We start from the raw sequence: 115343 nt of genomic DNA on the forward strand, positions 1-115343 counted from the left end.
CATGATTCCACATCCTGTGAAAGTGTTTATGACTAATTTGGTTATGGTATTGCTTGCATTGATCAAACATTACGCCAGAATATTCTACAGGAAACTGCCGCTATTTTTACCAAAACCCTACAAAGCGGTATTGATTTCCACGGCGACAGTCCGTAAAACATGCGCCTTTGAACGACAGCCCCCAGGAGTCACCCCATGGCGGATGCAGCGCCTCTGATTTGTAGGGACATTCATAAAACCTTTAACGACCTCGAAGTTCTCAAGGGCATTTCTCTTGAGACCCGTAAAGGCGATGTCGTGTCTCTGATTGGCAGCTCCGGCTCTGGCAAGAGTACGTTCCTACGCTGCATCAACTTGCTGGAAACACCGACCTCCGGCGACATTATCGTTCACGGCGACCCTGTTCAGTTCAAGCACAACCGGAAGGGCGAGCGAATCCCCGCCAGTAACCGTCAGGTGGAGCTGATTCGTGCCCGTCTGTCGATGGTTTTCCAAGGTTTCAATTTGTGGTCACACATGACGGTGCTGGAAAACATCATCGAAGCGCCCGTCCATGTCCTGAAGGTACCCAGAAAAGAAGCCATCGAACGCGCCGAAGCGTATCTGCACAAAGTCGGCATTTACGAGCGCAAAGATTATTACCCGGCGCAGATGTCCGGCGGCCAACAGCAACGGGCTGCCATCGCCCGGGCGCTGGCGATGGAGCCAGAGGTTATGTTGTTTGACGAGCCGACTTCAGCGCTGGACCCCGAGCTGGTGGGCGAGGTTTTAAAAGTTATGCAGAGCCTGGCCGAGGAAGGCCGCACCATGATCGTGGTGACTCACGAAATGGCGTTTGCAAGGGATGTGTCGAGTCAGGTCCTGTTTTTGCATCAGGGCGTGATTGAGGAGCAAGGTACGCCGGAGAAGGTGTTTGATCATCCGGAATCTGAACGTATGCAGCAATTTCTTGCTCCCAAGTTCTGAGTACCGGTGCTATCTTGAAACCGGAACTAGAATAGAAAACTTCTATAAAAAATAAAGCCTGAAGGGCAAATGATCGGAGAAGTGACACATGAAGAAACTATTAATTGCAGCAAGTTGCGCCATGGCCATGTTCGCAAGCGGCGCACAGGCCCAGGATCTGCGGATTGCATTTGACGTACCTTACGAGCCGTTTGAATACAAAGATGACAACGGCGAACTGACCGGTTTTGAAGTAGAACTCGCCAGTGCCATGTGCGAAGAGCTGGAAGCCAATTGCGAGTTCGTGATCCAGGCATGGGACGGTATGATTCCTGGCCTGATCGCCCGTAAATTCGACCTGATTATGTCGTCTATGTCGATCACCGAAGAGCGGGCCAAACGCGTACTCTTCTCCGACCCGTACTACATCACCCCGGGCGGCTGGTTCGGCCCTGAGTCGTTCAACACCGATGTGACCGATCTGGAAGCCATGAAGGGTAAAACCGTTGGCGTGCAGCGCGGCACCACCATGGATACCTACGTAACCGAGAACATGCACAGCGCCGTATCCATCAAACGTTACACCACCGCTGAAGACATGGTTCTGGACCTTGAAGGTCAGCGTATTGATGTAGCCTTTGTTGATTATCCGGTTGGCGAGCAAACCATTCTGAACCGAGACGGTTACAAAGAAGTCGGCGAGCCAGTGAAACTGGGTGAAGGGGTTGGCGTTGCCATGCGTAAGCGTGACGCCAAACTGGCCAAAGAGATCAATGCCGCTCTGAAGACTCTGAAAGAGAATGGCACCTACGATGACATCATGGCCAAGTACTTCAACTACGACATCAAGATTTAAACCACTCCGGGAGCGGCCAATAGGCTGCTCCCAGCATTCCGGATTTTCTCATGCTTGATCTGAAAGGCTACGGCCCCGCCCTCGCAGAAGGTGCCGTGGTTACCATTGAGCTGGCATTTTTGTCGTTGGCACTGGCGGTTACTCTTGGCCTGCTGGGCGCTTCGGCCAAACTTTCTGGCAACCGCGTACTAACGGGCATCGCCACTGCCTACACCACTCTGATTCGGGGCGTACCCGATTTGGTGATGATGCTGCTGTTCTATTATGGCGGTCAGGTAGCGGTAAATGCCCTTTCCGATTATTTGTGGGAAACCCGGGAAATTGATTTCTTCTTCCAGTTCGACCCGTTTATCTCTGGCGTGGTCACTATCGGCCTGATTTTTGGCGCTTACATGACGGAAACGTTCCGCGGTGCGTTTCTGGCGGTGAATGTGGGCCAGATTGAAGCGGCTAAGGCTTATGGCTTTACCCGCTGGCATACGTTTCGCCGGGTGATGATCCCGCAGATGATGCGCCATGCTCTGCCGGGCATCGGGAACAACTGGCAAGTGCTACTGAAGACCACGGCGCTGGTGTCCATCATCGGTCTTACCGACATGGTGCGTGTCGCCGAGGAAGCCGCCAAGGCGGAGCGGATGCCGTTCCATTTCTTTATTCCTGTTGCGGCTGTGTATCTGGCTCTGACGGCAATCACTGAGCTGTTCATCCGCTGGCTTGATAAACGAGCCAACGTCGGCGTGGTTCAGGGGAATTAAACGATGCCTGATTTTATTGCCGATTGGCTGAGTTCCAACGAAATTTTCACCGCTATGACGCTGATGGAATACTGGGACGGGCTGGTTACTACCGTGCACCTGGTGTTTTTGTCTTTGGTCATTGGGCTGATTGTGGCGGTGCCTTTGGCAATTCTTCGTACGGTGAAGAATCCGTTTGTTTCTGGCCCTATCTGGCTGTACACCTATTTGTTCCGGGGTACGCCGTTGCTGATTCAGCTGTATATTATTTACTACGGTGTGGCGCAGATTCCGGGTATTCAGGAAACGTTTTGGTGGGAAATTTTCAAGGAGCCGCTTTACCCTGCTCTGCTGGCGTTTACGTTGAATACGGCGGCCTATACCACTGAGATTATTCGCGGTGCCATTATGTCTACGCCGAATGGCGAGATTGAGGCGGCGAAGGCATACGGTATGAATTGGTTCCTGCGGATGCGTCGGATTATTCTGCCGAGCGCGGCGCGCCGGGCGGTGCAGGCGTATTCGAATGAGGTTATCTTTATGCTTCATGCGAGTGCGATTGCGAGTATCGTGACGATTGTGGATCTTACCGGGGCGGCGCGGAATATTTACTCGCGGTTTTATGCGCCGTTTGATGCGTTTATTTTTGTGGCGCTGATTTATTTGGTTTTGACGTTCATTCTGGTTTTCGTGTTTCGTAAACTGGAAAATCATTTGTTGCGGCATCAGCGGCCGGCCAATTCCTGATTCTTTGAGTATTGGTGCAAGGCTAGGTGTCGGGGTGGTCTTGCCGAGAACCGCTACGAGCACATCCATGTGCGCTTCTCTCAGGCCATCCTTGGCCTTCGACATTCTCGGCAAGACCACCCCGACACCTAGCCCCGAACCTGTTTCTGGGCCCTAAGTTCGGCCCGCTCCGGTAATCAAAAAAGCTATACGGGAGAGGGATTCATGAACACACTCGCACACCTTTTCGACACTTCTCCCAACTGGCTTTCGCACACCCTTTCTCACACGTCTTCTGTTCTTCCTGAAACCACGACGCAACTTGCCGACGGCACCCACATTGCCCGAATCGCCAACGGCGTGCTTTGGTTAACTCCGCCCGCTGACCGAGAGAACCCGAACCGCGAGGCACTGATCGTTTCGGCGGGGGTTCATGGCAACGAGACGGCACCGATTGAGGTGCTGAACGGACTGGTGTCGGAGTTGTTGGCGGGGGCGTGGCCGCAGGCTTGTCCGCTGCTACTGATACTCGGCAATCCGCCCGCCATGGCCGCCGGAACGCGGTTTTTGAATGTGAACATGAACCGCTTGTTTAACGGGGCCCATGGGAAGACCGAGTATGCGGGTCTGCCGGAAGCTGAACGGGCCCGGTTTATTGAAGAGGTCTGCCGGGAATTTGCGGCGAAGCACTCCGGCTTAGCGTTGAGTCATTACGATTTGCACACGGCGATTCGGCCGTCGGAGCAGGAGCGGTTTGCGCTGTATCCGTTTGTGCCGGGGCGTTTAGTTCCGTCGGCACAGTGTGCGTTTTTGTTGGAGGCGGAGGTGGGAGCGCTGCTGCTGCAGCATAAAGAGTCCACGGTGTTTTCTTCGTTTTCATCCAGTCAACTGAACGCTGAAAGTTTTACCGTTGAACTGGGGAAGGTTCGGCCGTTTGGTCAGAATGATTTGCAGCGTTTTAGCGGTATTGAGCAGGCGTTGCGGCGGCGGTTTTTTGGGGCACCCGCGCCACGGGCTCAGACCCCAGAAGATCTGACGGTGTTTGAGGTGGTGCATGAGGTCCTGAATACCGGGCCGGGGTTTCGGTTTCATGTGCCGGATGATGTGTCGAATTTTACCTTATACCCGCCGGGCACGGTGATTTGGGAAGATGGTGAGAGCTGTTACCGCGTCGGCGCTGAGCCTGAAGCGATTGTATTTCCGAATCGAGAGGTGCCGGTGGGGCAGCGGGTTGGCTTGATGGTTAGAGCGAGAAGTAAGTCTCAGGCAGGGTAGTAAATCACCACCCTGCCTGAGTTCGTTATGCCGGGGCGTTTTCGGGCTCGGCCACCGGTAGTTTGATGAGCTTGGTACACACCGCCGGGATCACCAGCAACGTCAGCACGGTGGAGGCCAGCAAGCCCGAGATAATGGCCCACGCCATAGGTGGCCACAGTGTCGAGCTGGAAAGCGCCAATGGCAACAGCCCCGCTACCGTGGTGGCGGTGGTTAGCAGGATGGGCCGGGTTCGGCGCTCTACTGCGGTTCGTACGGCATCTCGAATCGCCCTGCCCTTTTCCAGTTCACGGTCCATTACGTCCAGCAGTACGATGGCGTTGTTCACCACAATGCCAACCAGCGCGATAACCCCTAACAACGACTGGAAGCCGAAGGGCGAACCAGACAACACCAACCCGGGGAATATGCCCACGGTTGCCAAAGGCACAGTCAGCAATATGATGCCCACACGGCGGAACGAGTTGAACTGCAACAGCAGGAAGAACAGCAACAACAGCATGCCAATGGGTGCCGCCGTCAGTAGCGCGCTGTTGGCATCGTTCGAGCCTTCGGCATCGCCGCCCATTTCCAACCGCGTTCCGGGAGGTAGCGGGTTATCGTCCAGCGCGGCGTTCAGTCCGTCCAGTGCCTGGCTGAAGCTGTAGCCTTTTTCCAGGTTGGCGGTTACCGCGTTCACTCGCACCCCGTTACGCAGGTATCGGGCCGCTGGCTCCCAAGTGGTTTCAACCGTTGCCACGGCCGACAGCGGAATGGCATCGCCGCGGTTGTTGTAGATGTTGACCGACAGCAAACGCGACAACGACAACAAGGTGCCCTCCCGTGAGCGAAGCACGATGGGAATCGGGTCTTCTTCCTGGCGATAGCGTTCCGCCATGGCACCGAAGCTCTGTCCGTAAAGGCTTTGTGCAACGTCTGCACGGGTCAGGCCATAACGGGCCGCGGTGGCATCATCCACATTGATGGCGATGCTGGGCACGCCGATATCGAGGTCGTGGCGAACGTCTACCGTGCCTTCCACATCTCGAAGGATTGAAAAGATCTGCTCGGTTGCCAAAACCCGGGCATCGTCATCCGCATGGTAGACACGGACTTCGACCGGTGCAGTGCGTGGTGGCCCCTGCCCCAGAATGCCGACAGAGATATCCAGTTCCGGCAGGTTTTGGGCAACCTCTTTGCGAATCTTTCGAACCAGATCGGTGGTGTCGGCCAAGGTCGGCGTTCGCACCACCAAACGGGCCCGGTTCGGTGATTGCGGAGCACGCTGCAGGTTGTAGTAGAAGCTTGGGCCGGTAAAGCCGACAAAGCGGTGGACTTCCAGCGCTTCGGGCTGGGTGCGGATGGCCCGCTCCAGGTTCTCGGCAACTTCGGCAGTACGGGCTTGGTCAGTGCCTTCCGGCATGTACATTTCCACAATCACCCGGGGCCGGTCGGCGTTCGGAAAGAACTGCTGCGCCATGAACGGTGTCAAACCCACGCTGATGGTAACGAGCACTGCACCCAAAACGATCAGCTTGCTCGGATGCCGGTAAACCAGCCCCCCAAGCAGGCGCGCGAACCCAACCAGTCGATCTTCGCCCACGTTATTGCGGGCTTTTAGAAAGCGCACCGCCAATAACGGAACCGCCGAGATCGCCAGCAGGTAGCTCACCGACAACGTCAGCATGATCATAACGGGAACGCCGCGGGTAAAATCGGCGGCACCGCCTTTGGCCATGAGCAGCGGAGCGAAGGCCGCCAGCGTCGTTCCGGTGGAGGCGCCAAGCGGCCCCGCCAGTTCACCAACCGCTTTTTTCAGAGCATCCAGCCTGCGCATACCAGCATCCAGATACCCCTGAATGCTTTCCACAATCACGATGGCGTTGTCGATGAGAATACCGAGCGAAATCACCATGCCAATCACGGCAATCTGGTGCAGCACGCCACCGCCGAGGTCGTAAAGCCCCACGCTGATCATCGCCACCATCGGCAGGATTGAGGCCACCAGCAGGCCCATGCGGATACCCATGCCGGTAAACACCACTGCTACGATAATCAGTACCGAGAACACCAGGCTCCACGCCAGATTATCCAACCGGTCAGACACCTTGTCAGGCTGGAAGAACATTTCCCTCAGCTCGTAGGGCTCGAAGTCCGAACGAACCTCATTTAGCCTGTTGCGGATTCGCTCACCAAAGCGAATGGCATCGGTGTTGCCTTCCTCCATGATGAGGGATACCAACACGACAGGCTCGCCATCAAACCAGGTTTCCGGCTGGCGCGGTTCAACTGGCCCGCGCCATACCTCTGCAGCCGCGGCCAAAGGGACCTGTGAGCCATCGGGCAGTTCGATGGGTGTGGCGCGAATGGCTTCAATGTCGCTGAATTCGGAGTTGGGCAAGACAGACAAGCGTTTGCCATCCACCACCACAAAACCACCGGGTGTGGTCTGGTTACGCTGAGACAGAGTTTGCAGCACTCGCTGTGGCGAAATGCCTAGCCGGAACAGTGCTGCGTCGTCTAAGGCCAGCGTGATTTGCTCATCCACATCGCCTTCAAGCTCGATGCGCGAAACTCCCGGAATGTCCGAGAGATTCTGCTTCAGGCGTTCCGCCGCTTTCGACAGTTCCGTAATCGAGGGCGATCCGCCGACCGCCAGCACCACCGCCGGGATATCAATCAGCCGATCGTCCAGGCTCATCTGCCCCACGCCATCGGGGAAATCCTGTTTAGCGCGCTCCATCGCCTGGCGCACCCGGTCCCACGCGGCATCGGTGTCGTAGATCCGATCCAGCAGCTTGATTCTGGCCAAAGCCACACCGGTGCGGGCGGTGCCTTGGCTGAAATCGACTTCTTCAACCTGCCTCAGTTCATCGGTCAGGGGCCGTAACACCAGCCGTTCAACCGCTTCGGCACTGGCACCCGGGTAATTCACCGAAATCATGCCAGCGCGGTATGGAAATGAGGGGTCTTCCTGCCGGGGCATGGTGCTATAAGCCGCAATCCCCAGCAGGCAAAGCATGGTGACCACCATGCCCAGCAATCGTTGATAGTTGAGAAGACTGCGCGTCATTAGCGCACCTCCACGGTGTCGCCGTCCACCAAACGTGTCATACCGGCATAAACCACCTGATCACCGGGCTGAAGTTCGCCGGGATGCACCATGACTCGTTCACCGATCACCCGATCCACTTTCACCGGCACCCGGTGCGCTACATCGTCGCTGACCCGATATACGCTGGTACCGGTGGCATCGCGCACCACCGCCAGCATGGGCACGGTTACCGCCGATTCCCGAACCGGCGTAACGCCTACTTCAACAGGTTCACCGGATGACAATGAATTCGCGGGTAAGCTGACCAGTACAGGATGCAACTCACCCCGAATGGAACTGCCTTGGGCGATTTCAATCACGGTTCCAGTCTCGGGAACCCGGTTGCGGTCCTGAACCTGCCAGACCGGCAATTCCATACCCACACGCACATGGCTCAGCAGATGCGCCGGCACGCGTATTTCCACTTCGCGCCCCAACGGGGATGACAAACGCATTACCGGCTGCCCGGCAGACACAAACTCGTCGCGCTCAACCAGTAACGCTTCCACCTGCCCGGCGAACGGGGCTTTCAACACGCTTTCTTCAAGCAAATGGGTGGCTTCAGACAACGCCGCTTCGGCGGTGGCCATGCTGGCACGCAGCGAATCCCGGCGCGCAGCGATTTGTTCCAGATTCTGCTCGGATACCACTCCGCGTTTATGCAAACGTGCCGAGCGTTCCCACTCGCGCTGAGCCTGATTGAACTGAGTTTTCAGCTCTTGCAGCTTGGCTTTGGCAGAGTCCTGAGCCGGTTGCAGCGCCGGGTTGTACAGCTTGGCCAAGGTATCACCGGGTTTCACCATCTGGCCCAGTTCTACCGGTCTCTCTTTCAGCGTTCCGCTCACCTGAAAGGTCAAGGTCGCACGCTGGGCTGCACGAACAATGCCGGAAAAACGCAGTGGAATTTCCTCCGCCTGACCACCAGTGACTTCAGCAACACGAACCGATACCACTCCTGAGGTTTCTGCCGCTTCGCTGCTCCCGCCACGACACCCCGTTAACGACAGCATCACGAGCACGAAGGTAATAACGGTAAATGGGAGAGATCGTTTTATGGGAGACATGAACAGACAGCCCCTTTCCCTGAATGGTTAGTGGTGGACGTGCCAATCCATGTGTTACAAGCCGCCCTATTATCACGACATAATGTCATTCTTTGACAATTTGTCAATAATAGGTTTTCATCGATACTTAGCCACCGCACAGCCAGCCCCGAGGAAACTGTTAGCCATGAATGAGCCGTTGAAATCACGCCGGGAAAAAGAAAAACAGGCACGATACAACGCCATACTGGATGCGGCTGAAACCGTTTTCTCCGATAAAGGCTACGACCGCACGTCGATGGACGACATTGCCCGCACCGCCAACCTGAGCCGGGCACTGTTGTACGTGTATTTCAAAGATAAAGCGGCTATCCAGATGGGGATCATGCAGCGGGCGGGGCAAAATCTGGTGGAGCGTTTTAAAGCTTCCCATTGCCCCAATGACACCGGGATAGCGCAGATTCGCGCTATGGGTGAGGCTTATTACCAATTCTACCGGGAAGAGCCTGAATACTTCGCCGCGCTCACCAAAGCATCCACCGTGATTGCCGATGTGGACGAAAAACAGGCCTGCGAAATGTTTGGCTCCCGGGACGAGCTGATCGGCTTGATGGTCGCCGCCCTGCAGAAAGGACTCGAAGACGGCACCATGAGCAAAGACCGGATCACTGACCCCACGCAGACTGCACTGTATTTGCGCGGCGCCTTACACGGCGTGATCATGCTCTGTGAAGGCGAAAGCATGCCCTCGGATGCGTTGATCCAACACACCATGGACATGCTCTCCCACTCGATCGAAACTCCGTAAGCGGTTTCTTCTAACGCTGAAAATCGTAAATCGGGCCGAGCTGCAAAATACCGGTAAGCTCATCGAGTGCCTGTCGGACTTCATTCAGCAATTTCGGGTCCGCCAGGTCTTGCTGAACGAGCCGGTCACGATAATGGGTTTCCACCCAGGTGGTCAGCCGCTGGTAGAGCTCATCGGTCAGGATAACCCCCTGATTAACGGCGTGGCGCTCCTCGTCGTTCAGCACCACACGCAAACGAAGGCAAGCAGGCCCGCCGCCGTTGCGCATGGATTGCTTCACATCCATCACTTCAACCGACGTAATCGGACCATCCGAGGCCACCAGCTCATCCAGGTACCGGCTGACCGAAGCAACCTCCCGACATTCGCCCGGCACAACCAGCAGCATGCCGTCTGGTCCGTTCAACAATTGGCTATTGAATAGATAAGAAGACACCGCATCTTCCAGGGGCACCTGCGCTGCCGTCACTTTGATCGCTTCCAGTTCCGCACCGTGTAAGCGTTCACGAATTTCAGCCAGCACCCGTGCTTCGTCCAGAAACGCCAACTCGTGGTAGAGCAGGCAATTGCCATTACCCACCGCAATCACATCGTTATGGAACACGCCGGCATCAATGGCTGCTGGATTTTGCTGGGCGAACACCGTGTTCCTGCCCGACAATCCGTGCAACCGCGCAATAGCCTGAGAGGCTTCCAGAGTTTGGCGTGCCGGGTACTTTCTCGGCGCTGAGGCTTGTTGGTTGAAAGCTTCCTGTCCGTATACGAAAAGTTCAACGCCCGGCTCTCCGTAATGGCTGCAGAGGCGGGTATGATTGGCGGCACCTTCGTCACCAAAGTGGCTGACCGAAGGCAACGCTGGATGATGCACAAAATACTGCTCATCGCAGAAGATGGCTTTCAGGGCTCGCCCGGTAACCACGTGTTCGATGGAGCGGTGGAACTTCGCACTAAGGTTGGCCGGCGTGAAATGAACCCGGTGATCGGCGGCATCAGCACTGGGCGACACCGTCGCCGCGTTCGCGGTCCACATAGTGGAAGCCGACGACACCGCCGCCAGAACCGCCGGCGCGTGTTTTGCGGCGCTCTGCAGGACCTGCTCATCACTGCCATCAAACCCCAGGGCACGCAACGTCGGTAAATGGGGCCGCTCGTGCGGCGGCAGAACACCTTGCGTGTAGCCGCGATCCGCCAGTGCTTTCATTTTCGCCAAGCCCTGCAGGGCCGCCTGCTTTGGGTTGGATTCAGCATTCACATTCGACTTGGATGCGACGTTCCCCCACGACAAGCCAGCGTAGTTATGGGTTGGGCCCACCAGCCCATCAAAATTCGACTCAACTGCGTGTTTTGTCATCGTTTAGCCCTATCGAGTCTTCCAAGTGAATCGGCGAAAGGCCGCCGTCTTTCAGGGGAGCCAGGCGAACGGTGTTACCACTTTTCAGGTGCAAAGCGTCCGCCATCGCCCGGGGTATCGTGACGGTATCCTGCCCGACACAGCTCATCGGCAAAGTCGTGAGCCGGAAGTCATCGAATGAGCGGTTAGACACCATCACCCTGTGTTCGGCCGGAACATCGAGCTCTACAGGTGAGTCACCCACAACCACCTCACGGTTCAACGAGTCCCGAACCGTTCGTATGGTGTGCACAAACGCTTCGACTACCGGGCCACCGTCAAAGATATCCACCAGGCCATTAAAGTTAAAACCTTCGGCTTCCAGCATTTTCAGTGCCGGACGGGTGTTGTCGTGCACCTGACCTATCACCTCCCGGGCCGAATCCGGTAACAGCGACAGATAAATGGGATACTGCGGCATCAACTCGGCAATGAAGGACTTATTCCCCAACCCGGACAAGCGATCGGCTTCGGCGAACTCCATATCGAAGAACTTGCTGCCCAAGGCGTTCCAAAGCGGGCTTTGCCCATCCTGGTCAGACACGCCGCGCATTTCCGCAAACACTTTATCGGAAAAGAATTCGCGAAAATCGTCCAGAAACATAAAACGACTGCGAGACAGCAACAAACCATTGCCGCCCCCTTTGTAGCCATCGGCCAGCAACAGTGAGCAGATTTCCGTGGTGTCGGTCATGTCACTGGAAATGTGAAGGGTAGGCGTACGCACATGCACGCCCAATTCGCGGGACGCGTTAACGGTCAGGCTCAGGCGGTAGTTATAGAACACTTCATCAAGCCCAACCCGAGCCTCGATGCCGCTGATGCCCACCACCCGTTGCGCTTCGGTATCTTCGAGCGCAAACAAATACAGAGCCTCTTCCGGCTGGCATTGCTTGCTGAACGAATTCGCCGCCCAATCGATTTTACGTTGAAGCAATTCCCGATCAGCCGGCAGGGTCGTTAGCCCTTTGCCGGCGGTTTGAGCCATAGCGTACAGATCTTCGAGATCCGCTGGTTGCATCGGGCGAACAATCAGCATACTGCTCCCTCCCTCTGTTACTGCAGAGTCTGGGCGGCCCTGGCGTCAAGCCACCGGTTTTTATTATTGCGCCAGTTTTTTCACTGCGGTTTCGAAACGCTCCAGTGCTTCATCAATGTCAGTTTCGGGAATGATCAGCGACGGAGCCAAGCGCACAACATCTGCGCCGGCCACCAGCACCATCACGCCTTCATCCAGCCCGGCCGCCAAAAAGTCTTTGGCGCGACCTTTCCACTGGTCTGTCAGCACGCAACCCAGAAGCAAGCCCGCGCCACGCACTTCAGAGAAAACGCCATACCGCTCACCGATGGCCATCATGCCCTGGCGCAGCTTTTCAGAACGCTCGTTTACGCCTTTCAGAATCTCTGGCTGACTGACCGTATCGATCACTTTCTGCGCCACCGCACAGGCCAACGCGTTACCGCCATAGGTACTGCCGTGAGTGCCCACAGCCAAGCTCGCGCCCACCTTGGCAGTTGTCAGCATGGCCGCAACCGGAAAGCCGCCACCCAAGCCTTTCGCACTGGTCAGAATGTCTGGCACCACACCGTACATTTCATAGGCGTACAAATGCCCGGTACGGCCCACGCCCGTTTGCACTTCATCAAAGATCAGCAGCGCGTCGTTGTCGTCGCACAGCTGGCGCAGACCTTTCAGAAACTCGGGATCTGCCGGTACGACACCGCTTTCGCCTTGAATCGGCTCGATCACCACCGCACAGGTTTTCTCTTTCGAGATCAGAGCTTTTACCGAATCCAGATCGTTGAAGTCCGCGTGGTGGATGCCACCCGGTGCCGGCTCAAACCCTTCCAGATACTTGTGTTGGCCCCCCACGCTAACGGTAAACAAAGTTCGACCGTGGAAGGCATTTTTGAAGGATATGATTTCGTGCTTTTCCGGGCTGAAGTGGTCCCACGCGTAACGACGGGCCAGTTTGAAGGCGGCTTCATTGGCTTCGGCACCGGAGTTGGCAAAGAATACGCGCTCCGCGAAGGTGTGGTCACACAAGGTCTTCGCCAACCGCAGCGCAGGCTCGTTAGTCATGACGTTAGACAGGTGCCAGATTTTCTCTGACTGCTCCTGCAGCGCCCCCAGCAGCCCCGGGTGCGCATGCCCCAGACTGGTCACCGCAATGCCGCCCTGAAGATCCAGAAACTCTCGGCCTTCCTGATCCCACACGCGGGAGCCCTCACCTCGCACCGGGATGATATTTCCGGGGGCATAGTTGGGCACCATTACTTCATCAAACAATTCGCGGGAAACAGGTTCTTTGTTCATGGGTTTCTCTCAGTGACTCATTACTAAGTGACAGGTTTAATCCACCATAATACGCCTCTGATCGCATAAGAACAGCCCATTGCGAGACAGTACGATCACCATCCCCCCTCTTGCTTAGACGTTCGTCTATCTGATGCAAATATTGTTTGAAATGTGACGCATCCGTTACTAAGTTGAAGTTGGTCCAACAAAAACAAATATGTGGAGACAACAACAATGCAGAACAATAAATTGCGAATGGCGATTCGTGCGACGGCGGCTGTGACAGTGCTGGGATTGGCTTCTCAGGCGCAGGCAATCAGTTTTACGGCGGGCGATTACGATGCAAGCGTCTACGGTTATGCACGTCTAAATGCCAGTTACGATATAGACAACAACCAAGCTTTAAGTACCCGATCAGGCTCCTATTCCGGCCTAGCGTCAGACAGTGGCAGTGATGGTCACTTCGGCGCTGACGCTTTTCAGAGCCGCTTGGGCGTGAAAACAGTTTCGCCGCAGGGTGTCGCGGTCACCGTTGAAGGTGACTTCCGAGGCAGTGGGGGCGGAAGCCTGCGCCTGCGTCACGCATTCGGTGAATACAACGGCGTGCTGATGGGGCAAACCTGGTCGAACTTCAGCAGCTTCGTGGGTAACACCGCCACTCTGGATTTTGACTCGCTACCCGGTTTGGCCGGCTATCAAGCTCGCACGGTACAAGCTCGCTATACTTCCGGTCCGCTATCGATTTCGCTCGAAGATCCACAAAATTCAATCCTCACAGCGACAACTGTCGGCGGCAATGCCACAACGGCTTCTGTTGACACGAAAGATAGTATGCCCGCCTTCACCGCGCGCATTGAAGATTCCAATGATGGCCTGAGCTACTCTGCGGCGATTCTCGCTCATCAGGTAGGCTATGACGAAGGCGACGCCGGTGACGATGACAGTGCATTTGGTTTTGCCACCTTCGTTGCCGCTAAAATGATGCTGACCGACATGATCACGCTGCAGGGCACACTCTCCTACAGCGACGGCGCAAACAGTTTCCTGTATCGCTCTGGTGAAGACTTCGGCGCCGCCAGCGCCTACGTTGACGGTAGCGGCGATGTAGAAACGATTGCAGGCTACGGCGGTTCGATTGGTGCCGGATTCGACCTTGGCGGTGGTCGCAGCATCAACATAGGCTACGGCATGGTTGAAGTCGACTGGGACGACGCTGAGGATGACGCAGCTGCAGCTGGCTTCGCAGGCGCAGTCGACGGCCAAAGCGAAACCAACTCCGCGGTGATGGCCAACTACAAGTGGACTCCGGTCAAAAACGTGATGATGGGCGTTGAATACCAGTTCCTGAAGCGTGAAAACGTGGACGGTTCTGACGGTGACGCAAGTCGCCTACTGTTTGCAGCGCAATATAACTTCTAAAGACTCCTTGTAGACGTTAACTCTCCTTTGACCCCGGCATCCGCCGGGGTTTTTTCGTTCTGGTTTGGTGCAACGCGCCCCAAACTAGCCCAACCTTTAACTATCCAATTCCCGCCCTCCCTTTGCTACGCTATTAAAATCAACAATTTACCACCAACCAAGAAACTGGCACAGCTCATGCAACAACTCATTTGAAGGCAGCCGGCAACGCCACTGCCCTGCTCAATCTGCTGAAACTTCACGAGGTGTCACCATGAAACTAGCCAAAGACCAAAGTCTGCTGTTCGAACTGACCCAGCCTGCAGAAGCCTATGCCATGCAAGATCTGCACAACTACTTCGATTGGATGTTTTTCGCAAACTGATTGCCCAAAAACATAAAAGCCGGGATACCTTTTCAGGCAACCCGGCTTTTAATTCACTCTCAACAACAATCAGAAGAAGGCTTGAATGCCCGTTTGCGCGCGCCCCAATATCAACGCGTGCACGTCGTGAGTGCCTTCGTAAGTGTTCACCACTTCAAGGTTCACCAAATGGCGGGCAATGCCAAACTCGTCACTGATGCCGTTACCACCCAGCATGTCTCGAGCCAGTCGCGCTATTTCAAGCGCCTTACCACAGGAGTTACGCTTCATAATGGAAGTAATCTCGACCGCTGCGGTGCCTTCGTCTTTCATGCGACCCAAGCGCAAGCTTCCCTGCAGCCCCAGCGTAATCTCGGCTTGCATATCCGCCAGCTTTTTCTGAATCAGCTGATTGGCGGCCAGTGGGCGGCCAAACTGCTTGCGGTCCAGCACATACTGTCGCGCCGTGTGCCAGCAATCTTCCGCAGCCCCTAGGGCGCCCCAGGAAATGCCGTAACGGGCCGAATCCAGGCAGGTGAACGGACCTTTCAAACCCCGAACCTCAGGGAAAGCGTTTTCTTCCGGCACAAACACCTCGTCCATGACGATTTCACCGGTAATCGAAGCACGCAGGCCCACCTTGCCGTGAATCTCTGGCGCACTCAGGCCTTCCCAGCCCTTTTCCAGCACGAAACCGCGAATCTTGCCGCCGTCGTCTTTGCCCCAGACTACAAACACATCCGCTATCGGGCTGTTGGTGATCCACATTTTACTGCCGGTCAGCCGATAACCGCCGTCTACCTTACGGGCGCGGGTGGCCATGCTACCGGGGTCCGAGCCATGGTCCGGCTCGGTCAGGCCGAAGCAGCCGATCCATTCGCCGGAGGCCAGTTTGGGGAGGTATTTCTGACGGGTTTCTTCGTTGCCGAATTCGTAAATCGGCACCATCACCAAGGAGGATTGCACGCTCATCATTGAACGGTAGCCGGAATCTACCCGCTCGATCTCCCGGGCCACTAAACCGTAGCTGACATAGTTCAGGCCACTGCCACCATACTGCACGGGTATGGTGGCACCTAACAGGCCACTGGTGCCCATTTCCCGAAAAATCTCGGGATCGGTGTGCTCGTTACGGAATGCGTCTACTACGCGGGGCCGAAGATGTTTCTCGGCGAATTGGCGGGCGCTGTCGCGCACCATGCGCTCTTCATCGGTCAGTTGTTGATCTAAAAGGAGAGGGTCTTCCCAATTGAAACTTGCTTTGTTGGCCATGATTTTATTGTCCACCAAAAACGGATTGTCTTGCCAAACTTTACCGCCTCAATCCATCCGAGTGAGGCGGCAAAAGGCTAAGACTACAGCAACAAGGTGCGGATATCCCCAAGCAGCTGCGTGAGCAGGCTGGTGAATCGCGCCGCATCTGCGCCGTTTACTGCGCGGTGGTCGTAAGACAACGACAAAGGCAGCATCAGGCGCGGCTGGAATTCGTTGCCGTCCCACACTGGCTTCATGGCTGCCTTGGACACACCCAGAATCGCCACTTCCGGCGTATTCACGATCGGTGTGAAAGCAGTGCCCCCGATACCACCCAAACTGGTGATGGTGAAGCAAGCGCCCTGCATTTCCGCCGGTTTCAGCTGCTTGTCCCTGGCTTTCTGTGCCAGTTCTGCGCTTTCGGCCGCCAGCTCCCACAGGCCTTTCTGATCGACGTCCCGGATCACCGGCACCATCAATCCGTGTGGGGTATCTACCGCAATGCCGATGTGAATGTACTTCTTACGCACCACTTCCTTGCGCTCCATATCCAACGACACGTTGAACTGGGGCAATTCGGCCAGCGCTGCAGCACATGCTTTCAGCAGGAACGGCAGTGGGGTCATCTTCACGCCCCGTTTTTCACCAGCCGCTTTTTGCGCTTTACGGAAGGCTTCCATTTCGGTGATGTCGGCATCATCAAACTGGGTCACGTGCGGCACGTTCAGCCAGCTGCGCTGCATGTTGTTCGCGGTAGTGAACATCATGCGGGACATGCCTTCGCGCTCAACTTCACCGAACTTGCTGAAGTCCGGCAGCTTGACCGCGGGGATGCCGCTGCCGCCACCCACCGAGGAGCCCTGCTGCACCTGCTGTAGCTGGCCCTTCACGTAATCCTGGACATCGTCTTTCAGGATACGGCTCTTCGGGCCAGAACCCTTGATGCGAGTAAGGTCTGCACCCAATTCCCGGGCCAGTTTCCGAACCGCGGGGCCGGCATGCACCTTGGCCCCCGGTGAAGGTGGTGCGTAGGTGGCACTTTGCGCCGAGCTGTCTTCTGCTTTTTCAGGCTTGGCATCGGATTTAGCCTCTGCCTCGCCTGCGCTTTCTTTGGCTGGCGCTTTCTCTTCTTCGGCTTCAGTTTCGTCCGATTCCCCACCTTCGTCTTCGACCGCCAGATCCAGCAGGTCAGCGCCTTCAGACAACTTGTCGCCTTCTTTAACCAGCAATTTACTCACTTTGCCGGCGAAGGGAGACGGGATCTCCATAGTGGCTTTGTCTGACTCCACCGTTACCAGCGGGTCGTCTACTGCAACCGTGTCGCCCTCGGAGACGTTAATCTCGATGACCGGAATGTCTTCCATACCGTCCAATGACGGCACTTTCACTCGTTCCGTTCGAGAACCACCCGATTGTTTCTTCGGAGCCGGCTTGCTGTCTTCGGACTTGGCTTCAGACTTCTCTTCCGAGTCGGAATTGCCTTCAGCCTCCGCACTCCCGGAATCCTCTTCCTCGTCGTCTGAATCGCCGGAGTCATCGCTGGCAACGAGCATACCAACCACGTCGCCTTCTTTGATTTTGTCGCCGACCTTGGCGGTGATCTTGCTGATTTTACCGGCTGCCGGGGACGGCAATTCTACCGTCGCCTTGTCGGTTTCAACCGTCAGAATCGGATCTTCTTCCTGTACTGTATCCCCTTCACTGGCGATGATTTCGATCACTTCGACTTCATCTGCACCGCCGAGATCGGGAACTTTAATTTCCTGTTCACTCATAGCGGTCTCCTTAGCTGTGCGCCGGGTTCGGTTTGTTGCGATCGATACCGTACTTGCGCATGGCTTCGAGTACCTGCTTCTTGTCGATCTCACCGTCTTTAGCCAACGCTGCCAACGCGTCAACCGTGACGTAGTAACGGTCTACCTCGAAGAAGTTACGAAGCTTTTCACGGGTATCACTGCGGCCGAAACCATCGGTGCCCAGCGTCATGTAGGTGGCTGGGATGTATGCCCGCAGCTGTTCGGAATGCAGTTTGATGTAGTCGGTCGATGAAATAACCGGCCCTTTCTGCTTTTCCAGACACTGGGTCACGTAGGCCTTGCGGGGTTTGTCATCCGGGTGCAGGGCATTCCAGCGCTCAACGTGCTGACCATCGCGGGCCAGTTCGTTGTAGCTGGTTACGCTCCAGATATCCGATGCGACTCCCCAATCATCCTTCAGCAGCTGAGCTGCCTCGCGTACTTCATTGAAGATGGCACCAGAGCCCATAAGCTGAACCCGAGGCGTTTTTTTCTTGCCCTTGGTTTCAACGGATTCGAACAGGTACATGCCTTTGATGATGCCTTCTTCACATCCCTTGGGCATTGCTGGCTGTGCGTAGTTTTCGTTTTCCACGGTCAGGTAGTAGAAGACGTTTTTGTCTTCTTCAAACATTTCCTTCATGCCGTGGTGGATCACCACCGCCATCTCGTAACCGTAGGCCGGGTCGTAGGCTTTACAGTTCGGAATGGTGTTGGCCAGTACATGGCTGTGACCATCCTGATGCTGCAAACCTTCACCGTTCAGCGTGGTTCGCCCTGCGGTACCACCAATCAGGAAGCCCCGCGCCTGCATATCCCCGGAAGCCCAAGCCAGGTCGCCCACACGCTGGAAACCGAACATGGAATAGAACACGTAGAACGGAATCAGCGGGAAGCTATTGTTGCTGTATGACGTAGCGGCAGCCATCCAGGCGGCCATCGCGCCCGCTTCGTTGATGCCTTCCTGCAGGATCTGGCCCTGCTTGGCTTCGCGGTAGTACATGATCTGGTCACGGTCCTGAGGCACATACTTCTGCCCCTCAGACGTGTAGATACCCAACTGGCGGAACATGCCTTCCATACCAAAGGTACGGGCTTCATCAGGCACAATCGGCACCACACGTTTGCCTACACGCTTGTCTTTGACCAGAGCGCCCAGCAGACGCACGAACGCCATGGTGGTGGAAATTTCACGATCACCCGAGCCTTCCAGCACTGCTTTGAAAATATCCAGATCGGGAATCTGCAGCGGCTGGCATTCTTTGTTACGTTTCGGGTAGAAGCCACCCAGCTCCTGGCGCCTCTTCTTCATGTAGACCAGTTCGGGGCTATCCGGTGCCGGACGGTAATAGGGTACGTCTTCCAGCTCCTCGTCTTTCAGCGGCACGCCGAAACGGTCCCGGAACGCCTTGAGCGTGTCCAGATCCAATTTCTTCAATGAATGCGCGGTGTTCTGGGCTTCACCCGCAGCGCCAAATCCGTAGCCTTTGATGGTGTGGGCCAGAATAACCGTGGGCTTGCCGTTGTTCTGGTGCACGGCGCGATGATAAGCCGCGTAGACTTTGTAAGGGTCGTGACCACCACGGTTCAGCTTGGCGATGTCGTCATCCGACAGGCTTTCAACCAGCTTGCTCAGTTCCGGGTATTTTCCGAAGAACTCTTTGCGAGTAGCAGCCGGGCCTTTGAACGCGTAGTTCTGCAGATCGCCATCGCACACTTCATCCATGGCGCGCTGCATGATGCCGTCTTCATCCTGCTCAAACAGCGGGTCCCACATGCGCCCCCATACGACCTTAATAACGTTCCAGCCAGCGCCGCGGAAAACGCCTTCCAGCTCCTGCATGATCTTGCCGTTACCCCGAACCGGGCCATCCAGACGCTGCAGGTTGCAGTTCACCACGAAAATCAGGTTGTCCAGCTTTTCGCGGCCAGCTTTAGAGATACAGCCCAGGGTTTCAGGCTCGTCACACTCACCGTCCCCCAGGAAGCTCCACACCTTACGATCGCCCATGTCGACCAACTCGCGGCTGTGCAAATACTTCATCACATGCGCTTGGTAGATGGACTGGATTGGCCCAAGCCCCATAGAAACCGTCGGGAACTGCCAGTAGTCGGGCATCAACCATGGGTGCGGGTAGGACGACAAGCCTTCTCCGCCGGTTTCTTCACGGTATTTGTCCAGCTGCTCTTCACTGAAACGACCTTCCAGGAACGAGCGCGCGTAAATGCCCGGTGATGCATGCCCCTGGAAATACACCAGGTCTGAATCCCGCTTTTCATCGCCACCGTGGAAGAAGTAGTTAAAGCCCACGTCATACAATGTGGCAGCAGAAGAGAAGGTAGAAATGTGGCCACCCAAGTCACCCGGGCGTTTATTCGCCCGTACAACCATGGCCATGGCGTTCCAGCGAATCAGCGAGCGAATCCGGCGCTCCATGAACAGGTCGCCCGGCATGCGCGCTTCCTGAGTCACCGGAATGGTATTTCGGAATGGCGTTGTAATGGAGTACGGCAACTCAGTGCCATCTCGACTGGCACGCTCAGAAAGGCGCTCCAGTATATATTTAACTCGATCTATACCTTCATTCTCGATCAGAGATTCCAGTGCATCTAACCATTCTCTGGTCTCAATGGGATCATCATCCTGGTACATCTAACCCTCCCCTGAACCTAACGAGTGCAAAGTGGGCCACGATCAGCAGCCAAACACGATGCGGAATTGGAAACTGCGATAACAGGCAGCTTTATTGTTTGGAGTAACAGCTTGCGAGAAATGCCGAGTGGCCTGCATGACTTCCCTCAAGCATAGAACAGCTTTCATTTTTTTCCTGCGACAGGCCTATGCGCCCCCGTTCAACGAGGCGGCGCAAGCACCCTGACCCGATAATAAATCAGGAATGCGACCAAAAAATTACGTACTTTTAGCAAAATAAACACAAATTTTGCTCATAACCCTGAAATTAACGCCGCAAGCTACGTCTAATTTCTGTTTATTTACGTAATAATGACCAACTCACCTCACTAAAACAACACACCCCCGACCAAGGTCTGATACCTGCCCCCTCCCCAAAACCTTCGCGTAACTAAAGATTTTTTCTAACTCTGGCGCTTGCGCGATCCCCTACAACCACAGGCCTTCAGCATAAAATCGATCCCACGGCGACAACCCGGCCCGACGGGAAGATTAATTAGAACTGAAAACAAATTCATAATTCTGTATAATTTTCGGCCCGTTTTTTAGGCAACTGTGAAGGTGTTTCGGCCTTCTTTTCTTTTAATACCCAACAGAGGGCGATCTATGAACTCCATCGTCACTTTTCCTAACCGTATTCCGGTGCAGGAATTCGAAGAACGCCGGTTTAAGGTGTTTACTGACCGCCAGCTCGACAAGATTGAAGCCATTCAGGATCTACCAGAAGAAACCCTGTTTGAAATGAAGGTTGTGGCCAGCGTGCTGCCCTTCCGCGTCAACGAATACGTCATCAATGAGCTGATCAACTGGGACAAAGTACCGAACGATCCGATCTACCAGTTGGTGTTTCCGCAAAAGGGTATGCTAAAGGACGAGCATTACGAGCAGATGGCGCAGCTGCACAGGGACGGCGCGGACAAAAAAGACATTCAGGCTCTTGCCAAGCAGATCCGCGACGACCTGAACCCGCACCCGGCCGGCCAAATGGAAATGAACATGCCAGAGCTGGACGGCGAGGTACTGGACGGTGTCCAGCATAAATACCGCGAAACCGTGCTGTTCTTCCCGGCCCAAGGCCAGACCTGCCACTCTTACTGCACCTTCTGCTTCCGCTGGGCGCAGTTTGTCGGCGACAAAGACCTGAAGATGTCCAGCACCGAAGCCGAGAAGCTACACGGCTACTTGCAGGAACACACCGAAGTGACCGATCTGCTGGTAACCGGCGGCGACCCCATGGTCATGAAAACCAAGAGTCTGGTTCAGTATTTGGAGCCGCTTCTGCAGCCGGAATTCGACCACGTTCAGACCATCCGCATCGGCACCAAGGCCCTGACGTTCTGGCCCTACCGCTTTGTGACCGACAAAGATGCAGATGAGCTGATAGAGCTGTTCGCCAAGCTGGTTGATGCCGGCAAGCACGTGGCCATCATGGCGCACTATAACCACTGGCAGGAAATCACCACCGATATCGCGGAAGAAGCCATTCGCCGTATCCGCGCCACCGGTGCTGAAATCCGCGCGCAGGGCCCGCTGATCAAGCACGTCAACGACGATGCGGACGCTTGGGCCAAGCTGTGGAAGAAGGAAGTGAAACTGGGCATCATCCCCTACTACATGTTTGTAGAGCGGGACACAGGTGCCAAGAACTACTTTGAAGTGCCGTTAGCGGAAGCGTACAACATCTACCGCGAAGCCATGAAGAAAGTTTCAGGCCTGGCCCGCACTGCCCGCGGCCCCAGCATGAGCGCCGGCCCCGGCAAGGTAGAAATCCAGGGCATCGCCGAAATCAAAGGCGAAAAAGTGTTCGTGCTGCGCTTCCTGCAGGGCCGCAACCCGGATTGGGTACAGCGCCCGTTCTTCGCCAAGTACAGCGAAACAGCCACTTGGTTGCACGAGCTGGAACCGGCCTTCGGAGAGGAGAAGTTCTTCTTTGAGGACGAGTTTGAGCAGATGAAGAAAGGGAATGGCTGAGGGCGTTGCCCTAAGTAGATGAAAAAGGCCAGATGAAGGAATTCATCTGGCCTTTTTGTTACCGCATTAATGCATCAACGTATACAACTTCCTCCGATACGTCCGCACATCCGCATTGTTATTACCCAGCTTTTCAAACAACTCCACCAAGGTTGTCTTGGCCACGCCATCTTTATAAGTGCTGTCCGCCTGCATTAACCGGATCAGCAAATCCATCGCCTCGGCATTCTGCTCTTGCAGCACTTTGTGCAGCGCTAACTGATGCAAAGCCTCAGGGTCTTTCGGGTTGGCTTCCAGCGTTTGCTCCAAGCCTTCGATAGCCGGCAATTCACCGGACTGCTTCAAAAACTTAACGCGGGCCGCCAGCTGCTTGGCCTTGGTCTGCAGTTTTTCTTCCGGCGGCAGGCTTTCCAGCACTTGCTCGGCGGTTTCCAGATCACCTTGCTCCGCTTTCAGCTGGGCCAGATCGATCAATACGTCGAGGTTTTCCGGGTCCTTCTGGTTCATTTCCGTCAGGATCGCCAGAGCGCCGTCCAGATCACCCGCTTCCCAGAGCGCATGAGCTTTTTCGTAAGGATCTTCCGCCGGCGCTTCCACATGCTTTTCCAGCACTTTGCGGATTTCACTTTCCGGCTGGGCACCGTTGAAGCCGTCTACGGCTTGGCCGTCCTTTACCAGAATAACCGTCGGCAGGCTGCGCACGCCCAAGGACGAGGTCAGCTCTTGCTGCTCATCGGCATTCACTTTGGCCAACAAAAAGTTGCCTTGGTATTCGTCCGCCAGCTTTTCCAGTATCGGCATCAGCTGCTTGCACGGCGCACACCAGTCTGCCCAAACATCCACCAAAATGGGTGTTTTAGCAGAGGCTTCCATTACCTCCTGCGGAAAGTTGTCCATGGTGGCATCAAAGATATAGGGTGAAGCAGTCATAAGGTTACCCGGTCAAGAGGATGTTTAATGACATTGGTAATGGGGGCCAGGCAATTAAAAATCAAGCCAGCTTGAAAATCCCACTATAGCCGTTACATAGAATAGTAAACACTCACGCCTTTAGAGCGAAACGGTATGAATGACGACAACCGCAAAGACTCCTTAGACGAATTTGAAGACGACGTGACCGAATACATCGGCAAAGAAGACAACAACAAAGCGCTCGCGCTGCCCCAGCAAGCGCGGCCGCAACGGATGTACGTTTTGCCAGTAACCAACAGGCCTTTCTTTCCGGCACAGGTGCAGCCGGTTATGGTCAACGAAGATCCGTGGCACGAAACCCTGAAGCGGGTGGCGGAAACCGACCACAAGATGCTGGGCATTTGTTTTGTTCAAGACACGGAAAGCGAATCCGGCGTGCCGTCCAGCGGTGAACTGGAAACCATGGGCTGCGCCGTGCGGGTTCATCAGGCCCAGCGCGAAAACGGTAAAGTGCAATTCATCGCCCAAGGGCTGCATCGATTCAAGATCGTGCAATGGCTGCGCCGGCGCCCACCCTATCTGGTGGAAGTAGAGTACCCCGACGAGCCGGAAGAGCCAGCCGACGAGCTTAAGGCCTACACGCTGGCCATCATCGGTGCCATCAAAGAGCTGCTGCGCACCAATCCGCTTTACGGCGAAGACGTAAAGCAGTACTTGTCTCGCTTCGGCCCGGACGACAGTTCGCCATTGGCAGACTTCGGCGCATCCATGACCAGCGCTCCCGGTCAGGAGCTGCAAGACGTTCTGGATACCGTACCACTGCTTCGCCGCATGGAACGAGTACTCCTGCTAATGCGCAAAGAGCTCGAAGTCGCGCGCCTGCAATCCGAGATCAACGAGGAAGTGAACGAGAAGGTGCAAAAGCACCAGCGTGAATTCTTCCTGCGCGAGCAACTGAAAGTTATTCAGCGGGAACTCGGCATCGCCAAAGACGACAAAACCGCCGATGCCGAACGCTTCGAAGCGCGGATGGCCAAACTGAATCCGCCGGAAGCGGTGCAGGACCGTTTCAAGGAAGAAATCCAGAAACTGCAGATTCTCGAGCAAGGCTCACCAGAATACGGTGTAACACGCAATTACCTCGATTGGATCACGCAGGTACCTTGGGGCAAATACTCCGAAGATCACTTCAACCTCGCTGCTGCGCGCAAGATATTGGACCGGGACCACGACGGCCTCAACGATGTCAAAGACCGCATCGTCGAGTTCCTCGCCGAAGGCTCGTTCAAGGGTGAAATGAGTGGCTCCATTCTGTTGTTGGTAGGCCCACCCGGTGTGGGCAAAACCTCTATCGGTCACTCGGTGGCAGATGCGTTGGGCCGCGAGTTCTACCGCTTCAGTGTTGGCGGCATGCGCGACGAAGCCGAAATCAAAGGCCACCGCCGCACCTACATCGGCGCAATGCCCGGCAAGTTCGTGCAGGCACTGAAAGACACCAAAGTGGCCAACCCGGTAATCATGCTGGATGAAATCGACAAAATCGGCTCATCCTTCCAAGGCGACCCTGCGTCCGCGCTGCTGGAGACTCTGGACCCGGAGCAGAATAAAGAGTTTCTGGACCACTACCTCGATGTGCGCATGGACCTGTCTAAAGTGCTGTTCATTTGCACCGCCAACCAGTTAGACACCATTCCCCGGCCATTGCTGGACCGGATGGATGTGATTCGGTTGTCTGGCTACATCGGTGAAGAGAAGCTCGCCATCGCCAAGCATTACCTGATTCCTCGCTTACTCAAGCGCGCAGGCTTGCTTAAAAAACAGCTCAACATTTCGGATGCCGCCGTTCGGCAAGTGATTGAAGGCTATGCCCGAGAAGCCGGGGTGCGCAGCCTGGAGAAGCTGCTGCACAAAATCATCCGCAAAGGCATTGTGAAACTGCTGGAAAACCCGGACGAACCGGTCAGAGTGGGTGTGGGCGACTTAACCACCTACCTTGGCCAACCGGCGTTCCGCAAAGAAAAATCACTGAAAGGCACCGGCGTGGTGACCGGCTTGGCGTGGACCGCCATGGGCGGGGCGACTTTGAGCATCGAAGCCTCCCGCGTGCATACCAACCACCGGGGCTTCAAGCTAACCGGCCAACTGGGCGATGTCATGCGCGAGTCCGCAGAAATCGCCTACAGCTACGTGGCATCCAACCTGAAACGTTTCAAAGGCGACCCGACCTTCTTCGAGAAGTCTTTCGTGCACCTGCACGTGCCGGAAGGCGCGACGCCAAAAGACGGGCCGAGTGCAGGCGTAACCATGGCGACCGCGCTGCTCTCCATCGCCCGTAGGGAGGCCCCTCAACAGAACCTGGCCATGACCGGCGAGCTAACGCTCACAGGGCAGGTACTACCGGTCGGTGGAATTCGTGAAAAGGTGATTGCCGCCAGAAGGCAGAAAATCAGCAACCTGATTCTGCCCGAGGCAAACCGGGGGGATTACGATGAGTTGCCGGATTATCTCAAAGAAGGGCTAACCGTGAACTTTGCCAAGAACTACAGCGACGTGTTTCAAGTGTGTTTTGGCAATAAGCCGAAGAGTGGGTCGAGTGTGCATTAACCCATACCGATAGCCCGATCGGTACTGGGTGGGGCGTGTGTTTTCTGCCGAAAAAAGATGTCCGAGCGAAGCGAGTTATTTTTCCAAAGAAAACACACGCCCCACCCAGTGCCAGCCCCCATATTTAGGTTTTCTCCTTCCAGCCGTCATCCTTCAATACAGAACCCACGGTCAGAACCGGCGAAGCATCAATATCATCAGCGTCCATCATATGGGCCACACGCTGCAACGACGACAAAATCATCGTCTGCTCCCACTCTGCCAGATTCTGAAACTTCTCAATGAAATCTTCCTGCAAAGGATTCGGCGCACGCGCCAACAGATCCGCACCGTCTTCGGTCAAATGCGCATGCACCTTGCGCTTATCCTTGGTGCTACGCACCCGATAAACCAGCTTACGATGCTCAAGGCGGTCGAGAATGGTTGTTACCGTGGCCTGACTCAGGCTGACATTCTCGGCAATCGTACCGATCGTCACCTCCCCCAAGTCACGAATGGTGCGCATAATCAGCAACTGCGGCCCGGTTAGCCCGGCATGCTTACTCAACCGTTTCGAATGCAAATCCGTTGCCCGGATAACCCGCCGAAGCGCTACCAACACCTGCTCGTAACTATCCAAAACCCGACTCCCAAGCCATTTGTTTATACCTCTAACTATTAGAGGTCTTCACCCGCTTTGATGCAAGTGTGAAAATTACCTAGCTCACAGAAATACCTCACGCATATGAGGCTGACGGCCCGCTCCCACCCTGCGACATTATTTCTGTCACCCGCTGTGCTAAGGTCCGTCACTGACGCTGCGCTACTCACAGAAAAACGGACACCTTTAATGATCAAGCACTACCTCGTTGTTATCCTCGCCCTTGTTTTTTCCGGACACCTCCAGGCACAAGGGCAAACGCTTGGCCCAGACCAAGAACTGACCGACGAGGATCTGGAAGAAAGCATCAAAACGCTGGAAAAACCGATGTATACGCCCTTCGTCGAGCTCTACCTGCTCGACGAAACAAAAGCCCTGCGCCAAGACATACAAAACACCCGCGCTGAACTGATCGAGAAAGTCGTCGAGAAAGAGCTGTCGGTGGCCGACAAGTCTATGTCTTATGCCGCCGATACGGTCACCTACTTCTTCTACCTGATTGCCGGCGCCACCTCCATTCTGGTCGTTATCGGCTGGAATTCGATTCGAGACATGCGCCACCAGCTCACCGGACTGGCCGAAGAACGGGTTAACGAATTGGTGGTGGAATACGAAAAGCGCCTGAAAGCGATCGAAGAACAATTGCAGCAGAAGTCTGAAATCATTCATCAGAACCAGGCAGAAATCGAGCTGACCAACGAGGTGCATGCGCTCTGGCTCAAAGCCAGCCAGGAAACCTCGCAGCAGAACAAGATCAACACCTACGACCAGATTCTGGAACTCCGGCCAGACGATGTTGAAGCCTTGAGTTACAAAGCCGACGCAGTACTCGAGATACAAGAACCGCTTTGGGCCATAAGCCTGTGCAACCGTGCACTCAAGCTCGCTCCAGACAATGGTCATGCGCTCTACCAATTGGCCTGCGCCTTTGCTGAGATCGGCCGCTGGGAAGATGCCGTTGCCAATCTTGCAAAAGCCATCGAGATCTCCGAGGCCTATCGCGACGATGCCTCGGTTGACCCAAGTTTCAGACAATTACACGATCACGAAAACTTCAAAAATCTGGTTTATATCGACCGCGATGACCCGGATGACGCCTAAACGGGTATATGTATCGCGGCCATACACGCATTTGCTTGACAAGGCCTGAGCTGTGGTGTTTCTTAACTCATTGTGAACATAAGAATAACCCTGACACACAGGAACAAAACACGATGAACATTTCCGCTAAGAAACTCGCTACCGCTGTAAGCGCGTCCGTAGCCCTGATGGCCGCTGGCCATGCTACTGCCGATATCAAAATAGGCATTGCAGGCCCGATGACCGGCCCGGTCGCTCAGTACGGTGACATGCAGTTCTCAGGTGCCCGCATGGCGATCGAACGCATCAACGCCGCCGGCGGTGTGATGGGTGAGAAACTGGTTGCCGTTGAAGTTGATGACGTTTGCGACCCCAAGCAAGCTGTTACCGTTGCCAACCGTCTGGTGAACGAAGGCGTTCAGTACGTTATCGGGCATCTGTGTTCCAGCTCGACCCAGCCAGCCTCCGACATCTATGAAGACGAAGGCATTCTGATGATCACCCCGGCCTCCACCAGCCCGGAAATTACCGAGCGCGGCTATGAACTGGTGTTCCGGACCATCGGTCTGGACAGCATGCAGGGCCCGGTTGCCGGCAACTACATCGCCAGCCAGAAGCCGGAGCGGGTTGCCGTTGTTCACGATAAACAACAGTACGGTGAAGGCATTGCCACGGCAGTTCGTGACACGTTGAAAGATGCCGGTATCGAAGTTGCGATGTTCGAAGGCATCACCGCCGGCGACAAAGACTTCTCCTCGCTGGTCACTAAAATCAAACAAGCCGACGTGGACTTCGTTTACTACGGCGGTTACCACCCAGAGCTAGGGCTGATTCTGCGTCAGGCTCGCCAAACCGATGTCACCGCGAAATTCATGGGGCCTGAAGGGGTTGGTAACAAAGACATCAATACCATCGCCGGCGAAGCCGCGGAAGGCTTGCTGGTAACCCTACCGCCAAGCTTTGATGAGAAAGCCGAGAACCAGGAGCTGGTTAAAGCCTTTAAGGACAAGGGCGAAGACCCATCGGGCCCATTCGTTCTGCCTTCATACACCGCTGTTCAGCTGGTCGCTGAAGGTATCAAACAAGCCGATTCCACAGATCCGTTTGACGTTGCCGCCGCCCTGCGCGCCAACAGCTTCGAAACACCGATCGGAACCGTTCAATACGACAAAGCCGGGGACCTGAAGTCCTTCGAGTTTGTGGTTTACGAATGGCACTCTGACGGTAGCAAAACTCCGGCACAGTAAGGCACACCCTCTTTCCGAGGTATGAACAAGAGCACCTTTCAACCGCGATCCGGGGGAAGGTGCTTTTCTGGCCGTATGCATTCGGAGCTCCCCCAGCATGCAAGACCTCCTGTATTTTTCCCAACAGCTCGTTAACGGGCTCACGATCGGGAGCGCTTACGCCCTGATCGCCATCGGCTATACGATGGTTTACGGCATTATCGGCATGATCAACTTCGCCCACGGCGAAATCTATATGATCGGCGCTTACACCGCGCTTATTGCCATTACCGGCTTAGCCACCCTCGGCGTCGCCTGGTTACCTGTGATTTTACTGGTTGCGCTGATTTGCGCGGTGATTGTTTCCAGTTCCATGGGCTGGGCCGTTGAACGCGTCGCTTACCGTCCGGTGCGCGGCCGGCACCGGTTGATCCCGCTGATATCCGCCATCGGTATGTCGATCTTCCTACAGAACTATGTCCACTTGGCTCAGGGTTCGCGAAACATTGGGTTTCCGGCACTGATCGATGGCAGTTTCCGGTTTGGAGCGCCTGAAAGCTTCCAGCTGTCGCTCTCTTACATGCAAATCACCATTTTTATCACCACGCTGATCTGCATGACGTTGCTCTCCCTGTTCATCTCACGTTCACGCATCGGGCGGGCATGCCGGGCGGTTTCCCAGGATTTGGGCATGGCCAACCTGCTGGGCATCGACACCAACCGGATCATCTCCGCAACCTTTGTCATCGGCGCGTCGCTGGCAGCAGTTGCCGGTTTATTGCTGGGCATGTACTACGGTTCGGTTGACCCATTGTTCGGTTTTATCGCCGGTCTCAAAGCCTTCACCGCAGCGGTCTTAGGCGGCATTGGCAGTATTCCCGGCGCCATGCTGGGCGGCCTGATTCTCGGCGTTTCTGAAAGCATGACCTCCGGCTATTTGAGCGGCGAATACAAAGACGTTGTGTCGTTCAGCTTGCTGATACTGATCCTGCTGTTCAAACCCACCGGCCTGCTTGGCAAACCGGAGGTTGAGAAGATCTGATGGCAACACACAACTTAAAGCACGCGCTGTTCTGCGCGATCGTTACCGTCGTTATCGCCTACCCTATCCTCGGCCTCGATCTGGTGGCTCAAGGCACGCAAATCGGACTGGAAGGTGCCACCCCAACCACGATCATTTCGATATTTCTGGCGGCCGGCATTGTATTTTTGTTCCAGCTGTTCCGTGACAACATCATGGGCAATTTGGGCAAACTACCGAAGCTGAACCCGCTCAGCGGCCGCGAACCCATGCCTGCCGAAAAGCGGGCGAAAGTGGAAGCTTGGGTACTTACAGCCATTATCGTGCTGGCTTTATTCTGGCCTTTTGTGGTGTCGCGGGGTTCCGTCGATTTGGCCACACTGGTGCTTATCTACATCATGTTGGCTTTGGGGCTGAACGTGGTGGTTGGCCTCGCCGGCCTTCTCGACCTTGGCTACGTTGCCTTCTATGCGGTGGGTGCCTACACCTTTGCGCTGCTTTACCAATACTTCGGGTTTACCTTCTGGATGGCCTTGCCGGTTGGCGCGTTGCTGGCCGCAACCTTTGGCATGGTGCTCGGGTTCCCGGTGTTACGGCTGCGAGGCGACTATCTGGCCATCGTGACGCTCGGATTCGGTGAAATTATTCGTATTCTATTGAATAACTGGACGGCGGTTACCGGCGGCCCTAACGGTATCGGCGGCATTCCAGACCCGACCTTGTTCGGCATGGAGTTCGGGCGCAGGGTTAAAGGCGAAGGTAATACCTCCTTCCACGAAACCTTCGGCATTGCCTACAGCGGTGAGCACAAGGTTATATTCCTGTACCTGATCGCTCTCGTACTGGCTGTCATTACCGCGCTGGTCATCCGCCGCTTAATGCGTATGCCGGTTGGCCGGGCCTGGGAAGCGCTTCGGGAAGACGAAATCGCAGCTCGCTCTCTCGGTTTGAGCCGCACCGCCGTGAAACTGTCCGCCTTCACCATTGGCGCGTTCTTCGCCGGCTTTGCCGGCACCGTCTTCGCATCCAAGCAGGGCTTCATCAGCCCAGAATCCTTTGTCTTCTTGGAATCCGCCATCATTCTAGCCATCGTGGTGTTGGGCGGCATGGGCTCTCAGATTGGCGTTATTCTCGCAGCTATCGCCGTCACCATCCTGCCGGAGCTCGCACGTGAGTTCTCAGACTTCCGAATGCTCGTCTTCGGAGCCGCCATGGTTCTAATGATGGTATGGCGCCCTCAAGGTCTGATGCCTATGCGTCGAATTCCCATTTCACTGAAACGGCAGGAGTGACAGACATGCTAGAAGTACAAGATCTGTCCATGCGTTTCGGCGGCCTGCTGGCCGTGGACGGCGTACATCTGGACGTTCAGAACCATGAAATCGTCTCGGTGATTGGCCCTAACGGTGCCGGCAAAACCACCGTGTTCAACTGCGTTAGCGGGTTCTACAAACCGACTGGCGGCAAGATTCTGTTTGAAGGCAAAGAAGTTCAAGGCAAGCCAGACTATAAGATCTCTCGGCTTGGCATGGTGCGCACCTTCCAGCATGTTCGACTGTTTGGCCAAATGTCCGTGGTTGAAAACCTGTTGGTTGCACAGCACCGCCACCTCAACACCAACCTGCTCTCCGGATTGCTGAAAACCCCCGACTATCGTTCTCGGGAAAAGCGGTCTTTAGACAAAGCCGCCTATTGGCTGGAACGGGTTGGCCTGCTGGAACTCGCCAACAGGGAAGCCGGCAATCTTGCTTACGGCCAGCAGCGGCGCCTAGAGATCGCGCGCTGCATGGTTACAGAGCCCAAGCTATTGATGCTTGATGAGCCCGCTGCCGGCCTCAACCCGGCTGAAACGAACGACCTCAACCAGCTGATCATGAGCCTGAAAGAGGATTACAACGTTTCAGTACTGCTGATCGAGCACGACATGAGCCTCGTTATGGACATCTCCGACCGGATTACCGTCATTAACCAGGGGCGCCCCCTGGCCAGCGGAACCCCGGACGACGTTCGCCAGAACGACGACGTGATCAAAGCTTATCTGGGCGAGGCCTGAGGAAGACGCATGCTAGTACTGGAAAATGTTCATACACATTACGGAAAAATCGAGGCCCTACACGGTGTCTCCGTTGAAGTGAACAAAGGCGAAATCGTTTCGCTGATTGGCGCAAACGGTGCCGGCAAAACCACCCTGCTGATGACGGTCTGCGGTAACCCGCAGGCCAGTTCCGGGCGCGTTATTCTGGAAGGCAAGGACATCACTCACGATGCCACCTCCAACATCATGCGCTCAGGCATCGCCATTGTGCCGGAGGGCCGCCGGGTGTTTTCTGGCCTGACGGTTGAAGAAAACCTGCACATGGGCGGGTTCTTCAACACCAAAGCGGAGATTCGTAAAAGTCAGGATCACGTTTACGACTTATTCCCTCGGCTCAAAGAGCGTGAAAACCAACGCGCCGGCACCATGTCAGGCGGAGAGCAGCAAATGCTGGCCATCGGCCGGGCACTGATGAGTAAGCCCAATATGATTATCCTGGACGAGCCGTCTCTGGGTTTGGCCCCGATCATCATTCAGCAGATTTTCGAGATCATCGGTCACCTGCGAGACGAGGGGATTACGGTCTTTCTGGTTGAGCAGAACGCGCACCAAGCGCTGAACTTGGCGGACAGGGGGTATGTGCTCGAAACCGGGAAAATACGGCTGCACGATACAGGCAAGAACTTGCTGAACAATCCCGAAGTCCGGGAAGCCTATCTGGGGGGCTGACGTCCGCCCATCAAAAAAGCCGGAGAGGGTTTCATCCCTGCTCCGGCTTTTTTTTGCCAATCACAAAGCTTATTTAATGCTTCGGATTGTACCTTTGTAACCTTCAACTTTTACGTCGATGGTGCCAAAGAAGCCGTAGCCTTCCTGCTTGATGGTGTAGCGAGGAGCTACAATCACATCAGCGCCGGACTCGGTAATAGCGTTGTAAGCTGCTGCAGACTTCACTTTTTCAGTCAAAGAAGCACCGCCCAGTGAAAGCAGAGAACCACCACCGTTAGCACCGTAAGCAACGCCGTCAGCGTACTCGTTTTCAGCACCCAGAGTCAGCAGACCAAACAGCTGAGTAACAGAAGACTGGCCAGTGATTTTTTCGCCAACTTCGATGTCAGCTTTCACGTCGGTAGCAACAGCACCGGTCAGTGGCAGAGAAGGGGCGCTGGTGTTCAGGGAGCTACAACCAGTCAACGCGCCGGCCATTACCAGGCTTGAAGCAATAAGCAATTTTTTCACAATCATGTCTCCGTGTGTTTTTTGAAGGTCGCCATCTTGGCGGGCGAAACTATACGCAACTCATCCATTTATGACAACAAATTCTAACTCCAGCTTTTACAATCGAATTAGCAATAAAAACCTACTCGTTAAATGAGGCTAAGTACCTCGTATAGTTTGCGTTTTTTCAAATTTGTCTATACTTACGTGAGCGGTTTGCGAGCAGGGCATTCCCCTCGGGCCGTTCTCATCTAATGAATAATCAGCCTAAGGTTTAGGCAGTTTGTGACGAGAGAAAAACCACACAAGGAGTGGATAATGAAAAAACTGATCGCAGGTGCAATTCTTCTAGGTGCTTCTTCTATGGCATTCGCGCAGCCAGGCTGTGGTGTTGGCGCCATGATCTGGAAGGGACAGTCCGGCATTGCTCCACACGTGCTCGCGGCTACCACCAACGGAACCTTCGGTAACCAGACGTTTGGTATGACTACCGGTACTCTGGGTTGCTCCACTAACCAATCGGTTCAATCCATGGCTATGTACATGGACAGCAACATCGACAAGGTTGCCCGTGACATGTCCCGCGGCTCCGGTGAAAACCTGGACACTCTCGCGGTACTTCTTGGCGTAGAAGAAGCGGATCGCGCTGATTTCCGTCAGGTACTGCAGGACAACTTCGCAGCTATCTTCCCGAACTCCGAAACCACTTCTGGCGAAGCGGTAGACGCAATCGTAGCCCTGCTTGAGCAGAACAAATCTCTGAGCAAGTACGTGGCGGCCTAATCGCCTAGCCCCAAAGGATTGAACCTGCGCTATGGATGGCGCACTATCCTTTTCTCCACTCAAACCGGATGTACCAAACACCCATGGGCTACCTCTTGCGCACTGGGCAGGCTGCTTTATGGCTTGCTGGCACCCTGGCAACCCACACTGCCTTCGCGATTAATACCGAGAACCTTCACGAACACCCCGTTTGGCTCACGCTCGGCCATTATCACGAAAACCATTTCGGTAGTGGTTACACCAGCCAGGCCGATGATTCGGCATTTTTCCTGAGCGAGGAAGGCAAAACCAACCCAGAAGCCGAGCTCGCAGCCACTCTTACCGCCATTCAACAGCCCGGTGAAGGCGATGATCACGCCCGCTGTCGTTTCCCTGCGCGGGATGCATGGCTACGTGAACAGCTCGACTTGCCCGACGAACCGGTCAGCTGCCCAGCCTACGAAGACTGGGCTGGCACGTTAAACACCGAGAAGGTCACACTGGTGTTCGCCGCCTCTTATCTAAACAGCCCGTCGTCCATGTTTGGCCACACGTTTTTAAGGCTCGATCCCCCTCAAGACGACAACGAAACCGACCTGCTGCTGGCAAACACCATTTCCTACGCCGCCGATGCCGCTGAGCACGACAGCGAACTGCTGTTTGCCTATCGCGGCATCTTTGGTGGCTACCCGGGCATTACAGCGATCAAGCCTTATTATGAAATGATCCGCCTATACAACGACATCGAACACCGGGACTTATGGGAGTACACCCTGAACCTTAGCCAGCAAGAAGTCGACACCATGCTGGCTCACACCTGGGAGATTCAGGACAAAAATTTCGATTATTACTTCTTTGACGAAAACTGCGCCTACCGCCTACTCGCGCTTATTGACGTGGCCCGCCCGGGAACCGACCTGTTAGAGGAAGTAAGTACTCACGCAATCCCTTCCGACACCGTACGCTGGGTGCGCGATAAAGACCTGGTTGAAAGCATTCATTATCGGCCGTCCGCCGCGACAGCCGTAAGCCACAACCTCGACGCCCTACCCGATGAGCACCAAACCATAGCCGCTGCAATTGCCAACGGCTACGTCAGCGTAGACGACCCAGAAGTTGAAAACCTGCCCTCTGGCGAAAAGGCACGCTTGCTCGACGCCACCTACGACTACGTGCGCTACCAAAGCGAAGCCGACAACTGGCCCCGAGAGATTGCAGCGCCCTTATCGCACCAATTGCTGGTCACCCGCAGTCGAATCGAAAACGCCGAACCGATACCACCGGTGGCAGAACCCTCCGTGCGAGACGACCAGGGCCACGACACCTTCAGGCTCAGCCTGAGCTCCGGCCAATTAGCCCACAGCGAATTCACCGAGTTGACCATTCGTCCGGCCTACCACGACATCGTCGATCCACCCGAGGGCTACCGAACTGGCGCTCAGCTGCAGTTCTTGCGACTGGATGCTCGGCTCTATCACGACAATGATGAACTGCAGGTCGAACAAATCACCGGCGTTGAAATACGCTCGCTAAGCCCCCGCAACCAGTTCTTCTCCCCCACCTCCTGGCAGGTCGGCTTCGGCGGCCGCCGCACCGACACAGGAACCCAGCGGGTGCTCGCGCCTTATCTGGAAGGTGGAGCCGGGGGTAGCTGGAGTCTTGGCGACAACAGCCAATTCTTCGCCATGGCCACGGCCGACCTTGAAATCGACGACGACATCCGCCGCGGCTACGACTTCGCCCCGGGCGCAGACCTTGGCGTACTGCACCAAAGCCCAGGCTTCAGCTTACTCGGCGGCGTCAAAACCAAAGCCTGGATCGTCAGCAGCCAACACCGCCAAGACCAGCTTTACTTAAAAGCCAACTACCACATCGGCCGCGAATTCAGCCTATTCACCGAATTCACTCGAGAAGACCACTTCGACAGGTACCAAAGCACATGGCAGGCAGGCATCCACGCGTACTTCTAAACTCGAAAGCGCTCACCACCCTACTTTTCGCATTCCTGACACTGCTGCAAACCGGCTGCAGCAGTGTCTTCTTCTATCCAAACAACACCACTTACATCACCCCAGACCGACTCGAACTGGATTACGAAGATGTGTTCCTGAACACCGCCGACGGCCAAACTTTACACGGCTGGTGGCTACCCGCTAAAACCAACGAGCCCGCAAAAGGCACCATCTACTACCTCCACGGCAATGCCCAAAACGTAAGCGCTCACATACTCAACATCGCCTGGCTGCCAGAAGAAGGCTACAACGTCTTCACCATAGACTACCGAGGCTACGGCCAATCCACCGGCGCTCCCGACATCGAAGGCGCCCTACACGACGTAGAAACCGGCCTACGCTGGTTAGCCGAACACCATTCAGAGCAACCCCTATTCCTCCTCGGCCAAAGCCTCGGCGGAGCACTCGGCATTGCCCTTGCCAGCGAATGGGTACAACGCAACGAACAACCCGAACTCAACGGCGTGATCCTGGACGGCACCTTCTCCGGCTTCCGCTACATCGCCCGCGAAAAACTCAACAACTTCTGGCTAACCTGGCCCGTCCAATACCCCCTGAGCTGGACCATCCCCGACAACTACGAAGGTACCGACCGAATTGCAGGCATAGCGCCCGTGCCGGTGGTGATCATCCACAGCATCCGGGACGGCATCATCCCGTTCCACCACGGCACAAGACTCTACGACGCTGCTGAACAACCCAAAGAGTTCCTCCAGACGGATACCCCACACGCAGCCACATTCGTGATCCCTGCGTATCGTGAAGCGGTTCTGGAGTTTTTGGAAGATAACTTCTAACCGAGAAGCAATAGCTCGTTTCGAATCCACTGACCAAGATCGGTGCGTGGTTTGGGAAAGGCGCTTTCAAAAGTCTTGAGGGCCAAGGACGGCCCGAAAGAAGCGCACATGGATGTGCTCGTAGCGTCTTTTGAAAGCGCCTTTCCCAAACCACGCTTCCCCACTGCCAGAAACGAAAAAACCCGCCAAAAGGCGGGTTTTCTCAAGACAAACCAGAAATCTTAGTCAGCGAATTCAGTTGCCTGCTCGCCTTCCTTAACTTCTTTCATGGACAGCTTAACGCGACCACGGTTGTCCACATCCAGAACCTTAACCAGAACTTCCTGACCTTCGCTCAGCTCATCAGTCACGTTCTCGATACGGCGCTCAGAGATCTGGGAAATGTGCACCAGACCATCCTTGCCAGGCAGAATGTTCACGAACGCACCGAAGTCCACAATCCGCTCAACACGGCCCTTGTAGATAGCGCCCACTTCGATCTCGGCAGTAATTTCCTTCACACGATTCATCGCCGCCTGAGCCGCTTCACCGTTTTCTGCGTAGATCTTCACGTTACCGTCGTCATCCAGATCGATAGACGCACCGGTCTCATCACAGATAGAACGAATAGTCGCGCCACCTTTACCGATCACGTCACGAATCTTGTCCGGATGGATCTTGATCGTGGTGATGCTCGGAGCGCGATCAGACAGCTCGGTACGCGGCTCAGAGATAACCTTGTTCATCTCGTCCAGGATGTGCAAACGTGCAGCCTGTGCCTGCTCAAGAGCAAGTTCCATGATCTCGTCAGTGATACCGTTGATCTTGATATCCATCTGCAGCGCAGTGATACCTTCTTTGGTACCCGCAACCTTGAAGTCCATATCGCCCAAGTGATCTTCGTCACCCAGAATGTCGGTCAGAACAGCGAACTTCTCGCCTTCCTTAACCAGACCCATCGCGATACCGGCAACTGGCGCCTTGATCGGAACACCAGCGTCCATCAGCGCGAGGCTTGAACCACACACAGAAGCCATAGAGCTGGAACCGTTAGATTCCGTGATTTCGGAAACCGAACGAATAGCGTACGGGAACTCTTCGATAGTCGGCATAACCGCCAACACACCACGCTTGGCCAAACGACCGTGACCCACTTCACGACGACCCGGAGTACCTACACGGCCGGCTTCACCGACAGAGTACGGAGGGAAGTTGTAGTGGAACATGAACGGATCTTTACGCTCACCTTCCAGTGCGTCGATGGTCTGAACGTCACGGGTGGTACCCAGAGTGGTGGTTACGATGGCCTGAGTTTCACCACGGGTGAACAAGGCAGAACCGTGAACAGAAGGCAGAATGCCCACTTCCACTTCGATTGGACGTACGGTCTTGTTGTCACGGCCATCGATACGCGGCTTGCCATCGATAACTTGCTGACGAACAACGGTCTTCTCGACTTTGCCGAAGTACTTCTTCACCAGATCGGCAGAAGGCTGACCTTCTTCTTCACCGGCCAGCTTCTCAACGGCAGCGGCTTTGATTTCGCCCAGACGCTCGTAACGAGCCATCTTGTCGCGAATGGCGTAGGCTTCTTCGATCTGACCAACGAAATCGGCTTTGATCGCGTCCAGCAGTCCGGTGTCTTCCGGCTCTGGCTGCCAATCCCAACGCGGCTTGCCGTTCTCGGCCGCAAATTCTTTGATCGCGGTGATCGCGGTCTGCATTTCCTGATGAGCGTACAGAACGCCACCCAGCATCTGGTCTTCAGACAGGCCTTTGGCTTCAGATTCAACCATCAGGACCGCTTCGTCAGTACCGGCAACAACCATGTCCAGAAGAGACGTTTCCAGCTCTTCGAAAGACGGGTTCAGGAAGTAACCTTTGTCGTTGGTGAAACCAACGCGCGCAGCACCAATCGGGCCGTCAAAAGGAATACCAGAAATTGCCAGAGCAGCAGACGCGGCCAGCATAGCGGCGATATCCGGATCCTGCTTCTTGTCGGTCGACATAACCGTCAGAATCAACTGAACTTCGTTCATGAAGCCAGTCGGGAACAGAGGACGGATAGGACGGTCGATCAGACGCGAGGTCAGAGTTTCTTTCTCGGAAGGACGACCTTCACGCTTGAAGAAACCGCCAGGAATTTTACCCGCAGCGTAGGTCTTCTCGGAGTAGTTAACGGTCAGCGGGAAAAAAGGCTGGCCCGGCTTCGCTTCACGGACACCAACAACGGTACCCAGAACGGAGGTATCACCACAGGTAACCACAACAGAACCCGTTGCCTGACGAGCTACGCGACCGGTTTCCAATGTGAAGGTGTGTCCACCCATTTCAAATGTTTTCGTACGTGGTTGCAGATCCACAATTTACTCCTGCTTTTCAACTGTTTAATACGTGGCTGATAACTGAACGATTCAGCATAGCCCGTGTTTTCCATTTATGCCGCAGCAGTCTGAACTGTGAACCAAAAGGCAACCCGTCTGAAAGCTAACAGGCTGTCGCAAAAACCCGGCAACGCCCCGGCTTTTCGACAACCTGCTTTCAATATCGGCTTTCCATTACGACTGGGAAAATCCTTTGGTGTCACGGACAAATCAACTGCAGCAAACGGCTATCTGGTTGCCTTACATGCAAGCGCAGACAGCGGGAGAGAAAACTCGGCTGACCACGGGAAATCCCGGGCCAGCCTTCAGGTCACTAAATCCGATTAGCGACGCAGACCCAAACGCTTGATCAACTCAAGGTAGCGGTCAGCATTTTTACGCTTCAGGTAGTCCAGCAGCTTACGACGCTGGTTTACCATACGGATAAGACCACGGCGGGAATGGTGATCCTGCTTGTTGGCCTTGAAGTGATCCTGCAGCTTGTTGATGTTAGCGGTCAGCAGAGCCACCTGAACTTCAGGGGAACCGGTATCGCCTTCACCTTGCTGAAAATCGGTAACGATTTGAGCTTTCTCACTGGCAGAAAGTGCCATATTACACCTCATTGTTTGCGATGCTGAAAAATCCGGCCGAACCGCGCATCTCTACAGCCCGGCTACACAGCGGCAGCTTATCTGCCGTTGTTCTTGACCAGCCGACGAGGCACCAGCACGGTGTCTTCGCCTTCCGGTTGAGCTTCCGCCAACCCAACAAAAGAATGATTGCCGTAAACACGCACAAATCCTTCAAAGGGCTGACCGGGTATTCTAACTGGTTGCCCGTTCAATATCGACACCAGCGCCGGGCCTGAAAGCCGGTGTTCCGGAAACATGGTCAGTGCGCTTTCTGGTGGCAGCAACAGCCCGTCCAGACTTTCATCGCGCTCCCGCATGGCTTCCAAAGTTTCGATATTCTGAACGTTATCAAGGGTATAACCCGCAGCCAAAGTACGACGCAAAGCCACCACATGAGCACCACAACCCAACTCTTGGCCGATGTCCTCGACTAATGAGCGGATGTACGTACCCTTGGTGCAGGTTACCGCCAGATCGAGTTCGTTGTCACGAACCGCAAGCAGCTTCAATTCGTAGATGGTAACGGGGCGCGCAGGGCGTTCGATTTCGATGCCTTCCCGGGCGTACTCATACAGGGGCTTGCCCTGATGCTTAAGCGCGGAATACATCGACGGAACCTGCTGAATGTCGCCCCGGAAGTTTTCCAGAACGGCTTCGACATCGGCTTCCGTTAACGAGGGAACCGGCTTTTCTTCAACCACAGCGCCTTCGGAATCCCCAGTCTCTGTACGAACACCTAAACGAGCCGTGGTGATATAGGCCTTGTCGCTGTCCAACATCGTCTGGGAAAACTTGGTGGCCTCACCGAAGCACAAAGGCAACACGCCGGTGGCCAACGGATCAAGCGCACCGGTATGGCCCGCTTTTGCAGCTCCATACAGGCGCTTTACCTGCTGAAGAATACCGTTAGAGGTGACACCCTGGGGTTTATCGATCACCAGGATGCCATTTACATCGCGGCCTTTACGTCTTCGACTCAAGCGTCACGCTCCGAACTGTCCGTGTCAGTATCGTTGCTGTCGTCTTGCCCAACGGCCGGCTGATCACCCACAGCTTCCCGAATCAAGCGATCCAGTTTGCGGCTGTGGCCAAGCAGGCTGTCGAAGTGAAACCGCAGCATGGGCACAACGCGCAATTTCATCGCACGTGCCACTTGGCCACGCAAAAATCCGGAGGCCTTATTCAGCACTTTCAGGGATTCCTGAACTTCCGGAGATTGCTCGGTTAGCTCTTCGGTCGACAACAGCGAAACGTAGATATCGGCATAACCCAAATCACGGCTGACTTTGACATCGTTCACCGTGATCATACCAACGCGAGGGTCTTTCACCTCACGCTGGATGATCTGGGCCAGCTCACGTTGCATCTGATCGCCAATGCGATCGATGCGGCTGTAATCCCGTGCCATTAGGCCCCCGTAGACTCGAGCTGACGTTCAACGCGAACGCGATCGAAGACTTCGATCTGGTCGCCCACTTTCACATCGTAACCCTTAACACCGATACCACATTCCATACCGTTACGTACTTCTTGTACGTCGTCTTTGAAGCGGCGCAGAGATTCCAGCTCGCCTTCAAAGATCACCACGTTGTCACGCAGTACACGGATCGGTTTGTTGCGGTAGACATTACCCTCGGTAACCATACAGCCGGCAACCTGACCGAACTTCGGTGAACGGAATACGTCACGCACATCGGCGATGCCCACGATATCTTCGCGGAATTCCGGCTTCAGCATGCCGGTCAGGGCCGCTTTAACGTCGTCCAGCATGTTATAAATGATGCTGTAGTAACGCAGGTCCAGACCTTCTTTCTCGACCAGACGCTTCGCCGCCGTATCGGCACGAACGTTAAAGCCAAAGATAACCGCGTTGGTCGCCATGGCCAGGCTCACGTCGGTTTCGGCGATACCGCCAACACCAGACGACACAACCTTGACCTGTACTTCGTCGTTACCCATATCACGCAAGGCCTTGGTGATGGCCTCAAGGGTACCGCGCACGTCGGTCTTCAGAACAACGTTGAGGGTCTTAACCTCATCCTTGCCCATGTTTTCGAACATGTTCTCAAGCTTGGCTGCTTGCTGACGCTGCAGACGGCTTTCACGCTCACGGGTCTGACGCAGTTCGGCCAGTTCTTTTGCCTTTTTCTCGTCAGACACGGCGTAGAACTCGTCACCGGCATCCGGCGTGCCGTTCAAGCCCAGGATTTCCACCGGGATTGAAGGACCCGCAGACTTAACCTGCTTGCCTGCTTCGTTGGTCATGGCACGAACCTTCCCGAAGAAGGAACCGGCAACAACCATCTCACCTTGGCGCAGGGTGCCGTTCTGAACCAGAACGGTCGCAACCGAACCGCGGCCACGCTCAAGGCTGGATTCAACCACAACACCTTTCGCCGACGCGTCTGGAGAGGCTTCAAGCTCAAGAACCTCTGCCTGCAGCAGAACCGCTTCTAGCAAGCTATCGATACCGGAACCGGTATGCGCCGATACAGGTACAAACTGAACGTCACCGCCCCAGTCTTCCGGAATAACGTCCAGAGCTGAGAGTTCGGTTTTGATGCGATCCGGATCCGCTTCTTCTTTGTCCATCTTGTTGATGGCAACAACCAAAGGAACACCGGCCGACTTGGCGTGTTCTACCGCCTCTTTCGTCTGCGGCATCACGCCGTCATCCGCGGCTACAACCAGAATGACGATATCGGTGCACTGGGCACCACGAGCTCGCATTGCGGTAAAGGCCGCGTGGCCCGGTGTATCCAGGAAGGACACCATGCCGTGATCGGTTTCAACGTGGTAGGCACCAATGTGCTGGGTAATACCACCGGATTCACCAGCCGCTACCTTCGTGCGACGGATGTAATCAAGCAGCGAAGTTTTACCGTGGTCTACGTGACCCATCACGCTCACAACCGGAGCACGCTTGATCTTTTCTTTGCCTTCGTCCTGATCAGTGATGTTGCTCAACACTTCTTCTTCAAGTGCGTCATCACTGATGCTAACCGGCTTGTGACCCAACTCTTCAGTCACCAGGATCGCAGTTTCCTGATCCAGAGGCTGGTTGATGGTGGCCATCACGCCCATACCCATCAGAGTCTTGATGACATCAGCGGCTTTAACAGCCATACGCTGGGCGAGATCACCAACAGTGATCGTTTCTGGAATCTGTACTTCTCTTACCATGGGCTTGGTTGGCCTCTCGAAAGCATGACGCTTTTCTTTCGTTTTCTTTTTGGCCCGTAGCTGTTTGCGAGGAACGGTTTCATCATCCTCGGAAATCACCAGAGGCTCCTCTGGTCGGCTACGTGGACCGCGATGGCCAGCCTGTTTCTTCTTAGGCTTGCCGTCATCATCATCGCCGCGCTCACGCCCTTTCTCTTTCTTTTTCTTCGGCTTGCGATCCCGTCCGTCTTCTTCTGGCGGAGGCATCGGAATGTCCTCTGGCGCGGTTTCAACGACCGGCTCCGGCTCTTTCACTTCAGTTGCCTCAGGCGCTTCTGCAGCTTCTGGCTGCTCTTTCGGAGCCTCAGCTTCTGGCTGGACTGGCGCTTGCTCGGCAGCCACTGCCGGCGCTTCTTGCGGCGCTGGCTCTTGCGCAACCGGCTGCTCTACCGGCGCTTCCGGTTTTGGCGCTTCGGCTTCCGGCTCAGGCTGCAGTTCTGCACGCTTGATGTACGTGCGACGCTTACGCACTTCAACGTTAACTGTTTTGGCTTTACCCGCTTTCAACGTGGTCGTTGTCTTACGCTTGAGCGTGATTTTCCGCGGCTCGGCTTCGCCATCGCCGTGGCTCTTTCTCAGATAATCCAGCAACTGCTGTTTCTCATCGCTAGACACAGCATCGTTCTCGCTACGGGCTTTTAACCCGGCTTCAACGATCTGCTTCAGCAAACGATCCACGGGAGCGCCTACATCTGCGGCCAGTTGTTTTACCGTTACATCAGTCATACTGGTCCTCCTCTCCCGAATCAGGCCTGGTCTTCAAACCAGGGTGCACGTGCCGTCATAATCAGTTGACCTGCACGCTCTTCATCAACACCTTCGATCTCAAGCAGATCGTCAACCGACTGCTCTGCGAGATCTTCCATCGTGCGAACGCCCATACCGGCAAGCTTAAACGCCAGTGCTCGCTCCATGCCGTCCATTTCCAGGAGGTCTTCAGCAGGCTCTGATCCTTCAAGGGCTTCTTCACCGGCCAAGGCCTGATTTAACAAGGCATCTTTGGCACGCTTACGAAGTTCCGTCACGGTGTCTTCGTCCAGACCGTCGATGGCGAGCATTTCTTCCATCGGTACGTAAGCCACTTCTTCAATAGAAGAGAAGCCTTCTTCGATCAGGACACTTGCAAACTCTTCATCAACATCAAGATGCTTGGTGAAGTGCTCAAGCAAACGGCCAAGCTCTTGCTCTTGACGCTCGCCCGCTTCTTCTTCGGTCATCACGTTCAATGTCCAGCCTGTCAGCTCTGTGGCCAATCGAACGTTCTGCCCGTTTCGACCAATGGCCTGGGCCAGATTGTCTTCAGCAACGGCCACATCCATGGTGTGACGGTCTTCGTCCATCACAATGGAGGCCACTTCTGCCGGAGCCATGGCATTGATAACCAGCTGTGCTGGGTTGTCGTCCCAAAGAACGATATCCACACGCTCACCGCCCAGCTCGTTAGAAACGGCCTGAACACGGGAACCCCGCATACCCACACACGCGCCGACAGGGTCGATGCGACGGTCGTTGGTTTTCACGGCAATCTTGGCACGTGAACCGGGATCACGGGCTGCGCCACGAATTTCGATCAGTTCTTCGGCAATCTCCGGCACTTCGATGCGGAACAATTCGATCAGCATCTGTGCATCGGTACGGCTCAGAATCAATTGCGGACCACGATGATCAACGCGAATTTCCAGCAGCAGGGCGCGAACACGATCACCCATCCGGAACGTCTCGCGAGCAATCAGATGTTCGCGCGGCAGCAAAGCTTCGGCGTTGCTACCCAGATCCACGATAACGTTGTCCCGGGTTACTTTTTTGACCGTACCGGAAACCAGCTCACCAACCCGATCGCGGTAACTATCTACGATCTTGGAACGCTCGGCTTCACGAACTTTCTGGAAAATAATCTGTTTGGCTGCTTGCGCGCCGATACGACCGAAAGCAACAGACTCCGTTTGCTCTTCATACATGTCGCCCGGCTGCAGAGACGAGTCAATTTCTTCCGCTTCCTGCATAGTCAACTCGGTACCCAACGCAGGCACCGCGTCGTTGTCTACCACCAACCAACGGCGGAAGGTTTCGTACTCACCGGTACGACGATCGATGGACACACGGATATCCGCTTCTTCATCTTCGTAACGCTTTTTGGCAGCAGTGGCGAGCGCAAGCTCGATGGCCTCAAAAATCACGTCCTTGTCGACGCCCTTCTCGTTCGAGACGGTTTCCACTACCAGCAAGATCTCTTTACTCATGCGATTGCCCTGCCTTCAAAATAATCAATACACCTAAGAATTCTTGAATACGTTTATTCAAAAACCGGAACGATATTGGCTTTATCAATACTGTCGAACGGCAACACGTATTCGTGATCGTCTACCACGATGACCACTTCGTCGCCTTCCACACCCTTGATCAGGCCCTGAAACTTTCGGCGACCCTCGAAAGCCATTCGGAGTTTGAGTTGAACTTTGTGCCCAACAAACGCCTGATAATGTTCAAGACGAAACAGCGGGCGATCCATCCCCGGGGATGAAACCTCCAACGTATACTCACTCTGGATGGGGTCCTCTACATCCATTACGCCACTGACTTGCCGACTGACTTTTTCGCAGTCTTCAATGCCAATACCGTTTTCGGCGTCATCGATAAAAACCCGAAGCATCGACTGATAGCCACGAGAACGAAATTCGATACCCCAAAACTCATATCCGAGCCCTTCGACTACCGGGCGCAGTATCTCTTCGAGTTGATTAAGCTTGGCTGACAAGTGTCGCCGCCTCCGTCTTGAGAATTTTCAATGTACAAAAACAAAAAAAGGGCTGTTAAGCAGCCCTTTTATGCACTAGGGCCTTTGCGCCAGGCCCCTTAATCAAAAAGCCCCTGAAATCGGGGCTTTTTGTTGCAAGTATTCGCAGATAGCCAAACCCAAAACGGCTATCTGCCGACAGACACCTGGCCTGTCTGGGAGCCAGAACAGATCACTGACTCCAATATCCGCGGAAGTATAGAGATACGAAGCGGATCGGTCAAGGACTGACCAAACAAAGACGGCCTGGATTAACCAAGCCGTCTTTGTTGAAAATTGGTGCCCAGGGCCGGACTCGAACCGGCACAGCTCTCGCTACCACCCCCTCAAGATGGCGTGTCTACCAATTTCACCACCTGGGCAAAAACTTTATCACTCGAGCTCCGGAAGCTCGTCTTCTTTCGTCTCGCTGCTTGCGCCTTCGTCCAGAGCCGGAACTTGCTCCGCAGAGGATTCCTGAACCATCGGAATACCGGCTTCGCCAGCCACTTCCGCGCGCTGCTTGGCGAAAATCGCCAACGAAAAACTGGTCACAAAAAACACAACCGCCATCAAGGTGGTTACACGGGTCAGAAAGCTGCCACTACCCTGACTACCAAAAACGGTCTGGGAAGCGCCGCCACCGAACGCCGCGCCGGCATCCGCACCCTTGCCTTGCTGGATCAAGACGACACCAACCAGCGCCACGGCGATAACGACGTGAACAACAACTACCAGTGTTTCGATCCAATCCATACAGACTCTCGTATTCGTTTCGACTTAGTTACCCGCCGGGAAGGACCGGCAAATACTAATAAACTCGTCAGCCTTAAGGGAAGCTCCACCTATAAGACCACCATCGATATCGGGCTCTAAAAACAGAGCGGCAGCATTATCCGCTTTTACACTGCCGCCGTAAAGTACCGATATCTCTTCTGCGGGTGCGCCCATTGTTTTCAGGACGCATCGAATCTCCGCATGCATTGCCTGAGCATCTTCAGCCGTAGCTGTTTTGCCCGTACCTATGGCCCAAACCGGCTCATAAGCCACTACAATTCCTTGCCACTGATCGCCCGCAACACCGGCCAGACCGTTTCTGACCTGCTCGGCAACCACACGCTCGGCTTCACCGGCTTCGCGCTGTTCTAGCGTTTCACCCACACAAAGCACTGCCGTCAAACCACTTTCGAGAACGCGCTCGACCTTGCGGGCCGCCACGGCATCGCTTTCACCAAACAGCTGACGACGCTCGGAATGCCCCACCAAAACGAAGCTGCAGCCCAGATCCTTGGCCATATCGGCGGATACTTCACCGGTATAGGCTCCAGACTGCCATTCACTAACATTCTGCACACCCAAGGCAAGCTTGCCATCGGACTGTTGCTGAACCAGAGGCACATAGAGCGCCGGGGGAATAACAACCACTTCAGCGGCGTCATCCAGCCCGACCGCACGATCACAAATCACGCCGACCAGTTGCTGCACAAGGTCTTTCGACCCGTTCATCTTCCAGTTTCCGGCTACAATTTTACGGCGCATATGAACTCTCAAACGTCCCGAGCGTAAGCGAGGGCGAACTATACAGCAGAGATTTCATCTGCACAACCGCCCCGTTTTGAATCAGGGGGTTGACTGCTCCACCACCTCTGCAAGGCTCTCAGCGACGCGAGCAATTTCGGCAGCATTTTTGCCTTCTGCCATCACCCGGATCAACGGTTCGGTACCCGATGCGCGCAGAAGAATCCGCCCGGAGCCACCAAGTGACTCTTCAGCCTCACGCATGGCCCTGACGATATCGTCCCGGCTCAGCGGGTCAAAGCGCTTAGCAACTTTCACATTGATCATAGTTTGCGGCAACTTGTTCATACCACTGCGCAGCTCAGACAATGTTTTTCCGGAGTTACCAATAGCCAAAAGCACCTGCAATGCCGATATCACGCCATCACCCGTGCCAATGCAGTCGCGAATGACCATATGCCCGGAGCCTTCGCCGCCAACCAACCAGTCGTTAGCCAGCAAACGCTCCATCACGTACCGGTCGCCGACCTTTGCCCGTTCGAACGGAATATCAAGTTCGTTCAGAGCCAGCTCGACACCCAGGTTGGTCATCAACGTACCAACAACACCGCCCTCGAGACGCCCCTCTGCACGGCGTTGGGAAGCGAGAATATACAGCAACTCGTCACCATCGACTTCTGAGCCGTCCCGATCGACCATCAACACCCGGTCGCCATCGCCGTCAAAGGCGATACCCAAATCGGCACCCGTCTCGGTAACGGTCTGCTTCAGGCTCTCTAAGTGCGTAGATCCGACGTTCAGGTTGATGTTCAAACCATCCGGCTCAGCGCCAATAACGGTCAGCTTGGCACCCAGTTCCCGGAACACTTTTGGCGCAACGTGATAAGTCGCCCCGTGGGCGCAATCCAACACGACATGCATACCGTCCAAGGTAAACTCGTTCGGAACCGTACTCTTGCAGAATTCAACATAGCGGCCTGGCGCATCATCGATCCGACTGACCTTACCCAGCTCTTTGGGCTCACACACTTCAATCGGCTTATCCAACCAGCGCTCGATCTCAGACTCGAGGGCGTCATCCAATTTGGTGCCCGCAGCAGAGAAGAACTTGATACCGTTGTCGTGGTGTGGGTTGTGGGATGCACTAATGACAATACCCGCAGAAGCCCGAAAAGTACGGGTGAGATAAGCGATGGCGGGTGTGGGCATGGGCCCCAGCAACCTCACATCTACCCCGGCGGCCGAAAGCCCGGCTTCCAGCGCGGACTCAAACATATAGCCTGACAGGCGAGTATCTTTACCAATCAACACGCTGTTGCGCTGACCCGCCTTTTTGAATGCCTGACCGGCGGCCCAACCAAGATGCAACATAAACTCGGGGGTAATTGGCTGCTCCCCGACGCGACCGCGAATGCCGTCGGTACCAAAATATTTACGCTGGGACATTACTTTGCCTCCTTAACTGCCGTTACGACTTTGACGGCGTCCACAGTTTCCCTGACGTCATGCACTCGCAGAATGCTCGCGCCTTTCATGGCCGATATTGTCGCGGCTGCGAGGCTGGCAGACAACCTTTCATTCACATCGCGACCTGTGATGGCTCCGAGCATCGACTTTCGGGAGATACCAATCAGTAGCGGATGCCCAAGCATATGCATTTGTTCCATGCCGGCTAGCAGCTGAACATTGTGCTCAACCGTCTTACCAAAACCGAACCCGGGATCAAGAATGATATTTTCCGGTAACACGCCAGCCGCTTCGGCTACTCGCACCCGCTCCGTCAAAAACGAGCTGACTTCCCGACGCACGTTCCGGTAGAACGGCGAATCCTGCATGGTGTCCGGCTCACCCTGAATGTGCATCAGGCACACGGGCACGCCCGCCTCAGCAACCACTTCTGGCGCACCGTCTCGTTGAAGCGCCCGGACATCATTAATCAAGCCAGCTCCAACCTTTACGGTTTCCGCCATGACCACCGGATTGCTGGTATCGACAGACACCACCACATCCAGCTCTCGCGCAATCGCCTCAACAACCGGGCACACCCGGTCCAACTCTTGCTGCGTAGAAACCGGAGCGGCTCCCGGGCGGGTTGATTCACCCCCAACGTCCACAAAAGTGGCGCCATCAGCCACCATTTGCTTTGCTCGAAGCACTGCAGCGTCCACATTATTGAATTGACCACCATCCGAAAACGAGTCGGGGGTGACGTTCAAAATACCCATAACATGGCATTCCGACAGATTCAGCTGGCGGCCGGCAAAATTAACGTTCATAGCACAGAGTCCGGTTAGATCTTTAGTGAATACAAAAACAAACGCCGCCCAATCAATGGGCGGCGTCGGATAACACTCAGAGCTTTAGCGAGATTCAGTGCTCGCCAGCCGGGCGCCCTACTCCGGGCTGACCGCTGTCGCCCGACTCTTTGGGCTCAGCTGCCGGCTCGGCACTTTCAGGCGTTCCACCCGCAGAAGGGCCGCTATCACCCCAGTTTTTCGGGGGACGAGGCTCACGACCTTCCATGATGTCATCAATCTGGAAACGATCGATGGTCTCATACTTCATCAATGCATGAGCCATCATATCGAGCTTGTCGCGGTTTTCGACCAGAATCTGCTTGGCCGTCTCGTAGCAGGTATCCACGATGTTGCGCACTTCCTCGTCGATACGCTGCGCCGTCTCGGGCGAATACACTGTGTGCGACTGTCCAGCGGAACGACCCAGGAAAGGCTCTTCACTGTCTGTGTCGTATTGCAACGGCCCCAACTTATCGGACAACCCCCAGCGGGTAACCATGTTGCGCGCCAGACTGGTCGCACGCTCGATGTCGTTCGATGCACCGGTGGTGACACCATCAACACCCAATGTGAGCTCTTCGGCGATGCGACCACCAAACAAGCTGCAGATCGAGCTGATCAGATAGCGTTTGGAATGGCTGTACTTGTCCTCTTCGGGCAGGAACATCGTCACACCCAAGGCGCGGCCACGAGGAATGATACTCACCTTGTAGACCGGATCGTGCTCCGGCACCAAACGCCCCACAATCGCATGCCCTGCTTCGTGGTAAGCCGTATTCAGCTTCTCTTTCTCGTTCATCACCATGGACTTGCGCTCGGCGCCCATCATGATTTTGTCTTTCGCCAGCTCCAACTCTTCCATGGACACCAGACGCAGGTTACGGCGAGCCGCAAACAAGGCAGCTTCGTTTACCAGGTTGGCCAAATCGGCACCAGAGAATCCGGGTGTTCCGCGCGCGATCACAGCCGGGTCGATGCCGTCCGCCAGTGGCACTTTTTTCATGTGCACTTTCAGAATCTGCTCGCGCCCTTTGATGTCGGGCAAGCTAACAACCACCTGCCGGTCGAATCGACCCGGGCGCAGCAGCGCCGGATCCAGCACGTCCGGACGGTTGGTCGCGGCAATCACGATAACGCCTTCGTTACCTTCAAAGCCGTCCATCTCAACCAGCAACTGGTTCAGAGTCTGCTCACGCTCATCGTGACCCCCACCCATGCCAGCGCCACGATGGCGACCAACGGCATCAATCTCATCGATGAAAATAATGCAGGGGCTCTGCTTCTTGGCCTGCTCGAACATGTCACGAACACGCGAAGCACCCACACCTACAAACATCTCAACGAAGTCCGAACCGGAAATCGAGAAGAAAGGAACCTTCGCCTCACCCGCAATGGCTTTAGCCAGCAGCGTTTTACCTGTACCCGGAGGGCCAACCATCAGAACGCCCTTGGGAATACGGCCACCCAAACGCTGGAATTTGCTCGGATCACGCAGGAAGTCGACCAGCTCTTTCACGTCTTCTTTGGCCTCTTCAACACCGGCCACATCACCAAAAGTCGTTTTGATCTGATCTTCACTGAGCAGTCGCGCCTTACTCTTACCAAAAGACATGGGCCCTTTGCCGCCGCCACCGCCTTGCATCTGGCGCATGAAGAACATAAACAACGCAATGATGATCAGAATCGGGAAAGCGGCAACCAACAATTGAGTCCACAGACTCTGCCGTTCAGGTTCTTTACCGATCACCTCAACTTGATTGGCAAGCAGATCGTCCATCAGCTTGTTGTCTGGCACTTGAGGGCGAACAGTCTGAAACTGAGAGCCATCTCCTCGTATGCCTTGAATTTCCAGCCCGTCGACCGTCACCTGACGAACCTGCCCTTGCTGGACCATTTCGACAAACTGGGAATAATTAACTTGTTGCCCGCTGGTGGTGGGCGTGAAATTCTGGAACACCATCAGCAGCACAGCGGCTATTACTAGCCAGAGAACTAAATTTTTTGCCATATCGTTCAAGGATCATCACCTGTGAATTGCAGAGCCGCGGCCTTGCCGCTCACCCTTTTCGAACACCTTACACCAAATGTACGCTCGTAAACCAGAAGTGGCCTATCCGTAAAAGACACAGATTCCGGGAAAACGTTCCCCGCCACCAAATCTACAAACCACACCTGTAAGTGATTACAGCCATTTGTAGCGGGCCTCTATCTGTTACAATCGCTCCATTATACTTCGTTGTCAGCATTTAAGCCGCTGACCTTTTGTTAATAGCATTGATAAAGAGATTACATCATGAGCTTGTCATCGGAACAGCGCCGGGAATACCGGGCCATTGCCCACAACCTGAAGCCCATCATCATCGTCGGCGACAAAGGCCTGTCCGAAGGACTTCAAGACGAACTGGACCGCGCCCTGAATGATCACGAACTGATCAAAATCAAAGTGGCCAGCCAGGATCGCGAAGCCCGTCAGGAAGCCATCGAAGCACTGTGCAAGAGCGCGAAGGCCGAACTGGTACAAACCATCGGCAAGATTGCCGTGATTCTGCGCCGGTCAAAGAAACCCAACCCGAAGCTTTCGAACCTGCTCAGAAACAAATAAGTTTTGAGCAATAAAAAAGCCGGCCCGAGGTTACCTCCGGCCGGCTTTTCTTTGCCTGCAGTAGCTTAGATGTACTGCACCTCGGCAATTTCGTACTCAACGGTACCGGACGGAATGCGGATAGCCACCACATCACCCTCACTTTTACCGATCAACGCCCGCGCAATTGGCGAAGATACCGAAAGCTTGCCCGCCTTGATGTCAGCTTCGTCTTCGCCAACAATCTGGTAGGTCACTTCTTCATCGGTATCCATGTTCACCAACTCGACGGTGGTGCCGAAAATGACCTTGCCGGTATTTTCCATTGCCGTCACGTCGATGACCTGAGCTACCGAAAGCTTGCCTTCAATTTCCTGAATGCGCCCTTCGATGAAGCTTTGCTGCTCACGCGCAGCGTGGTATTCAGCGTTTTCTTTCAAATCGCCGTGTTCACGAGCATCAGAAATAGCCTGAATAACCCGCGGACGATCTTCGGATTTCAATTTTTTCAGCTCCTCACGCAAGCGGGCCTCGCCCAGCTTGGTCATAGGAACTCTATCAGTAGACATATCGTTACTTCCCTGCGTGCAGGTCCTGGAGGCGACGAACTGCGCGCTCCGGACCAAACTTAATGGCTCGGCAGTAGGCTTCGCCACCTGCCAGAGTCGTTGTATAGGTTACCTTACTCTGCAACGCCGACTGACGGATCTGCGACGAGTCAGAGATGGCTTTACGACCTTCAGTGGTGTTGATAATCAGCTGCACTTCGCCGTTCTTGATTGCGTCCACAATGTGCGGACGACCTTCACGGACCTTGTTGACGTGCTCAACGGCAATACCTGCCTCTTCAAGCGCTTTTGCGGTGCCTGTTGTGGCAATGATGTTGAAGCCAGCTTCAATCAGCTCACGAGCCACTTCGACGGCACCCGGCTTGTCGACATTTCTCACCGACATGAACGCCGTACCTTCGGTTGGCAACTTATCGCCAACGGCCAGTGATGCCTTGGCAAAGGCTTCGTCAAAGCTGTCACCCAGCCCCATCACCTCACCGGTAGACTTCATTTCCGGCCCCAGAATCGGGTCAACCGACGGGAACTTGTTGAACGGGAACACAGACTCTTTCACCGCGTAGTAAGTCGGTACGATTTCCTGCGTGAAATCCAGTTCTTTCAGAGTCTTGCCGGACATCACTCGAGCCGCAACCGCCGCCAGAGACAAACCAATCGCCTTGGATACGAACGGCACGGTACGGGAGGCACGAGGGTTCACCTCGATCACGTAGATTTCGCCATCCTGCCAAGCCAGCTGTACGTTCATCAGACCGATCACTTCCAGCTCGATGGCCATCTTCTTGACGGCTTCGCGCATGGCGTCCTGAACGTCAGCCGGCAAGCTGTAAGGCGGCAGTGAACACGCGGAGTCACCGGAGTGAATACCCGCCTGCTCGATGTGCTGCATGATGCCGCCGATCACGACGTCGGTGCCGTCGGAGATGGCGTCGATATCCACCTCGATGGCGGCGTTCAGGAAGTGGTCCAGTAGTACCGGGCTGTCGTTAGACACCAATACGGCACTTTGCATGTAGCGAACCAGTTCGGTTTCGTCGTAGACGATTTCCATGGCGCGACCGCCCAGTACGTAGGACGGGCGAACCACCAGCGGGTAGCCAATCTCGCGTGCGGCGACAATGCCTTCTTCGTGGCTGCGCACGGTGGCGTTTTCTGGCTGTTTCAGACCCAGGCGCTGGATCATCTGCTGGAAACGCTCACGGTCTTCGGCACGGTCGATGGCGTCCGGGCTGGTACCGATAATCGGAACACCGGCCGCTTCCAGGCCGCGCGCCAGTTTCAACGGCGTTTGGCCGCCGTACTGAACAATGACACCCTTCGGCTTTTCAACAGCGATAATTTCCAGAACATCTTCCAGAGTGATCGGCTCGAAGTACAAGCGATCGGAGGTGTCGTAGTCGGTGGACACGGTTTCCGGGTTGCAGTTGATCATGATGGTTTCGTAGCCGTCTTCGCGCATCGCGAACGCGGCGTGAACACAGCAATAATCAAACTCGATACCCTGACCAATGCGGTTGGGACCACCACCGATGACCACGATCTTTTCACGATCGGACGGATCCGCCTCGCACTCTTCTTCATAGGTGGAGTACATGTAAGCGGTGTCTGATGCGAATTCGGCGGCGCAGGTGTCCACACGCTTGTAGACCGGGCGCACGCCCAGGTCGTGACGCAGTTTACGCATGCTGGCTTCGGAAATGCCGAGCAGCTTGGCCAAACGCGCGTCAGAGAAGCCTTTACGCTTCAGACGGAACAAGGTGGCGTAATCGATATCCGCCTTGCCTGCGGTCTTCAGGGCAGTCTCTTCTTTGATCAGGTCTTCAATCTGCACCAGATACCAAGGATCTACCTTGGTGTGCCTGAAGACTTCTTCGACCGTCATTCCGGCGCGGAAGGCATCACCGATGTACCAGATACGGTCTGCGCCCGGTACGTTCAGCTCGGTGGTCAGAGTTTCGCGGGAGTTTTCTGAATCCAGATCTTCCAGCTTCTCGTCGAAACCTTCGGAGCCCACTTCCAGACCACGCAACGCTTTTTGAACCGATTCCTGGAAGGTCCGGCCAATGGCCATGACTTCGCCCACCGACTTCATCTGAGTGGTCAGTCGAGCGTCTGCCTGCGGGAACTTCTCGAAGGTAAAGCGAGGAATCTTGGTAACCACGTAATCGATGCTAGGCTCGAAAGAAGCCGGCGTTACGCCACCGGTAATTTCGTTCTGCAGCTCATCGAGGGTGTAACCAATCGCCAGCTTGGCCGCGACCTTGGCAATCGGGAAACCGGTTGCTTTGGAGGCCAACGCCGAAGAACGGGATACCCGCGGGTTCATTTCGATGACGACCATGCGGCCGGTGTCGGGGTTGATACCGAACTGGACGTTAGAACCACCGGTCTCAACGCCGATTTCACGTAGTACCGCCAAGGAGGCGTTACGCATGATTTGGTATTCTTTGTCGGTCAGGGTCTGAGCCGGGGCAACCGTGATGGAGTCACCGGTGTGCACACCCATGGCGTCAAAGTTTTCGATGGCGCAGACGATGATGCAGTTGTCGTTTTTGTCACGAACCACTTCCATCTCGTACTCTTTCCAGCCGATCAGGGATTCGTCGATCAGCAGTTCGTTGGTCGGAGAAAGATCCAGACCACGAGTACAGATTTCTTCAAATTCGTCTTTGTTGTACGCGATACCACCACCGGAACCACCCATGGTGAACGACGGACGAATGATGCACGGGAAGCCGATTTCTTTGGAGATTTCCCAAGCTTCGTCCATGGAGTGGGCAATGGAGGCCCTCGGGCACTCAAGGCCAATTTTCTTCATGGCCTGGTCGAAGCGGTTACGGTCTTCGGCTTTGTCGATGGTGTCGGCGTTCGCACCGATCATTTCGACACCGTGCTTCTCGAGTACGCCGTATTTTTCCAGATCCAGCGCACAGTTCAGCGCGGTCTGGCCGCCCATAGTCGGCAGCAGGGCGTCCGGCTTTTCTTTCTCAATGATTTTTTCGACGGTTTTCCAGTTGATGGGCTCGATGTAGGTGGCATCGGCCATGACCGGGTCCGTCATGATGGTAGCCGGGTTGGAGTTCACCAGAATTACCCGGTAACCCTCTTCACGCAGGGCTTTACAAGCCTGGGCTCCGGAGTAATCGAACTCGCACGCCTGCCCGATCACGATGGGGCCAGCGCCCAGGATCAGGATGCTTTTGATGTCGGTACGTTTTGGCATGTCTTGGTAAACCTGTCAGCAACTTTTGAATTCTTGCAGCGCAGAACGCAGCGCCTGTCGTTATCCGTGGTGATCCGGCGTTAGGCGGATCGTGCTTCCATCAACTGGATAAACTCGTCAAACAGGGGCGCTACATCACCGGGACCGGGGCTGGCTTCAGGGTGACCCTGGAAGCTGTAGGCCGCTTTATCGGTCAAACGGAGTCCCTGCAACGTGCCGTCAAACAATGACTTATGGGTTGCCTGGATGTTGTCAGGCAAGGTGGATGCATCTACCGCAAAGCCGTGGTTCTGACTGGTGATCATGACGACACCGCTTTGCATGTCTTGCACCGGATGGTTCGCACCGTGGTGGCCATGGTTCATTTTCATGGATTTGGCTCCACTGGCCAGTGCCAGCAGCTGGTGCCCGAGACAGATTCCGAAAACCGGAATGTCGGTTTCCAACACTTCTTTGATTGCGTTGATGGCGTAATCACACGGCTCCGGGTCGCCAGGGCCGTTAGACAGGAAGATGCCGTCGGGGTTCATGGCCAGTACTTCGGAGGCCGGGGTTTGGGCCGGTACAACGGTAATATCGCAGCCGCGGGAAGCGAGCATGCGCAGGATGTTGTACTTTACGCCGTAGTCCCAAGCGACCACTTTGAATTTGGCATCAGTCTGCTCACCGTAACCCGTTGCCAGATCCCATTCGGATTGTTTCCACTGGTAGGGCTTTTCGCAGGTAACTTCTTTAGCCAGATCCATGCCTTTGAGGCCGGGGAAGGCTTTTGCGAGCTCGAGTGCGCGTTCGGCCGTGGCATTCTCACCGGCAAGGATAGCGCCGTTCTGGGAACCTTTGTCCCGGAGGATGCGGGTCAGGCGGCGAGTATCGATGTCAGCGATGCCTACGATGTTGTTGCTTCGCAGGTAGTCTTCGAGGCTACCCTGACTGCGCCAGCTGCTGGCGATCAGCGGTAGATCACGAATGATCAGGCCTGCGGCGTGTACGCGGTCGGATTCCACGTCTTCTTCGTTAACGCCGGTGTTGCCGATGTGGGGATACGTCAAGGTGACGATTTGGCGCGAGTATGACGGGTCGGTCAGGATTTCCTGGTAGCCGGTCATCGCGGTATTGAATACCACTTCGCCGCTGGTTTCTCCGTCTGCGCCAATGGCGGTGCCGTAAAACAGGCTTCCGTCTGCGAGTGCAAGGATTGCTGGTGTACTCAAGGCTTGTATCCTCATCGAGTGGCGTAAGTTCGTCACGAACAGGAACGCAAGCGCAAAGTCAGGTTGCAAAAAAGCGAGACTGAGTGGTGGCCCGGTCCCGCTTTTCTAGAAACTTTTCAAAGGTACGCTTGGTGCAAAAAAATCGACTTATTCTACGAATTTTGTCGCTTTTTGTCCATCGCGAATTATGGCTTGGCTTGATATAGGCAAACTTCAACTCCAACAAACTCAAACTCCGGCAGCGGCTTGCACGCTTGCCTTCCGGAAACCGCTACAAGCACATCCCTGTGCGCTTCTCTTCGGCCATCCATGGCCTACGACATTTCCGGAAGGCAAGCGTGCAATCCACCGCCTCCGAGTTAGCCTGCCAAATCTACCGAAGAATCAACCCTTCAGATTCAGCACATCCTGCATGTCGTACAAGCCTGCCGGCTTATCTTTCAACCACAGGGCAGCGCGCATCGCACCTTTAGCGAACGTCATGCGACTGCTGGCTTTGTGAGTCACTTCAATGCGCTCGCCTTCGGTGGCGAACAGCACGGTGTGATCACCCACAACATCACCGGCGCGGATGGTTTCGAAGCCGATTTCTTTGCGGGTGCGTTCACCGGTGAAGCCTTCACGACCGTAAACGGCACACTCTTTCAGGTCACGCCCCAGTGCGTCGGCAACGACTTCGCCCATGCGCAGTGCGGTTCCGGAGGGTGCGTCTTTTTTGTGGCGGTGATGCGCTTCAATGATTTCTACGTCGTAGTCGTCACCCAGTGTTGCCGCTGCGGTTTTGAGCAGGTTCAGCACCACATTTACGCCCACGCTCATGTTGGGCGCGAACACTACGGGAACCGACTCCGCCGCTTGGGCAAGCTGCTCTTTTTCGGCGTCGGTCATGCCGGTGGTGCCGATCACGAGCATTTTGCCGTTGACTTTGCAGAACTCGGCGTTTTCCAGCGTCAGGTCCGGAAAGGTGAAGTCGACCAGTACGTCGAAGTCGTCTTTAACATCGGCCAGACTGGCTGCCAACTTAACACCGGTTTTACCAACCCCTGTCATGTCACCGGCATCTGCACCGATTAGACTGCTATCCGGCTCGACAATTGCCGCACCCAGCTCAAGCCCTTCGGTGCCGTCTACCGCTTCAATCAATACCTTACCCATGCGCCCGGCGGCGCCAATGATTGCTACCCGCATCAGCTCTGTCCTCAGAATTTCATTTCATCAAAGAAACTTTTCACACCCTCAAACCAGGAGGTTTTCTTCGGAGCATGCTCGGAACCATTGGAATCGTCCAGCGTCTTCTGGAACTCGCCCAACAATTCTTTCTGACGCTTGGTCAGGTTCACCGGGGTCTCTACCATCACTCGGCACAGCAAATCGCCAGCCGGGCCACCGCGTACCGGGCTAACACCCTTGTTACGCAAGCGGAACAGTTTGCCGGTCTGGGTTTCGGCCGGGATTTTCAGTTTCACGCGGCCATCCAGTGTCGGCACTTCCAGCTCGCCACCCAAGGCGGCATCGACGATGCTGATGGGCACTTCGCAGTAGAGGTTGCGGCCATCGCGGGTAAAGATTGCGTGTTCGCGCACTGCCACCTGCACGTACAGATCGCCTGGAGGCCCACCATCGACACCCATTTCGCCTTCGCCGGACAAGCGAATGCGATCGCCGGTATCCACTCCCGGTGGCACTTTTACCGACAGGGTTTTCTCTTGTCTTACGCGGCCTTGCCCATGGCAAGATTTACACGGATTCTTGATGATCTGACCCGAACCACGGCATGTGGGGCATGCCTGCTGTACGGTGAAGAACCCTTGCTGCATGCGCACCTGCCCCATACCCTGACAGGTTCCACAGGTTTCCGGGCGGGAGCCTTTTTCAGCACCGCTACCGTCACAGGTCTCGCATTCCTTATGGCCGGGAATGGTGATTTTGACGTCTTTACCTTTGACCGCTTCTTCAAGGTCCAATTCCAGCGTGTAGCGCAGGTCGGAACCCCGGGTGTTGCGGGCGCGACCACCGCCGCCACCGAAGATGTCACCAAATACATCCCCGAAGATGTCTGAGAAGTTTCCACCGCCGCCGAAGCCGCCGCCACCGCCGGCCTGACCGTCTACGCCAGCGTGTCCGAACTGGTCATAGGCTGCACGCTTGTTGGCATCCATCAGCACTTCGTAGGCTTCGCTGGCCTCTTTAAACTTGTCGTCGGCGTCTGCATCATCCGGGTTGCGGTCGGGATGGTATTTCATCGCGAGCTTTCGGTACGCCCGCTTGATTTCTTTATCTTCCGCGCCCCGGGAGACCCCAAGTACTTCGTAATAATCGCGTTTGGCCATGCTTAAAATCCTGTTGCTATAACGCGGAAAACGCGGACATCAGCCCGCGCTTTCCAACTACCTGATGTACTTAGGATTTACTTCTTGTCGTCTTTGACTTCTTCGAACTCGGCATCGACGGCATCGTCGGCTGCCTGAGCTTCTTCGCCTTCCTGGCCTGCGGCTTGCTCAGCCTGATCCGCGTACATCTTCTGCGCCAGCTCGGAGGATACTTCGGTCAGCTTCTGAGTCTTGGCTTCGATATCATCTTTATCGCTGCCAGTCAGAGCTTCCTCGAGATCCTTGATCGCAGCTTCGATAGACTCTTTCTCGCTATCGCTCACTTTGTCGCCCGCTTCGCTCAGGGTCTTGCGCACAGCGTGAACCATGCCGTCACCCTGGTTGCGAGCCTGAATCAGCTCTTCGAACTTGCGATCTTCCTCGGCATTGGCCTCGGCATCGCGAACCATCTTCTCGATTTCGTCATCGTTCAGGCCAGAAGAAGCCTTGATGACGATGGACTGCTCTTTACCAGTCGCCTTGTCTTTCGCAGACACGTTCAGAATACCGTTCGCGTCGATATCGAACGTCACTTCGATCTGCGGAACACCGCGCTGCGCCGGCGGAATGTCAGCCAGGTCAAAGCGACCCAGCGACTTGTTCTGCGCCGCTTGCTTACGCTCACCCTGAACAACGTGAATGGTTACCGCTGTCTGGTTGTCTTCCGCCGTGGAGAAAGTCTGGGACTTCTTGGTCGGAATCGTGGTGTTCTTGTCGATCAGCGGAGTCGCTACGCCACCCATGGTTTCGATACCCAGGGTCAGCGGAGTAACGTCCAGCAGCAATACGTCTTTTACATCGCCAGACAGTACCGCACCCTGAATCGCAGCACCCATGGCTACGGCTTCGTCCGGGTTCACGTCTTTACGCGGCTCTTTGCCGAAGAATTCTTTAACTTTTTCCTGAACCAGTGGCATACGAGTCTGACCACCAACCAGAATCACTTCGTCAATTTCAGAAGCGCTCAGGCCAGAGTCTTTCAGGGCCACTTTACATGGCTCAAGGCTGCGCTGAACCAGATCTTCAACCAGAGATTCCAGCTTGGCACGGGTCAGCTTGACGTTCATGTGCTTAGGACCAGACGCGTCTGCGGTTACGTACGGCAGGTTAACGTCGGTCTGCTGGCTGCTGGACAGTTCGATCTTGGCTTTTTCAGCCGCTTCTTTCAGACGCTGCATCGCCAGCGAGTCGCCACGCAGATCGATGCCGCTGTCTTTCTTGAACTGGTCTGCCAGGTATTCGATAACCTTCAAGTCGAAGTCTTCACCACCCAGGAAGGTGTCACCGTTGGTAGCCAGAACTTCAAACTGGTGCTCGCCGTCTACGTCGGCAATTTCGATGATGGACAAGTCGAAGGTACCACCACCCAAGTCGTATACAGCAACCGTGCGGTCACCGCTTTGCTTATCCATACCGTAAGCAAGCGCAGCTGCAGTCGGCTCGTTGATGATCCGCTTAACTTCCAGTCCGGCGATCTTACCGGCGTCTTTCGTGGCCTGACGCTGGCTGTCGTTAAAGTAAGCCGGTACGGTAATAACCGCAGCACTTACCGTTTCGCCCAGGTAGTCTTCCGCAGTTTTCTTCATCTTTTTCAGAGTTTCTGCAGAAATCTGCGGCGGAGCCATTTTCTGGCCTTTAACATCTACCCACGCATCACCGTTGTCTGCTTTGGTGATTTTGTATGGCACCATCTTGATGTCTTTCTGCACGACATCGTCTTCAAAACGACGACCGATCAGACGCTTGATGGCATACAAAGTGTTGTCGGGGTTAGTCACCGCCTGACGCTTAGCGGACTGACCAACCAGCGTTTCGCCATCATCGGTGTACGCAATGATGGAAGGCGTGGTGCGATCGCCCTCGGCGTTTTCAATTACCTTTACCTTGTCGCCGTCCATTACGGCCACACAGGAGTTGGTGGTTCCGAGGTCAATACCGATAATCTTGCTCATAAATTCACTCCAAATCTTGCTGAAATCTGCCGGTAGTGCGGACACCCCGGTTGCTTCTGTTTAATGGCTATATTGGCGCTTTATTCGGCTTTTCAAGCCTGCTCGTCGATTTTTGGTGCACTTTCTGCCTTCGCCACCACAACCATGGCCGGACGAACCACGCGCCCGTTCAGTAGGTAGCCTTTCTGCACAACCGCCACGACACTGTTGGGTTCGGCATCAGGCGCAGGCACCATTGACATTGCTTCATGCTGCTGCGGATCAAACGGTTCGCCAACGGGGTTCAACTGCTCAACATTGAATTTTTTGAGGCTGCCCAAGAACAGGCTCAGGGTCATTTCCACTCCCTGACGCATGGAAGCGACCAGCTCGCCCGACTCTTCATTCCCTTCGGTGCTCTCAACCGCCTTTTCCAGACTGTCGGCAACCGGCAAGAGCTCTTTTACGAACTTTTCCAAAGCAAACTTATGCGCCTTTTCAACATCCAGTTCTGCTCGACGACGCACGTTTTGCATCTCAGCCTGTGCGCGCAAAGCCTGATCCTGGTACTCCTGCAATTGAGCTTTCAGGGCATCCAACTCAGACCCTTCGCCGGCGTCAACCTGCGCTTCGGAACCCTCTTGCTCGGCAGCCTGCTGCTCGGCGTTCGCTGCCGCCTCTTCTACTTGCTCGTTGCGCTTATCGTCAGCACTCATGATCACTCCTAATACGTTTTCCAGCGCCCGAAGGCACGCGGCGAATAGAGCCCACCGATCAAAACGGCAGGAAAATATGCTTTGCGAACCGATATGGGGTTCCGGGGTTCAGATTCAACCTTTCCCGAAACGGATTCTTTCGTTTTTTTTGCAAACCAACATTTGCAAACCCCAAAATCACTGTATATATTCACAGCAACTGTATAGGCGAACAGTATTATTTTTCAGTAGCCCCATCAGGCCCAAGCAGAGGTATCGGCATGCTTACACAACTTACCGTTTCCAACTACGCCATCGCCGAACGCGTTGAGCTGCAATTCAATAAAGGCATGACAGCACTGACCGGCGAAACCGGTGCTGGTAAATCCATTGTTCTGGATGCCTTGGGCCTGGCCATGGGCGGTCGCGCCGACGCTGGTGCTGTGCGCCACGGCGCCAAGCGTGCCGATATCACCGCCAGCTTCGACATTTCCAATATCCCCGAGGCGGGTAAATGGCTCGAAAGCCACGATCTGGATGAGAAGAGCGAATGCATCCTGCGCCGTACCATTAGTAAAGACGGCCGCTCCAAAGCTTTTATCAACGGTCAGCCGTCGCCGTTGTCGCAACTGAAAGAGCTGGGCGGGTTGCTGATGGATATCCACAGCCAGCACCAGCATCAGTCTCTACTTCGCAAAGAAACTCACCGCAAACTGCTGGATGAGTTTGCCGGTGCCGAACAGCTGGCAGAACAAACGAAAGCTGCCTGGAAAAACTGGCACCAAACCCAGCAAAAACTTCGACAGCGGCAGCAGAATGCCGATGAAACCGAAGCCAAACTTCAGCTTTTGCGATATCAGGTAGAAGAACTCGACCGCCTGGCACTGGAAGACGGCGAACAAGAAGAGTTGGAGCAGGAGCAAACAAAGCTCAGCCAAGCTGATGCCATTCTGCACAGCAGCCATCAGGCGGCGCTGCTGTGCACTGAGGAAGAATCCAGTGCTGCAAACAGCCTCCGACAGGCGTTGCAGTTACTGGAACAAATGCCTGTAGAGGTGCCGGAACTCGCCGACACTCTGCAAATGCTCAACGAAGCCCAGATTCAGATTTCCGAAGCGGGCGATAATCTGCGGCGCTTTGTGGATGATTATGAAGCTGACCCGGCTCGGCTCGCCGAGGTTGAAGAGCGCTTGAGCGCGGTTTACCAGATGGCGCGCAAACACCGCATCGGGCCGGAAGAACTTCCTGAATTGCACCAACGGCTTCGTGACGAACTGGAAGAACTGGACGGCGGCGCCGGCAGCCTGGAGCAGCTCGAAGCGGAACTGGAGCAATACAAAACCGAGTTTGATGCCGTAGCAGCACAACTGTCAGCCAAGCGAGAGCAGGCAGCTGCAGAGCTGGACCAGCGAATCGCCCACGAACTGGCACAACTGAGCATGCCCTCCGTCCAGTTTGTCTCCCACTTGAACCGTGATAAAGAAGCCGAGCCAGCACCGAACGGCCTTGAGGACATTGAATTTCTGGTCAGCGCCAACCCCGGCCAACCGGCCCGACCACTGGCGAAAGTTGCGTCTGGCGGTGAATTGTCGCGGATCAGCCTCGCCATTCAGGTTGTGGTCGCGCAAACCTCAACCACACCAACATTGGTATTCGACGAAGTAGACGTTGGCATCGGCGGCGGCACCGCCGAGGTTGTCGGGCGCCTACTGAGATCCTTGGGCAGCAACGGGCAGGTGCTCTGCGTAACTCACCTGCCCCAAGTGGCAGCGCAAAGCCATCAGCATTTGTTCGTGAGCAAATTCACCGAAAAAGAAGCCACCTTCTCGCGCATAGAGGCGCTGAATGACCAAGGCCGAGTGGATGAGGTTGCCCGTATGCTGGGCGGCGTAGACATGACAGAACAGACGATCGCACACGCAAAAGAGATGGTCGTGAAAGGTCAGGCGACCCATCACTGAGCAGAGAATCCCCTCTCGATTTCGAGAGTTTTTGGGGCCCGCCTATGCCGGCCCCTTTTTTTATTGCTTTTACTTACTTGTCGTCAGATTTTATTGGCTTAACGTACAAAATCAGGCTGTGCTCAACGATTTCGTAGCCGTGCTCTGCAGCAATTTTCTTCTGACGCTCTTCAATCACTTCATCGACAAATTCGACAACTTCGCCGGTCTGAGTACACACCATGTGGTCATGGTGATCTTCACCCGCCATTTCGAACACGGCGTGGCCGCCTTCAAAATTGTGCCGGAGAATCAGCCCCGCAGTTTCGAATTGGGTCAGCACCCGGTACACGGTTGCCAATCCCACGTCGTCGCCTTGGTCTAACAGTTTTTTATAGACGTCCTCGGCACTCAAATGATGCTCTTTAGCATTCTCAAGGATATTGAAGATCTTAACTCTCGGAAGAGTTACCTTAAGACCGACTTTTCGTAATTCGGTGTTTTCAGATGACATGCTAGTATTCACTCTTTGGTGTGCCTTACGGCTTCCGGTATGATGAAGCCGCCGTTCAACGGTTAGCCCGTTTCACACCTGCTCCAGGCAGGCGAACTCAAGATAGAGGATTTCCCAAAGCGATGCAAAAGCTCACCGCTATCGTTCTTATTAGCATTATATCTCTGGCGGGATGTGTTTTCCCGGGCGTTTACAAAATCAACGTCCAACAGGGCAACATTGTCACTGACGAGGAGCTGGCAAGCTTGTCGGAAGGCATGCAACGGAGCCAAGTCCACGCGCTGCTGGGAACTCCTTTGATGCTGAACCCTGTTGATCCCTCACAGGAATACTACATCTATACGTTCCAGCGCCGAGGCGGTGACATCGAGGAGCAACGTATCGTTGTGCACTACGATGAAAACACCTACCTCCATCACGAAGCCAAGTTGCTGGAAGAAACCCCAGCGTATTAATAACTCAGGCTTTTTTCTTGGCTCGGTTTAGCCGGGCCTGCTTGGGGTCTATGATTAATGGCCGGTAAAGTTCCACCCGATCACCTTCATGCAGGGTGTGGCTAGCCGGTTTTTTTACGACCTTACCGAAAACACCCATATCGATTTCGTCAGGATTGATTTCGGGGAACACGTCGACAATGCCTGATGCCTTGACGGCTTCCAGTGCCGTTGTCCCTTCAGGCACAGCGACTTCCAGAATCTGCTGCTTATCCGGCCGCGCATAGGCCACCTCAACGCGCATCAGCAAAGCTCTCCTGTTTTATAGACCTCATCGGCACGGCGACAGAAGGCATCCACCATGGTGTTCGCCGCCTGATTAAATACCGGCCCGAAGGTCATCCGGGCCAACGACCCCGAAAACTCAAACTCTAAAGTCAAAATCACCTTACAGGCATTGGAATCCAGCGACTTAAAGTGCCAGCGGCCGGTCAGGTTCTTGAGCGGACCTTCCACTAACTTCATTTCAATGGATTCCGGCATTAATAGCTGGTTACAGGTGGTGAGCGTGTGTCGTACACCACCCTTGGCAATTTCCAGTGATGCCATAATCTCTTGGTCAGTTTGCTTATGAACCTCGGCCCCGGCGCACCAAGGTAAAAACTCAGGGTAACGCGCAATGTCATTAACCAAATGAAACATACGCTCCGATGAGTGCATGACCAGCGCTGTTTTGTCTATCTGATGAGCCATAAAACCGGAATTCCTACCTTTCAATGTTATCGCGCCAAGCTGAACGAGGCCGATCCGCTAAACACTATGATAAAGGATATCGTCTTCGCTGGGAGCCGCGGGCTCTCGATTTACCTCTTCACTCACGCTCGCTTTCGTCGAGGCTTTAACGTTCGAGCCCTCCCCCGCTTCACCCCGAGATTCCGAGTCCAAATCAGATTCGGGCTCGGCTGATTCTTCAGCAACCGAGCTTTGACCTGTAGAGCACCAAACCGCTGCACTGCCATTTTCGCACAAGTTCGCCAACGACACGGCCGTGTATTGAATACCAATCCAGGTCACGACTAACGGCAAAACGAGGCGCATCGCCCAGAGCCACGCCTTGCGGAACAGCGCAGGCGCATGGCCCAGCATGCCCGCGGAATATCGCCTGGTCAGCCCCCATCCGGCGAAGGTTGCCACCAACACAGCAACCAGGGGAATCACCACACCGCCGGCAAGCAACTCTATCCAGCGGTAGGTTGTAGCTCCCGCCAGCCGGTATTCAGACCATACGTTGAATGAAAACAAAGAGGCCAATCCGGCAAGCCAAACCGCGGCCCCGACAATAATGACCGACCAGGTTCGGGGCGCCCCGGTCCATTCCCTGAACCAGGCGACGACCGACTCCAACAACGCTATCGAGGTAGCCCACACCACCAGCATCACAGCCAAAAACACTGCAGCAATAACAACCTGACTGAACGGAACCGGGGCAAGCGTAACCGGCAAAGAAACAAACAACAGCCCAAACCCGTGTTGCCCGTCGAGACTGCCGCTGCCCGACGCCACCGAGAACATCATCACGCCAACAACAATGGCGATTAACGTGTCCATCAGGACAACCGCTAGCAACGAACGCTTTAATCGAGTATGAGCGGTACTATAGGCTCCGAAAACAGCCCAAACGCCCACGCCCAAGCCCAACGTGAAGAAAGCGTGAAAGAAGGCAGCTTGAACGCTTTCGAGCCCAAACTCTTCAGGGCGCATAACCAGAATGCTTTCAACGCCCGATGCCAACTGGCCATGTGTTGCCGCCACACCGAAGAGCCCCAGCATTAACACCAAACCGCCGGGCACGATCATCCGCAGGGAGCGCTCTACCCCACTCACCACTCCCCGAGCAGATACCCATACCACCAATAACAAGAAGAAGGCATGCCAGCCCATGAACTCCCGGTAGCGCCCCGAACTCGACACCAGTTCCGCGAGGATCCCTGTGGCCTCTGCCGCATTGGCGCCCCCAAAACTGTCGGTTGCGCCAAAGAAAATATAAGCAACCACAATCCCGCCAAACACCGCCGTAAACGAAAGCACCAGAAAGGACGCAAGAATGCTGAGCGGCCCAGCCAAACGCCACACCGGCGAGCCGCCTGCCGTTTTAACCAACCCATCCATCGCCAGCACCATACCGTGGCGAGAGTGCCGGCCAATCGCAGCCTCGGTCACCATTAGCGGGAGCGTGACCACAAGCAAACAGACCAGATACGCCAGCACAAACAGCCCTCCGCCATGAACGCTGGCGAGATACGGGAACTGCCACAGATTGGCGAGCCCCACGGTTGCGCCCACCGAGGCCCAGAAGAAGGTTGATTTTCGGGTAAATGACCCGATAGATGTCTGATACTTACTCGACATTGTGATCCCTAATGTCAAAAGGCCCGTTATTGTAGCCGACACTGTGGCCCGGGTACGAATGCCAACAGGCCATGTAAGGCCAAATCGTGACCCGTCTGGCCCTACTGGGCTACAATACCGGTTTTGCCGGCGACCCAGACACTTGGCCAGCAAATTCATTTTTCAGATTCCGAGAAGGTTTCATGAGCAAGAAAAAGCCTGGTATGCCCAGCAGCACCATCGCCCTCAACAAAAAGGCGAAACATGAATACCATATAGAGGAACGCTTCGAAGCGGGCATCGCCCTGCTCGGCTGGGAAGTCAAATCGTTACGGGCTGGCAAAGGCCAGATAACCGACGCCTATGTGTTGTTGAAAGACGGCGAAGCTTTTCTGCTCGGCGCCCACTTTCAACCGTTGACGGCCGCATCCACTCACGTGATTGCCGACCCAACCCGCACACGCAAACTGCTTCTGCACGCAAAGGAGCTGGCCAAGCTGATCGGGGAAACCAGTCAGGCAGGCCAAACATGCGTACCTCTCGCTCTGTACTGGAAAGGCAACAAGGTAAAATGTGAAATCGCTCTGGTGAAAGGCAAGAAGCTGTTCGACAAGCGCGCCACCGAGAAAGAGCGCGACTGGAACCGTCAGAAGCAACGGATCATGCGGGAAAACGCCGGCTGATCGTACAAACCGCAACAAACAAGCCTTGAAGTTATGCAAGGCGCCCACATATACTGTGGATAAGGGGACGACATGGCTTCGACGCTGGTGGCGAACCCTTGGGTGCATGTCGAGATGGCAGCGAATCTCGTTAATCCAAAGCTGCAATGCAATAGTCGCAAACGACGAAAACTACGCACTAGCAGCGTAAGCTGCTAGTCGTCCTGACCGGGTCGCCCGTAGCCCGGAAGCAACATCTCAGGACGTCATCGCTTACGGGACGCTCCGTTATCCAGAGTTCACTGGCTAACGGCTAAGATTTAAAGAACTCGCCTCCTGCACCCTGGCCTTCGGGTCGCTTGAGGTTAAATCAATAGAAGGACATAAACATGTAGATCTCAAGGCATAGTGCTGGCGGACGCGGGTTCAATTCCCGCCGTCTCCACCAAACAACCAAAAAAAGCTCCTGATTTCAGGGGCTTTTTTCGTTTTTGACTCTATAAATCCCAAGCACATCAAGAGCTCCGAAACGGAGTTCTCTTTCGTTTTAGGATCCATTTATGTCCAGCAAAACGAATCAGTCCCAGAAACTTCTGCTGTTCCGCCTGTTCGGCTCACGGTTGTTTGGCATCGGTACGCTGAAAATCCGCGAAATACTGCCCTTCCGTCGCGTGACCAAGCTGCCGCACAGCCATCATGCGGTGATTGGCACCGCGACTTTTCGAGGTTCTGCGGTGCCGGTGATTGACATGTCAGCGGCCGTTGGCTATCCGGCTCTCACCAAAGAAGAGCGGGAGAACGCATCCATCATAGTGACTGACGTCCAGCGACGGGAAATCGGCTTTTTGGTTCGCGGCGTTCAGCAAATTATCGAGACTGACTGGAAAAGCGTGATGCCGCCTCCCAAGGCGCTTGGCGCTAACGTCTTTATTACAGGACTGCTCGATACTGGTAGCAATATCATTCAGCTGCTGGACGTGGAACTTTTGTTGGCCAAGGTGTACCCAGAGTCTCTCGACACTCAAGAAGTGATGCTTTCAGAGGTGCAGAGCGAAACACTCGGTTCCCTGAATATTCTGCTGGTCGACGACTCCCAGGTCGCCCGTAAGCAACTATCCGATGTCCTCGATAGCAAAGGCATTCACTATCACGTCACCACTAACGGTAGCGACGCACTCGACATATTGCTCAAAGAGCACGGCTCGGGTCATCCCATCGAGATATTAGTCAGCGACATCGAAATGCCGGGGCTGGATGGCTATGAACTGGCGTTCAATGTACGAGATAACTCGTCCCTCAAACAGCCTTATATCATTTTGCACACCTCACTAAACAGCGAGATGAGTCTTAGCTATGCCAATCAAGTTGGAGCCAACGAAGCCCTAACCAAGTTTGATGCCGAAGAATTACTGCAAGCCATGCTGCGGGGAGCTAGCTCCTAGACCTTCCGCGCCGATACGCAATCGGCGTCATCCCGGTCCATCGGATAAAACTACGCGTGAACGCACTGTGCTCCGAATAACCCAGTACCAGTGCAATATCGACCAGCCCCAAGTTGGTTTCCCGCAAGTAGCGCTCAGCAACTTCGCGCCGTACTGCAGCAACTTCTTTCAGAAAACTGGTGCCTTCCGATGCTAATTGTCGTTGCAACGTGCGCGTAGACACCCCCATATTGGCGGCAACGGTGCCAATATCCGGCTGTTGGTCCGACAACAACCGCCCTATCCGCCGGCGCACGTCATCGACCAACGGCGATTTCAATGGCAAGCGGGCCAAGAGCGCATCGGCCTGAGCTTCCAGCATCGTCAGCATCGCGGGGTCCGAGGTTCGTAGCGGATGGCCCAAGCTGTCGGCCGCTATACGGAGTACGGTTTCTGGCTGTTCGAACCTGACCGGACAACCGAAGTACTCGGTGTAGGCGTCAATATTCGCGGGCGTGGCATTTATAAAATCCACCCTCTTCGGCACAAGGCCCGAAAACGTCAGGCGTCGGATGAAATTAACCAGCGCCGTAACGGCCGTTTCGTCCACCAACGGCCCCGGACGGCCATGGTCCGCATCCCAAACCAGCTCCATCGCCTGCTCATCCTGACGGACGATCAGCGGAGTCACGTCGTAGATCAGTCGCTGGTAGCGATGAAAGTGGGCAATGGCTTCCCCGAGGTTTTCAGAAGCCATAATCACATAGCCGAGCACCCCCGCATGGCGCGGTATGATGGTTTGCCCGAGGTGCAGCCCCAGCTGTGGATCATCCAAATGCTGCGCGGCGCACTCAAGCAACTGCCGCCAGAGCTCTATCGGTATATCTGCATTTAATAGGGAGTCCTGCGGCGGCCTCGGCACCGGCAAAAGCGCGTTGGCATCGATACCACGCTGGTCAAGATACTCATAAAGCGCAAGGGCAAAGCTGGCCGGAATGGATCGGCGGTGAACGGTCATATCATTCTCGACATCGCGGGGCTGGCGTAAAGTGTTAAAAACATGGCAGCCTGTGTCAAGCAGGCGACGGGGGAGCTTGTCATCGTTGTCATTAAAAATCCGTCGAACAATGATGACCGGTCCGGTCACGGGGAACATCGATGCTAATAATGGTAACGGGTGCCGCATGCGGCATAGGCGCATGCATCATTGAACAAGCGATTCAGAGCGGCCACAGCGTCATCGCCGCCGACATGAACGCCGAGGGGCTCGCCAAGCGCTGGGCAAACCAGAGCGCGGTGCGCTGCGAAACCCTCGACGTTAGGGACAACGATCAATGGCAGGCATTATTCCAGCGCCTTGCTTCTGATCAGGTGAAAGTAGACGTGCTGATCAATGGAGCCGGGGTGCTTCGCAGCGGCCGTACCGGCGACCTGGACAGCAAAGACATCAATCTGACGCTGGACGTGAACGTGAAAGGCGTGATTTTTGGCACCAACGCAGCTGCCGCGCACATGCTATCCAGCGGCCATCGCGGCCATATTATTAACATCGGCTCACTGGCTTCCTTGTGCGCGGTTCCGGGTAATGCGGTTTACGCCACCAGTAAATTTGCCGTGCGCGGTTTTAGCATTGCCGCGGCTGGTGACCTTCGTCGTCACGGTATTGCGGTGTCACTGGTCGGCCCAGGCCCGGTCAAAACTGCCATGCTGGAACAGCAGCGCGGCGACGATAACTCCGCACTAACCTTTGCCAGCAGCCGAGCGTTAACGCCTGAAGACGTCGCCCAAGCCGTACTCGGGCCGGTTCTGAAAAAACAACCTTTGGAATACTTCCTGCCGTGGCAAGACAAGCTGCTGGGCCGGCTTTCCAATGCGGTGCCAACCTTTTTCTTGCGCATGACGCGCCGTGCGGTGGAACGTGGCCGCAAAAACTTTGAATCCGACAACTTCCGCTGAGAACAACAAGAGATAACCGATGACACTTTTCAAACAGATCACCGACTTTGACAATTCACGCAGTGCGTACGGCCAGCAAGCCCGCGTTGAAGACACCCGCGCCGCCGCAGAGGGTTTCCGGAAGACCATGCTGGCAGGGCCGAAAGCGCGATATTTCCGATCGTTCGATCTCGTGAAAGTGCCCTACCCCGCACGGTACGGATTGCGCAACGCCTTCTCTCGGGAACGACTGGTGGAGTACGTGCATATACAGAACCGCGTTTTTGTGGTGCAGTTTGATACTGAGGAAGGCGTAAAGACCATGCTGGTGTCGCCATCCGACTACGAGCGCAACGGCGAAACGCCATTTTTCCGGCGCCTGCAGGACAACACGCCAAGTCTTTTCACCAACATGATTGTGGACCGGCAAACCACCGCGCCGGCGGTTGTTGCCAGCCTAGGCCTGAAGCCGGAAGACATCGACTACATCACCTACGACCACCTGCATACTCAGGATGTGCGCCGCTGGCTGGGCACCGATCAGGAGCAGGCGGTATTCCCGAATGCCAAGTTGCTGGTGCACTGGCGTGAGTGGGAATCTGCCCAGGATTTAAATCCGTACCAAGCAGACTGGTATTGCCCGTCAGGCATTGCCGGAGTGCCCGAAGACAAGGTCATCAAATTTGACGGCTCGATCATGCTGGGCGATGGCGTCGCGCTGGTGCACACGCCGGGGCACACCGAGGGCAATCACTCCATTGTTGTTCACACCGATGAAGGCCTGTGGGTCACCAGCGAGAACGGTGTCAGCGTGGACTCTTACGCTCCGCACCTTTCGGCCGCCAGCGGCGTAGCGAAATACGCCAAAACAATCGGAACCGAGGTCATCATCAATGGCAACACGCTCGAGAACTCCATCGACCAGTACATCTCGATGGTGCAGGAAAAGACCATCGCCGGGCCTTCTCAGCGCGACCCACGTTTCCCTAACGTATTCCCTTCTTCCGAAATGACGCCGTTTTGGGCATTTCCAGGCGCCAAGCCTGCGTTTTACGTTGGTGAAGCCCGTCACGGAAGGCTGCACAAGCCGACTTAATACGTGGGCATGTATAAAGCCATGCCCCCTGCCCGATCTGCCGTAATTACCAAGCCGGGCAAGCAAATATCCCACTAATAACTACACTTGTATGAGTTAATCGGTACCCTAATGCCGATTAACCTTCATTTTGTGCGTTTGCAGAAAGTCCTGCCATGCATTGGAATTGCTGGTTCATTTGTGGCACTGTCGCGCGCCAAGATTAAAAGATGCATTAAAAAAGGTTTATGTTATGGCTCAGGGTAACCAAAAATCAGGTGGAGACTATTCGATAGCTCAACTTGGTGACCCGGTAGTACTTACGCTCAGTGTTGGCTTTATTGCGCTGTTTGTAGGCTTTTCTTTGTTTGACCTCAAAGGCGTTGCCGACGCGATTGGTAGCGGCTTCACCTGGACCGCCAAATTCTTTGGCACCTACTTCCAGATGTTGCTATTGGCAACCTTCTTTATTGCTATTGGCTTGGCTTGCACTCCCGCCGCAAAAGCAAAAATCGGCAATCTGGACCGCCCGGAAATGAGCACCTTCCGCTGGTTGTCTATCATCATGTGCACACTGCTGGCCGGCGGCGGCGTGTTCTTCGCGGCTGGCGAGCCTGTGTACCACTTCGTCGTGACACCACCAGCATTTACAACCGAACCCGGAACCGCCGAAGCGGTGGCCGGTGCAATGGCGCAATCGTTTATGCACTGGGGCTTTTTAGCTTGGGCAGTACTCGGCACTCTAGCCGCCATTATTCTTGCCCATGCTCATTACGTGCAAGACAAACCCCTGCAGCCTCGCACTCTGCTCTATCCTGTGTTCGGTGAGCGCATCATGAGTGGCTGGGTAGGCAGTGTCATCGATGCTTGCTGCGTTATCGCCATCGTGGCCGGTACCGTTGGCCCGATCGGTTTTCTTGCCACTCAAATGAGCTTTGGCCTGAGTGAACTGTTCGGCCTGGCCGACGGGCTCGGAACAAAAATGGTGATCCTGGCTATTCTCGCCCTGATCTACGTGACCTCGGCAGTGACCGGTGTGCATCGTGGCATCCAGTTCCTGAGCCGGATGAACGTCTTTCTGGCTTTGGCCATCGCGGCCATTATTTTTGTATTCGGCCCCACTCTTTATTTGACCAATACTTACTTCCAAAGCATGGGTGAATACGTTTCCTCCTTCATGGAAATGGCGACAATGACGGCCGACACCGCCCCGGGCTGGTGGATGAAGTGGTGGACGGTGTTCTTCTTTGCCTGGTTTATCGGCTATGCACCGCTGATGGCGATCTTCGTTGCCCGCATTTCGCGCGGCCGCAGCATTCGTGAAATGATCCTTGCGGTAGCGGTTATGGCGCCGATTGCGACCACCTTGTGGTTCACACTGCTAGGCGGCTCAGGCATCTACTACCAGCTGACCGGTGTCATTGACCTCGCCGAAGCGCTCAATAACTTCCGGTTTGACGTAGCCACTCTGACCGTTGCTCAAGCGCTACCGGGCGGTGGCTTCATGGCGCTTGCCATTTTGATCCTGACGACCGTTTTCGTGGCAACCACAGGTGACTCTATGAGCTACTCCATCGCGGTTGTAAGCTCTGGCCACGATCAGCCGAAAACGTTTGTTCGTGCATTTTGGGGTGTCGCAATGGCCGCCATGGCTGGCATTTTGCTGTACATGGGTTCGGGTCAAATCGGCGTGCTGCAACAGTTTATCGTCATCACAGCAATTCCAGTGTCGTTCATTCTGCTGCCGTCACTGTGGCTTGGGCCTAAAGCCGCTTACGCCATGGCTCGTGAGCAGAAGATCATTGATTGATTACTGTGTTGCAGCCTAGCTAAGCACAGGTCCTAAGCGCCCTTGGCCAACTCTCATTGAGATTGGCCAAGGGCGCTTTTTTTATATTGCTTTACCCTGCAAGCTCTCCAGCAAAAACGTTTCCATAATTTGCGCCGCCGGGGCCAAGGTACAGTTCCTGGCTTTTACCAACCCGATCCTACGCACCACATCCGGTTCCTGTAACGGTATAAAACGCAGATTCGCGTTGTGTTCCGGAAAATCAACGAACTGCAGGGACTGTCCCGAAAAGCCTTCATCGCCATTGGTTTTGACGAAGGCGACGCCAACGATGCCGCGGATATGGTGGCCTGGATGGAAGCTCATGGGCTAGATGGAGTCACCGCGCTACCGCGCTACGTAAGGGTCTGGATTTTCTGCTCAACGAAGACAAATCCCACCCGCCCAAGCTGATCTATCAGGATGCGGATTTATGTGTGGTGGATGCCGAGAACAAAACCGTGCTCGGCCACGCCAGCCTGGCCATTGAGCTGGGGTACGCCAAGTGTCGCGCCCGAGGGCTTTCGGTCACCAAAATACGCCATTGCCACAACCGCATGCTGATTGTGGGCTATCTGTCTCGCATCGCGAGGCGAGGCATGAGCGTGACGGCGTTCTGGCGTAATTCTCACGAACCGCTGACCGAAATCATCGTGAGCTTTAAATCCGGTGAGGCCGAACCCGAGATTTGCATGTACGGGCTGCCGTCCATCCCCGACGACACCGAACCCAACAACGGCATCACGCTGGTGATGGTGAACCACGTGGACCTGCTACCCAACCTGAAACCCGATGCACCGGCCAATGATCTGATTCTGCAAAATCGCGCCGTCATGCTGGACTGGCATGAACGCTCGTTAGTTGACGGCATCGAGGTGGACTCGGAACTTTGGGATCGCCTGAAGCTACTGGCAACAAAAATGCTGGTGGAATCCTCTGAAGACTCACGCCAAGGCGCTGGCGCCGGCACCAACGACAACGACTAAGGAGCCCCTATGAACCCGTATCCGGTAAACACCAACCTGCCTGCCTCGAAATCCCCTCTCGCCTGGGCCACGGTCGGAAACGGCGTGCTGTTTACGGCGCAAATTCCCATTGATGCCAAAGGCAAAGTGGTAGACGGCGGCATTGAAGCCCAAATCACCCAGACTCTGGCCAATTTGAAACACACATTGGAAAGCGCAGGCAGCCAAGTTTCCGACCTCACACAGGTGGTGATCTACGTGACTGACCGGGAAGACCTCGCCACGGTTAACCGCGTGTACGCCGATTTCGTGTCTGAGCCCTACCCGAACCGGGCCGCGATCATTGTCTCCGGCTTCGCCCGAGAGGAAATGCTGGTCGAAATTCTTGCCTATGCGGTCGTTCCGTAGCAACCCGCCTGGTCATTATTTGCGCAACCTAAAAGCTTGTGCTTGTATAAAGACATCAGGCTTGCCGTAGGACGCTCGCGTTCGTTTGCCTGCCCGCAACGGAGCCAAAGGGCTTCGGGCATCACATTACCAATGTTCAACGGGGTTGGCTCAGCTATGGCTTACGAAACGATTGATGGTCAAAAATACGAAAAAGAACTGCTGGAACTCGCGCGCAAGCACACAACGGGAAAGGGGGAAGGCAAACTATCAAAAGACGAAGTGGCGGATCTGTTCAAGTCGGCCCAGGATGGGCAGGGCGTGACCGACACAGAAAAAGCGACGCTGGGGTATATTCGGAACAATTTCGAGTTTACCGATGCAGCCGCCAAAGATTTCGACGCGGCTTTCGGCCAGCTCTGATCTAGCAACACGGTTTGCAATCACTCAAGCCCGATGCCTCCCGGCACCGGGCTTAATAAAACGCTTCAGCCCAGCTGAAGCGTCTTCAGAGTCCGCTCACGAACGGAGTTCAGCAGCTCTTCGTTTTCCACCAATGACTGACCGTATGACGGCACCAGCGTTCTCATGCGCTCCTGCCACTCTTGGGTCTGCATTTTTTCGGGGAAACAGCGCTCCAGCACGTTCAACATCGCGTTAGCCGCCGTGGACGCGCCCGGAGATGCACCCAGCAAGGCTGCCAGAGAACCGTCTTTCGCGGCCACAATCTCCGTACCGAACTCGAGCTTGCCGCCGCCTTCTTTGGTTTGCTTGATGATCTGTACGCGCTGTCCAGCCATCTGCAAGTTCCAATCCCCTTCTTTAGCGTTCGGGAAGAAGTTGCGCAACGCCTCCACCCGGTCAGCATGCGACTGGAACACTTCGCCAATCAAATAACGGGTCAGGTCCATGTTGCTCTTGCCGACTGACAGCATCGGGCGCAAGTTTGTGGCCCGGACAGATCCGAACAAATCAAACATAGAGCCCTGCTTGAGGAAGCGCGTGGTGAAGCCCGCAAACGGCCCAAACAGCAACGCGGGCTCACCGTTGATGATACGGGTGTCTAAATGCGGCACCGACATAGGGGGCGCACCAATCGGAGCTTTGCCATACACCTTGGAATGGTGCTGGTTAACAATTTCAGGTTTCTGACATACCAGCCACTGGCCACTTACCGGGAAGCCGCCGTAACCGCGTGCTTCATCAATGCCGGACTTCTGCAACAGCGGCAAAGCACCACCACCGGCACCCAGGAAGACAAATCCGGCTTCCAATTTGGTGGTTTCGCCGGTTTTCTGGTTTTTGACACGCAGTTTCCAACGGCCGTTGTCGCGCTGATCGATGTAGTAAACCGGTGAGTTGACCATCAACTCAAAGTTAGGCTGGGCTTCCAGCCACTTGACCATGCTCCGGGTCAGAGAGCCAAAATCCACATCCGAGCCATGCTTGATGCGGGTGGCCGCCACCCTCTCCATCGGATTGCGGTTGCCCACCACCAATGGCATCCACTCTTCCAGTTCCTTCGGACTCTCGGTGTACTCCATTTCCCGGAACAGGTGATGGTCTTTCAGGCGCTCATAGCGGCGTTTCAGAAAAGCCACGTTGTCTTCGCCCCAGACAAAGCTCTGGTGCGGCGTGCGATTAATGAAGGAGGTTGGTTCAGGCAGAATGCCTTGTTCAACAAGGTAAGACCAAAGCTGCAGCGACACTTCGAACTGCGCGTTAATTTGCAACGCTCGCGCTATTTCTACGTCGCCATCGGCCGTTTCAGGAGTGTAGTTCAGTTCACAGTAACCCGCGTGGCCAGTACCCGCGTTGTTCCACCCATCGGTACTCTCGTGAGCAACGTGGTCCAGACGCTCCAGCATGACAATATCCAGAGACGGATCAAGCTGCTTGAGCATCACGCCGAGGGTTGCGCTCATGACGCCTCCACCGACCAGCACTACATCTGCCTGTCTAACGGCCATTGATTCCCACCTTAGCTAGTGTTGAGCTTGGTACCGCTCCACGATCAGCAAAGCGGCCTGTCGAAAGCTGGCACTGCGCGAGGTAAAGGGCGCAGCCTTGTGCTTCCTGTCGAAATTGCGCGCATTATCCCGTTTTTTGCCGGAATAATAAATTGCGATTGCCAACTGCATGCAAATTGGTTTGGAACATGCCAGCTGGGCTGAAGATTGCCACGAGGCGCGATTCTCTCGCCTTTTGTTAACAATATCAGCGCAACTTTAGTCTGATACAGCGTTCCTGTTAATGCGGGTCATTGCTTATATCGAAAATATCCGGCACTTCCGGGGCTGACCTGAAATACAGACTTGCTGTATCTTGTGCGCCATCCATACTTTGCCCACTGTGCGCAAAGTGTTCTGACGTTTGAATCGAGGTTTATCTATGTTGATGGCTATCGCCGCCATTATTCTGGGGCTGGTTCTGCTGGTTTGGAGTGCCGACAAATTTGTTGAAGGCGCAGCCGCCACGGCCAAACATCTAGGCATGCCGACCTTACTGATTGGCATGGTGATCATCGGCTTTGGCACCTCGGCACCTGAGCTTGCCGTTTCGGCCATGGCCGCGTCTGACGGCAATCCGGGGCTGGCGCTCGGTAACGGTTACGGCTCTAACATCACCAACATTGCCCTGATTGTGGGCCTCACCGCCCTGATTGCCCCCATAGCGGTGCACTCTCAGGTCATCCGCAAAGAGCTTCCTTTGCTGGTGGTGCTGACACTGATCGCGGGCGTTCAGTTATTGGATGGCGAGCTGTCGCGGCTGGATGGCTGGGTCTTACTGGCGGTGTTCGCAGCAGTCATGGGCTGGTCAATTTATCAGGGTTACCAAGGCAAAGAGGACCCGATTGCAGAAGGCGTTGACTCAGAGCTGGTCACCCACCCGATGCCGCTGAAAAACGCCATTATCTGGCTGGTGGTCGGGTTGATTCTACTGGTAGTGAGTTCCCGCATGCTGGTGTGGGGTGCGGTCAGTATCGCTCAGGCTTTGGGCATCAGCGATCTGGTGATCGGGCTGACCATTGTCGCCATTGGCACATCGCTGCCCGAGTTGGCTTCTGCCATAGCCGCCGTGAAAAAGAACGAACATGATCTGATCCTAGGCAACATACTGGGCTCAGGTATTTTCAACACACTGGCCGTGGTCGGGCTGGCCGCCGCTATTCAGCCGTTGTCGGTTGATCCCGAGGTACTTTATCGGGACTGGACTCTCATGCTCGGTTTAACCGTCGCCTTGCTGGTGATGGGCTTCGGCTTTACGGGGTGGCGCAAGCTGATTTCTCGGGTCGATGGTGCGCTGCTGTTAACCGCTTATGTCGCGTATACCGGTTACCTGCTTTCCACTGTGGTTGCCGCCGCCTGATCAGTATCTATGGTGAGCCTGAGAATTACTCCGGCTCACCATCGCCCAGCAATTCCAGCATGCGCGCTCGCACTTCTTCCATCACCTCTGGCAGCTCGTCTTTGCTCTTGCCCGCCGTATCGAGTGTGGCGCCTACACGGACATCCACCGGCTGCCCCAGATTGATCTGAACGCTGCGAGCCGGCAGCACCTTATGCACCCCGCGAATGGCAACTGGCACAATGACCGCCTCGGTGTCGAACGCCAAATGGAAACACCCTTTCTTGAACGGCAAAAGCTGGCCATCCGGGGAACGGGTACCTTCGGGCGCGGCCCAGAGCACTATACCGCTTTCCATCATGGCTTTGGCTTTTTGCAAATCCCTGACTGCCTCGGCGCGGTTAGAGCGATTGATCCACGGAAACTCTGCCGCCGCCATGGCCTGCCCGAGCAACGGAATGCGAGACAGTTCCTGTTTGGACAGCATTCGAATGGAACCAGGCAAAGAGACAAAACTGATGGGGATGTCGTAGTGGCTGGCATGAGTGCACATGATGATATAACGCCGGCCATCGTTAAAATCCGGCACCTCGCCCCGAACGGTGAGGCTGGCCCTGACCAGTTTAAGCAACGTGGCCGACCATTCCCGGCAATACTTATCCACAATCGGCCGGTTCAGTTTGCCGAACAAAGCCCGCAGCAAGATCAACAGCGAGTAGATGGCGGTCAAACCCACTGATCCCAATACCACAGCAATTCGGCGGAGCAAGGTCGCCGATTCAGTGAGCGGGCTTAAATTGAGTCGATTCATGACAAACACCTTTCCGACAAACTAAAAACGGATCATTTAACCGAATTATACCGGCTCGGGTGTTTGTGAGATAACGCACAAAGGTCTTAGCTGAGCGGGAAAATGCGAGTGCCAGGGAGTGTCGGCAGCGCCGAAGCACTGCCGAAGAGGCCATTAAGCGGTTTCTTGAAACACCATGGAAATGGAGTTCAGACAATAGCGCTGCCCGGTCGGTGGCGGGCCGTCCGGAAACACGTGGCCTTGATGGCTGTCGCAGCGGGCACAACGAATTTCCGTGCGGGTCATGCCCAAACTGGTGTCTTCGATATAACGAAGGTGCTCGGGATCAAACGGTTGAAAGAAGCTGGGCCAACCGGTTCCGGAATCAAATTTGGCATCAGAGCCGAATAACGGCAGGTCACACAGACGGCAGTGATACACGCCAGCTTTTTTGTTATCCAACAAAGTGCCGCAAAACGGATGTTCCGTGCCGTGATCCAGCAGTACTCGTTTTTCTTCGGCAGTTAGCCCGGCGGCCTTTTCTTCAACCTCGGCTTTGCTCAGGGGCGTTACGTCATAGCCTGCGGCGGACTTACTCATAGGGTTCTCCTCACGCGAGATCAGGGTCATCCTGACTGAATTCCGGTTTAAGTCGGTCTGGCCAAGCGGTGGCCAGTTTTTCCATTTTCGGCGCAGCAACGGCCATAATGTAGGGCTGCCATGGGTTGCGGGCGGCAAAGTTCTGGTGGTGAGCCTCTGCCGGATAGAACGCTTCCAGAGGCTCAACCGTTGTCACAACCGGCGCGGAATAGACACCCGACTCATTCAATTGTTGGATGTACGCTTCTGTTAGTGCTTTTTGCTCTTCGGTTTCATAAAACACGGCTGACCGATACTGGGTACCTACGTCGTTACCCTGTCGGTTCAGCTGCGTCGGATCATGAGCTACCGAGAAAAACACCCTCAGCAATTCGCCAAAACCGACTTTCGCCGGGTCGTAGTGCACATCAATCACTTCTGCATGACCGGTTGACCCTGTGCAGACAGCTTCGTAATTGGCCGTCTCGGCCGAACCACCTGCGTAACCGGATTCCACCCGGGTCACGCCGTCGATGGCAAGGAACACCGCCTCGACACACCAGAAGCAGCCCCCGGCCAGAACAACATGAGCGCTGCCTTCGCTTTCCTGTAATTCACGTTCCGGCGTTGGAAACCGGCTACGGGGCACATTAAGCCCCGGGATATTGCACGCTTCGCTCATAATCTTATCCACCCTTCAAAACAACATGATGCCCAGTATGGCACTTACCGGGGCGAGCCCCCAAACGGGCCAGCGCAGAACCGCTAGTGCCAACCACAGCAGCAAAGCGATGGCGAAATCCATCGAACCTCGCACCGCGGAGGTCCACACCGGGTCGTAAAGCGCAGCCAGAAGCAAACCAACCACGCCGGCATTGACGCCTGCCAGAGCAGCACGTGCCTTGGGATGTTTTCGGACCCAGCGCCATAATGGCAGACCGGCAAACACCAAAAGGGTTCCGGGCAGAAAGACGGCCAATAGGGCAATCACCGCGCCGGGAACACCTTCCTCAATGCCACCCAGAAACGCCGAGAAGGTGAACAGAGGCCCCGGTACCGCCTGGGCCGCTCCGTAACCCGCCAAGAAGGTATCGGCGGGCATTTGCCCGGTCTCGACAAAGCCTTCCTGCAACCAAGGCAACACCACATGGCCACCACCAAACACCAGCGCTCCGGCCTTGTAGAGTTCTGCCCCGACCCAAGCCAGAGAACCCGGCGCCAACGGTATTAACGAAAGTACCAACAGGCAGACAAATGCCACCGCAAACATCCAGGGTTTGCGAACCTGCCACCCTATTGTCATCGGCTCAATCGGGCTGCCCGCAGACAAGCTCAAACCGATCCCGGCCATCGCCGCCAGCGCCAACAACAATAGTTGCATCCAGGCCGCGCCGGCTATCAGCAACGCACTCGCCACCAACAGCGCGAGCACGCGCCGGGACATATCCGGGCATAACGCCCGCCCCATTTGCCAGACAGCCTGTACCACCACAGCAACCACAAATAGTTTCAACCCGTGCACCCACCCGCCAGAGCCGGCTTCCGGCCAGAACGCAAGCCCGAACGCAAACAAGGTCATCAACACCGCTGACGGCAGAGTAAATCCCAGCCAAGCCGCAAACGCGCCCTGGTAGCGTCCGCGCAGCAAACCAATGGTCAGTCCTACCTGGCTGGAAGCGGGCCCCGGCAACAACTGGCACAGCGCCACGACTTCAGCAAAGGCTTCTGAGGACAGCCACTTTCGCCGAGTCACAAACTCGTCGTGAAAGAAGCCCAGATGCGCAGCCGGGCCGCCGAACGAGGTCAGCCCCAAGCGCAAAAATATCTTGAAAATGTGCCAGCCAGACACCGAATCGGACGGGTCAGTTTCTGTCATCATCCATCTCCCGATAGCTCCCTAACATTCCCACAGTAAACATGAACATTGTATCGCTACGGTTGCAGATGCCCAGTGACCAACCATAATGACAACAGGGATCAGCATAAGGTCCCGCTCGGCATCAGGGAATCAGCATGACAGCGAAGGTTCGCGAACCCAAAAATCAGGAAGAGCTCTTACTCTACCGACTGAGCCTGCGATTAGGGCCGGTGCACGCCCGCCAGCGCCTGGGCATTGAGCAGGAGTCGGAAGCTTTGCTGCTGGGCCGGGACAAACGCTCCTTTCACCTCGAAAATCTCACGAACGCACCGCGATTAATCCGTTTTTGCCTTAAAGCCCTTGGCTTGTTTGGTCGGGCCCAAGCCAACAGCCGAAAACTCAGAACCGCTACCAATACATTCACGGTGCATAACTTGCCCCCGGCGTTCGAAGGCTATCGCATACTGCACCTGACCGATCTACATGTGGACATGGACGAGCAAAACCTGCAAGCGGTTATCCGGCAGATCCAACCTCTGGATTACGATGTGTGCGTGCTGACGGGTGATTATCGCCAGCTCACCTGGGGGCCGATGGAGGCCTCTCTGGAGGGCATGGCCAGGCTGCGGGAAGCCATCCGGGGCGAGGCCTACGCGGTGCTTGGCAACCACGACAGCATACGCATGGTGCCCGCTCTGGAGGATATGGGCTACCGGCTGTTATTGAACGAGATGACGCCGCTGGAACGCTCCGGCGAAAAAATCTATCTGGCGGGCATCGACGACGCCCACTACTACAAAGCCCACAACTTGCACAAAGCCGGTGATGACATTCCTGTCGGCGGTGTGAGCCTGTTGCTCAGCCACACCCCCGAGGTCTGGCGCGAGGCCGCCCATGCCGGTTACGACCTGTTCCTGTGCGGGCACACCCACGGCGGCCAGCTCTGTTTACCCGGCGGTATCCCTGTGACACTGGATTCCGATTGCCCCCGCCATCTCGGGCGGGGATTCTGGCGCGTGAACGGCATGCAGGGGTATACCTCGCCGGGTGCGGGCACATCGGTGCTGAACGTGCGCCTGAATTGCCCACCCGAAGTGACTCTGCATACGCTGACACGCGGCCCCTCGTGATGATTAGTGAGGCTGTTTGCGAATACCCAAACGGTATAACAAAGGGGAGAACAGCATATTCGACAAAGCAAAAAGCATGGCAATCGCCGCGATTTCCCAAAACGGCAAAGGAAACCAGAACCAGGCCATTAGCATCGGCAACGCGGCTTCAGGCAGTTGATCAAGCCAGACGGCCCGAGCACTGGAATCCAAGCCAATTCGGCGTTTAATGAAGCTGCTGAGCAGATCGCCCAGCAAAGATAATGCACCGAAACCTGCTCCAAACAACCAACCCAGATCCAGCCAAAGCGCAAACAATGAGCACGCCAAGGTACCCGAGAGCAGGCCGCGCCAGGTTTTGCTCGGCCCGAAAATTGGCCGGCCATCCGACCACGTCAGGCCGGCATCCACCGGCCAGTCGCTATATTTCGGCAGCAGCCGAGCCACAACCACCGGAACACCGTTGGCCAACACCAACAACACAAAGAGTTCCAGCGATAACAACAAGAACTCACCTCCGGCCATGTCTGCTTAGGCGAGACCTCCACGGGTCAATTTCAGTGGGTCCATGAGTTCTTCTAACCGCGCACGGCTCAACCCACTCCGCTCTTCTGCCACGTCGATCACCGGGCGCCCGGTGCTGTAGGCCTCTTTGGCAATCTCGGATGCCAACGCATAACCAATTTCCGGATTCAGCGCGGTCACCAGCACCGGGTTGCGGCTGACGCCATCACTTAAATGACCGGCATTGACGGTAAAGCCCTGAATCGATTTATCCGCCAGAATCCCAGCGGCGCCCGACATCAGTTTAATCATGTCCAACAAGTTACCGGCAACCAGTGGCAACATCACATTAAGCTGAAAGTTACCCGATTGGCCAGCAATCGCGACGGCCGCGTCTAGCCCCATGACCTGAGCCGAGGCCATAGCGACCGATTCAGGAATCACCGGGTTCACCTTACCCGGCATGATACTGCTACCCGGTTGTAGAGCCGGTAGGCTAATTTCAGCCAGGCCATGGATGGGGCCACTGTTCATCCAGCGCAAATCGTTGGCGATTTTTGTGAGTACCACCGCCACACCCCGCAGCTGGGCCGACAACGACAAGGGTGCATCCACTGCGCTTATGCCAACAAACTTATGCTCGAGGGACTTAAACGAAAATCCGGTGTTCATTTTCAGGAATTTGACGAATTGCTTGGCAAACTCGGAAGCCGCATTTACCCCGGTGCCCACAGCCGTTCCGCCTTGGGGCAAATACGCCAATTCATCAAGCACCGTTTCCAATCGCTTTTCGACCGCTGCCAGCTGTTCACGCCAGGTTCTCAGCTCCTGCCCCAACGTCACCGGCATGGCATCCATCAGGTGCGTTCTGCCGGTTTTTACTTGTTTGCTGAATTCCGCTTCGCGCTCGTAAATCACACCCTGCAGGTGCGACAGCGCTGGCATTAACTGCCCTTTGACCGCCAGCAGTGAACTCACATGAATGGCCGTTGGAATCACATCGTTAGAGCTTTGGCTCATGTTAACGTGATCGTTCGGATGAACGTCATGGCCCTGTTTGGCGGCAATCGAGGCGATGACTTCGTTCAGATTCATGTTGGTACTCGTGCCAGAACCTGTTTGATAGCGGTCGATCGGGAACTGGTCGGCGTACTCGCCCAAAATCAGTTTCTCGCAGGCATCGGCAATCGCGTCCCGACGCTGGCCGTCTAACAAACCCAATGACGCATTCGCCTGCGCCGCCGCACGCTTCACCTGTGCCATCGCCTTGATGAAATTTTCAGGCATGGGCTGGCCGCTCACAGGAAAGTTATCAATGGCCCGCTGGGTCTGTGCCCCCCATAGCGCATTGGCGGGAACCATCACCTCGCCCAGACTGTCCTTTTCCACTCGGTAATCGCTCATCACACCCTCCCTATTCTTACTTTGCCCTGCTTAACCGCACACGAGCTTACACCTAGCCTGCGCGCGCCGGTGACTTTAATCGGACATGGTCGCAAATACCGGTGACTTGCTCAAAGTTGAGGATCAAGGTGTGCACGGTCAAGGTGTAAGTATCGTGCAGATGGAATTTGAAGCGCTGCTGTTTCTCCCCTTGCAGAAACGCATCGTACTCACGCACCAGCTCCCGCACGTCACCACCTTCATTCTGGCTCCAGGTGGCGTTGTACGGGCCCAGCACGGCACCGCCTGCCAGGCAGACGGTGACTTCGTGGTTGGTGAGACTGCCGTTCTCCGTTGTCATAAGTCGCTCCTACAAAAGATGCCTTCTATCAGTGTAGTCGCTATACCGCCCCGAAAAGGTGGTGTCGCTCCGTCAGAAAGAAGAACAGCGCCTTCAAATGGGCGACGATGCGACGAAACTGGTTAACAACGCCCTCAACCGATTCGGTTTAACAGGTTTATTCAGCACAGGCAGATACTGTGCTCGTAATAAGGTGCGAACCTCATCGCTACGATCTGCCGTAATAATAGCGCCCGGCACATCTTCTCCCAGATACTTACGCACTCTGTGAATCGCGTCGAATCCGGTCTGATCGTCATCCAGATGGTAGTCTGCAAGTATGACCGTCGGTCGTTTGCCGGTCTGAGCAAGCTCCGCCAGCGCTTCTTCGCGGCCGAGAACAGGCATAACCTCACAGCCCCAACGTTCGAGCAGCATCTGCATACTTTCGAGCACAGCGGGTTCGTTATCGATCACCAGTACCAAAGCGCCATCAAAGCCCGCTTTCAACACCGGTGGAACAACCGGCGGATGACGTTTTTCGTAGCGAGGCGCCAAGGCTCTCGACAACGTCAGTGTAAACCGGGAGCCCCGGCCCAAGTTGGAGGCCACATCGATTCGGCATCCCAAAACACCCACCATTCGCTCTACAATCGCCAAGCCCAACCCCGCTCCTTGCCGGCCTCCTGCACCATGCGGCAGCACCTGATGGAACTCGGCAAAGATATCCAGGAGTTTTTCGGGCGCGATTCCGACACCGGTGTCCCACACTTGCAGTTGCACCTCTTCATCTCGCACACGCACCGCCAGCAGAACACCCCCTTGCCGGGTATAACGAAAGGCGTTACTCAAGAGATTCCGGACAATCCGGGCAAGCATGCGCGGGTCGGTATGGACAAACGCAGAGGTACTGCGGATCCGAAAATCAAGCTCCTCATTGGCGGCAACGGCACTGAACTCTTCCCCCAGATCCCGCACCAACTCATTGATATCAAGATGGATAAAATCAGGCTTCATGGCCTGCTGATCCAGTTTGGAGATATCCAGCAAATCGGCCAAGAGTTCTTCCGCGCCTTCCAGAGCGCGATGAGCCTGTAGAACCATCTTGCTTTCGCGCTCTGGCAAGGCCCCTTCCTGAAGCGCCGACACCATCAAGCGCGCCGCATTCAGGGGTTGCAACAAATCATGGCTGGCAGCGGCCAAATATTTGTCTTTGCTACGATTCGCTTCTTCCGCCGCGTCCTTGGCAACGACCAGTTCTCGCTCGACCTTTTCGCGTTCTTCAATCTGATAGCGCAAATCAACATTGGCGTTCTGCAGAGCCTCAGTGCGCTCCAAAACCCGATGCTCCAGCTCCGCGTTCAGTTGCTCCAGCCGTTGACGTGCATGCACGCGCTCCGAAATGTCCGCTACAAAGGTTTCGACAACCTCGGGCCCGAGATCAGGCCGCCTGAGCATGGTAATGGCCACATCCACCGCGGTTTGGTCGGCGCGCCGAAACCGAGTTTCCCGTGCATTCAAGCTTCCACGATCCAGCAACTCCTGGCGAAGCGCGTCGAACTCCGCTGCGCTAAAAAAAAGCTGCTCTCGCAACCGCACAATGCTGCTCTGTAATTGCTCCGCACTGTCATAACCGCAAATGCGTGCCATCGCCGGGTTACAGGCCACAAACCCGCCTCGGAGGTTGGCTTGGAATATGCCGTGCAGCGCATTCTCGAACAGCCATTTATACCGATTGCGCTCCTGCTCGAGTTCGTCAATTCGCTGCTGAAGGGCGGGATAGTAATTTTTCCGAACCGATTGGCGACCCAAACCCAACAGGTCGCCTATGCCGTATTCGCCTGGATCCGTTTCAGAGGGCTTCTTCATAAACCACCTGAACGTCCCTCAAAGACGACTTTCGAGGGTTCGTCAGTATGCAGGGGTCTTTCAGGGCATAGCCGGAGAGGTAAGGAATATCCGACACGCTCACGCCCAATTCATTCAAACGCGCTTCCAACCCGAGTGTTTTCTTGAGTGAGATGATTCTCGACATCAAGCGCTTTTTGACCAGCGCATTGGCCATACCGCGGGTATCAATATCCATAGCCTCGGCCACTCGCCGAAAGCGATCCTCTGCCGAGGCAAAGTTATACCCAACAACGTGTTCCAGCAGAAGCGCGTTGCACAATCCGTGGGGCAGATCGAGAAACCCACCCAGGCTATGGGACATGGCGTGTACGGCACCAAGAATAGCATTCGAGAACGCAAGGCCCGCCTGCATGGACGCGAGCATGATTTGCTCCCTGAGCACCGGATCCGACGGGTTTGCCACCAAAGGTTCCAGGTTGCGGTTAATCAAGCGGATGGCTTCCAGCGCATGCGTATCGGTGAGCGGCCCGCTGCCCGTAGAAACGAAGGCTTCGATCGCGTGCACCAAAGCATCTACGCCCGTGCAAGCGGTCAGGTAAGAGCCCATGGTTTCGGTCACCTCGGGATCGATCAGGGACACATCCGGAACCACCGCTTTGCTAATGATGGAGAACTTGAAGCGACGATCTGGATCCGAAATGATCGCAAACTGGGAAACATCGGCCGAGGTCCCGGCCGTGGTAGGTATCAAGATCAGAGGCGGCGGCGGATTGGTAATGGTATCCACGCCTTCAAACTCGAGAATACTGCGCCCGTGCGTTGCAACAATGCCAATGCCCTTGGCGCAATCCATGGGGCTACCACCGCCAATGGCAACAATCACGTCGCACTGGTTGGCCAGGTACTGTTCAGCCCCGGCCATCACTTCATCGACCTTCGGGTTGGGAGAAATGGCAGTGAACGTCGTACATTCGAGCCCCGCCTCGGTTAACAACTGCTCTGTCTCGTGCACCCAACCCGCGGCTTTTACACCCGGATCAGATACCAAAAAGACATGCCGCGCGCCCAGGTTGGCGGCGAAGTTCGCAACTGATCTTCTGGAGCCGGCCCCAAATACGATTTCTGGCGAAACAAACTTACGCAGGGATGAAATATCATGACTCATGGCAGCCTTATCAACTCGGTTGTTGTTATAGATATTGCTGACATACTACCCCATGTTTCAGGGAGCGACACCGGGCTTTTGGCTAACGCTTCCGTCTCGCCAGGCCTGAATAGAACTGCCAAAGCGTATCAAGTACTTTGGCTTGGCTCTCCAAAGTCCGGAATCCGTGTTCTTCTTCATCAAACCAGACAAGCTCTGCGTACTGACCCGTTTCTTTAAGAGCCTTGACCATGGAGAGCGTCTGCTCTGGAACAACAACACGGTCGCGCCCGCCTTGAAAGAACAGCGCCGGGCAAACAATCTGCCTGGCGAGTCGCGCCGGTGTGCGCGCTTGCCATCGGTGGCCCTTTGGCCCCGGCTCACCCAAAAGCCAATCCAGATAGCCGGACTCAAAGCGATGAGTGGCCGCTTTCAACGTTAGCGGGTCGGTAACACCGTATAAACTTGCCAGCCCGCTCAGGCGCTGTTCGGGCTGGATAGCCGACATAAGCGCGGTATAGCCCCCCGAGCTTCTGCCCTGAACAAACACCCTGTTGGGATCAACCAAGCCAGCGTCACTGAGCGCATCTTTCATCCTAAACATATCGGCGACATCGGCTTCGCCCCACTGGCCCGCCAGCGCCTGCCGGAACTCGCGACCAAACCCGGTGCTGCCGGTGTAATTTACTTCCGCAACCGCGAATCCCCGCTGACACCAGAACTGCGCTTGGGGATTGAATGTTGCGTAAGCCGCCGACGTTGGCCCGCCGTGGGCGATCAGAATAAGCGGCGGTTTTTCCACAGGTTGCTCCGGCAGGTACAAAAACCCTTGCAACGCACGGGGATGCTCGCCGCCAGATGGGAGCACAATACTCTCTGGCCATACACAGCTGTTGCCGCCTAGAGCAACAGGCGCACTGAACAGTGGCTGAGCTTGCTGCCCGGCGAAAAGATTCAATCGCAAAATCGTGTCGCTCAGATCCGGCCTGCGCGCGACACAGTAAAGGTCGTCGCCGCTGACAACGAGATCACGGAAATCGGTGTAAGCGCTCGCAACTTGCCTGATCTCACCCTTCTGTTCCAGCCATAGCTCACCAATGCCTTGGCGATAGCGGACCCGAGCCCAACCACCTCCCGGTAGAGGGCAAGCGTGTTTTTCTCCTAGCTGCCATGGCGCATTCGCATGGTCCGTGTTGGACGAAAGTGCTGGTAACCAATGCAGCTCTCCTTCTTGCCGGACCACCCGATAAGGTTGCCACCAATCACCGTGGTCTGAGACAACCCACAAACTTTGTGCCACGAACTGCGGTTGCTGGACGCTGCCGCCTCCGGGCGGTTCGGCTTTGGCGACCTTTACCGGCTTACCGGAGCTCTCCAACTCAGCGAGACAGACCCACGATTGATCCCATGGCATATGGGGAGAAAACCACCCAGTCCATGCTATCTGCTGCCCATCCGGACAGATGGCTGGAGCCCCGTAGAAGTCGAATTGATCATCCAGGACCGTCAGACGGCCCAAAAAATCAACGGCGACCAGATCTTGCTCTCCCCGTTTCTCTCGAACAGCTATCCAACGCGGCCGGAGCGGATCGGGCGTCAGCCCGCCCCATGTAGAATCTGGGTCCCTGACCAAAAGCTGCCGTTGGCGGCTCTCCAGATTCATGCTCCAGAGGCATTGATCCTCCGACACCCAGCACACAGATTCCGGGGTGACTGCATAAGCGCCGCCACCGTAGCCGTTCAGCCGGCTGCGGATACTGTTCCCCGTATTCAGGCGTTCTGATCGTCGGCCGTCATACCGCCAAAGACTGACAAAGCCGTCCTCGGGTTCTGTCGCCAACCAGAAAAGCATTCCTCCACTGACCCGCAACTCGGCATACTGTCGCGCCCCAGCACAGGCTTCCCGAGCTGAAATCAGGTTACTTTCGGAAAAAGACACGGGAGTTCTTGGTATTGCGATAAACGAGGTCGTCCAGCCCCGCCGTGGCATGCTCGGCCGCCGTCCGGGCAGCCAGAATTCGATCATGATGAGGTGACTTTCCACACACCGGGTCCGCATTATCGGCATCCCCGGTCAGCAAGTAGGCCTGACAGCGGCAGCCGCCAAAATCTTTGTCTTTTTCATCACAAGAGCGGCATGGCTCTGGCATCCAGCTGTCACCCCGATAATGGTTAAAACCGGGGCTTTGGTACCAGATTTCTTCGAGCGACATCGACTTTACGTTCGGAAATTCGATGGGAAGTAACCGAGCACTGTGGCACGGTAAGGCCGTCCCGTCAGGCGCTACGGTCAGGAACAGACTGCCCCAACCGTTCATGCAGGCCTTGGGGCGCTCCTCGTAATAATCCGGAGTCACAAAGATCACTTTCATGGGATGGTCTCGCTCCCGGAGATCATCCCGGAAGTGATTCACCGTTGCCTCGGCGGTCTCTAACTGACCTCGAGAGGGCATCAAGCCTTCACGATTGGCGAACGCCCAGCCATAGTATTGGCAGGTCGCCAACTCGACATAATCCGCCCCGAGACTTTCACAGAGCGTGAGAATATCCGACATCTGATGGATGTTATGGCGATGGATGACGAAATTGAGCACCATCGGATAGCCCGCTTCTTTCACCGCCCGGGCCATAGCCAACTTTTGTTCAAATGCCTTTTTGGAGCCCGCCACTGCATTGTTCAATTCCGGGTCTGAGGCCTGAAAACTTACCTGAATATGATCAAGCCCGGCCTCAGCAAAGGCCTGAACCTTGGCTTCTGTGAGCCCTAAACCTGAGGTGATCAAGTTGGTGTAATAACCCAATTCACGGGCACCCGCGATCAGCTCAGGCAAGTCTTGGCGCACCAACGGCTCACCGCCGGAAAAGCCCAGCTGGGCTGCGCCCATGGCGCGCCCCTGTCGAAGCACATCCAGCCACTGTTCGGTCGAGAGTTCTTGCTCACGATCGGCGTAATCCAGCGGGTTCGAGCAATACGGACACTGGAGTGGGCAGCGATAAGTAAGTTCCGCCAGCAACCATAATGGCGGCCCGGCACTCGCATCAGAACACCTCATAACCATTCAATCCAATGTTGGTTCGCAGCATCGGCCAGAAACTGCTCGACATCACCCGACAGAGAACCGGCCTCTGGAAACTTGCTTTCAAGCGAAGCGATAATTTCCTGTATAGACTGCACGCCATCCACCTCCGCCAGAATGGCGCCGGCACTGGCATTCAATTTAACCATGCCTTCGGGATACAACAGCACGTGACTTTGCTGAGCTGGCTCCCACTGAAAGCGAAAGCCTCTTCTCAAGTTCGGGATATCGGCCACAAAAACCTCCTTACACGCCACGATGCCAGACCTGTTTATCCGTCACGGTGTGATAGGGCGGCGTCTTATGGACATAGGCCATAGACATGGCATCCAGCATGGCCCAGAGAATATCGAGCTTGAACTGCAATATCTCGAACGCCCGCTGCTGCTGAGCCTCCGTCACGAAGTGATCCAGGGTAATACTCAAGCCATGTTCCACATCTCGCCGCGCCTCGGATAAACGCTTACGGAAATAGCGATAGCCGCCCTCTTCAATCCACGGATAGTGGGCTGGCCAACTGTCTAACCGGGACTGGTGAATCTCCGGCGCAAACAATTCGGTTAATGATGAGCAGGCAGCTTCCTGCCAGGTCGCGCGGCGAGCAAAGTTAAGGTACGCATCCACGGCAAACCGCACCCCCGGCAACACGTGTCGCTGGTCAATCACCTCTTCCCGCGTCAGTCCTGTGGCTTCAGCCAGCTGTAACCAAGCCTCAATACCACCGGCCGAATCCTCGTCACCGTCATGGTCCAGAATCCTTTGCAACCACAACCGTCGTACCGCTGCATCCGGGCAGTTGGCCATGATGGCTGCATCTTTTTGGGGAATGTTGATCTGATAGTAATAACGGTTAGCCACCCAGCCTCGAATTTGCTCCGGTGTGCAGGCACCGCTGTACATGGCTCGATGGAAAGGGTGATGAATATGGTAAAAAGCGCCTTTCGCCCGCAACGCTTTTTCAAAACTTTCTCGATTCAGGACGGTGCTGACTTTCGCGTTCATAGCAGGCCTCACAACTCAATCTGCATACCGTCCCACGACACTTCGATTCCGTGCGCCGCCAATTCGGCACGCTCTGGTGAATCTTCGTTCAGGATCGGATTGGTATTGTTGATGTGGATAAGAATCTTGCGGCTGGCGGGCAGGCTGTCGAGCAATTCGATCATGCCGCCTTCACCCGCCTGGGCCAGATGCCCCATTTGCTGACCGGTTCGGGTACCCACTTCCTGACGAATCATTTCATCGTCGTGCCAGACTGTACCGTCTACCAATAAAACATCGGCTTGCTGCATCCATGCCCGGATGCGTTCGTCCGGCTGACCAAGGCCCGGTGCGTAGAGCAGAGATTTATTCGCAACACGATCCCGAATGAAAAGGCCAATGTTGTCGCCCGGGTGCGGGTTATCACGGCGAGGCGAGTATGGCGGCGCATTACTGAGCAACGGAATTGCCGTCAGCTCCAGTGAGGGTGCGCAAGGAATAGTGAAAGGATCTTGTTCCGAAGCATGGACTTCACACCAGTTGAGCCCGCCGTTCCAATGCTTAAGCATCTCGAACAACGGAAAACCGCTGCTCAGATCATCACGAACCTGCGGCGTGCACCATACATCGAGGGGCAGTCCCTCACGCAGAGATAACAAGCCGGTGGTGTGGTCGACCTGGCTGTCCATCAACACGATGGCAGAAATACCGGTATCGCGTAGAGCTCGGGCCGGCTGCATGGCTGGAAAATCGGCTAACTGGGCTCGAATATCAGGTGAGGCGTTAAACAGAATCCAGTGTTCACCATCGTCACTGATGGCTATGGATGATTGGGTGCGGGCACTGGCATTGAGGCTGCCGTCACGGAACCCGGAACAGTTAGAACAATTACAGTTCCACTGAGGAAACCCGCCGCCCGCTCCAGAACCCAGAATACGAATGTGCATACAAAACCTCCTGAGCCGGGATCAAACAGCCAGCCAAAGGCTGGCCATCTGTTACTCAGCGGTTAGCAAAGTACATGGTGACTTCGAAACCGATGCGCAGGTCTTCATAAGCTGGTTTGGTCCACATGATGATCACCTCTTGTCATGATTATTAGTGCGTTGCATGTATGTATCCACACCCTTGGAAAGCCGAAGGGTACGATTTCATGCTAATGACAGAGGACCACTACCCATATGGTACTTTGGAACTGTTTTAGACCGCCTTAAAGTAGCAGCGCTTTGGCCCGCTGGTTCAATTGAGACTCCCCCTCAGGCACCTAACATGAGACAGATACAATAATAATGTCAGGAGAAGTCTTATGGCCGGGCGCTTGCTGCTCATCATCTTGATGGCATTCCCTTTATCAGGGCATACCGCGGAGATACCTCGGGAAACCAAAGAGGTTATACAGGCGCTGTTTCCTTCAGCAACCGTCATCGAAGACAAGCTGCCTGACTTTCCCGTTTACCCGGTGTACCAATTACAGGAGCTGTTGGGCTACGCCTACGTCTCCACAGACTTCACCAAACTTCAGGGCTTTGCCGGAAAGCCGATCACCATGATGATCGGACTGGACACCAAAGGCCGCTTCACCGGGGTGAAAGTTCTGCACCATCACGAGCCGGTCTTCCTACACGGCCTGGGCGAAGCGCCACTGACCGAGTTTGTGAACCAATACGAAGGCAGCGCTCTGACCGAACAGATCATCGTGCAGGCTTCCAGTCGCTCGGCGCGCAGCAACACCGGCGATCAGGTGTACTTCGACGGGGTCAGCAAAGCGACTGTTTCCGTGCTGATTATCAACGACACCATTCTTTCCTCGGCGCTTCAGGTCGCTCGAAACAAGCTCGAAGGCTTTACCCAAGCAGCCCCCACACAAGCCCGGCAAGATTTCTATGAGCCACTGAATTGGCAGCAGATGCTGGAACGGGGTTACATCAACAAAGTCGCCATTTCTTCGGACGAGGTCGAAGCAACTCTCGGGCGCCCACTGTCGGACTACCCCATGGATCTCGAACCGGAGCCCGGCGAACCTTTTACCGAACTCTATTATGCCTACATGAACTCACCAATGGTGGGTCGCAACCTGCTGGGCGATCAGGCCTACGCGTCATTCCTTGAGCGCCTGAATGACCAAGGCAAGGTAATGTTGCTTATGTCTCGAGGGGTTTTCCAGCATGTGAGCCCGGACTTTGTCCCCGGCAGCACTCCCAGCCGGACGGGGTTGAATCAGGGCCAGCTGGCCATCGAGCTACGGGATCTGAACTGGCTGGAAACCGGGCAAACTCTTGCCGCACCCGGAGCCCCCGTCATGGACGCGATGAATCTGTTTCGAGTGGGCGGAAACGCCGGTTTCAACCCCGGCGCCGAGGCCAGCTTTCACCTGGACGTATCTCTGCCACGCAATCACCTGATCACTGATAACGCCCGTTTCACCATGCCCGTTGCGTTTGCCGATGAGCTATTTGAAACGGTGGAGGTGCAAGCGGATCCGCGCCAAAATCGCGAGCCGGTTTGGGTGGGTCTTTGGAAAGAACGCGGGTGGCAAATCGCTTTGTTGGTGGCCGCTTTGTCGATACTCACGGTATTTTTTGCCCGCCAGAAAACCCTGACCCGCCACCCGAAACTGGTGCACCGGTTCCGCTGGGGATTCCTGTTCTTCACGGTGTTCTTTATTGGCTTTTACGCCCAAGGCCAGCTGTCTGTGGTGAACATTTACACTCTGTTCCTGGCGCTGTGGGACGGTTTTTCCCTGAACGTGTTCCTGCTGGACCCGGTCATTTTCATTCTCTGGATTTACACCTTCGCCACTCTGTTTATCTGGGGACGCGGTTTATTTTGCGGTTGGCTATGCCCCTTCGGGGCCCTGCAAGAAATGGCCTCCTGGCTCGGACAAAAACTCGGTTTGCGTCAGGTTAAAATTCCGGAACACTGGCATCGCCGACTTATCCTGCTGAAATACCCAATTCTGCTGACGCTGGTCGGTACCGCGTTCTATTCATTAACACTTGCAGAACAGTTGGCCGAGGTCGAGCCGTTCAAAACCAGCATTACCCTGCACTTTGTACGGTATTGGCCCTTCGTAGCGTACGCCGCCATTCTGCTGGTCATCGGCATGTTTGTGCACAAATTCTACTGCCGATACCTGTGCCCGCTAGGCGCCGGGCTTGCTGTACTGGGGCGCTTCCGTCTGTTCAGCTGGCTGGATCGGGTCAAACGATGCGGGCAACCCTGCCAGCACTGCAAGAACGAGTGTGGCATCAATGCCATCCGAAAAGATGGTCGTGTGGATTACGACGAGTGTATTCAGTGCTTGGAATGCGTGGTGATATTACGTGACCAGAACCAGTGCGTGGATGCCATTGTTCGCAACAAACAACAGCAAAAACAGGCAAGGATCCTGGCCACGGATGCTACACCACGCCAGACCTCAGCAGCGCATTGAAACGCGCTGCCGGGGGCTATTCGGCTACGGGGATCACGATGCGCCCACGAATGGTTCCGTCCATAAACTGGCTCGCGGCCTGGATGGCCTCATCAAATGGCACTTCGGTGATCATGCTGTCCAGCAGTTCCGGGGAAAGGTCTTGCGCCAGCCGTTCCCAAGCCTCTAGGCGGTCCTTTTTGGGTGCCATGACACTGTCGACACCGCACAAGGTAACGCTCCGGAGAATAAAAGGCGCGACCGTCGCAGGGAAGTCCATGCCCGCAGCCAGCCCACAAGCCGCGACAACGCCTCGATACTTCATACCAGCGCACACGTTGGCCAGAACATGACCCCCAGCAACATCAATTGCACCCGCCCAGGTTTCCCGGGCCAAAGGCTTACCCGGCTCGCTCAATTCCGCTCGATCCAGAATCTGTTTGGCGCCAAGAGATCTGAGATAACTTTCCTCTTCTGGCTTACCTGTTACCGCCGTCACCGAATAGCCTAACTTGGCCAGAATCGCGACGGCAACACTGCCGACGCCGCCGGTTGCGCCAGTGACTAAGATGTCGCCGGAATCCGGTGTGACGCCGTGCTTTTCCAACGCCAACACGCACAACATCGCGGTATACCCTGCGGTGCCGATGGCCATGGCCTGGCGCGCTGTAAACGAGGCTGGTAGCGGAATCAGCCAATCACCTGACAAGCGCGCTTTCTGAGCAAGGCCACCCCAATGTTTTTCACCGACACCCCAGCCGTTGAGCACGACTTCATCACCGGCTTTAAACTCCGGGTTGGATGATTCAGTGACCACACCGGCCAAATCAATGCCCGGAACCATCGGGTAGGATTTCGCAATCGGAGCAGTGCCAGTAATCGCCAATGCATCCTTGTAGTTCAGCGTGCTGTAGGCGACATCGACGGAGACATCACCTTCCGGCAACCAAGCCTCGTCAATGGATTTTAGGGACACTTGCTGGTCGCCCCGGCTGCCTTCCATCAAAATACCTTTGAACATATTGCCTCCAACGATTCTGTTTTGTGATTTGAATCAGGCTGCTTGATCAGCAACCACGCACCAACGCCATAAAGCCGCTGGCAAATTGCTCCAGAGGTTGCGAGGACTGCTCGAGCTTGGCGCGCAATACCGCACCCTCCCAACCAATCCAGAAAAACTGTGCCATCTGCTCCGGCACCAAGTGCTGGGGAGCCTCCCCCGCCTGTCGGGCTTCTTCAAGTACCCGGGCTATCCGGGCTTCCCAATCTCGGAATACATCACTTAGCAGGCCGCGAAAACTCTCCGGCAGCGCAGCCATTTCCTGCCCCATATTTCCGATCAGGCAACCGCGCCTGTAATCGAACATTTCCATGCCAAGCTTGGCGTCTTCCACAAAACCCTGAATTCTGGCAAGCGGTGTCAGGGAACTGTCCGCTAACGAACGTTCCAGCTTGTTGGCGAAAAACAGGCCGTAGGCCTCAATCAGCGCTTTACCGAAAGCTTCTTTGTTGTCGAAGTAATGGTAAAAAGAGCCTTTAGGCACCTTGGCCTGGCGCAAAATTTCATCAAGCCCTGTGTAGGAATAACCCTTCTCTGTTAACGCTGCCAGCCCAACCCCAATCAAAGCCTGCCGGGTGTCCTGATAACCGGCGCTCTGACTTTTAGGGGGCCGCCCTCTTTTGCGCTTGACTGGAAACGTATCCACATCCACTCCCATATTTTAGACCGACCGTCTAATTAATTAACAAAAGAATACGACCGATCGTCTATTAAATCAAATAAAAAAGGCCCTGGGATCGGGCCAAAAAGAGAGGCAAATCTATTCCCGCGCTCGGAAGAGCGCCCCGGCAGGTGCCGGGTTTAACAAAAGCACAATCCCTGTGCGGTCACACAAAAACGGGACCGGTACGAACCGACCCCTTACTGCCGTTTACAGATCAGAAAAATCCAAGAGGATTAGCGTCGTAGCTGGTCAACATGCACTTGGTCTGCTGATAGTGCTCCAGCGCCATCTTATGGGTTTCACGGCCGATACCGGATTTCTTGTAACCACCGAAGGCTGCATGAGCCGGATACGCGTGGTAACAGTTCATCCATACCCGACCGGCCTGAATATTACGCCCCATCCGATAAGCCAGGTTGGTATCGCGAGTCCAGACGCCGGCACCCAGGCCGAACTCGGTATCGTTGGCGATTGCCAGCGCTTCTTCCTCGGTTTTGAAGGTGGTGACACCCACCACCGGCCCGAAGATTTCCTCTTGGAAAACGCGCATCTTGTTATCGCCCTTGAACAGCGTCGGCTGAATGTAGAAGCCGTTATTGAACTCGCCTTCAAGATGCTCCCGGTCACCACCGGTAAGTACCACTGCACCTTCCTGACGACCAATTTCCATGTACGACATGATTTTGTCGAACTGTTCTTTGGAAGCCTGAGCGCCCACTTGGACCTCGGTATCCAATGGGTTTCCGCGTTTGATGGACTTGGTGCGCTCAACCACTTTTTGCATAAACTCTTCGAACATGTCTTCCTGAACCAGGGCACGGGACGGACAGGTGCAAATTTCACCCTGGTTGAAGAATGCCAACACCAGACCTTCGACACATTTGTCGACAAATTCCGGCTCCGCTTTCATTACGTCGGAGAAGTAAATGTTCGGGGACTTGCCGCCCAATTCAACGGTCGAAGGAATGATGTTTTCCGCCGCGCACTTAAGAATATGGGAGCCCACTGGGGTCGACCCGGTAAAGGCGATCTTGGCAATACGCTTACTGGTGGCCAGCGCCTGGCCGGCTTCGATGCCGTAGCCATTTACAATGTTGATCACGCCTGGTGGCAACAAATCACCAATAATTTCCATCAGTACCAGAATGCTGGCTGGCGTTTGCTCAGCTGGCTTCAGCACCGTGCAGTTACCTGCAGCCAGGCACGGACCCAGTTTCCAGGCGGCCATCAGCAGCGGGAAGTTCCAGGGAATGATCTGTCCAACCACACCCAACGGCTCGTGGAAATGATAAGCCACGGTGTTGTGGTCGATCTCCCCCATGTGGCCTTCCTGAGCCCGCAGACAGCCGGCGAAGTAACGGAAGTGGTCCGCGGCCAGAGGAATATCGGCATTCAGAGTTTCACGAATCGCTTTACCGTTATCCCAGGTTTCTGCAACCGCGAGGGCTTCAAGGTTGGCCTCAATACGGTCAGCGATTTTCAGCAGAATATTGGAACGTTCAGTGGGTGAGGTCCTGCCCCAAGCTGGCGCCGCCTTGTGCGCAGCATCCAAAGCCAGCTCAATATCTTCGGCGCCAGAACGAGCCACTTCGCAGAAAACTTCGCCGGTGACAGGGGTGATGTTCTCAAAGTACTGACCTTTCACCGGAGCTACAAATTCACCGCCGATGTAATTTCCATAGCGGGATTTAAATGAAACAACGGAGCCTTCTTTACCGGGTTGTGCGTAGATCATGACGTTGACCTCTTTTGTTGTGTTTGTCGCTTAGTAACAAAGCCGTTCACGCTTACCTGTTCAATGTAGTCGTGACACTCTGATCCGTGAATGATTCGTTAGAGGGGGACGGCTGGTACCTTGGTAGTAGATGCTCTGAAGCAGATGGTTTCGGCGGCTAAAAAAAGGGCCGCACGAAGGCGGCCCAAAGAGACACAAAACTCAGATCAATTGGCCGCCACTCGATCTTTAGGCAGCTTGAAAGTCCAGACCAGACCACCTTGATTGAAGTTTTTGACCACCTTGGCCACTTCCCCGCCCCAAAGGGGTACAGCACCACCCCAGCCAGAGAGGACAGACACGTACTGTTCGCCATCCATGGTCCAGGTGACCGGTGTACCAACCACGCCTGAACCGGTATTAAACTTGTAGAGTTCTTCGCCGGTCTTCGCATCAAAGGCTTTCAGGTAACCTTCAGGGGTTCCTGTGAACACCAGGTCTCCCGCAGTGGTCATTACGCCACCCCAAAGAGGGGCCGGGTTCTCGTAACGCCAGACTTCCTCACCGGTTTTCGGGTCCATCGCCCGGAGCACGCCAATATACTCGTCGTTAGTAGGCTTGATGGTAAAACCAGCCCCCAAGAAGGCCGCGCCTTTTTTATAGGAAACCGGCTCGTTCCAGATGTCCATCGACCACTCGTTCGACGGCACGTAGAAGAGCTCGGTTTGCGGGTTGTAGGCCATCGGCATCCAGTTCTTGCCGCCCAGGAAGGCCGGTTGGGCCACTACCGTTTCACCCTTGCCAGCTTCAGAGTTCAAGGGATCGCCAGGGCGACCGTTCTCGTCAAAGATCGGCCGGCCGGTTTCCGGATCCAGGCCTTCAGCCCAGGTGATCTTGTCGACAAACGGGAAGCCGCGAATGAAATCACCGTTCTCGCGGTTAAGCACGTAGAAGAAGCCGTTACGGTCAGCAGTAGCCGCCGCTTTGATGGTCTTGCCGTTTTCCTTAAGATCAAACGAGATCAACTCGTTTACGCCATCGTAATCCCAGCCGTCATGGGGCGTGGTCTGGAAGTGCCACTTGATGCTGCCATCATCAGGATCAATGGCCAGGCGTGAAGACGAGAACAGATTGTCGCCCGGGCGCAGATGAGAGTTCCAGGGAGCCGGGTTGCCTGTGCCAAAGAACAGAGAGTCGGTCTCTTCATCGTAGGTGCCGCCCAGCCAGGGTGCAGCACCACCATTTTTCCACATATCGCCCGGCCAGGTCTGTCCGGCTTTACCACCAGAAATACCGCTCTCGATTTTCTTGCCGTCTTTGTAGACGTACCCCATGTGGCCTTCAACGGTCGGACGGGTCCACATCAGGTCACCAGTGTTAGCGTCGTAGGCCTCTACCTTACCCACAATACCGAATTCACCGCCGGATACGCCGGTGATCACTTTGCCCTTAACAATCAGTGGTGCAGCTGTGATGGCATAACCTGCCTGGTAATCAGCTACTTTCTTGATCCACATGGGCTTGCCGGTGTCTTTATTCAGCGCCACCAGCTTTGCGTCCAGGGTGCCGAAGATCACCTTGTCGTTATACAGCGCCACACCCCGGTTAACCACGTCGCAGCAAGGCATGATGCCATCCGGCAGCCGGGCATCGTACTGCCAGATTTCCTCACCGGTCTTCACATCAATGGCATAGACACGGGAATAGGAAGCCGTTACATACATCACGCCGTCCTTGATCATGGGCTGGGATTCCTGCCCCCTCATTTTCTCACCACCAAAGGCAAAGCCCCACACCGGCTGCAGGTGTTTTACATTGTCGGTATTCAGGTCCGTCAGCGGGCTGAAGCGCTGGCCCTGGAGTCCCATGCCATAGCTAACGATGTCGTCGGTGGTTTCGGCGTCTTTCAGAATATCTTCATCGGTTACCGCATGGGCCCCGCAGGATACGGCCAGTGCCAGTGCACTGGCGGCAATGCGAATCCCGAATTTGTTCGATCTCATGGTTGCGCTCTCCAAGTCTCTTGTTGTCAGTTTCGAGCCGAACCGGGAAGTTTTCCCGACCCTGCGTTGATTTTTCGCAAACCTCGCAAACTCAACAATTGCCCCCACGGACAAGTTTTCTCATCACTTGGTAGTAAGACCCGCCCTATTTCTGGCCTTCTGCCTGCGCAATGGCTTCCTCACTCAGGAAATCCCGGTAATAGCCCGGCACGCTGTAAGCAAGCTCCATTCCGGTGAAAGCCTCACTAAGGGTTCCCTCGGTAACCAGTCGATTAACAATTCCCTCAATGGCATAACCCAGCTGACGGTGGGTATGCTTGACCGCCATTCCCACATCCCAGACCTGCTTCATCAACCCCGGGAAACCATTCTGGGCCTGCATAAAGGCCTCATTCTCAGGCTTTGCCAGCTCATGGTGGATTTCTGCTCGCATCCCCATAACGGCACTGACCTCGCCATTGCGCATGGCTTCAAACGCTGCCCTGACGTTGGGGTAGTGGCGCACCTGGTTGCGCATTCGCCCCTGCAACGCGGAACTCAGATAGAAATCCGGCAAGGTATCAATCTCAACACCGATGGGGTGGTACTGGAACACCGCCACGGTATCGACGGTATCGAGCTTTTCCGGGTTATAGGCAATTTGCCAGGTTTCCTGCTGGTAGGGGCCGAACAGCACCACCTGCTCATTGATGTATTCACCGGTGGAATCCTGCATGTAGGCGTACTGCTTGTCGTAAGGCACCCGCATCATCACGTCCGCCAGCCGCTGCTTGTCCAGGTAGTGGCCTTTCCACACGTTGTTGCGCAGGTCATCTCCCAGCTCTTCGTCCGGGATGATCCAGTGCACTCGGAACTCCACACCCATTTCCTGTGCAATCAGCTTCCCTAGTTCCACATCAATACCCCGGGGCTGCCCATCCACCTCATAGGAGTAGGGAGGAAAGTCCCGATATACCCCCACTTTCAGGTAACCGGAATCCAGAACGATGTCGTAAGTGCGATCCGCCGGCCGGTTCAGCAGCTCGTCACCATCGTTAACCTCCTGGGCCACCACGGGCAGCGACAAGAGCACAGAGATCAGAAAGGATAGAATTGTTTTCATTATTGGTTCCCCCAACGACAGCGAGCCGGCACAGGGCCGGCTATGTTCAGAGCATCTGGACAATCATGGCGTTATTCAGGCTTGGGTAGAGACTCAACATAGGTCCGGATGGCCCACATTGCGTTCTGATCCAGGCTTTTCTTCCAGGACGGCATACCCCGGTCGGTACCGTTACGCACCCGGGTAATAAAGTACTCGTCATCCCACTCCGTCAGCTCCCGCAGGTCCGGCGTCAGCCCGCCCGACATGGCACGAATACCATGGCAACTGGCACAGTTGCCGGCATAGGCGCTTTCGCCCACTTTCACGGCTTCACTGTAGTACTCACTCAACTCATTTCCTTCACGGAATGGATTCTCCATACGCACTTCGTCGCCAAGAGAAGGCAGGTTACCGGTGTTTACCGGCTGTGGTGTCACGTTGCCATGAGCCATGGCCAAACCGGCAGCACCTGCCAGCACGATGGCAATAAGCGGTCTGATTGAAATAGGCATTGTCATTGTTGCTACCTCTATTTGGTTGCCCCTACGTTGGCTATTGGATTTTTCGTTTACCAACACGCTGCCAGACAGTCTAAGAACCTGTACCGCTGTTCCGAATGCCACTTTGGGGTTTCCGGCTTAGTTCCTTGGTAGTACACGATCCGGGCGAAGGCGAAAGCACAAGGCAGCATCCTGAAAACGAAAATCCAGCCATTTTTCAGCAAGAAACCGATCATCCGGGAAATTTTCCCGATAATTTCTGACATTTTCCCGAACATCACCTGTCATTTTCCGTCGCCGGACTACCGGGCATTTGCCAATACTCGGAACGTCAGCGTTCTTAACGCGCTGTTCACAACAACAATCAAGGGGAAGGAATATGAATCGTCGACAACATCCACTGATCAGGGGCATCAGCCTGGCCCTGGCGATGGGGACTGCGGGCGCCTTGAGCATGACCACTCAGGCAAAAGAAGTGAGCTGGGAAGACATCGTAAACGACGCCGAAACCACCCAGGATGTTCTGGGCTATGGTATCGGCCCCAAGGCCCAGCGCTACAGCCCGATGACAACCATCAATAAGGACAATATCGAGAGGCTGGTTCCCGCCTGGTCATTCTCGTTCGGGGATGAAAAACAACGGGGCCAGGAGTCTCAGGCGCTGGTACACGACGGCGTAATCTACGTTACCGGCTCCTACTCCCGGCTGTATGCACTCGATGCAAAAACCGGGGAACGGCTATGGGAATACAACCATCGTCTGCCGGAAGGCATTCGGCCCTGCTGTGATGTGGTGAACCGCGGCGCTGCCATTTTTGGCGACAAGGTTTTCTTCGGCACTCTGGATGCGGGCATTGTGGCCCTGAATAAAGACACCGGGAAAATCGCCTGGCGCAAGAAGTTCGCTGACCACGAAGAAGGCTACACCATGACCGGCGCCCCGACGCTGGTGAAAGACCAGAAAACCGGAAAGGTTCTGCTGATCCACGGCTCTTCCGGAGACGAGTTCGGTGTGGTGGGCAAACTCTTCGCCCGGGATCCGGACACCGGTGAGGAAGTCTGGATGCGTCCCTTCGTTGAAGGCCATTACGGGCGCCTCAACGGCGAGAAAAGCACCCCCACCGGCGACCCCAGGGCTCCCAGCTGGCCGGATGACCCCAACAGCCCGACCGGCAAGGTAGAAGCCTGGAGCCACGGCGGCGGAGCGCCCTGGCAAAGCGCCAGTTTTGACCCGGAAACCAATACCATCATCATCGGTGCCGGCAACCCGGCCCCCTGGAATACCTGGGCCAGAACAGCGCCCGGTGGAGATCCGGCCGATTACGACAACCTATACACATCAGGACAGGTTGGCGTAGACCCAACCACCGGCGAGGTGAAATGGTTCTACCAGCATACCCCCAACGATGCCTGGGACTTCTCCGGCAACAACGAGCTGGTACTGTTTGAGTACACCGAAGGCGGAGAACAGGTAAAAGCCACTGCCCACGCCGACCGCAACGGCTTTTTCTATGTGGTGGACCGCACCAACGGCGAATTCAAGAAAGGCTTCCCGTTTGTGGACAACATCACCTGGGCAAAGGGTATCGACAAGAACGGTCGCCCTATTGCAGTCAAAGGCCAGCGGCCACCCCCTGTTCCGGAAGGTGAAACCCGGGGCGAAGCCATTGAAGTATCACCGCCCTTCCTGGGCGGCAAGAACTGGAACCCGATGGCTTACAGCCAGGACACTGGCCTGTTCTACATTCCCGCCAACCACTGGAAAGAAGACTACTGGACTGAAGAAGTCACCTACAAGAAAGGGGCTGCTTATCTGGGCCAGGGTTTCCGCATCAAGCGCATGTACGATGACCACGTAGGCGTGTTGAGAGCGATGAACCCCCTCACTGGTGAGATCGAGTGGGAGCATAAAGAGAAGATGCCGTTATGGGCCGGTGTGCTCACGACCAAGGGTGGGCTTGTATTCACCGGGACTGGCGACGGTTTTCTCAAAGCCTTTGACGCCGAAACCGGGGAGGAGCTCTGGAAGTTCCAGACCGGCTCCGGAATCATTTCCCCACCCATCACCTGGGAAATGGATGGCGAGCAGTACATCGGTGTCACCTCCGGCTATGGCGGCGCTGTACCCCTTTGGGGCGGCGACATGGCTGAGCTGACCAAACCGATTTCCCAGGGCGGATCATTCTGGGTGTTCAAGCTGCCGTCATGGGCACAGGCTTCACGCTGAGTGCCGACCTACCAGGCCCGGCAATGCCGGGCCTTTTCATGCCAAAGAATGTCCATAAAAAAGAGAGCCAGACATGAAATCATGGATCACAGCAACCCTCCTGACCTCGGCTGTTTTTCCTGCCATGGCCAACGATGACATGGCCGACCTGGACACTGTTCAGGTGATCAACGGTTGCAAACTGGAGGCAGAAACCGCTTGCCCCGGCGCTGACTTGCGAGCCGCAGACCTGTCAAACCTGAACCTTCGCGGCGCAGATTTGCGGGGATCAAACCTGACTGGCGCCACCCTAAACCACACAAACCTTCGGGGTGCCAACCTCAATGGTGCAAAACTGGACAATGCCACAGGCTACCGGCTACAGCTCTACCGGGCATCCCTGCGCGGCGCCAAGGTTCGTAATGCCACCCTGCCAGGCCTTCAAGGCGAATACCTGTTTGCCCAGGGAGCGGACTTCACCGGAACGGATATTTCCGGCGCCAACTTCGCCTTTTCCCGCTTTTCAGGAGCAACACTGGCCGATACCCGGGCACCGTTCAGCAGCTTTGAAATTGCCTGGCTGCCTAAAGCCAACCTGGAGGGCGCTGACCTGACCGGGGCAGACCTGCAGGAAGCCAAGTTCGGGCACGCCAACCTTGCCAAAGCCCGTTTATCCGGAGCAAGGATTCACTTTGCCACCTTTGAAGGCACGTTTATGGAAGGCTGCACAGACTGCCCCTTTGACTGGTAAGCGCACCCGGAGAGGGCGGGGTCCGGCTCAGGCATTGCCAGCATCAAGCCCCTGCCCGAAACGCACCAGCCCGGCATCAACGGCCAGGTGCACCAGTTCGATGGACGATTCCACCTGCAACTTGCTTTTCAGTAACGCCAGATGGTTGGAAACGGTTTTGCTGCTAACGCACAGGCGTTCCGCGATTCTGGCCACGGCATCACCACGGGCAAACATCAGCAACACTTCCATTTCGCGCTGGGTCATATCCCGCAGACGACGGTCCACAGGGCGTTCCCGGTTCAAGGCAAGCCGGGTCGCAATCGGATGTTCAATGTAGGGCTGGCCGGCGCCTACCCTTCGAACGGCATCAGCCAGTTCTTCCGGAGCACAGTTCTTCGACACAAACCCCATCGCGCCCACATCAAGCGCCTGCCGGACCATGGGTAGTTCATCGTGCATGGTAAAAAACAGAATGGCCGCAGTCCGCCAGCGCTGGCGGATACGGCGAGCTACTTCAAGACCGGAAATATCCGGCAGGCCCATGTCGAGCATCAGCACATCGGGTTGAATACTGCCATATCGGGCAACGGCATCCTGCCCGTTGTCCAGCTCGGTAATCGCGACTGCCGGCAACAGATTGCGCAGCAGGTTGGCGATACCCTGCCGGACAACCAGGTGATCATCCACAATCATCAGTTTCATTCGTTAACCTCCTGAACCGGCCGAAGGCGAACCCGCTCCCGCCGCCGGCATCGCCAGCAATACCCGGGTGCCCTCTCCCAGATGGCTGAGCAGTTCCATCCGGCCACCCAGACAACGGGCCCGTTCGCGCATCGAACGCAACCCCAAACCGCGACAGCCCGACAGATCCCCGGTACCACGACCGTTATCGCAAACCACCACCTCCAGCGCACCGCTTGACTGGGCAACTGTCAGTGATGCCCGTGTAGCCTGGGCATGTCGGGAAATGTTGTTTAATGCTTCCTGCAAGAAACGGTAAAGGTGTGTTTGCTGCTCACCGGTCAGTTCCGGCAAGCACTCATCCAGCTCTAACTGGCAGCTAAGGCCACTGAGTTGTTGCCACTGCTCGGCCAGGTGGCTTATGGCCGAGTTCAGTCCCAGCTGCTCCATCACCAACGGATGCAAGTCCTGCAACAGGTGCCGGAAGTGCTTTTGCACAGTTTCGCAATGATGCGCAAGTTCACTGGCCTGTTTTTTCTGTTCACTGTTCAGCGCCGGGTCGTACAGCCATGCCCTCGCCTGGGCGCGAATACCGGTCAGATACTGACCCAGGTCGTCATGCAGAACCCGGGCTATGTGTTCACGCTCCCGATCCTGGACCCGTAAAAGTTCCGTCATCAGCTCGCGCACCGTTTTCTGCTCCTGCTCCAGGGCAGCCGCCATGGTATTGAAGCGCGCCACCAGGTCGTTCACCTCCTGCAGATTCTGTGCACCCAGCCTCGATGCCAGCTGGCCCCGCTCAACACTCGCCATAGCCTCGCCAAGCTCCGCCAGGGGCCGCAATCCCTGCCGGATAGCCCAACCAAGGGCCACAAAGCAAAGCGTCATGCCAAGCAAAAAGGCCGCGGAGATCAGCACAAAGCTCTCCCAGATTTCTTCAATTTCGTCTGCAGGATCCAGCTGCCAGCCGTTCACCGCCTGAGCGGGAATGCCATCTGCCATCAGGCGATAAAACCAATCCGGCATTTCCCGTGTGGTACCCGAAACCGCCTCACCAACGGAAACCGGTCTGAGATGCCGCATTTCCGGTACCAGCTCCGGCGCCAGCTGCGTTGGTGCTGGAAGACTTGCGGCCAGCTCCATCACTGACCCAAGTTCCCGCGCAATATCTCCCCTCGCCTGAAGGGTGTAGAACACCCCGCCCACTGCATATACAAGCAGGAAAACGGCCAGCATCAGCAGGGAAAGTTTCCGGTAGGCGGTCATGTCGTTATCCATCTGGCGGTATTTAGAGGCCTTACCTACATGCTACGGCGCCCATTTTTTGCAGGAATAGTTCTTTAGTACCGGCACATTCCTACTTTCTGAATATTTCCGGGAGGATTTCCCTTCCATAAGCTGGAAGGACAATAAAAACCCGGAGAATGCCATGACCCTCTCCATCAGACAGACCCTGATGACAGCCGTTACCCGATGCACGCTGATCGGCGCCTTAGCAACAGCCACACCCGCGTTTGCCCTGGATATTCGTATCGGTTACCTGCAGTTCGTACCCGATCAGGGGCCGGTACTTTCCAATGTCATCCCGGAACCGGAAGATGCCGGTTTGAGAGGTACTGAGCTTGCCCTGGCAGACAACAACACCTCCGGCAAGTTTCTGGGGCAGAACTATCTTCTGGAAACCCGTGTGACGGATTCTGAAGAGACTGCCCTGGCCGCCTTTACCGAACTGCAGGACGCCGGTATCGACCTGATCATTACCCGGATTCCCGGCCAAACCCTCCGCAAGGTTGTCGAAAGTGCCGACGACAAAACACTGCTGTTTAATGCCGGTGCCCGGGACAATGCCCTGAGGACCGCCAGCTGCCACGCTAACCTGTTACACACCATACCCAGCCACGCCATGCTGACGGATGCCCTGGGGCAGTGGCTGAAGCAACGCCGCTGGCAGGAGTTGTTTCTGATAACCGGCCCGACACCAGAAGACAAAGCCTGGGCCGAGGCCTTCCGCCGCACCAGCAAGCGTTTTGGATTAGACATCGTTGAAGATAAGCCCTGGACCTTCGATGCGGATCTGCGCCGGACCGCTTCAAAGGAACTGCCCCTGTTTACCCAGGGCGACGACTACGACGCGGTAGTCGTTGCCGATGTCCGGGGTGACTTTGGTGAATATGTGCCGTTCAACACCTGGCTGCCGCGCCCGGTGGTGGGAACCCAGGGCATGACACCGGTTGCCTGGCACCGGGTGGTGGAAAGCTGGGGCGCTGCCCAGCTTCAGAACCGGTTCCGGGAACTGTCAGGCCGAAATATGAACAGCGAAGACTACGCGGCCTGGGCTGCAGTGCGAGCCATCGGCACCGCAGTGACAGCCATCAGCGAAGGGGATGCGCCTGCCATCAGAGACTTCCTGTTCAGCGACAAATTTGACCTTGCTGGCTTCAAGGGCCGGAAGCTCACCTTCCGGGACTGGAATGGCCAACTCCGTCAGCCGATTCCGCTGGTGCATCCCAGAGGCCTGGTTGCTCAGGCGCCCTTTGAGGGTTTCCTGCATCCCGAAAGCGAGATGGACACCCTCGGCTACGACAAACCGGAAAGTAAATGCCGAATCAACAACTGACCGCCGAGGCGGCAGTACTCAAAACAAGAAGGAGTTACCCATGAGAACCCTGTTCAAGCAAACGGCACTGGCTGCCATGATTGGCCTTTCCACGCCCGCACTGGCCAGCCTGGCCTATGTCTCCAATGAGAAGGACAACACGCTGTCCATCATCGATACCGAAACCCAGGAAGTGGTCGAAACCATCGATGTTGGCCAGCGCCCCCGGGGCATTCTGCTGTCCAAGGACTACACCAAGCTCTACATCTGCGCCAGCGATGACGATACCGTACAGGTTTTTGACCTGGCCACCCGCAAGATTGTTGACACTTTGCCCTCAGGGGAGGATCCGGAGCAGTTTTCCCTGCACCCTAACAACAAACATCTGTACATCGCCAACGAAGATGATGCGATCGTGACCGTGGTGGATGTTGAGACCAAGGAGGTCCTGGCCCAGATTGATGTGGGTATCGAACCCGAAGGCATGGCGGTGAGCCCGGATGGTAAGTGGGCAGTAAACACCTCCGAAACCACCAGCATGCTGCACTGGATCAACACCGAAACCTTCGAGATCGAGAAAAACATCGTTGTTGGCCAGCGCCCGCGCCATGTCGAGTTCAGCAAGGACAGTAAAATCGCCTGGGCCTCTGCTGAAATCGGCGGTACCGTCCACATCATTGATGTAGACAACCTGGAGCAGGTCCACGAGATGTCATTCAAGGTACCCGGCGTTAGCCCGGATCGGGTCCAGCCGGTGGGTATCGAGCTGACCTCTGATGGCAAATATGCCTTCGTGGCCCTGGGCCCCTCAAACCATGTGGCGGTCGTAGACGCCCAGTCCTACGAAGTCCTGGACTATCTTCTGGTAGGTAGCCGCGTTTGGCAGTTGGATCTGGACAAGGACGAGAAGCACCTGTACACCACCAACGGCGTCTCTGGCGATGTGTCGGTGATCGATGTGGAGGACCTGAAGGTCATCAAATCCATCAAGGTAGGCCGCTACCCCTGGGGTGTGGTCATCGACCCGACGTCATGACCATCGAAGCGAGCAACCTCAGCTTTCGTTACGGCGACAAGCCGGTGCTCCGGGAGGTCAGCTTTGCGCTGACCTCTGGACGCTTCCACGCCTTGCTCGGACCCAACGGTGCCGGCAAATCAACCCTGTTCGGGCTGCTCACACGGCTACTAGCCCTGCAGCAGGGCGATATCTTCATGGCCGGGCAGTCTCTGAAAAAGCAGCCTGCCGATGCCATGCGCCAGATCGGCGTGGTGTTCCAGCAGAACGCCCTGGACCTGGATCTGACCGTTCGCCAGAACCTGCAGTACCACGCCGCGCTGCATGGCCTTTCCCGCAAGGAAGCCAGGGCTCGGGGTGACCGGGAGCTGGAACGCTTCAGCCTGCTGGATCGGGCCAACGATGCCGTCCGCCAGCTCAACGGCGGCCACCGACGGCGGGTGGAAATTGCCCGCGCCTTGCTGCATGAACCCTCGCTGTTGTTGCTCGACGAACCCACGGTGGGCCTGGACGTGGCCAGCCGAAAAGCGCTCAACGAACACGTAAGAACCCTATGCAAGGAAGACGACCTGACCGTGCTCTGGGCTACCCACCTGATCGAGGAAGTCCGTGCGGAAGACCGGGTCCTGATCCTGCACCAGGGCCAGTTGCTGGCTGACGGTAAAGGCCAGGCCATCTGCGAAGCCGCCGGCACCCGGGACCTGGCCGAAACCTTCCATTCCCTGACCGGAGCCGGCTGATATGAAAGCAGCTCACTACTGGCATTGTTTCGTAGGCATCCAGACACGAGAATGGTTGCGGTTCTGGCAGCAGCGCACCCGCTTCGCCAGCGCCCTGGTCCGGCCACTGCTCTGGCTGGTGGTATTCGCTGCCGGGTTCCGGGCGGTACTGGGCATTTCCATCATCCCGCCCTATCAGACCTACATCACCTACGAGACCTACATTGCCCCCGGGCTGTGCGGCATGATCATCCTGTTCAACAGCATGCAGGGCGCCTTGTCCATGGTCTACGACCGGGAGTTGGGCAGTATGCGTGTGTTGCTGATGAGCCCCCTGCCCCGGCCCTTCCTGCTGGTGACCAAACTGCTGGCCATGGGTGTGGTGTCCATCGGCCAGGTGTATGTGTTCCTGCTGCTGGCACTGCTGATGGATGTAGAGCCACCGCTCTGGGGTTACCTGGCCGTATTGCCAGCGTTGATTCTTACCAGCCTGATGCTGGGCGCGTTGGGGCTATTGATCGCCACATGGATCAAACAGTTGGAGAACTTTGCAGGGGTGATGAACTTCGTAATCTTCCCGATGTTCTTCATGTCCTCAGCGCTCTATCCGCTCTGGCGCATGAATGAGGCCAGTCCCTGGCTGTACTGGATCTGTCAGTTCAATCCGTTCACCCATGCGGTGGAGGCGATCCGGTTTTCGCTGTATCTGGAGTGGAACCCGATGGCCTACGGGATTACCGCCGGCGTGACAGTTACCCTCGCTTTGCTCGCGACTGCTGGCTTCCGGCCGCAGCGCACGAAAATACTGGGCGGAAGGCCCGCATAGTGTTCGGGGCAGTTGTAGGGGAGCTGACTTGCACGGATTCAGAGACCAGCCAAATCCGGATCACGAAGCGCCCCAAGCAGCCCATCGATCAATCCGGGCTCACCGATCGCGTCATCCCACTGAAGACGCGCAGGCTTGCCGTCGAGATACCACAGACGGTTCGCCAATATCTCGGCATCTCCACCATCATGGGTAACACAGATCATCGCCATCTCCGGACACGAATCCAGAATCCCGGCAATCAGCGCCTTGAGCTCACCCGCCATCACGGGATCTAATGACGCAAACGGCTCGTCCAGCAACAGCAAGTCCGGTTTCACGGCCAGGCAACGGGCCAGGGCCGCCCTTCTGGCCATACCCAGGGAGAGCTGGTCCGGCAGGTAATGGCCATAACCGGACAATCCCACCTGTTCCAACAAGCTTTCAGCCTCCTGATCACTGGCCCCCACCAGTTTCAGATTTGCATCCAGACTGCGCCAAGGCAGCAGGCGATGTTCCTGGAACAGGTAGCCCACCCGGAGCTTGTCGCGACCAATAACCGCCTCGTCCGGAACCGATTTATCGAGGCCGGCAATCGCGTTCAGTAGCGTGGTCTTGCCGATACCCGAGGGGCCCAGAAGGCAGATGCGGTCGCCCCGCGCAACGGTTGCGAAGACCTCTCCGAGCACAGGCTGGCCGAAATCGCGGCCTGCGATTCTGAGCTCAAGCATGGGCCGCCTCCGGCTGTCGCCAGCGACTGGAGCGGCGCTCAAGGGGCTGGAGGATGGCCAGTTCAATCAGCTGGACTACGGCAATAAACGCCAGGCTGTAGGCAAGAATGGCGGCCACGTCGAAAACCTGAAACGCCATATGTAATTGGAAGCCAACGCCGCTGGAACGGCCGAGCAGCTCTACCACAAGGACAATTTTCCAGATCAGGGCCAGGCCGCCTCTTGTAGCCGCCATGAGATAGGGAAACAGCTGGGGTACCCAGACTTCCCGCAATCGTTGCCATCGGGTGAACTCGTAAACGGTGGCCATTTCCTCGAGCCTATAGTCCAGGCTACGGGCACCTTCCCGGACAGTAACCGCCACGCTGGGCACTTTGTTGATCACAACTGCCATCACCGCAGCCACTTCCACCAGGCCGAACCAGACATACATGAGGATGATGGTGACCAGGGCCGGCAGGTTCAGCAAAAGCACCAGCAAGGGATCGAAAAGGGCATTGGTGGTTGGCGAACGGCCCATGACGATGCCGATGGCTGTACCAATGATCATGGCCAGAATAAAGGCGACCACCACACGCCCGAGGGTCGCGCCCAGATGATGCCAGAGCTCGCCGGTCGCCGATTCACGAATCAGGGTGTCGAGCACGTTCAGAGGCGTCGGCAAGAGGGGCGACTGAAGCAGCCAGGCAATGAGCCCCCAGAGCAGGACAAACGATGGCAGGACTACCCAGTAGCTCCACAGCGGCGGCCGGCCGGCTTGGCCTTTCACGGCTGCCTCCGGTAAAACAGAGAAGCCGGCATCAGGTTGTCCGGGTCGGCGCCGGTGAGGGTCATCAAACGCTGTAGGTCAGCGATTCTCTGGTCCGTTTGCGGCGCAGGCGTCCCGGCGACAAAGCCCTCTCGCAGTGCTGCGAAAACACTGTCGTCCGGATCTCCCATGAGAGGACGCAAGCGCTGCCAGAAGGATTCACTCTCCGCCAGCTCGGCTTTGGCCTTTTGCAGGGAAGCTGCAAACCGAACCATCAGCGGGCCATTGTCCTGGGCCCAGCTTTCGGGAAAGACATAACCAAGCACGGGCAGGTTGCGATCCAGGTCCAGCTCAGTGAGCAGGTCAGCCATACCAAACGCCGACCGCCAGCCGCCCTCGCCCCTCAGGCGGGCCGCAAAATGCCAGTAGGTAACGATGACATCCACCTGCCCGCGTTTTAGCGCCTGGCTCAACAAGGGCGGGGCTGCGAACTGAACTCCGTCAGATTCTTCCAGATTGATTCCCTGGCGCTGTGCGACTTTCTTGAGCAGTATCCAGCCCTTGCTGTCCGGCCCGCCCGCAACGCCGATGCGCTTGCCGGCCAGATCCGCCACCGAGCGAATCGGAGAGTTGTCAGCGACGACGATATCGCCAATCTGGGAGGAGAACGGCACGTACAGGTAGGGCGTGCCGGCTTGGAATCGTGACTGTGCCCACAGCAGATCGGCTACAGCGCCGTGCACCGAACCGCTGGTGACCGCCAGCCTGGAGGCAGGCAGGTTGGCAACCGGTTTCAACTCCAGCCGATAGCCATATTCCCGGTCCAGCTCCCGATGCAGGAGATGATCGAGCTCCCAGTGGGCGGTTCCAAACTGCAACACGCTGACAGACAGCATGGGCAGGTCAGATGCTTCTTCCCGGGCATGGACACCGCCAGCAAGACTCAAAAGAAAACATAGCAGTGCGGCCAATGCCTGTTTGATCCATGGATCAGCAAGAGAGAATGCGGAGACGGTCGTTATTGTTGGTTGTAGGCTCATTACTACACGATACGAAGCCCGCAGCCCGGCAAGAATAGTACTTTGGTGCCTGTTTTTTGGTGCGATGGTCGCATTCAACCCGAGACCAAGATGGCGTGTAATGAAACCATCACAATAATAAACAGAGGATCGGAACCGACTCCGGCGATTCTCTGCACAGGAGGCCGCCATGCTGAACGAGCTCGATGCCGCACTGTCTTCCGAAAACCGCTATCATGACTCGGAAGCCATCCCCGACAATGAAAACAAGCAGGTAGAAGCAACCATGGAACCGGCGTATAAGATTCTGATTGCCGACGACCACCCGCTGTTCCGGGAAGCCATCAGCAGCGTTATCGCCTCCGGTTTCGAAGGCAGTGAAATCATCGAAACCGATGACCTGGACAGCGCTCTGGAAATCACCCGCGAGAATGACGACCTGGACCTGATCCTGCTGGACCTCAATATGCCCGGCATGCACGGGCTCAACGGCCTGATTACCCTGCGTAACGAAGCACCCACCATTCCCGTAGTGATTGTCTCTGCCGAGGAAGACAAACAGATAGTGCTGCAGGCGATCACCTATGGCGCGGTAGGGTTTATCACCAAGTCCTCACCCCGGGCCCAGATGACTGAGGCCATCCAGCAGATACTGAACGGCAATGTTTACCTGCCATCAGACATTATCCGCACCAGTAAAGAAAGCTCCCACCGGCGTACTCGAAGCGATGAGAACCTGATTTCGCCGGAACTACTGAACTCTCTCACCAGGCGCCAGTTGTTGGTGCTGGAACGTATGGCCAAGGGTGAATCCAACAAGCAAATTGCCTACAACCTCAACAT

At 55.6% G+C, this 115343-nt stretch carries 103 protein-coding genes, 1 tRNA gene and 1 other RNA gene (2 of these 105 cut by a window edge); 41 read left to right on the forward strand and 64 right to left on the reverse strand.

Translation table 11 applies throughout. The features are described 5' to 3' along the window. Positions 1 to 3, reverse strand: partial view of a DUF4124 domain-containing protein gene (locus MWU64_RS01920; RefSeq protein ID WP_247060059.1) — the start only. It extends 429 nt beyond the left edge of the window; only the first 3 of its 432 coding nucleotides appear in the window; the start codon lies at positions 1 to 3; its stop codon lies off the left edge, out of view. A gap of 192 nt (positions 4 to 195) precedes the next feature. Here MWU64_RS01920 and MWU64_RS01925 point away from each other — a divergent pair, with 192 nt between their 5' ends. From MWU64_RS01925 to MWU64_RS01945, 5 genes are all read left to right on the forward strand, one after another. Then, complete coding sequence (locus MWU64_RS01925) at positions 196 to 966, forward strand: ABC transporter ATP-binding protein (protein ID WP_247060061.1); 771 nt, start codon at positions 196 to 198, stop codon at positions 964 to 966. Positions 967 to 1054: 88 nt separating this feature from the next. Then, positions 1055 to 1801, forward strand: a complete 747-nt coding sequence (locus MWU64_RS01930) for a transporter substrate-binding domain-containing protein (protein ID WP_247060063.1) — start codon at positions 1055 to 1057, stop codon at positions 1799 to 1801. A gap of 50 nt (positions 1802 to 1851) precedes the next feature. Further along, the gene (locus MWU64_RS01935; RefSeq protein WP_247060065.1) at positions 1852 to 2556 is read left to right on the forward strand and encodes an ABC transporter permease; all 705 of its coding nucleotides are present in this window, start codon (positions 1852 to 1854) and stop codon (positions 2554 to 2556) included. 3 nt (positions 2557 to 2559) lie between these two features. Continuing rightward, on the forward strand, positions 2560 to 3282 hold the full coding sequence (locus tag MWU64_RS01940; protein ID WP_247060067.1) for an ABC transporter permease: 723 nt from the start codon (positions 2560 to 2562) through the stop codon (positions 3280 to 3282). 204 nt (positions 3283 to 3486) lie between these two features. Next, a complete protein-coding gene (locus MWU64_RS01945; protein WP_247060069.1) occupies positions 3487 to 4536 on the forward strand; it encodes a succinylglutamate desuccinylase in 1050 nt (349 codons plus the stop codon). A gap of 25 nt (positions 4537 to 4561) precedes the next feature. Here MWU64_RS01945 and MWU64_RS01950 read toward each other — a convergent pair whose 3' ends face one another. Beyond that, positions 4562 to 7588 carry an efflux RND transporter permease subunit gene (locus MWU64_RS01950; RefSeq protein ID WP_247060071.1) on the reverse strand — a complete coding sequence of 1009 codons (3027 nt, stop codon included), beginning with the start codon at positions 7586 to 7588 and terminating at the stop codon, positions 4562 to 4564. Further along, positions 7588 to 8673: an efflux RND transporter periplasmic adaptor subunit gene (locus MWU64_RS01955; protein ID WP_247060073.1), complete on the reverse strand. Its 1086-nt coding sequence runs from the start codon at positions 8671 to 8673 to the stop codon at positions 7588 to 7590. The genes MWU64_RS01950 and MWU64_RS01955 overlap by 1 nt, the downstream gene beginning before the upstream one ends. 166 nt (positions 8674 to 8839) lie before the next feature. Between MWU64_RS01955 and MWU64_RS01960 the strand changes: the two genes are divergently transcribed. Continuing rightward, the gene (locus tag MWU64_RS01960; protein ID WP_247060075.1) at positions 8840 to 9460 is read left to right on the forward strand and encodes a TetR/AcrR family transcriptional regulator; all 621 of its coding nucleotides are present in this window, start codon (positions 8840 to 8842) and stop codon (positions 9458 to 9460) included. 10 nt (positions 9461 to 9470) lie between these two features. On the opposite strand, the gene astB is transcribed toward MWU64_RS01960, so the two are convergent. The 3 genes from astB to MWU64_RS01975 all read right to left on the reverse strand — a co-directional run bounded on the left by astB (position 9471) and on the right by MWU64_RS01975 (position 13167). Further along, complete coding sequence (gene astB / locus MWU64_RS01965) at positions 9471 to 10811, reverse strand: N-succinylarginine dihydrolase (RefSeq protein WP_247060077.1); 1341 nt, start codon at positions 10809 to 10811, stop codon at positions 9471 to 9473. Then, the gene (gene astA, locus MWU64_RS01970) at positions 10792 to 11889 is read right to left on the reverse strand and encodes an arginine N-succinyltransferase (RefSeq protein ID WP_247060079.1); all 1098 of its coding nucleotides are present in this window, start codon (positions 11887 to 11889) and stop codon (positions 10792 to 10794) included. Before astA ends, astB begins: the two co-directional genes overlap by 20 nt. A gap of 63 nt (positions 11890 to 11952) precedes the next feature. Further along, positions 11953 to 13167, reverse strand: coding sequence for an aspartate aminotransferase family protein (locus tag MWU64_RS01975; RefSeq protein ID WP_247060081.1), 1215 nt, complete (start codon positions 13165 to 13167; stop codon positions 11953 to 11955). A 216-nt stretch (positions 13168 to 13383) separates the two neighbouring features. On the opposite strand from MWU64_RS01975, the gene MWU64_RS01980 reads away from it, so the two are divergent. Further along, positions 13384 to 14568 (forward strand): DcaP family trimeric outer membrane transporter, encoded by a 1185-nt coding sequence (locus tag MWU64_RS01980; RefSeq protein WP_247060096.1) that lies wholly within the window; start codon positions 13384 to 13386, stop codon positions 14566 to 14568. 433 nt (positions 14569 to 15001) lie between these two features. On the opposite strand, the gene MWU64_RS01985 is transcribed toward MWU64_RS01980, so the two are convergent. From MWU64_RS01985 to aceE, 3 genes are all read right to left on the reverse strand, one after another. Next, positions 15002 to 16183 (reverse strand): acyl-CoA dehydrogenase, encoded by a 1182-nt coding sequence (locus tag MWU64_RS01985; RefSeq protein WP_247060098.1) that lies wholly within the window; start codon positions 16181 to 16183, stop codon positions 15002 to 15004. Between the two features lie 83 nt (positions 16184 to 16266). Further along, a complete protein-coding gene (gene aceF / locus MWU64_RS01990) occupies positions 16267 to 17940 on the reverse strand; it encodes a dihydrolipoyllysine-residue acetyltransferase (RefSeq protein ID WP_247060100.1) in 1674 nt (557 codons plus the stop codon). Between the two features lie 10 nt (positions 17941 to 17950). Continuing rightward, positions 17951 to 20614, reverse strand: a complete 2664-nt coding sequence (gene aceE, locus MWU64_RS01995) for a pyruvate dehydrogenase (acetyl-transferring), homodimeric type (protein WP_247060102.1) — start codon at positions 20612 to 20614, stop codon at positions 17951 to 17953. 645 nt (positions 20615 to 21259) lie between these two features. Between aceE and MWU64_RS02000 the strand changes: the two genes are divergently transcribed. After that, complete coding sequence (locus tag MWU64_RS02000; protein ID WP_247060104.1) at positions 21260 to 22624, forward strand: lysine 2,3-aminomutase; 1365 nt, start codon at positions 21260 to 21262, stop codon at positions 22622 to 22624. Between the two features lie 66 nt (positions 22625 to 22690). Here MWU64_RS02000 and trxA read toward each other — a convergent pair whose 3' ends face one another. Next, entirely contained in the window at positions 22691 to 23554 is an 864-nt protein-coding gene (gene trxA / locus MWU64_RS02005; RefSeq protein WP_247060106.1) for a thioredoxin, read from the reverse strand. 135 nt (positions 23555 to 23689) lie between these two features. Here trxA and lon point away from each other — a divergent pair, with 135 nt between their 5' ends. After that, positions 23690 to 26140, forward strand: a complete 2451-nt coding sequence (lon, locus tag MWU64_RS02010; protein ID WP_247060108.1) for an endopeptidase La — start codon at positions 23690 to 23692, stop codon at positions 26138 to 26140. Between the two features lie 124 nt (positions 26141 to 26264). Here the strand turns inward: lon and MWU64_RS02015 are convergent, their stop codons facing one another. Further along, positions 26265 to 26759 carry a MarR family transcriptional regulator gene (locus tag MWU64_RS02015; protein ID WP_247060110.1) on the reverse strand — a complete coding sequence of 165 codons (495 nt, stop codon included), beginning with the start codon at positions 26757 to 26759 and terminating at the stop codon, positions 26265 to 26267. A gap of 210 nt (positions 26760 to 26969) precedes the next feature. Here MWU64_RS02015 and MWU64_RS02020 point away from each other — a divergent pair, with 210 nt between their 5' ends. From MWU64_RS02020 to MWU64_RS02045, 6 genes are all read left to right on the forward strand, one after another. Further along, on the forward strand, positions 26970 to 27881 hold the full coding sequence (locus MWU64_RS02020; RefSeq protein ID WP_247060112.1) for a tetratricopeptide repeat protein: 912 nt from the start codon (positions 26970 to 26972) through the stop codon (positions 27879 to 27881). A 113-nt stretch (positions 27882 to 27994) separates the two neighbouring features. Further along, the gene (locus tag MWU64_RS02025; RefSeq protein WP_247060120.1) at positions 27995 to 29107 is read left to right on the forward strand and encodes a branched-chain amino acid ABC transporter substrate-binding protein; all 1113 of its coding nucleotides are present in this window, start codon (positions 27995 to 27997) and stop codon (positions 29105 to 29107) included. A 97-nt stretch (positions 29108 to 29204) separates the two neighbouring features. Continuing rightward, positions 29205 to 30128, forward strand: a complete 924-nt coding sequence (gene livH / locus MWU64_RS02030; RefSeq protein ID WP_247060122.1) for a high-affinity branched-chain amino acid ABC transporter permease LivH — start codon at positions 29205 to 29207, stop codon at positions 30126 to 30128. Beyond that, positions 30128 to 31399: a high-affinity branched-chain amino acid ABC transporter permease LivM gene (locus MWU64_RS02035; protein ID WP_247060136.1), complete on the forward strand. Its 1272-nt coding sequence runs from the start codon at positions 30128 to 30130 to the stop codon at positions 31397 to 31399. Before livH ends, MWU64_RS02035 begins: the two co-directional genes overlap by 1 nt. Positions 31400 to 31404: 5 nt before the next feature. Then, positions 31405 to 32160 carry a high-affinity branched-chain amino acid ABC transporter ATP-binding protein LivG gene (gene livG, locus MWU64_RS02040; RefSeq protein WP_247060138.1) on the forward strand — a complete coding sequence of 252 codons (756 nt, stop codon included), beginning with the start codon at positions 31405 to 31407 and terminating at the stop codon, positions 32158 to 32160. 9 nt (positions 32161 to 32169) lie between these two features. Further along, the gene (locus tag MWU64_RS02045; RefSeq protein ID WP_247060140.1) at positions 32170 to 32871 is read left to right on the forward strand and encodes an ABC transporter ATP-binding protein; all 702 of its coding nucleotides are present in this window, start codon (positions 32170 to 32172) and stop codon (positions 32869 to 32871) included. 69 nt (positions 32872 to 32940) lie between these two features. Here the strand turns inward: MWU64_RS02045 and MWU64_RS02050 are convergent, their stop codons facing one another. Continuing rightward, positions 32941 to 33381, reverse strand: coding sequence for a hypothetical protein (locus MWU64_RS02050; protein WP_247060143.1), 441 nt, complete (start codon positions 33379 to 33381; stop codon positions 32941 to 32943). A gap of 297 nt (positions 33382 to 33678) precedes the next feature. Here MWU64_RS02050 and MWU64_RS02055 point away from each other — a divergent pair, with 297 nt between their 5' ends. The 3 genes from MWU64_RS02055 to MWU64_RS02065 all read left to right on the forward strand — a co-directional run bounded on the left by MWU64_RS02055 (position 33679) and on the right by MWU64_RS02065 (position 36931). Next, positions 33679 to 34143, forward strand: coding sequence for a DUF3015 domain-containing protein (locus tag MWU64_RS02055; protein WP_247060145.1), 465 nt, complete (start codon positions 33679 to 33681; stop codon positions 34141 to 34143). Between the two features lie 83 nt (positions 34144 to 34226). Continuing rightward, positions 34227 to 36092 carry a DUF4105 domain-containing protein gene (locus MWU64_RS02060; RefSeq protein WP_247060147.1) on the forward strand — a complete coding sequence of 622 codons (1866 nt, stop codon included), beginning with the start codon at positions 34227 to 34229 and terminating at the stop codon, positions 36090 to 36092. Beyond that, positions 36062 to 36931 (forward strand): alpha/beta hydrolase, encoded by an 870-nt coding sequence (locus tag MWU64_RS02065; RefSeq protein ID WP_247060151.1) that lies wholly within the window; start codon positions 36062 to 36064, stop codon positions 36929 to 36931. Before MWU64_RS02060 ends, MWU64_RS02065 begins: the two co-directional genes overlap by 31 nt. 221 nt (positions 36932 to 37152) lie before the next feature. Here MWU64_RS02065 and pnp read toward each other — a convergent pair whose 3' ends face one another. The 13 genes from pnp to ftsH form a co-directional block, all read right to left on the reverse strand. Further along, positions 37153 to 39267 carry a polyribonucleotide nucleotidyltransferase gene (pnp, locus tag MWU64_RS02070; protein ID WP_247060755.1) on the reverse strand — a complete coding sequence of 705 codons (2115 nt, stop codon included), beginning with the start codon at positions 39265 to 39267 and terminating at the stop codon, positions 37153 to 37155. Positions 39268 to 39617: 350 nt separating this feature from the next. Beyond that, positions 39618 to 39887: a 30S ribosomal protein S15 gene (gene rpsO, locus MWU64_RS02075; RefSeq protein WP_199006012.1), complete on the reverse strand. Its 270-nt coding sequence runs from the start codon at positions 39885 to 39887 to the stop codon at positions 39618 to 39620. Between the two features lie 77 nt (positions 39888 to 39964). Then, positions 39965 to 40888 (reverse strand): tRNA pseudouridine(55) synthase TruB, encoded by a 924-nt coding sequence (truB, locus tag MWU64_RS02080; protein ID WP_247060160.1) that lies wholly within the window; start codon positions 40886 to 40888, stop codon positions 39965 to 39967. Continuing rightward, the gene (gene rbfA / locus MWU64_RS02085; protein WP_247060162.1) at positions 40885 to 41316 is read right to left on the reverse strand and encodes a 30S ribosome-binding factor RbfA; all 432 of its coding nucleotides are present in this window, start codon (positions 41314 to 41316) and stop codon (positions 40885 to 40887) included. Before rbfA ends, truB begins: the two co-directional genes overlap by 4 nt. Then, positions 41316 to 43856: a translation initiation factor IF-2 gene (gene infB, locus MWU64_RS02090; RefSeq protein ID WP_247060164.1), complete on the reverse strand. Its 2541-nt coding sequence runs from the start codon at positions 43854 to 43856 to the stop codon at positions 41316 to 41318. The genes rbfA and infB overlap by 1 nt, the downstream gene beginning before the upstream one ends. 20 nt (positions 43857 to 43876) lie before the next feature. Next, positions 43877 to 45370, reverse strand: a complete 1494-nt coding sequence (nusA, locus tag MWU64_RS02095; protein WP_247060166.1) for a transcription termination factor NusA — start codon at positions 45368 to 45370, stop codon at positions 43877 to 43879. 53 nt (positions 45371 to 45423) lie between these two features. Further along, positions 45424 to 45885: a ribosome maturation factor RimP gene (gene rimP / locus MWU64_RS02100; protein ID WP_247060168.1), complete on the reverse strand. Its 462-nt coding sequence runs from the start codon at positions 45883 to 45885 to the stop codon at positions 45424 to 45426. 316 nt (positions 45886 to 46201) lie between these two features. Continuing rightward, positions 46202 to 46286: transfer RNA gene (locus tag MWU64_RS02105), tRNA-Leu, on the reverse strand. Positions 46287 to 46296: 10 nt separating this feature from the next. Then, positions 46297 to 46659 carry a preprotein translocase subunit SecG gene (gene secG, locus MWU64_RS02110; RefSeq protein WP_247060186.1) on the reverse strand — a complete coding sequence of 121 codons (363 nt, stop codon included), beginning with the start codon at positions 46657 to 46659 and terminating at the stop codon, positions 46297 to 46299. Between the two features lie 24 nt (positions 46660 to 46683). Then, on the reverse strand, positions 46684 to 47442 hold the full coding sequence (gene tpiA, locus MWU64_RS02115; protein WP_247060188.1) for a triose-phosphate isomerase: 759 nt from the start codon (positions 47440 to 47442) through the stop codon (positions 46684 to 46686). 81 nt (positions 47443 to 47523) lie between these two features. Further along, entirely contained in the window at positions 47524 to 48867 is a 1344-nt protein-coding gene (gene glmM / locus MWU64_RS02120; RefSeq protein WP_247060198.1) for a phosphoglucosamine mutase, read from the reverse strand. After that, complete coding sequence (gene folP / locus MWU64_RS02125; protein WP_247060200.1) at positions 48867 to 49697, reverse strand: dihydropteroate synthase; 831 nt, start codon at positions 49695 to 49697, stop codon at positions 48867 to 48869. The genes glmM and folP overlap by 1 nt, the downstream gene beginning before the upstream one ends. Before the next feature lie 94 nt (positions 49698 to 49791). Continuing rightward, complete coding sequence (gene ftsH / locus MWU64_RS02130; protein ID WP_247060209.1) at positions 49792 to 51735, reverse strand: ATP-dependent zinc metalloprotease FtsH; 1944 nt, start codon at positions 51733 to 51735, stop codon at positions 49792 to 49794. Positions 51736 to 52011: 276 nt separating this feature from the next. On the opposite strand from ftsH, the gene yhbY reads away from it, so the two are divergent. Beyond that, complete coding sequence (yhbY, locus tag MWU64_RS02135; protein WP_247060224.1) at positions 52012 to 52320, forward strand: ribosome assembly RNA-binding protein YhbY; 309 nt, start codon at positions 52012 to 52014, stop codon at positions 52318 to 52320. Between the two features lie 65 nt (positions 52321 to 52385). Here yhbY and greA read toward each other — a convergent pair whose 3' ends face one another. The 7 genes from greA to grpE all read right to left on the reverse strand — a co-directional run bounded on the left by greA (position 52386) and on the right by grpE (position 62318). Continuing rightward, complete coding sequence (gene greA / locus MWU64_RS02140) at positions 52386 to 52868, reverse strand: transcription elongation factor GreA (RefSeq protein WP_281496200.1); 483 nt, start codon at positions 52866 to 52868, stop codon at positions 52386 to 52388. A 4-nt stretch (positions 52869 to 52872) separates the two neighbouring features. Further along, on the reverse strand, positions 52873 to 56091 hold the full coding sequence (gene carB, locus MWU64_RS02145) for a carbamoyl-phosphate synthase large subunit (protein WP_247060231.1): 3219 nt from the start codon (positions 56089 to 56091) through the stop codon (positions 52873 to 52875). An 80-nt stretch (positions 56092 to 56171) separates the two neighbouring features. Next, positions 56172 to 57302, reverse strand: a complete 1131-nt coding sequence (gene carA, locus MWU64_RS02150; protein WP_247060241.1) for a glutamine-hydrolyzing carbamoyl-phosphate synthase small subunit — start codon at positions 57300 to 57302, stop codon at positions 56172 to 56174. 384 nt (positions 57303 to 57686) lie between these two features. After that, positions 57687 to 58490 (reverse strand): 4-hydroxy-tetrahydrodipicolinate reductase, encoded by an 804-nt coding sequence (gene dapB, locus MWU64_RS02155; protein WP_247060243.1) that lies wholly within the window; start codon positions 58488 to 58490, stop codon positions 57687 to 57689. Positions 58491 to 58501: 11 nt separating this feature from the next. Continuing rightward, positions 58502 to 59632, reverse strand: a complete 1131-nt coding sequence (dnaJ, locus tag MWU64_RS02160) for a molecular chaperone DnaJ (protein ID WP_247060245.1) — start codon at positions 59630 to 59632, stop codon at positions 58502 to 58504. Positions 59633 to 59709: 77 nt separating this feature from the next. After that, positions 59710 to 61623 carry a molecular chaperone DnaK gene (dnaK, locus tag MWU64_RS02165; RefSeq protein ID WP_247060262.1) on the reverse strand — a complete coding sequence of 638 codons (1914 nt, stop codon included), beginning with the start codon at positions 61621 to 61623 and terminating at the stop codon, positions 59710 to 59712. 92 nt (positions 61624 to 61715) lie between these two features. Then, on the reverse strand, positions 61716 to 62318 hold the full coding sequence (grpE, locus tag MWU64_RS02170; protein WP_247060271.1) for a nucleotide exchange factor GrpE: 603 nt from the start codon (positions 62316 to 62318) through the stop codon (positions 61716 to 61718). A 260-nt stretch (positions 62319 to 62578) separates the two neighbouring features. On the opposite strand from grpE, the gene recN reads away from it, so the two are divergent. Further along, on the forward strand, positions 62579 to 64258 hold the full coding sequence (gene recN, locus MWU64_RS02175) for a DNA repair protein RecN (protein WP_247060273.1): 1680 nt from the start codon (positions 62579 to 62581) through the stop codon (positions 64256 to 64258). A 73-nt stretch (positions 64259 to 64331) separates the two neighbouring features. Here recN and fur read toward each other — a convergent pair whose 3' ends face one another. After that, positions 64332 to 64751, reverse strand: coding sequence for a ferric iron uptake transcriptional regulator (gene fur, locus MWU64_RS02180; RefSeq protein WP_247060274.1), 420 nt, complete (start codon positions 64749 to 64751; stop codon positions 64332 to 64334). 122 nt (positions 64752 to 64873) lie between these two features. Here fur and MWU64_RS02185 point away from each other — a divergent pair, with 122 nt between their 5' ends. Continuing rightward, a complete protein-coding gene (locus MWU64_RS02185; protein WP_247060276.1) occupies positions 64874 to 65206 on the forward strand; it encodes an outer membrane protein assembly factor BamE in 333 nt (110 codons plus the stop codon). Between the two features lie 4 nt (positions 65207 to 65210). On the opposite strand, the gene MWU64_RS02190 is transcribed toward MWU64_RS02185, so the two are convergent. From MWU64_RS02190 to MWU64_RS02200, 3 genes are read right to left on the reverse strand one after another with little or no spacing between them, the layout of a single operon-like run. Continuing rightward, a complete protein-coding gene (locus MWU64_RS02190; protein WP_247060278.1) occupies positions 65211 to 65489 on the reverse strand; it encodes an RnfH family protein in 279 nt (92 codons plus the stop codon). Further along, the gene (locus tag MWU64_RS02195) at positions 65489 to 65938 is read right to left on the reverse strand and encodes a type II toxin-antitoxin system RatA family toxin (protein WP_247060281.1); all 450 of its coding nucleotides are present in this window, start codon (positions 65936 to 65938) and stop codon (positions 65489 to 65491) included. The genes MWU64_RS02190 and MWU64_RS02195 overlap by 1 nt, the downstream gene beginning before the upstream one ends. A gap of 57 nt (positions 65939 to 65995) precedes the next feature. Continuing rightward, positions 65996 to 67594 carry a sodium-dependent transporter gene (locus tag MWU64_RS02200; RefSeq protein WP_247060283.1) on the reverse strand — a complete coding sequence of 533 codons (1599 nt, stop codon included), beginning with the start codon at positions 67592 to 67594 and terminating at the stop codon, positions 65996 to 65998. Between the two features lie 182 nt (positions 67595 to 67776). Between MWU64_RS02200 and smpB the strand changes: the two genes are divergently transcribed. The 3 genes from smpB (at position 67777) to MWU64_RS02215 (ending at position 69677) form a co-directional block, all read left to right on the forward strand. Beyond that, a complete protein-coding gene (smpB, locus tag MWU64_RS02205) occupies positions 67777 to 68256 on the forward strand; it encodes an SsrA-binding protein SmpB (protein ID WP_114334549.1) in 480 nt (159 codons plus the stop codon). A 63-nt stretch (positions 68257 to 68319) separates the two neighbouring features. Next, positions 68320 to 68683, forward strand: a transfer-messenger RNA (tmRNA) gene (gene ssrA / locus MWU64_RS02210). 112 nt (positions 68684 to 68795) lie between these two features. Then, positions 68796 to 69677: a chemotaxis protein gene (locus MWU64_RS02215; RefSeq protein WP_247060285.1), complete on the forward strand. Its 882-nt coding sequence runs from the start codon at positions 68796 to 68798 to the stop codon at positions 69675 to 69677. Here the strand turns inward: MWU64_RS02215 and MWU64_RS02220 are convergent. Next, on the reverse strand, positions 69667 to 70674 hold the full coding sequence (locus tag MWU64_RS02220; RefSeq protein WP_247060287.1) for an AraC family transcriptional regulator: 1008 nt from the start codon (positions 70672 to 70674) through the stop codon (positions 69667 to 69669). The genes MWU64_RS02215 and MWU64_RS02220 overlap by 11 nt on opposite strands. Before the next feature lie 140 nt (positions 70675 to 70814). Here MWU64_RS02220 and MWU64_RS02225 point away from each other — a divergent pair, with 140 nt between their 5' ends. The 7 genes from MWU64_RS02225 (at position 70815) to MWU64_RS02255 (ending at position 76269) form a co-directional block, all read left to right on the forward strand. Beyond that, positions 70815 to 71612 carry an SDR family NAD(P)-dependent oxidoreductase gene (locus MWU64_RS02225; protein WP_114334553.1) on the forward strand — a complete coding sequence of 266 codons (798 nt, stop codon included), beginning with the start codon at positions 70815 to 70817 and terminating at the stop codon, positions 71610 to 71612. 19 nt (positions 71613 to 71631) lie between these two features. Further along, a complete protein-coding gene (locus MWU64_RS02230; RefSeq protein WP_247060289.1) occupies positions 71632 to 72687 on the forward strand; it encodes a hypothetical protein in 1056 nt (351 codons plus the stop codon). A 232-nt stretch (positions 72688 to 72919) separates the two neighbouring features. Then, positions 72920 to 74476 (forward strand): BCCT family transporter, encoded by a 1557-nt coding sequence (locus MWU64_RS02235; RefSeq protein ID WP_247060291.1) that lies wholly within the window; start codon positions 72920 to 72922, stop codon positions 74474 to 74476. Between the two features lie 228 nt (positions 74477 to 74704). Next, positions 74705 to 74908 (forward strand): DUF3726 domain-containing protein, encoded by a 204-nt coding sequence (locus MWU64_RS02240; protein ID WP_247060293.1) that lies wholly within the window; start codon positions 74705 to 74707, stop codon positions 74906 to 74908. Between the two features lie 26 nt (positions 74909 to 74934). Next, positions 74935 to 75480: a DUF3726 domain-containing protein gene (locus MWU64_RS02245; RefSeq protein ID WP_247060295.1), complete on the forward strand. Its 546-nt coding sequence runs from the start codon at positions 74935 to 74937 to the stop codon at positions 75478 to 75480. 9 nt (positions 75481 to 75489) lie between these two features. Further along, positions 75490 to 75867: a RidA family protein gene (locus MWU64_RS02250; RefSeq protein ID WP_247060297.1), complete on the forward strand. Its 378-nt coding sequence runs from the start codon at positions 75490 to 75492 to the stop codon at positions 75865 to 75867. Between the two features lie 156 nt (positions 75868 to 76023). Next, positions 76024 to 76269, forward strand: a complete 246-nt coding sequence (locus tag MWU64_RS02255) for a hypothetical protein (protein ID WP_114334563.1) — start codon at positions 76024 to 76026, stop codon at positions 76267 to 76269. Positions 76270 to 76334: 65 nt separating this feature from the next. Here the strand turns inward: MWU64_RS02255 and mqo are convergent, their stop codons facing one another. After that, positions 76335 to 77816 (reverse strand): malate dehydrogenase (quinone), encoded by a 1482-nt coding sequence (mqo, locus tag MWU64_RS02260; RefSeq protein WP_247060299.1) that lies wholly within the window; start codon positions 77814 to 77816, stop codon positions 76335 to 76337. A 421-nt stretch (positions 77817 to 78237) separates the two neighbouring features. Between mqo and MWU64_RS02265 the strand changes: the two genes are divergently transcribed. Continuing rightward, entirely contained in the window at positions 78238 to 79215 is a 978-nt protein-coding gene (locus MWU64_RS02265; RefSeq protein ID WP_247060310.1) for a calcium/sodium antiporter, read from the forward strand. Positions 79216 to 79240: 25 nt separating this feature from the next. On the opposite strand, the gene MWU64_RS02270 is transcribed toward MWU64_RS02265, so the two are convergent. The 4 genes from MWU64_RS02270 to chrA all read right to left on the reverse strand — a co-directional run bounded on the left by MWU64_RS02270 (position 79241) and on the right by chrA (position 82439). Continuing rightward, positions 79241 to 80005: a lysophospholipid acyltransferase family protein gene (locus MWU64_RS02270; RefSeq protein ID WP_247060312.1), complete on the reverse strand. Its 765-nt coding sequence runs from the start codon at positions 80003 to 80005 to the stop codon at positions 79241 to 79243. A gap of 153 nt (positions 80006 to 80158) precedes the next feature. After that, positions 80159 to 80584 carry a peptide-methionine (R)-S-oxide reductase MsrB gene (gene msrB / locus MWU64_RS02275; RefSeq protein WP_247060321.1) on the reverse strand — a complete coding sequence of 142 codons (426 nt, stop codon included), beginning with the start codon at positions 80582 to 80584 and terminating at the stop codon, positions 80159 to 80161. Positions 80585 to 80594: 10 nt separating this feature from the next. Further along, the gene (gene msrA, locus MWU64_RS02280) at positions 80595 to 81245 is read right to left on the reverse strand and encodes a peptide-methionine (S)-S-oxide reductase MsrA (RefSeq protein WP_247060323.1); all 651 of its coding nucleotides are present in this window, start codon (positions 81243 to 81245) and stop codon (positions 80595 to 80597) included. Between the two features lie 15 nt (positions 81246 to 81260). Then, positions 81261 to 82439 (reverse strand): chromate efflux transporter, encoded by a 1179-nt coding sequence (chrA, locus tag MWU64_RS02285; protein ID WP_247060326.1) that lies wholly within the window; start codon positions 82437 to 82439, stop codon positions 81261 to 81263. A gap of 137 nt (positions 82440 to 82576) precedes the next feature. Between chrA and MWU64_RS02290 the strand changes: the two genes are divergently transcribed. Beyond that, on the forward strand, positions 82577 to 83551 hold the full coding sequence (locus tag MWU64_RS02290) for a metallophosphoesterase (protein WP_247060334.1): 975 nt from the start codon (positions 82577 to 82579) through the stop codon (positions 83549 to 83551). A 3-nt stretch (positions 83552 to 83554) separates the two neighbouring features. Here MWU64_RS02290 and MWU64_RS02295 read toward each other — a convergent pair whose 3' ends face one another. From MWU64_RS02295 to pqqA, 11 genes are all read right to left on the reverse strand, one after another. Next, positions 83555 to 84037, reverse strand: coding sequence for a CDP-archaeol synthase (locus MWU64_RS02295; RefSeq protein WP_247060337.1), 483 nt, complete (start codon positions 84035 to 84037; stop codon positions 83555 to 83557). A gap of 24 nt (positions 84038 to 84061) precedes the next feature. Continuing rightward, entirely contained in the window at positions 84062 to 85438 is a 1377-nt protein-coding gene (locus tag MWU64_RS02300; protein ID WP_247060338.1) for a class II fumarate hydratase, read from the reverse strand. Between the two features lie 52 nt (positions 85439 to 85490). Continuing rightward, complete coding sequence (locus MWU64_RS02305) at positions 85491 to 85778, reverse strand: hypothetical protein (RefSeq protein WP_247060339.1); 288 nt, start codon at positions 85776 to 85778, stop codon at positions 85491 to 85493. A 93-nt stretch (positions 85779 to 85871) separates the two neighbouring features. Further along, positions 85872 to 87626, reverse strand: a complete 1755-nt coding sequence (locus MWU64_RS02310; protein WP_247060341.1) for a NahK/ErcS family hybrid sensor histidine kinase/response regulator — start codon at positions 87624 to 87626, stop codon at positions 85872 to 85874. Further along, entirely contained in the window at positions 87610 to 88773 is a 1164-nt protein-coding gene (gene ercA / locus MWU64_RS02315; protein WP_247060343.1) for an alcohol dehydrogenase-like regulatory protein ErcA, read from the reverse strand. The genes MWU64_RS02310 and ercA overlap by 17 nt, the downstream gene beginning before the upstream one ends. Positions 88774 to 88855: 82 nt before the next feature. Continuing rightward, positions 88856 to 90691 carry a prolyl oligopeptidase family serine peptidase gene (locus MWU64_RS02320; RefSeq protein WP_247060345.1) on the reverse strand — a complete coding sequence of 612 codons (1836 nt, stop codon included), beginning with the start codon at positions 90689 to 90691 and terminating at the stop codon, positions 88856 to 88858. Beyond that, complete coding sequence (gene pqqE, locus MWU64_RS02325) at positions 90672 to 91805, reverse strand: pyrroloquinoline quinone biosynthesis protein PqqE (RefSeq protein ID WP_247060347.1); 1134 nt, start codon at positions 91803 to 91805, stop codon at positions 90672 to 90674. The genes MWU64_RS02320 and pqqE overlap by 20 nt, the downstream gene beginning before the upstream one ends. Next, a complete protein-coding gene (pqqD, locus tag MWU64_RS02330) occupies positions 91802 to 92065 on the reverse strand; it encodes a pyrroloquinoline quinone biosynthesis peptide chaperone PqqD (RefSeq protein ID WP_247060349.1) in 264 nt (87 codons plus the stop codon). The genes pqqE and pqqD overlap by 4 nt, the downstream gene beginning before the upstream one ends. 10 nt (positions 92066 to 92075) lie before the next feature. Then, complete coding sequence (pqqC, locus tag MWU64_RS02335) at positions 92076 to 92831, reverse strand: pyrroloquinoline-quinone synthase PqqC (RefSeq protein WP_133007383.1); 756 nt, start codon at positions 92829 to 92831, stop codon at positions 92076 to 92078. A gap of 8 nt (positions 92832 to 92839) precedes the next feature. Next, a complete protein-coding gene (gene pqqB, locus MWU64_RS02340; RefSeq protein WP_247060356.1) occupies positions 92840 to 93757 on the reverse strand; it encodes a pyrroloquinoline quinone biosynthesis protein PqqB in 918 nt (305 codons plus the stop codon). 55 nt (positions 93758 to 93812) lie between these two features. Next, positions 93813 to 93884 carry a pyrroloquinoline quinone precursor peptide PqqA gene (gene pqqA, locus MWU64_RS02345; RefSeq protein WP_007153157.1) on the reverse strand — a complete coding sequence of 24 codons (72 nt, stop codon included), beginning with the start codon at positions 93882 to 93884 and terminating at the stop codon, positions 93813 to 93815. 232 nt (positions 93885 to 94116) lie between these two features. Here pqqA and MWU64_RS02350 point away from each other — a divergent pair, with 232 nt between their 5' ends. Next, positions 94117 to 96243, forward strand: coding sequence for a NosR/NirI family protein (locus MWU64_RS02350; RefSeq protein ID WP_247060358.1), 2127 nt, complete (start codon positions 94117 to 94119; stop codon positions 96241 to 96243). Positions 96244 to 96259: 16 nt separating this feature from the next. Here MWU64_RS02350 and MWU64_RS02355 read toward each other — a convergent pair whose 3' ends face one another. The 6 genes from MWU64_RS02355 to pedF all read right to left on the reverse strand — a co-directional run bounded on the left by MWU64_RS02355 (position 96260) and on the right by pedF (position 103265). Continuing rightward, a complete protein-coding gene (locus tag MWU64_RS02355) occupies positions 96260 to 97243 on the reverse strand; it encodes an MDR family oxidoreductase (protein ID WP_114334583.1) in 984 nt (327 codons plus the stop codon). A 46-nt stretch (positions 97244 to 97289) separates the two neighbouring features. Continuing rightward, positions 97290 to 97928 carry a TetR/AcrR family transcriptional regulator gene (locus tag MWU64_RS02360; RefSeq protein WP_247060360.1) on the reverse strand — a complete coding sequence of 213 codons (639 nt, stop codon included), beginning with the start codon at positions 97926 to 97928 and terminating at the stop codon, positions 97290 to 97292. Positions 97929 to 98160: 232 nt separating this feature from the next. Continuing rightward, positions 98161 to 99681 (reverse strand): aldehyde dehydrogenase family protein, encoded by a 1521-nt coding sequence (locus MWU64_RS02365; RefSeq protein WP_133007378.1) that lies wholly within the window; start codon positions 99679 to 99681, stop codon positions 98161 to 98163. A gap of 206 nt (positions 99682 to 99887) precedes the next feature. Continuing rightward, complete coding sequence (locus tag MWU64_RS02370; protein WP_247060362.1) at positions 99888 to 101663, reverse strand: PQQ-dependent methanol/ethanol family dehydrogenase; 1776 nt, start codon at positions 101661 to 101663, stop codon at positions 99888 to 99890. A gap of 145 nt (positions 101664 to 101808) precedes the next feature. Continuing rightward, complete coding sequence (locus MWU64_RS02375; RefSeq protein ID WP_247060364.1) at positions 101809 to 102765, reverse strand: transporter substrate-binding domain-containing protein; 957 nt, start codon at positions 102763 to 102765, stop codon at positions 101809 to 101811. Between the two features lie 71 nt (positions 102766 to 102836). Beyond that, the gene (gene pedF / locus MWU64_RS02380) at positions 102837 to 103265 is read right to left on the reverse strand and encodes a cytochrome c-550 PedF (RefSeq protein WP_114334743.1); all 429 of its coding nucleotides are present in this window, start codon (positions 103263 to 103265) and stop codon (positions 102837 to 102839) included. A 361-nt stretch (positions 103266 to 103626) separates the two neighbouring features. On the opposite strand from pedF, the gene MWU64_RS02385 reads away from it, so the two are divergent. Beyond that, entirely contained in the window at positions 103627 to 105474 is a 1848-nt protein-coding gene (locus MWU64_RS02385; protein ID WP_114334587.1) for a methanol/ethanol family PQQ-dependent dehydrogenase, read from the forward strand. 73 nt (positions 105475 to 105547) lie between these two features. Then, positions 105548 to 106204 (forward strand): pentapeptide repeat-containing protein, encoded by a 657-nt coding sequence (locus tag MWU64_RS02390; protein WP_247060366.1) that lies wholly within the window; start codon positions 105548 to 105550, stop codon positions 106202 to 106204. Positions 106205 to 106231: 27 nt separating this feature from the next. Here MWU64_RS02390 and MWU64_RS02395 read toward each other — a convergent pair whose 3' ends face one another. Continuing rightward, positions 106232 to 106888 carry a response regulator transcription factor gene (locus MWU64_RS02395; protein ID WP_058341844.1) on the reverse strand — a complete coding sequence of 219 codons (657 nt, stop codon included), beginning with the start codon at positions 106886 to 106888 and terminating at the stop codon, positions 106232 to 106234. A gap of 3 nt (positions 106889 to 106891) precedes the next feature. Continuing rightward, the gene (locus MWU64_RS02400; RefSeq protein WP_247060369.1) at positions 106892 to 108133 is read right to left on the reverse strand and encodes a histidine kinase; all 1242 of its coding nucleotides are present in this window, start codon (positions 108131 to 108133) and stop codon (positions 106892 to 106894) included. Between the two features lie 163 nt (positions 108134 to 108296). Here MWU64_RS02400 and MWU64_RS02405 point away from each other — a divergent pair, with 163 nt between their 5' ends. From MWU64_RS02405 to MWU64_RS02420, 4 genes are read left to right on the forward strand one after another with little or no spacing between them, the layout of a single operon-like run. Next, entirely contained in the window at positions 108297 to 109484 is a 1188-nt protein-coding gene (locus MWU64_RS02405; RefSeq protein ID WP_247060371.1) for an ABC transporter substrate-binding protein, read from the forward strand. 40 nt (positions 109485 to 109524) lie between these two features. Continuing rightward, a complete protein-coding gene (locus tag MWU64_RS02410) occupies positions 109525 to 110499 on the forward strand; it encodes a YVTN family beta-propeller repeat protein (RefSeq protein WP_058341846.1) in 975 nt (324 codons plus the stop codon). Beyond that, positions 110496 to 111218, forward strand: a complete 723-nt coding sequence (locus tag MWU64_RS02415; protein WP_114334590.1) for an ABC transporter ATP-binding protein — start codon at positions 110496 to 110498, stop codon at positions 111216 to 111218. The genes MWU64_RS02410 and MWU64_RS02415 overlap by 4 nt, the downstream gene beginning before the upstream one ends. Position 111219: 1 nt before the next feature. Further along, complete coding sequence (locus tag MWU64_RS02420; RefSeq protein WP_114334591.1) at positions 111220 to 112023, forward strand: ABC transporter permease; 804 nt, start codon at positions 111220 to 111222, stop codon at positions 112021 to 112023. Between the two features lie 38 nt (positions 112024 to 112061). On the opposite strand, the gene MWU64_RS02425 is transcribed toward MWU64_RS02420, so the two are convergent. Genes MWU64_RS02425 through MWU64_RS02435 form a run of 3 tightly spaced genes read right to left on the reverse strand, consistent with a single transcriptional unit; the run spans position 112062 to position 114452 of the window. Further along, positions 112062 to 112733 carry an ATP-binding cassette domain-containing protein gene (locus MWU64_RS02425; protein ID WP_114334592.1) on the reverse strand — a complete coding sequence of 224 codons (672 nt, stop codon included), beginning with the start codon at positions 112731 to 112733 and terminating at the stop codon, positions 112062 to 112064. Next, on the reverse strand, positions 112726 to 113502 hold the full coding sequence (locus MWU64_RS02430; RefSeq protein ID WP_247060374.1) for an ABC transporter permease subunit: 777 nt from the start codon (positions 113500 to 113502) through the stop codon (positions 112726 to 112728). The genes MWU64_RS02425 and MWU64_RS02430 overlap by 8 nt, the downstream gene beginning before the upstream one ends. Next, positions 113499 to 114452: an ABC transporter substrate-binding protein gene (locus MWU64_RS02435; RefSeq protein ID WP_247060384.1), complete on the reverse strand. Its 954-nt coding sequence runs from the start codon at positions 114450 to 114452 to the stop codon at positions 113499 to 113501. The genes MWU64_RS02430 and MWU64_RS02435 overlap by 4 nt, the downstream gene beginning before the upstream one ends. A 334-nt stretch (positions 114453 to 114786) precedes the next feature. Between MWU64_RS02435 and MWU64_RS02440 the strand changes: the two genes are divergently transcribed. Next, a protein-coding gene (locus tag MWU64_RS02440) for a response regulator transcription factor (RefSeq protein ID WP_058342435.1) crosses the window boundary here: on the forward strand, positions 114787 to 115343 show its 5' portion. Its footprint extends 121 nt past the window's final position; 557 of the gene's 678 nt are visible here — the first part of the coding sequence; its start codon is at positions 114787 to 114789; its stop codon lies beyond the right edge, outside the window.

Source organism: Marinobacter sp. S0848L, from assembly GCF_023016065.1.
Classification (GTDB): Bacteria; Pseudomonadota; Gammaproteobacteria; order Pseudomonadales; family Oleiphilaceae; genus Marinobacter.

Excerpts from the sequence above, each read along its gene's own strand:
- folP (WP_247060200.1), bottom strand. The coding sequence starts at position 49,697 with ATGAACGTTAATTTTGCCGGCCGCCAGCTGAATCTGTCGGAATGCCAT.
- MWU64_RS02235 (WP_247060291.1), top strand. The coding sequence starts at position 72,920 with ATGGCTCAGGGTAACCAAAAATCAGGTGGAGACTATTCGATAGCTCAA.
- MWU64_RS02025 (WP_247060120.1), top strand. The coding sequence starts at position 27,995 with ATGAACATTTCCGCTAAGAAACTCGCTACCGCTGTAAGCGCGTCCGTA.
- fur (WP_247060274.1), bottom strand. The coding sequence starts at position 64,751 with ATGTCATCTGAAAACACCGAATTACGAAAAGTCGGTCTTAAGGTAACT.
- livH (WP_247060122.1), top strand. The coding sequence starts at position 29,205 with ATGCAAGACCTCCTGTATTTTTCCCAACAGCTCGTTAACGGGCTCACG.
- glmM (WP_247060198.1), bottom strand. The coding sequence starts at position 48,867 with ATGTCCCAGCGTAAATATTTTGGTACCGACGGCATTCGCGGTCGCGTC.
- MWU64_RS02400 (WP_247060369.1), bottom strand. The coding sequence starts at position 108,133 with ATGACCGCCTACCGGAAACTTTCCCTGCTGATGCTGGCCGTTTTCCTG.
- nusA (WP_247060166.1), bottom strand. The coding sequence starts at position 45,370 with ATGAGTAAAGAGATCTTGCTGGTAGTGGAAACCGTCTCGAACGAGAAG.
- MWU64_RS02300 (WP_247060338.1), bottom strand. The coding sequence starts at position 85,438 with ATGAGCGATTACCGAGTGGAAAAGGACAGTCTGGGCGAGGTGATGGTT.
- MWU64_RS02055 (WP_247060145.1), top strand. The coding sequence starts at position 33,679 with ATGAAAAAACTGATCGCAGGTGCAATTCTTCTAGGTGCTTCTTCTATG.
- MWU64_RS02185 (WP_247060276.1), top strand. The coding sequence starts at position 64,874 with ATGCAAAAGCTCACCGCTATCGTTCTTATTAGCATTATATCTCTGGCG.
- MWU64_RS02415 (WP_114334590.1), top strand. The coding sequence starts at position 110,496 with ATGACCATCGAAGCGAGCAACCTCAGCTTTCGTTACGGCGACAAGCCG.
- MWU64_RS01945 (WP_247060069.1), top strand. The coding sequence starts at position 3,487 with ATGAACACACTCGCACACCTTTTCGACACTTCTCCCAACTGGCTTTCG.
- MWU64_RS01985 (WP_247060098.1), bottom strand. The coding sequence starts at position 16,183 with ATGGCCAACAAAGCAAGTTTCAATTGGGAAGACCCTCTCCTTTTAGAT.
- msrB (WP_247060321.1), bottom strand. The coding sequence starts at position 80,584 with ATGAGTAAGTCCGCCGCAGGCTATGACGTAACGCCCCTGAGCAAAGCC.
- MWU64_RS01960 (WP_247060075.1), top strand. The coding sequence starts at position 8,840 with ATGAATGAGCCGTTGAAATCACGCCGGGAAAAAGAAAAACAGGCACGA.
- MWU64_RS02190 (WP_247060278.1), bottom strand. The coding sequence starts at position 65,489 with ATGCGCGTTGAGGTGGCCTATGCGCGGCCGGATAAGCAGCAGATTCTG.
- MWU64_RS02230 (WP_247060289.1), top strand. The coding sequence starts at position 71,632 with ATGACACTTTTCAAACAGATCACCGACTTTGACAATTCACGCAGTGCG.
- MWU64_RS02035 (WP_247060136.1), top strand. The coding sequence starts at position 30,128 with ATGGCAACACACAACTTAAAGCACGCGCTGTTCTGCGCGATCGTTACC.
- MWU64_RS02200 (WP_247060283.1), bottom strand. The coding sequence starts at position 67,594 with ATGTCGAGTAAGTATCAGACATCTATCGGGTCATTTACCCGAAAATCA.
- lon (WP_247060108.1), top strand. The coding sequence starts at position 23,690 with ATGAATGACGACAACCGCAAAGACTCCTTAGACGAATTTGAAGACGAC.
- pqqB (WP_247060356.1), bottom strand. The coding sequence starts at position 93,757 with ATGCACATTCGTATTCTGGGTTCTGGAGCGGGCGGCGGGTTTCCTCAG.
- smpB (WP_114334549.1), top strand. The coding sequence starts at position 67,777 with ATGAGCAAGAAAAAGCCTGGTATGCCCAGCAGCACCATCGCCCTCAAC.
- MWU64_RS02225 (WP_114334553.1), top strand. The coding sequence starts at position 70,815 with ATGCTAATAATGGTAACGGGTGCCGCATGCGGCATAGGCGCATGCATC.
- grpE (WP_247060271.1), bottom strand. The coding sequence starts at position 62,318 with ATGAGTGCTGACGATAAGCGCAACGAGCAAGTAGAAGAGGCGGCAGCG.
- trxA (WP_247060106.1), bottom strand. The coding sequence starts at position 23,554 with ATGACTGCTTCACCCTATATCTTTGATGCCACCATGGACAACTTTCCG.
- MWU64_RS01980 (WP_247060096.1), top strand. The coding sequence starts at position 13,384 with ATGCAGAACAATAAATTGCGAATGGCGATTCGTGCGACGGCGGCTGTG.
- MWU64_RS02355 (WP_114334583.1), bottom strand. The coding sequence starts at position 97,243 with ATGTTCAAAGGTATTTTGATGGAAGGCAGCCGGGGCGACCAGCAAGTG.
- MWU64_RS02350 (WP_247060358.1), top strand. The coding sequence starts at position 94,117 with ATGGCCGGGCGCTTGCTGCTCATCATCTTGATGGCATTCCCTTTATCA.
- MWU64_RS02395 (WP_058341844.1), bottom strand. The coding sequence starts at position 106,888 with ATGAAACTGATGATTGTGGATGATCACCTGGTTGTCCGGCAGGGTATC.
- MWU64_RS02420 (WP_114334591.1), top strand. The coding sequence starts at position 111,220 with ATGAAAGCAGCTCACTACTGGCATTGTTTCGTAGGCATCCAGACACGA.
- greA (WP_281496200.1), bottom strand. The coding sequence starts at position 52,868 with ATGTCTACTGATAGAGTTCCTATGACCAAGCTGGGCGAGGCCCGCTTG.
- infB (WP_247060164.1), bottom strand. The coding sequence starts at position 43,856 with ATGACTGATGTAACGGTAAAACAACTGGCCGCAGATGTAGGCGCTCCC.
- MWU64_RS02310 (WP_247060341.1), bottom strand. The coding sequence starts at position 87,626 with ATGAAGAAGCCCTCTGAAACGGATCCAGGCGAATACGGCATAGGCGAC.
- pqqC (WP_133007383.1), bottom strand. The coding sequence starts at position 92,831 with ATGAACGCGAAAGTCAGCACCGTCCTGAATCGAGAAAGTTTTGAAAAA.
- MWU64_RS02065 (WP_247060151.1), top strand. The coding sequence starts at position 36,062 with ATGGCAGGCAGGCATCCACGCGTACTTCTAAACTCGAAAGCGCTCACC.
- pedF (WP_114334743.1), bottom strand. The coding sequence starts at position 103,265 with ATGACAATGCCTATTTCAATCAGACCGCTTATTGCCATCGTGCTGGCA.
- MWU64_RS02375 (WP_247060364.1), bottom strand. The coding sequence starts at position 102,765 with ATGAAAACAATTCTATCCTTTCTGATCTCTGTGCTCTTGTCGCTGCCC.
- dnaJ (WP_247060245.1), bottom strand. The coding sequence starts at position 59,632 with ATGGCCAAACGCGATTATTACGAAGTACTTGGGGTCTCCCGGGGCGCG.
- MWU64_RS02410 (WP_058341846.1), top strand. The coding sequence starts at position 109,525 with ATGAGAACCCTGTTCAAGCAAACGGCACTGGCTGCCATGATTGGCCTT.
- ercA (WP_247060343.1), bottom strand. The coding sequence starts at position 88,773 with ATGAGTCATGATATTTCATCCCTGCGTAAGTTTGTTTCGCCAGAAATC.
- chrA (WP_247060326.1), bottom strand. The coding sequence starts at position 82,439 with ATGACAGAAACTGACCCGTCCGATTCGGTGTCTGGCTGGCACATTTTC.
- MWU64_RS02265 (WP_247060310.1), top strand. The coding sequence starts at position 78,238 with ATGTTGATGGCTATCGCCGCCATTATTCTGGGGCTGGTTCTGCTGGTT.
- MWU64_RS01940 (WP_247060067.1), top strand. The coding sequence starts at position 2,560 with ATGCCTGATTTTATTGCCGATTGGCTGAGTTCCAACGAAATTTTCACC.
- astB (WP_247060077.1), bottom strand. The coding sequence starts at position 10,811 with ATGACAAAACACGCAGTTGAGTCGAATTTTGATGGGCTGGTGGGCCCA.
- MWU64_RS02390 (WP_247060366.1), top strand. The coding sequence starts at position 105,548 with ATGAAATCATGGATCACAGCAACCCTCCTGACCTCGGCTGTTTTTCCT.
- MWU64_RS02250 (WP_247060297.1), top strand. The coding sequence starts at position 75,490 with ATGAACCCGTATCCGGTAAACACCAACCTGCCTGCCTCGAAATCCCCT.
- MWU64_RS02045 (WP_247060140.1), top strand. The coding sequence starts at position 32,170 with ATGCTAGTACTGGAAAATGTTCATACACATTACGGAAAAATCGAGGCC.
- MWU64_RS02405 (WP_247060371.1), top strand. The coding sequence starts at position 108,297 with ATGACCCTCTCCATCAGACAGACCCTGATGACAGCCGTTACCCGATGC.
- MWU64_RS01930 (WP_247060063.1), top strand. The coding sequence starts at position 1,055 with ATGAAGAAACTATTAATTGCAGCAAGTTGCGCCATGGCCATGTTCGCA.
- pqqE (WP_247060347.1), bottom strand. The coding sequence starts at position 91,805 with ATGAGGTGTTCTGATGCGAGTGCCGGGCCGCCATTATGGTTGCTGGCG.
- MWU64_RS01925 (WP_247060061.1), top strand. The coding sequence starts at position 196 with ATGGCGGATGCAGCGCCTCTGATTTGTAGGGACATTCATAAAACCTTT.
- MWU64_RS02195 (WP_247060281.1), bottom strand. The coding sequence starts at position 65,938 with ATGGCTCATCAGATAGACAAAACAGCGCTGGTCATGCACTCATCGGAG.
- tpiA (WP_247060188.1), bottom strand. The coding sequence starts at position 47,442 with ATGCGCCGTAAAATTGTAGCCGGAAACTGGAAGATGAACGGGTCGAAA.
- aceE (WP_247060102.1), bottom strand. The coding sequence starts at position 20,614 with ATGTACCAGGATGATGATCCCATTGAGACCAGAGAATGGTTAGATGCA.
- MWU64_RS01935 (WP_247060065.1), top strand. The coding sequence starts at position 1,852 with ATGCTTGATCTGAAAGGCTACGGCCCCGCCCTCGCAGAAGGTGCCGTG.
- livG (WP_247060138.1), top strand. The coding sequence starts at position 31,405 with ATGCTAGAAGTACAAGATCTGTCCATGCGTTTCGGCGGCCTGCTGGCC.
- yhbY (WP_247060224.1), top strand. The coding sequence starts at position 52,012 with ATGAGCTTGTCATCGGAACAGCGCCGGGAATACCGGGCCATTGCCCAC.
- carB (WP_247060231.1), bottom strand. The coding sequence starts at position 56,091 with ATGCCAAAACGTACCGACATCAAAAGCATCCTGATCCTGGGCGCTGGC.
- MWU64_RS01950 (WP_247060071.1), bottom strand. The coding sequence starts at position 7,588 with ATGACGCGCAGTCTTCTCAACTATCAACGATTGCTGGGCATGGTGGTC.
- MWU64_RS02305 (WP_247060339.1), bottom strand. The coding sequence starts at position 85,778 with ATGACAACGGAGAACGGCAGTCTCACCAACCACGAAGTCACCGTCTGC.
- recN (WP_247060273.1), top strand. The coding sequence starts at position 62,579 with ATGCTTACACAACTTACCGTTTCCAACTACGCCATCGCCGAACGCGTT.
- rbfA (WP_247060162.1), bottom strand. The coding sequence starts at position 41,316 with ATGGCACGGGATTACAGCCGCATCGATCGCATTGGCGATCAGATGCAA.
- aceF (WP_247060100.1), bottom strand. The coding sequence starts at position 17,940 with ATGAGTGAACAGGAAATTAAAGTTCCCGATCTCGGCGGTGCAGATGAA.
- MWU64_RS02060 (WP_247060147.1), top strand. The coding sequence starts at position 34,227 with ATGGGCTACCTCTTGCGCACTGGGCAGGCTGCTTTATGGCTTGCTGGC.
- mqo (WP_247060299.1), bottom strand. The coding sequence starts at position 77,816 with ATGGCCGTTAGACAGGCAGATGTAGTGCTGGTCGGTGGAGGCGTCATG.
- dapB (WP_247060243.1), bottom strand. The coding sequence starts at position 58,490 with ATGCGGGTAGCAATCATTGGCGCCGCCGGGCGCATGGGTAAGGTATTG.
- MWU64_RS02000 (WP_247060104.1), top strand. The coding sequence starts at position 21,260 with ATGAACTCCATCGTCACTTTTCCTAACCGTATTCCGGTGCAGGAATTC.
- MWU64_RS02255 (WP_114334563.1), top strand. The coding sequence starts at position 76,024 with ATGGCTTACGAAACGATTGATGGTCAAAAATACGAAAAAGAACTGCTG.
- MWU64_RS01955 (WP_247060073.1), bottom strand. The coding sequence starts at position 8,673 with ATGTCTCCCATAAAACGATCTCTCCCATTTACCGTTATTACCTTCGTG.
- MWU64_RS02365 (WP_133007378.1), bottom strand. The coding sequence starts at position 99,681 with ATGATCTACGCACAACCCGGTAAAGAAGGCTCCGTTGTTTCATTTAAA.
- msrA (WP_247060323.1), bottom strand. The coding sequence starts at position 81,245 with ATGAGCGAAGCGTGCAATATCCCGGGGCTTAATGTGCCCCGTAGCCGG.
- rpsO (WP_199006012.1), bottom strand. The coding sequence starts at position 39,887 with ATGGCACTTTCTGCCAGTGAGAAAGCTCAAATCGTTACCGATTTTCAG.
- MWU64_RS02215 (WP_247060285.1), top strand. The coding sequence starts at position 68,796 with ATGTCCAGCAAAACGAATCAGTCCCAGAAACTTCTGCTGTTCCGCCTG.
- secG (WP_247060186.1), bottom strand. The coding sequence starts at position 46,659 with ATGGATTGGATCGAAACACTGGTAGTTGTTGTTCACGTCGTTATCGCC.
- MWU64_RS02270 (WP_247060312.1), bottom strand. The coding sequence starts at position 80,005 with ATGAATCGACTCAATTTAAGCCCGCTCACTGAATCGGCGACCTTGCTC.
- MWU64_RS02020 (WP_247060112.1), top strand. The coding sequence starts at position 26,970 with ATGATCAAGCACTACCTCGTTGTTATCCTCGCCCTTGTTTTTTCCGGA.
- MWU64_RS02370 (WP_247060362.1), bottom strand. The coding sequence starts at position 101,663 with ATGAGATCGAACAAATTCGGGATTCGCATTGCCGCCAGTGCACTGGCA.
- MWU64_RS01975 (WP_247060081.1), bottom strand. The coding sequence starts at position 13,167 with ATGAACAAAGAACCTGTTTCCCGCGAATTGTTTGATGAAGTAATGGTG.
- dnaK (WP_247060262.1), bottom strand. The coding sequence starts at position 61,623 with ATGAGCAAGATTATCGGTATTGACCTCGGAACCACCAACTCCTGTGTG.
- MWU64_RS02425 (WP_114334592.1), bottom strand. The coding sequence starts at position 112,733 with ATGCTTGAGCTCAGAATCGCAGGCCGCGATTTCGGCCAGCCTGTGCTC.
- MWU64_RS02385 (WP_114334587.1), top strand. The coding sequence starts at position 103,627 with ATGAATCGTCGACAACATCCACTGATCAGGGGCATCAGCCTGGCCCTG.
- MWU64_RS02290 (WP_247060334.1), top strand. The coding sequence starts at position 82,577 with ATGACAGCGAAGGTTCGCGAACCCAAAAATCAGGAAGAGCTCTTACTC.
- MWU64_RS02220 (WP_247060287.1), bottom strand. The coding sequence starts at position 70,674 with ATGACCGTTCACCGCCGATCCATTCCGGCCAGCTTTGCCCTTGCGCTT.
- astA (WP_247060079.1), bottom strand. The coding sequence starts at position 11,889 with ATGCTGATTGTTCGCCCGATGCAACCAGCGGATCTCGAAGATCTGTAC.